78 protein-coding genes and 1 pseudogene are annotated in these 99,128 nt (G+C 63.4%); 45 read left to right on the top strand and 34 right to left on the bottom strand.

The features are described 5' to 3' along the window. The 3 genes and pseudogenes from J2Z17_RS03300 to J2Z17_RS03290 form a co-directional block, all read left to right on the top strand. Positions 1-1,880: pseudogene (locus tag J2Z17_RS03300) on the top strand (DUF11 domain-containing protein); the annotation flags it as partial. Then, the gene (locus J2Z17_RS03295; RefSeq protein ID WP_245223817.1) at positions 1,877-5,620 is read left to right on the top strand and encodes a TonB-dependent receptor; all 3,744 of its coding nucleotides are present in this window, start codon (positions 1,877-1,879) and stop codon (positions 5,618-5,620) included. The pseudogene J2Z17_RS03300 and the gene J2Z17_RS03295, both read left to right, overlap by 4 nt. 27 nt (positions 5,621-5,647) lie before the next feature. Then, positions 5,648-6,310 (top strand): L,D-transpeptidase, encoded by a 663-nt coding sequence (locus J2Z17_RS03290; protein WP_209942140.1) that lies wholly within the window; start codon positions 5,648-5,650, stop codon positions 6,308-6,310. 44 nt (positions 6,311-6,354) lie between these two features. Here the strand turns inward: J2Z17_RS03290 and J2Z17_RS03285 are convergent, their stop codons facing one another. From J2Z17_RS03285 to J2Z17_RS03260, 6 genes are all read right to left on the bottom strand, one after another. Next, positions 6,355-7,782: a gamma-aminobutyraldehyde dehydrogenase gene (locus tag J2Z17_RS03285; protein ID WP_209942139.1), complete on the bottom strand. Its 1,428-nt coding sequence runs from the start codon at positions 7,780-7,782 to the stop codon at positions 6,355-6,357. Positions 7,783-7,805: 23 nt separating this feature from the next. Beyond that, positions 7,806-8,618, bottom strand: a complete 813-nt coding sequence (locus J2Z17_RS03280) for an ABC transporter permease (RefSeq protein ID WP_209942137.1) — start codon at positions 8,616-8,618, stop codon at positions 7,806-7,808. Then, complete coding sequence (locus J2Z17_RS03275; RefSeq protein ID WP_209942135.1) at positions 8,608-9,540, bottom strand: ABC transporter permease; 933 nt, start codon at positions 9,538-9,540, stop codon at positions 8,608-8,610. The genes J2Z17_RS03280 and J2Z17_RS03275 overlap by 11 nt, the downstream gene beginning before the upstream one ends. Continuing rightward, a complete protein-coding gene (locus J2Z17_RS03270) occupies positions 9,537-10,535 on the bottom strand; it encodes an ABC transporter ATP-binding protein (RefSeq protein WP_209942133.1) in 999 nt (332 codons plus the stop codon). Before J2Z17_RS03270 ends, J2Z17_RS03275 begins: the two co-directional genes overlap by 4 nt. Before the next feature lie 133 nt (positions 10,536-10,668). Beyond that, a complete protein-coding gene (locus J2Z17_RS03265) occupies positions 10,669-11,787 on the bottom strand; it encodes an ABC transporter substrate-binding protein (RefSeq protein WP_245223845.1) in 1,119 nt (372 codons plus the stop codon). A 167-nt stretch (positions 11,788-11,954) separates the two neighbouring features. Then, the gene (locus tag J2Z17_RS03260) at positions 11,955-12,863 is read right to left on the bottom strand and encodes a LysR substrate-binding domain-containing protein (RefSeq protein WP_209942130.1); all 909 of its coding nucleotides are present in this window, start codon (positions 12,861-12,863) and stop codon (positions 11,955-11,957) included. Positions 12,864-13,053: 190 nt separating this feature from the next. Between J2Z17_RS03260 and J2Z17_RS03255 the strand changes: the two genes are divergently transcribed. Then, positions 13,054-13,386, top strand: a complete 333-nt coding sequence (locus J2Z17_RS03255; protein ID WP_209942129.1) for a DHCW motif cupin fold protein — start codon at positions 13,054-13,056, stop codon at positions 13,384-13,386. A 51-nt stretch (positions 13,387-13,437) separates the two neighbouring features. Here the strand turns inward: J2Z17_RS03255 and J2Z17_RS03250 are convergent, their stop codons facing one another. The 7 genes from J2Z17_RS03250 to hutI form a co-directional block, all read right to left on the bottom strand. Continuing rightward, positions 13,438-22,461 (bottom strand): beta strand repeat-containing protein, encoded by a 9,024-nt coding sequence (locus J2Z17_RS03250; protein ID WP_245223816.1) that lies wholly within the window; start codon positions 22,459-22,461, stop codon positions 13,438-13,440. Between the two features lie 334 nt (positions 22,462-22,795). Then, positions 22,796-24,850 carry an O-linked N-acetylglucosamine transferase, SPINDLY family protein gene (locus J2Z17_RS03245; RefSeq protein ID WP_209942128.1) on the bottom strand — a complete coding sequence of 685 codons (2,055 nt, stop codon included), beginning with the start codon at positions 24,848-24,850 and terminating at the stop codon, positions 22,796-22,798. A gap of 193 nt (positions 24,851-25,043) precedes the next feature. Continuing rightward, positions 25,044-25,619, bottom strand: a complete 576-nt coding sequence (locus J2Z17_RS03240) for a HutD/Ves family protein (protein ID WP_209942127.1) — start codon at positions 25,617-25,619, stop codon at positions 25,044-25,046. Between the two features lie 61 nt (positions 25,620-25,680). Then, entirely contained in the window at positions 25,681-27,366 is a 1,686-nt protein-coding gene (hutU, locus tag J2Z17_RS03235; protein WP_209942126.1) for a urocanate hydratase, read from the bottom strand. Beyond that, positions 27,363-28,181, bottom strand: coding sequence for an N-formylglutamate deformylase (gene hutG / locus J2Z17_RS03230; RefSeq protein ID WP_209942125.1), 819 nt, complete (start codon positions 28,179-28,181; stop codon positions 27,363-27,365). The genes hutU and hutG overlap by 4 nt, the downstream gene beginning before the upstream one ends. A 296-nt stretch (positions 28,182-28,477) precedes the next feature. After that, positions 28,478-30,013 carry a histidine ammonia-lyase gene (hutH, locus tag J2Z17_RS03225; RefSeq protein WP_209942124.1) on the bottom strand — a complete coding sequence of 512 codons (1,536 nt, stop codon included), beginning with the start codon at positions 30,011-30,013 and terminating at the stop codon, positions 28,478-28,480. After that, positions 30,010-31,263 (bottom strand): imidazolonepropionase, encoded by a 1,254-nt coding sequence (gene hutI / locus J2Z17_RS03220; RefSeq protein WP_209942123.1) that lies wholly within the window; start codon positions 31,261-31,263, stop codon positions 30,010-30,012. Before hutI ends, hutH begins: the two co-directional genes overlap by 4 nt. A 92-nt stretch (positions 31,264-31,355) precedes the next feature. Between hutI and J2Z17_RS03215 the strand changes: the two genes are divergently transcribed. Continuing rightward, positions 31,356-32,702, top strand: coding sequence for a formimidoylglutamate deiminase (locus J2Z17_RS03215; protein ID WP_209942122.1), 1,347 nt, complete (start codon positions 31,356-31,358; stop codon positions 32,700-32,702). Next, on the top strand, positions 32,699-33,436 hold the full coding sequence (gene hutC, locus J2Z17_RS03210; protein ID WP_209942121.1) for a histidine utilization transcriptional repressor HutC: 738 nt from the start codon (positions 32,699-32,701) through the stop codon (positions 33,434-33,436). Before J2Z17_RS03215 ends, hutC begins: the two co-directional genes overlap by 4 nt. A gap of 102 nt (positions 33,437-33,538) precedes the next feature. Here the strand turns inward: hutC and J2Z17_RS03205 are convergent, their stop codons facing one another. From J2Z17_RS03205 to J2Z17_RS03190, 4 genes are read right to left on the bottom strand one after another with little or no spacing between them, the layout of a single operon-like run. Then, positions 33,539-34,219: an SDR family NAD(P)-dependent oxidoreductase gene (locus tag J2Z17_RS03205; RefSeq protein WP_209942120.1), complete on the bottom strand. Its 681-nt coding sequence runs from the start codon at positions 34,217-34,219 to the stop codon at positions 33,539-33,541. 24 nt (positions 34,220-34,243) lie between these two features. Beyond that, positions 34,244-34,924 carry an SDR family oxidoreductase gene (locus J2Z17_RS03200; RefSeq protein ID WP_209942119.1) on the bottom strand — a complete coding sequence of 227 codons (681 nt, stop codon included), beginning with the start codon at positions 34,922-34,924 and terminating at the stop codon, positions 34,244-34,246. Positions 34,925-34,952: 28 nt separating this feature from the next. After that, positions 34,953-35,756, bottom strand: coding sequence for an ABC transporter permease (locus J2Z17_RS03195; RefSeq protein ID WP_209942118.1), 804 nt, complete (start codon positions 35,754-35,756; stop codon positions 34,953-34,955). Further along, positions 35,753-36,556, bottom strand: a complete 804-nt coding sequence (locus tag J2Z17_RS03190; protein WP_209942117.1) for an ABC transporter ATP-binding protein — start codon at positions 36,554-36,556, stop codon at positions 35,753-35,755. The genes J2Z17_RS03195 and J2Z17_RS03190 overlap by 4 nt, the downstream gene beginning before the upstream one ends. A gap of 449 nt (positions 36,557-37,005) precedes the next feature. Here J2Z17_RS03190 and J2Z17_RS03185 point away from each other — a divergent pair, with 449 nt between their 5' ends. Next, complete coding sequence (locus J2Z17_RS03185; protein WP_209942116.1) at positions 37,006-37,929, top strand: dihydrodipicolinate synthase family protein; 924 nt, start codon at positions 37,006-37,008, stop codon at positions 37,927-37,929. A gap of 213 nt (positions 37,930-38,142) precedes the next feature. Here the strand turns inward: J2Z17_RS03185 and J2Z17_RS03180 are convergent, their stop codons facing one another. Then, positions 38,143-38,757, bottom strand: a complete 615-nt coding sequence (locus J2Z17_RS03180) for an NIPSNAP family protein (protein WP_209942115.1) — start codon at positions 38,755-38,757, stop codon at positions 38,143-38,145. A gap of 151 nt (positions 38,758-38,908) precedes the next feature. Between J2Z17_RS03180 and J2Z17_RS03175 the strand changes: the two genes are divergently transcribed. Continuing rightward, on the top strand, positions 38,909-40,261 hold the full coding sequence (locus J2Z17_RS03175) for a dihydroorotase (protein WP_209942114.1): 1,353 nt from the start codon (positions 38,909-38,911) through the stop codon (positions 40,259-40,261). An 87-nt stretch (positions 40,262-40,348) separates the two neighbouring features. Here the strand turns inward: J2Z17_RS03175 and J2Z17_RS03170 are convergent, their stop codons facing one another. Further along, complete coding sequence (locus J2Z17_RS03170; protein ID WP_209942113.1) at positions 40,349-41,032, bottom strand: GntR family transcriptional regulator; 684 nt, start codon at positions 41,030-41,032, stop codon at positions 40,349-40,351. Between the two features lie 283 nt (positions 41,033-41,315). On the opposite strand from J2Z17_RS03170, the gene J2Z17_RS03165 reads away from it, so the two are divergent. From J2Z17_RS03165 to minE, 6 genes are all read left to right on the top strand, one after another. Further along, positions 41,316-42,356, top strand: coding sequence for a nitrilase-related carbon-nitrogen hydrolase (locus J2Z17_RS03165; protein WP_209942112.1), 1,041 nt, complete (start codon positions 41,316-41,318; stop codon positions 42,354-42,356). A 19-nt stretch (positions 42,357-42,375) separates the two neighbouring features. Beyond that, on the top strand, positions 42,376-43,707 hold the full coding sequence (locus J2Z17_RS03160) for a Rieske 2Fe-2S domain-containing protein (protein WP_209942109.1): 1,332 nt from the start codon (positions 42,376-42,378) through the stop codon (positions 43,705-43,707). Between the two features lie 66 nt (positions 43,708-43,773). After that, complete coding sequence (locus J2Z17_RS03155) at positions 43,774-44,739, top strand: PDR/VanB family oxidoreductase (RefSeq protein WP_209942107.1); 966 nt, start codon at positions 43,774-43,776, stop codon at positions 44,737-44,739. 250 nt (positions 44,740-44,989) lie between these two features. Continuing rightward, on the top strand, positions 44,990-45,751 hold the full coding sequence (gene minC / locus J2Z17_RS03150; protein WP_209942105.1) for a septum site-determining protein MinC: 762 nt from the start codon (positions 44,990-44,992) through the stop codon (positions 45,749-45,751). A gap of 36 nt (positions 45,752-45,787) precedes the next feature. After that, a complete protein-coding gene (minD, locus tag J2Z17_RS03145; protein WP_209942103.1) occupies positions 45,788-46,603 on the top strand; it encodes a septum site-determining protein MinD in 816 nt (271 codons plus the stop codon). Next, positions 46,600-46,860, top strand: a complete 261-nt coding sequence (minE, locus tag J2Z17_RS03140) for a cell division topological specificity factor MinE (protein WP_209942100.1) — start codon at positions 46,600-46,602, stop codon at positions 46,858-46,860. The genes minD and minE overlap by 4 nt, the downstream gene beginning before the upstream one ends. 74 nt (positions 46,861-46,934) lie before the next feature. Here the strand turns inward: minE and J2Z17_RS03135 are convergent, their stop codons facing one another. The 3 genes from J2Z17_RS03135 to J2Z17_RS03125 form a co-directional block, all read right to left on the bottom strand. Next, a complete protein-coding gene (locus J2Z17_RS03135) occupies positions 46,935-48,977 on the bottom strand; it encodes an oxidoreductase (protein WP_342454358.1) in 2,043 nt (680 codons plus the stop codon). Positions 48,978-49,229: 252 nt separating this feature from the next. After that, entirely contained in the window at positions 49,230-50,261 is a 1,032-nt protein-coding gene (locus J2Z17_RS03130) for a nitrilase-related carbon-nitrogen hydrolase (RefSeq protein WP_209942096.1), read from the bottom strand. Positions 50,262-50,342: 81 nt separating this feature from the next. Continuing rightward, positions 50,343-51,347 (bottom strand): ABC transporter substrate-binding protein, encoded by a 1,005-nt coding sequence (locus J2Z17_RS03125; RefSeq protein ID WP_209942094.1) that lies wholly within the window; start codon positions 51,345-51,347, stop codon positions 50,343-50,345. Between the two features lie 308 nt (positions 51,348-51,655). Between J2Z17_RS03125 and J2Z17_RS03120 the strand changes: the two genes are divergently transcribed. The 3 genes from J2Z17_RS03120 to J2Z17_RS03110 all read left to right on the top strand — a co-directional run bounded on the left by J2Z17_RS03120 (position 51,656) and on the right by J2Z17_RS03110 (position 53,556). Continuing rightward, the gene (locus tag J2Z17_RS03120; RefSeq protein WP_209942092.1) at positions 51,656-52,480 is read left to right on the top strand and encodes an ABC transporter ATP-binding protein; all 825 of its coding nucleotides are present in this window, start codon (positions 51,656-51,658) and stop codon (positions 52,478-52,480) included. A gap of 2 nt (positions 52,481-52,482) precedes the next feature. Next, positions 52,483-53,247 (top strand): ABC transporter permease, encoded by a 765-nt coding sequence (locus tag J2Z17_RS03115; RefSeq protein ID WP_209942090.1) that lies wholly within the window; start codon positions 52,483-52,485, stop codon positions 53,245-53,247. A gap of 159 nt (positions 53,248-53,406) precedes the next feature. Next, complete coding sequence (locus J2Z17_RS03110) at positions 53,407-53,556, top strand: hypothetical protein (protein ID WP_209942088.1); 150 nt, start codon at positions 53,407-53,409, stop codon at positions 53,554-53,556. A 74-nt stretch (positions 53,557-53,630) separates the two neighbouring features. Here the strand turns inward: J2Z17_RS03110 and J2Z17_RS03105 are convergent, their stop codons facing one another. Further along, positions 53,631-54,815, bottom strand: a complete 1,185-nt coding sequence (locus J2Z17_RS03105; RefSeq protein WP_209942086.1) for a M20 aminoacylase family protein — start codon at positions 54,813-54,815, stop codon at positions 53,631-53,633. Positions 54,816-54,973: 158 nt separating this feature from the next. On the opposite strand from J2Z17_RS03105, the gene J2Z17_RS03100 reads away from it, so the two are divergent. After that, the gene (locus J2Z17_RS03100) at positions 54,974-55,957 is read left to right on the top strand and encodes an ABC transporter substrate-binding protein (RefSeq protein ID WP_209942084.1); all 984 of its coding nucleotides are present in this window, start codon (positions 54,974-54,976) and stop codon (positions 55,955-55,957) included. Between the two features lie 52 nt (positions 55,958-56,009). Here the strand turns inward: J2Z17_RS03100 and J2Z17_RS03095 are convergent, their stop codons facing one another. Genes J2Z17_RS03095 through J2Z17_RS03070 form a run of 6 tightly spaced genes read right to left on the bottom strand, consistent with a single transcriptional unit; the run spans position 56,010 to position 63,503 of the window. Then, entirely contained in the window at positions 56,010-57,773 is a 1,764-nt protein-coding gene (locus J2Z17_RS03095; RefSeq protein ID WP_209942082.1) for a hydantoinase B/oxoprolinase family protein, read from the bottom strand. Next, a complete protein-coding gene (locus J2Z17_RS03090; protein ID WP_209942080.1) occupies positions 57,770-59,863 on the bottom strand; it encodes a hydantoinase/oxoprolinase family protein in 2,094 nt (697 codons plus the stop codon). The genes J2Z17_RS03095 and J2Z17_RS03090 overlap by 4 nt, the downstream gene beginning before the upstream one ends. Before the next feature lie 48 nt (positions 59,864-59,911). Continuing rightward, positions 59,912-60,496, bottom strand: a complete 585-nt coding sequence (locus J2Z17_RS03085; protein ID WP_209942079.1) for an amino acid synthesis family protein — start codon at positions 60,494-60,496, stop codon at positions 59,912-59,914. Beyond that, positions 60,493-61,077 carry an amino acid synthesis family protein gene (locus tag J2Z17_RS03080; RefSeq protein ID WP_209942077.1) on the bottom strand — a complete coding sequence of 195 codons (585 nt, stop codon included), beginning with the start codon at positions 61,075-61,077 and terminating at the stop codon, positions 60,493-60,495. The genes J2Z17_RS03085 and J2Z17_RS03080 overlap by 4 nt, the downstream gene beginning before the upstream one ends. Further along, positions 61,070-62,008, bottom strand: coding sequence for a UPF0280 family protein (locus J2Z17_RS03075; protein ID WP_209942075.1), 939 nt, complete (start codon positions 62,006-62,008; stop codon positions 61,070-61,072). Before J2Z17_RS03075 ends, J2Z17_RS03080 begins: the two co-directional genes overlap by 8 nt. A gap of 4 nt (positions 62,009-62,012) precedes the next feature. After that, on the bottom strand, positions 62,013-63,503 hold the full coding sequence (locus J2Z17_RS03070; protein ID WP_209942073.1) for a 6-hydroxynicotinate reductase: 1,491 nt from the start codon (positions 63,501-63,503) through the stop codon (positions 62,013-62,015). 212 nt (positions 63,504-63,715) lie between these two features. Here J2Z17_RS03070 and J2Z17_RS03065 point away from each other — a divergent pair, with 212 nt between their 5' ends. The 3 genes from J2Z17_RS03065 (at position 63,716) to J2Z17_RS03055 (ending at position 68,429) form a co-directional block, all read left to right on the top strand. Next, entirely contained in the window at positions 63,716-64,177 is a 462-nt protein-coding gene (locus J2Z17_RS03065) for a MarR family winged helix-turn-helix transcriptional regulator (RefSeq protein ID WP_209942221.1), read from the top strand. Between the two features lie 203 nt (positions 64,178-64,380). Further along, entirely contained in the window at positions 64,381-64,890 is a 510-nt protein-coding gene (locus tag J2Z17_RS03060; protein WP_209942070.1) for a (2Fe-2S)-binding protein, read from the top strand. Next, positions 64,887-68,429, top strand: coding sequence for a molybdopterin cofactor-binding domain-containing protein (locus J2Z17_RS03055; protein ID WP_209942067.1), 3,543 nt, complete (start codon positions 64,887-64,889; stop codon positions 68,427-68,429). The genes J2Z17_RS03060 and J2Z17_RS03055 overlap by 4 nt, the downstream gene beginning before the upstream one ends. Before the next feature lie 42 nt (positions 68,430-68,471). Here the strand turns inward: J2Z17_RS03055 and J2Z17_RS03050 are convergent, their stop codons facing one another. Both J2Z17_RS03050 and J2Z17_RS03045 read right to left on the bottom strand, forming a co-directional pair. Further along, on the bottom strand, positions 68,472-69,293 hold the full coding sequence (locus tag J2Z17_RS03050) for a ferredoxin--NADP reductase (RefSeq protein ID WP_209942065.1): 822 nt from the start codon (positions 69,291-69,293) through the stop codon (positions 68,472-68,474). 53 nt (positions 69,294-69,346) lie between these two features. After that, complete coding sequence (locus J2Z17_RS03045; RefSeq protein ID WP_209942064.1) at positions 69,347-69,814, bottom strand: MarR family winged helix-turn-helix transcriptional regulator; 468 nt, start codon at positions 69,812-69,814, stop codon at positions 69,347-69,349. A gap of 242 nt (positions 69,815-70,056) precedes the next feature. On the opposite strand from J2Z17_RS03045, the gene J2Z17_RS03040 reads away from it, so the two are divergent. The 13 genes from J2Z17_RS03040 (at position 70,057) to J2Z17_RS02980 (ending at position 84,331) form a co-directional block, all read left to right on the top strand. After that, positions 70,057-71,247, top strand: coding sequence for an ABC transporter substrate-binding protein (locus tag J2Z17_RS03040; RefSeq protein WP_209942063.1), 1,191 nt, complete (start codon positions 70,057-70,059; stop codon positions 71,245-71,247). A gap of 139 nt (positions 71,248-71,386) precedes the next feature. Continuing rightward, positions 71,387-73,279, top strand: coding sequence for an ABC transporter permease (locus J2Z17_RS03035; protein WP_245223815.1), 1,893 nt, complete (start codon positions 71,387-71,389; stop codon positions 73,277-73,279). Next, positions 73,276-74,064, top strand: a complete 789-nt coding sequence (locus J2Z17_RS03030; protein WP_209942061.1) for an ABC transporter ATP-binding protein — start codon at positions 73,276-73,278, stop codon at positions 74,062-74,064. Before J2Z17_RS03035 ends, J2Z17_RS03030 begins: the two co-directional genes overlap by 4 nt. Further along, positions 74,061-74,765, top strand: a complete 705-nt coding sequence (locus J2Z17_RS03025; RefSeq protein WP_209942219.1) for an ABC transporter ATP-binding protein — start codon at positions 74,061-74,063, stop codon at positions 74,763-74,765. Before J2Z17_RS03030 ends, J2Z17_RS03025 begins: the two co-directional genes overlap by 4 nt. Positions 74,766-74,957: 192 nt before the next feature. After that, positions 74,958-76,145: a transporter substrate-binding protein gene (locus tag J2Z17_RS03020; protein WP_209942060.1), complete on the top strand. Its 1,188-nt coding sequence runs from the start codon at positions 74,958-74,960 to the stop codon at positions 76,143-76,145. Then, a complete protein-coding gene (locus tag J2Z17_RS03015) occupies positions 76,142-76,732 on the top strand; it encodes an ANTAR domain-containing response regulator (protein ID WP_209942059.1) in 591 nt (196 codons plus the stop codon). Before J2Z17_RS03020 ends, J2Z17_RS03015 begins: the two co-directional genes overlap by 4 nt. 21 nt (positions 76,733-76,753) lie before the next feature. After that, the gene (locus J2Z17_RS03010) at positions 76,754-77,647 is read left to right on the top strand and encodes a proline iminopeptidase-family hydrolase (protein ID WP_209942058.1); all 894 of its coding nucleotides are present in this window, start codon (positions 76,754-76,756) and stop codon (positions 77,645-77,647) included. 72 nt (positions 77,648-77,719) lie between these two features. Beyond that, entirely contained in the window at positions 77,720-79,414 is a 1,695-nt protein-coding gene (locus J2Z17_RS03005) for an ABC transporter substrate-binding protein (RefSeq protein ID WP_209942056.1), read from the top strand. 114 nt (positions 79,415-79,528) lie between these two features. After that, positions 79,529-80,572 (top strand): ABC transporter permease, encoded by a 1,044-nt coding sequence (locus J2Z17_RS03000; RefSeq protein WP_245223814.1) that lies wholly within the window; start codon positions 79,529-79,531, stop codon positions 80,570-80,572. A gap of 9 nt (positions 80,573-80,581) precedes the next feature. Next, positions 80,582-81,550, top strand: a complete 969-nt coding sequence (locus J2Z17_RS02995) for an ABC transporter permease (RefSeq protein ID WP_209942053.1) — start codon at positions 80,582-80,584, stop codon at positions 81,548-81,550. A 2-nt stretch (positions 81,551-81,552) separates the two neighbouring features. Continuing rightward, entirely contained in the window at positions 81,553-82,578 is a 1,026-nt protein-coding gene (locus J2Z17_RS02990) for an ABC transporter ATP-binding protein (RefSeq protein WP_209942052.1), read from the top strand. Beyond that, the gene (locus tag J2Z17_RS02985) at positions 82,575-83,558 is read left to right on the top strand and encodes an ABC transporter ATP-binding protein (RefSeq protein WP_209942051.1); all 984 of its coding nucleotides are present in this window, start codon (positions 82,575-82,577) and stop codon (positions 83,556-83,558) included. Before J2Z17_RS02990 ends, J2Z17_RS02985 begins: the two co-directional genes overlap by 4 nt. A 152-nt stretch (positions 83,559-83,710) precedes the next feature. Beyond that, complete coding sequence (locus J2Z17_RS02980) at positions 83,711-84,331, top strand: TerC family protein (RefSeq protein ID WP_209942048.1); 621 nt, start codon at positions 83,711-83,713, stop codon at positions 84,329-84,331. Between the two features lie 61 nt (positions 84,332-84,392). Here J2Z17_RS02980 and J2Z17_RS02975 read toward each other — a convergent pair whose 3' ends face one another. Then, complete coding sequence (locus J2Z17_RS02975; protein WP_209942045.1) at positions 84,393-85,508, bottom strand: Gfo/Idh/MocA family protein; 1,116 nt, start codon at positions 85,506-85,508, stop codon at positions 84,393-84,395. A gap of 10 nt (positions 85,509-85,518) precedes the next feature. Continuing rightward, on the bottom strand, positions 85,519-86,223 hold the full coding sequence (locus tag J2Z17_RS02970; protein ID WP_209942043.1) for a GntR family transcriptional regulator: 705 nt from the start codon (positions 86,221-86,223) through the stop codon (positions 85,519-85,521). Positions 86,224-86,334: 111 nt separating this feature from the next. On the opposite strand from J2Z17_RS02970, the gene J2Z17_RS02965 reads away from it, so the two are divergent. The 11 genes from J2Z17_RS02965 to J2Z17_RS02915 all read left to right on the top strand — a co-directional run bounded on the left by J2Z17_RS02965 (position 86,335) and on the right by J2Z17_RS02915 (position 97,851). Then, positions 86,335-87,492 (top strand): LLM class flavin-dependent oxidoreductase, encoded by a 1,158-nt coding sequence (locus J2Z17_RS02965; protein ID WP_209942041.1) that lies wholly within the window; start codon positions 86,335-86,337, stop codon positions 87,490-87,492. After that, complete coding sequence (locus J2Z17_RS02960; protein ID WP_209942039.1) at positions 87,492-88,385, top strand: aldo/keto reductase; 894 nt, start codon at positions 87,492-87,494, stop codon at positions 88,383-88,385. The genes J2Z17_RS02965 and J2Z17_RS02960 overlap by 1 nt, the downstream gene beginning before the upstream one ends. Next, complete coding sequence (smoA, locus tag J2Z17_RS02955) at positions 88,385-88,915, top strand: NADH-dependent FMN reductase SmoA (protein WP_209942037.1); 531 nt, start codon at positions 88,385-88,387, stop codon at positions 88,913-88,915. Before J2Z17_RS02960 ends, smoA begins: the two co-directional genes overlap by 1 nt. Before the next feature lie 195 nt (positions 88,916-89,110). Then, positions 89,111-89,701, top strand: a complete 591-nt coding sequence (locus J2Z17_RS02950; RefSeq protein WP_209942035.1) for a TRAP transporter small permease — start codon at positions 89,111-89,113, stop codon at positions 89,699-89,701. Continuing rightward, positions 89,702-90,991 (top strand): TRAP transporter large permease, encoded by a 1,290-nt coding sequence (locus tag J2Z17_RS02945; RefSeq protein WP_209942032.1) that lies wholly within the window; start codon positions 89,702-89,704, stop codon positions 90,989-90,991. 26 nt (positions 90,992-91,017) lie between these two features. After that, positions 91,018-92,079: a TRAP transporter substrate-binding protein gene (locus J2Z17_RS02940; RefSeq protein WP_209942029.1), complete on the top strand. Its 1,062-nt coding sequence runs from the start codon at positions 91,018-91,020 to the stop codon at positions 92,077-92,079. 304 nt (positions 92,080-92,383) lie between these two features. After that, on the top strand, positions 92,384-93,646 hold the full coding sequence (locus tag J2Z17_RS02935; RefSeq protein ID WP_209942027.1) for an ABC transporter substrate-binding protein: 1,263 nt from the start codon (positions 92,384-92,386) through the stop codon (positions 93,644-93,646). 69 nt (positions 93,647-93,715) lie between these two features. Next, positions 93,716-94,561, top strand: a complete 846-nt coding sequence (locus J2Z17_RS02930; protein ID WP_209942025.1) for a carbohydrate ABC transporter permease — start codon at positions 93,716-93,718, stop codon at positions 94,559-94,561. Next, complete coding sequence (locus J2Z17_RS02925; protein ID WP_209942023.1) at positions 94,558-95,400, top strand: carbohydrate ABC transporter permease; 843 nt, start codon at positions 94,558-94,560, stop codon at positions 95,398-95,400. The genes J2Z17_RS02930 and J2Z17_RS02925 overlap by 4 nt, the downstream gene beginning before the upstream one ends. 85 nt (positions 95,401-95,485) lie before the next feature. Further along, complete coding sequence (locus J2Z17_RS02920; RefSeq protein WP_209942021.1) at positions 95,486-96,547, top strand: ABC transporter ATP-binding protein; 1,062 nt, start codon at positions 95,486-95,488, stop codon at positions 96,545-96,547. A gap of 5 nt (positions 96,548-96,552) precedes the next feature. Further along, positions 96,553-97,851, top strand: coding sequence for an MGH1-like glycoside hydrolase domain-containing protein (locus tag J2Z17_RS02915; RefSeq protein ID WP_209942019.1), 1,299 nt, complete (start codon positions 96,553-96,555; stop codon positions 97,849-97,851). A 15-nt stretch (positions 97,852-97,866) separates the two neighbouring features. Here the strand turns inward: J2Z17_RS02915 and J2Z17_RS02910 are convergent, their stop codons facing one another. Continuing rightward, positions 97,867-98,769 (bottom strand): SMP-30/gluconolactonase/LRE family protein, encoded by a 903-nt coding sequence (locus J2Z17_RS02910; RefSeq protein WP_209942017.1) that lies wholly within the window; start codon positions 98,767-98,769, stop codon positions 97,867-97,869. Positions 98,770-99,128 lie beyond the last annotated feature (359 nt).

Raw genomic sequence — 99,128 nt, 5'->3', positions numbered from 1 at the left:
CGGTGTCGGACCCGATCCCGCAAGGGGTGACGCAGATCACCAATCTGTGCGTCGTCGACAGCGTCGAGGTGTGCCGGGTGGATACGCCGACGGCCGCGCAGGTGACGCCGGCCAAGAGCCTGACGAAGGAGACGGGCGGCACGCTTGCCGATATTGCCGAGCCCGGCGAGACGCTGGACTACCAGGTGACGCTGACCAATGACGGCGGTGCGACGGCGCAGAACTACGTGTTCGTCGACCAATACGACGCCAACACGACGCTGGTGGCGGGCAGCCCGAAGGCCGTGCTGCGGTCGGATCCGACCACGTCGGTCGGCACGATCGTTGCGGATGCGGCAGCCCATACGGCGACCTGGACGGGGGATATCCCGGCGGGCGACCAGCTGATCCTGACGCTGTCGCTGACGGTGTCGGACCCGATCCCGCAAGGGGTGACGCAGATCACCAATCTGTGCGTCGTCGACAGCGTCGAGGTGTGCCGGGTGGATACGCCGACGGGGGCCGATATCACCCAGACGAAGGCGCTGACCGGCGAAAGCGGCGTGGTTGCCGGCGTGGCGGAGCCCGGGGAGGCGCTGACCTACACGATCACCGTGGTCAACCACGGCGGTGCGGAGGCGGTCGACTACATCCTGAACGACAGGTTCCAGCCGATCTCGGCGGCGGCATCGATCACGTCGACAGATGCCGATTTCCAGGGTCAGGACGTCAACGATCCGGCGCTCTCCACCTGGAAAATCGCCAGCATTCCAGCCGGGGCCACGATCACGCGCACCGTCACGGTGACGCTGACCAATCCTCTGCCGGAGGGGCTGACCGAGGTGCGCAACACCTTGCCGGATCATTGCGTCATCACGGACAGCAATACCGGTGTGCCGTGCGAGATCCGGACGCCGACGGCATCGCCGACAACCGACATCTCGGTGACCAAGCGTGCGGAACTGCACGAGGTGCGCCGCGGCGATCAGGTGCCTTATGTGATCACCGTCACCAACAACTCGACGGACACGGCGCAGGTGGTGACGGTCATCGATCGCACGCCGCCCGGTTTCCGCTATGTCGAGGGATCGGCCAGTATCGACGGCGTCAAGACGGAACCGACGGTCGAAGGGCGACGCCTGTCCTTTGCCAATGTTTCGCTGGCTCCGCTGCAGAGCCGGGAAGTGAAGCTGAAGCTCCTGGTCCTGAGTTCGGTGACACCGGGCACCTATGTCAACTTCGCCAATGCGCTGGATCCCGAGGGCGAGCCGGTCGGACCGGATGCCCGCGCCGAGGTGGTGGTACTGGCGGAAGCGATCTTCGATTGCTCCGACGTGATCGGCAAGGTGTTCGATGACACGAACCGAAACGGTTATCAGGATGACGACGAGCCGGGACTGCCCGGTGTGCGCCTGGCCACCGTCAAGGGACAGCTGATCACCACCGACAAGCACGGTCGCTACCACGTCGCCTGCGCCATGCTGCCGGACCAGCGGATCGGCTCGAACTTCATCCTGAAGCTGGACACCCGCACCCTGCCGACCGGTTACCGGTTGACCACGGAGAACCCGAGGGTCGTGCGGCTGACTGCCGGAAACATGACCAAGCTGAACTTCGGTGCCTCGATCGGGCGGGTGGTGCGTCTGGACCTGAACGACCAGGCCTTCATCGGCAAAAGTGTGCTGCTGACGACGCGCTGGAAGAACCAGTTGCCCAGGCTGATCAGCATTCTCGACCAGGACTATTCGGTTCTTCGCCTGAGCTACATCGACGCCAACGCCGACTATGACCTGGCGGTCAGCAGGCTGGACGCGCTGGAGAAGGAAATCACGCAGCTGTGGGCGGCCAAGAAGGGGCGCTACGAGCTCGAAATTGAAAAGCGTGTGGAGGCAAAACAATGAGTGCGACGATGAATTACCGCATCCATCCCATGCCGGTCGTCCTGGCAGTCGCCTTCAGGCGCATGCTCAAGACGGGTACGGTTCTCGGGGCAACCCTGGCCGTGGCCGGCCTGGCCCATGCGGCACCGGCCGTCGGCACTTGCGCCGGCCAGCAATGCCCGTCCCAACTGCGCGGCAAGGTCCTGGACAACAGCACAACCGGGCATGCGACGATCGGTGAGAACACCGAAAAGGAGAGCCTTGCCGATCAGGGCGAGATCCCGTTTTCGATCAGCGTCGATGGCGAGGTTGTCGACGAGAGCGGGCGTCCAAGACCCGCAGTGCTCGGGTCCGACCCTTCTGCCAAGCCTGTCGACAAGCAGCGCAAGGCCGATGTGGACCTGAGTGCCGTCGATATCCAGCTGAAGTTCGACGGGCTGGGCGTCAGAACCCAGCTGAATATCTCGACCATGCCGATCCGGCGAGCCTACAAGCCCGGGGAGGTCGTCCATTTCCGGACGAGCTCCAACTATCCGGCCTTTGTCGATCACGCCGAAATCCGCATTCGCGGGGCGTTCGAGACGGATGCCGCCGAGCCGATCGCCGTCATTCCGGTTGCTCTCAACAGCGAGGGCAGCTGGACGATGCCGGCCGGGGAGGTGCACGATTTCTCCTATGTCCTGCGTGTCTATGACAGCAAGGGCCGCTTCGACCAGACCGAGCCCTTGTCCCTGCTGCGCAGCGACAGCGCCTTCATTCCGGCCGCCAGGACGCCGGCGGCAGCGCCGGGGGTTGCGGAAGACCGGACGGCTTTCCGAAACATTCCCGTCTATGGCGGGGCGGTGACGGCCTTTGGTCGCAACGTGCCGGCCGGCTATCAGGTCGAGGCCTTCAATGAAGTGGTGCCGCTCGATCCGCATCAGTCCTTCGTCGTCCAGCGCATCCTGCCGCCGGGCGACCGGAAGGTCGACGTGTCGGTCAAGGGCGCGTCGAAGAGCGGCGGCCTGCGCTTCTCGCGCGACATCAATATCCCGCAGAACGATTGGTTTTACGTGGCGCTGGCCGACCTGACGGTCGGCAAGAAATTCGCCGACAACAATATCGAGATGGTGCGCGACGGCGATTATGATCGCATCTACACCAAAGGCCGGCTTGCCTTTTATCTGAAGGGCAAGATCAAGGGGAAATACATCCTGACGGCGGCGGCCGATACCGGCGAAGACGATGTCAGGAACCTGTTCCGCGGTATGGATTCGAAGGATCCGGACCAGGTGCTGAAGCGCATCGATCCGGAAGAATATTATCCCGTCTATGGTGACGACTCGACGATGATCGAGGATGCGCCGACAAGTGGCAAATTCTATGTTCGGCTTGAGCGCGGCGACAGCCATGTGATGTGGGGCAACTACAAGACCGAGGTTACCGGTTCGACCTTCATCAACTCCGCACGCAGTCTCTACGGCGCCAACGCCGCCTATCGCTCGGAGGATGTCACGTCCTTCGGTGCGCGCAAGACGGAGGTGAGCGGCTATCTGGCGCAGCCGGAGACGATACCGCAGCGCGACCAGTTCCTGGCGACCGGCGGTTCGGCCTATTTCCTGAAGCGGCAGGACATCACGATCGGTTCGGAAACGGTGACCGTCGAGGTGCGCAACAGCGTGACCGGCACCGTTATTCAGACCAACCGATTGACATCCGGCGACGACTATTCGATCGACTATACCCAGGGTCTTATCCTGCTCAAGCATGCCCTGTCCTCGGCAACGGCCACGACGGACGCGGTGCGCAGCAGCGCCCTTGGCGGGGTCGATGTCTACCTGATCGCGCAATATGAATACACGCCGCTGGCCTCGGAGATCGACGGTTATGCCCATGGCGCCCGGGCGCAACAATGGCTTGGCGACAAGGTGCGCGTCGGTGTCAGCGAGATGACCGACAACACTGGCGAGAACAACTACCAGGCGGTCGGCACGGACATACAGCTGCGGCATTCCGCGACCACTTTTGCCGAGGCGGAAGTCGCGCGTTCGCGTGGCTCCGGCTTCTCCACCTCGACCTCCACCGATGGCGGTCTCTCGATCTCGGACGGGGCATCGGGCGGTTCGCTGACGGACCATGCCGATGCATGGCGTCTGCGCGGGCAGCTCGATCTTGCGGATATTCCCGGCAGCAAATTCAAGGGGACCGTCGGCGGACACTATGAGCGAAGAGGCAAGGGTTTCTCGACGGAAAGCGAGCAACTGACCGCGGAAAAAGAGACCTGGGGTCTGCAGGGCCAGGTGGCGTTGACGGACAAGACCGATGTCAAGCTCGCGCATGACCAGTTGCAGGACGGTGATGGTCGCTCGCAGCTCGAGACCAGCGTCAATCTCGGCACCCAAGTCACCGACAAGGTGAAGGTGACCACCGGGCTCAGCCACAGCGAACTGGCCTCCCGAACGGCACTGGAGGCCGGCAAGTCCGGGCAGAACGGCGAGCGCGTGGACGGTGGTGTCCGGGTCGATTACCAGGTCGACGACGGGCATATGGTCTATGCCTTCGGTCAGGGGACGCTGAAGACCTCGGGGGACATTCACCGCAATGACCGGGGTGGTGTCGGCACCAAGGTTCAGTTGACGGAAAAGGTTTCGGCAAACGGCGAGCTGTCCGAAGGCACCAGCGGTATCGGTGTCCAGGCCGGTCTCGACTACCAGCCGACGGCCGACGACACCTATTCGGTCGGATATCGGCTGGATCCCGACCGGGCGGACAGCCTGACGACCGAAAACGAACTCTCCGGTAGCGACAAGGGCACCATCGTCTTCGGCGCCCGCAAGAAGATGACGGAGACCGCCTCGACCTATAGCGAAAGCAATCTCGATCTCTACGGTTTGCGCCAGTCACTCGCCCAGACCTACGGTGTCGTCTATACGCCGGACGCAAACTGGACGGTCGACAGTTCGATCCAGACCGGCTCGATCCGCGATACCACGATCGACCCCGACACCGGCAAGGAGCGTTCGGATTTCGAGCGCCAGGCCGCAGCGGTGTCGCTCGGCTACAGCGACGACGATCTGGGGCTGAAGGGACATCTGCGGGGTGAATTCCGGCACGAGAATTCGCAGGACGATACCCGCGACCTGAACAGCTACCTTCTCGCCTATGCCGCCTCGATCAAGCTCAACGACAACTGGCGCGCCCTGTCGGATCTCGACGTGGTGCTGTCCCAGTCGGCTTCAAGTGTCTACAACGAGGGCGACTACATCAAGACGAACTTCGCCTATGCCTACAGGCCGTTCGACAATGACCGCTTCAATGCCCTTTTCCGATATACCTATCTTTACGACGTTCCAGGTGGCGATCAGGTCACGTCTTCGACCGAAAGCGGCGAGCCCCTGCAGCAGCGCAGTCACATCCTGTCGGCCGATCTGTCCTACGATCTCTATCCGTGGCTGACGGTCGGTACCAAGCAGGGGCTGCGGATCGGCGAGGTTCGGGGCGGTGATTTCTCCTCGGACTGGCAGAGATCGACGGCCTATCTGGGCACCTTGCGGACCGATTTCCATGTGGTGAAGAACTGGGATGCGCTGCTGGAAACGCGCGTTCTCTATATGCCGCAGGCCGAAACGGCCGACTTCGGCGCGCTTGCGGCGGTCTACCGCCATGTCGGCGAGCATATGAAGATCGGGGCCGGCTATAATTTCGGTCGTTTCAGCGACGATCTGACGGATCTCACGCTCGATGATCAGGGCCTGTTCCTGAACGTCGTCGGTAAATATTGAGCGATGATCCGGGAAGGTCGTGGAACCATGAAACTGTCGAGACGATCGCTGCTGGTTGGAACGGGTGCCGCTCTGGTCGGCGCAAACCGGCCGGGTTCGCTCCGGGCGGCGGGACTGCCTGGAGCGTCACCGGCGAACAATGAGCGCGTCTTCGACCCGAAGGTGATATACGCCCTGGCCGAGGACAATGGCATAACACTTCCGGCGATCAGTTACCGGAAACTGAAGCCGCGCTTCTACCGCCAGCTGGTCAAGGACCCGACAGGCATGGCGCCGGGGACGATCGTGGTCAGCGTCGCGGACTATCATCTCCATCTCGTCCTCGGCGACGGCATGGCGATGCGCTACGGAATCGGTGTCGGCAAGGCGGGTTTCGCCTGGACCGGAACAGGTGTCATCGACCACAAGCGCGTCTGGCCGAGCTGGACACCGACGGCCGACATGCGTCGACGTCTTCCAGAGCTCAACACCTATGCAGGCGGCATGTCCGGCGGCCTGGAAAATCCGCTCGGAGCGAGGGCGCTCTATATCTACCAGGGCAGCCGCGACACGCTCTACCGCATTCACGGCACGCCGGAATGGTGGAGCATCGGCCGTTCCGTCTCGTCGGGCTGCATCAGGCTGATCAATCAGGACGCTATCGATCTCAGCCGGAGGGTCGATCCCGGCGCCCGGGTCGTGGTGACCTGAAGGCGAGCCGGCGCCATTTCCTGACCCGGCTCCCGTCCCAGTCCCTAGCCGTGGCTGATCATCACGTGCCGGGCCACGGTATAGTCCTCCAGCGCATACTGGGACATGTCCTTGCCGTAGCCTGACTGCTTCAGGCCGCCATGGGGCATCTCGTTGCAAAGCATGAAATGCGTGTTGACCCAGGTGCAGCCGTAGCGAAGGCCGGCCGTCGCCTTCATCGCGCGGGAGATATCCTTGGTCCAGACCGAGGATGCCAGGCCATAGTCGCTGTCATTGGCCCAGGAGACGACATCGTCGTCATCGCCGAATGGCGTGACAGAGACGACCGGACCGAAGACCTCGCGCCGGACGATCTCGTCATCCTGCAGGGCGCCTGCGACCACCGTCGGCTGGTAGTAGAAGCCCGGGCCATCGGGCAGAGAGCCACCCGTTGCCAGCTCCATGTGGCCGGTTTCGACGGCGCGCTGGACGAAACTTGCCACACGGTCCCGCTGGCGGGTCGAGATCAGCGGACCGATCTCGTTGCTGGTATCGTCGTCATTGGCATAGGCAATGCTGGACACCGCCGAAGAGAGATCGGCGACGAAGCGGTCATAGACGGATTTGTGGGCATAGATCCTTGATGCGGCGGTGCAGTCCTGGCCGGCATTGTAGAAGCCGAAGGCGCGGATGCCGCTGACCGCTGCCTCGATGTCCGCATCCCCATAGATGATCACGGGCGCCTTGCCGCCAAGTTCCAGATGGGTGCGCTTGACCGATTTCGCCGCCGCCTGGAGCACCTTCTTGCCGGTCGCGATGTCGCCGGTGATCGAGATCATGTTGATGCCGGGATGGTTGATCAGCGCGTTGCCGACCGTCTCGCCGCGGCCGAGAACGATGTTGACCACGCCCTCCGGCAGGATGTCGGCCAGCAGTCTGGCCATTTTCAGGGCGGTCAGCGGCGTCTGCTCCGATGGCTTGAAGACCACGGTATTGCCGCCGGCGATCGCAGGCGCCAGCTTCCAGGCCATCATCATCAGCGGATAGTTCCACGGTGCGATGGAGCCGATGACGCCGACCGGATCGCGGCGGATCATCGAGGTGAAGCCCGGCAGATATTCGCCGGCGATCGTGCCCTGCAGGGTGCGGATCGCACCGGCAAAATAGCGGTAGCAATCGACGATGGCCGGGATCTCGTCCTGGGTGACGGCGTTGATCGGCTTGCCGCAGTTGAGCGCTTCGAGTGCCGCGAAGGCTGCCGTGTCGGCTTCGATGGCGTCGGCGATCTTCAACAGGTAGCCGGCACGCTCGCCGGGTGTGGTGGCCGACCAGCCGGCGAAGGCCCTGGTGGCGGCGGCGACGGCGGCGTCGATCTGGCCTTGCGAGGCCTCCGGCAGGTCTAGAATCAATTCGCCGGTTCTCGGGTTGAGGATCTTTTCCTCCTGTTCCTCTCCCCTGGCGAAAGAGGCGCCGATGAGCATCGATGTTTCCATGGGTCAGGTCCCTTTCCGTTTCTTTATTTCCCCACGCCGGCGGTCTCGTCGCCATTGCGGGTCATGTAGTAGGCCGCAAGGATCGGCAGGAAGGTCACCAGCACGACGGCCATGGCGACCACATTGGTCACAGGCCGCTCATGCGGGCGGATCAGTTCCTCCAGCATCCAGATCGGCAGCGTCTGTTGCTGGCCGGCGGTGAAGGTGGTGACGATCACCTCGTCAAAGGAAAGCGCGAAGGCGAGCATGCCGCCGGCCAAAAGCGCGGTTGCGATATTCGGCAGGATCACGTGCCGGAAGGTGGTGAAGCCGTCGGCGCCAAGATCATAGGATGCCTCCACCAGCGAGGATGACAGCCGGCGAAAACGGGCGACGGCATTGTTGTAGACGACGACGATGCAAAAGGTCGCGTGACCTAGAACGATCGTCCAGAAGGAGAAGGGTATCTCGAACAGACCGAAGGCCGAGCGCAGGGCTATGCCGGTGACGATGCCCGGCAGCGCGATCGGCAGGATGACAAGAAGCGTGATCGCCTCCTTGCCGAAGAACTTCGCCTGCGACAAGGCTGCCGCACACAGCGTTCCCAGCAGGAGCGCCAGCACGGTCGCGATGCAGGCCACCTGCAGCGACAGGCCCAGGGCCTGCCACACATCGCGTCTCTCCCAGGTGACGGCCAGCCACTTGGTCGTCAGGCCCGGCGGTGGCCACTGGAAGCTCTTGTCCTCCGTGGTGAAGGCATAAACGAAGATCAGCAGGATCGGCAGCTGCAGGAACAGCAGGCCGGCACCGGCGGCGATCTTCAGGGCAGTGGAGGCCTTTGTCCGGTCAGAGCGCATCGAAGGCTCCCTGTTTCTTGGCGAACCAGAGATAGAAGGCCATGATGATGACCGGCACGACCGAGAAGGCGGCGGCCAGCGGGATATTGCCGGCGGTGCCCTGCTGGGTATAGACGGCCTGGCCGATGAACAGCCTGGATGTGCCGATGATGCCTGGAACGATGTAGTCGCCAAGCGTCAGCGAGAAGGTGAAGATCGAGCCGGCGGCAATGCCCGGCATGGTAAAGGGCAGGATGACATGGCGAAAGGTCGATGCCGGCGTCGCCCCGAGATCATGGGAGGCTTCGATCAGGCTTTGCGGTACGCGCTCGAGGGCAGCCTGCACCGGCAGGATCATGTAAGGCAGCCAGATATAGACGAAGACGAGAAAGGTGCCGGTCGGACTGACCGACAGGGAATTGCCGCCGACGACGGGAAGCGACAGCCAGCCGTCGAGCACGGGCGTCAGATGCAGCTTGTCGGCAAACCAGCTGATGATCCCCTCGCGCGACAGGATCATCTTCCAGGCATAGATCTTCACCAGATAGCTCGACCACAATGGCAACATCACCCCGAGATAGAACAACGCCTTCCAACGGCCCCTTGCATAGCGCGCCGCATAATAGGCAATCGGGAAGGCGAGGATCGCCGAGGCGATCGTGACCAGCGCCGCCATGGTGACGGTGCGCTTGATGATGTCGAAATTCGACGGCCGAAAGAGTTCGGCATAGGTGGAAAGCGTCAGTTCCTGTTTCACCTGCGCGGTGAAATCATCGAAGGAGAAGAAGCTCTGCAGCAGCAGGGACAGCAGCGATCCGACATAGACGACACCGAGCCAGGCGAGCGGCAGGACCAGAAGTGCTGCGACCAGCAGGCCCGGTCGCCGCCAGAGTGCAGCCGATAGCCGCGACGTTGTCGTGCCCGTTGCCTCGATCGCGGTCACGGCGCGTCCTCCAGAAGGTTGAGCGCGGCGCGGTCGAAGGCAAGCGTCACAGTCGAGCCTTCGTCCGGCAGTGTCTGGCTGGCGGGCAGATGGGCGTGAACGGTCTCTCCGCCAAGATCGACGGAGATCCGCCTGACAGCGCCGAGAAAGCTCGAGGTCGACAGCCTGCCGCTCAGAGACAGACGGCCGGGTGCGGCGGAGAGCTCGACCATTTCCGGGCGCAGGCTCGACCAGACCCTTTTTCCCGTCAGCGTCTCGGTGATGCCGGGAGGCAGAAGGTTCGACGATCCGACGAAATCGGCAACGAAGCGGGTCCTCGGATTACGGTAGATTTCCTCCGGCGTGCCGGCCTGGACGATCCGGCCCTCGTTGAACACCGCCACCCGGTCAGCCATCGACAGGGCCTCGCTCTGGTCATGGGTGACGAAGACAAAGGTGATGCCCAGCCGTTTCTGCAGGGCTTTCAGTTCCTCCTGCATGGCCTCGCGCAACTTCAGGTCGAGCGCGCCGAGCGGCTCATCGAGCAGCAGCACGCTCGGCTTGTTGACCAAGGCCCGGGCCAGCGCCACCCGCTGCCGCTGGCCACCGGAGAGCTGGCCGGTCTTGCGGGGGCCATAGCCGCCGAGCTTGACCTGATCGAGCACCTCTTCGGAGAGCCCGTAGCGGGTCTGCTTGTCGATCCCCTTGACCATCAGGCCATAGGCGACATTGTCGAGAATGGTCATGTGCGGAAACAGGGCATAATCCTGAAACACCGTATTCACCTGGCGTTTCCACGGCGGGACGGCGTTGGCATTGACGCCGAAGATCTCGATGGCGCCGCGGCTGGGCTGTTCGAAGCCGGCGATCAGGCGCAGGCATGTCGTCTTGCCCGAGCCGGACGGACCCAGCATGGCGAAAAACTCCCCCTCGGCGATTTCCAGGTCGACATTGTCGACGGCCCTGACCGCGCCGAAAAGGCGCGAGACGGCGCGGAAGGTGACGGCTGGGGCCATGAAAGGTCTCCGGGTGGCAAAGGCTGGATGACGCGGTCGCGCTCGCGCGCCTCGCTGCCTCGTAACGTGGCATTCGATGATGTGAAGATAAATCGGGACCGGGATCCGAAGACCCCAGTCCCGCCCCCCCGGGCTACTCGCTGCCCATGACAGCGATATAGTCGCTAACCCACCGGCCATAGGGGATGCAGGTCGCATCTCCGCACTTGGCGATCGGTGTCTTCCAGAAGGAGATCTTGTCGAAATTGTCGTAGCCGTTGGTGGCGCAGCCCTCGTCGCCGAGAAGCGCGTTGCCCTTGCAGGCGGCAGGCACGGAAGGTACCGAACCGAACCACGCCGCGACATCGCCCTGGACCTTCGGCTGAAGCGAATGCTCCATCCACATATAGGCGCAGTTCGGATGAGGCGCATCGACATGCATCATCGTCGTGTCGGCCCAGCCGGTGGCACCTTCCTTCGGGACGGTCGAGGAAATCGGCAGCTTTTCGGCTTCCAGCAGGTTCACCTGATAGGGCCAGGAGCCGGAGGCCACGACACCTTCGTTCTTGAAGTCATCGGTCTGCACCGTCGCGTCATGCCAGTAGCGCCCGATCAGTGACCGCTGCCCCTTCAACAGATCGATGGCTGCAGCATATTGATCCTCGGTCAGTTCGTAGGGATCGGTGATGCCGAGATCGGGATTGGCGGTCTTCAGATAGAGTGCCGCGTCGGCAATGTAGATCGGGCCGTCATAGGCCTGGACGCGGCCCTTGTTGGACTTGCCGTCGGGCAACGTCATTTCCTTGAACACGACGTGCCAGCTGTCCGGCGCCGTCCCGCCAAATGCCTCGGTATTGTACATCAACACGTTCGGCCCCCATTGATAGGGCGTGCCGTAGTGCTTGCCGTCGACCGTGTTCCAGGCGGCGTCCTGCAGCCTTTCGTCGACGGTGCTCCAGCTCTTGATCAGATCGGTATTGATCGGCTGCACCTTGCCGCCGGCGATTAGCCTAAGCGAGGCATCGCCCGAGGCGGTAACAAGGTCGAAGCCGCCCTGGTTCATCAAGGTGACCATTTCGTCGGATGTGGCGGCAGTCTTGACGTTGACCTTGCAGCCTGATTCCGTCTCGAAATCGGTGACCCAGTCATAGGCCTTGTCGCTGTCGCCGCGCTCGATATAGCCGGCCCAGGCGACGATATCGACTTCACCTTCGCCCGCCCCGATTTCGGTCTTCATGTCGGCCGAAAAGGCATTCGTGACATTGGCCAGCATGAGTGCCAGCGCTGTCGAGACACTGAGAAATGACTTCATGATGTTCCCCTCTTTTTGGATTTTCGAACGCGCGTCAGATCCTCGGGCGAAATGATATCGAGCGCGTCCGGTTTCACAAATTCTTTTCCCAGATGGCGGGTATCGGAAAATCCGAAACCGGCTGGAAATTAACGCAGGCGAGGGGTTCGCTGGGCCTGGGCCAACGCGACAAAGTTGCGAAGCGGTTGTGAAGGACTTAATCCGCGCCGCCAGACAAGGCCGACATGGACGGCGGGCAGGGAGGCCGACACGTCGCGGACCTCGATGCGATCGCCTTCCAGCGACCACGGGCGGTAGATCATGTCCGGCAGGATCGCGACACCGGCTCCGGTCGCCACCAGACTGCGCACGGCCTCGACCGATCGGGTGCGGAAGGCGACCTTCGGGCGGGCGCCGAAGACGGCCAGCAGCTTTCGCGTGGCTTCCTCGATCTCGTCGGTGGTCAGCATGATCAGCGGCTGCTCGACGATGTCCTCGATGGCGATGGTTTCCTTTGCCGCCAGTTCGTGGCCGGCGGGGAGCCACAGGCTGAACGGCGACATTTCCAGCGTCTCGAATTGCAGCGCCTGCCGGTCGCGCAGGTTGTTCAGCAGCATGACGGCGACGTCGAGTTCGCCACCGACCAGCAGATGTTCGAGATAATTGCCGTCGTCCTCGATCGTGCGCACGTCGACGCTCGGGAAGGCGCGGCGGTAGCGCGCCAGCAGATCGGAGAGCACGTAACCGGCGACCAGTGAGGTGACACCCAGTTGCAAGGTGCCGGAGGTCGTGTCCGGCTCCGCGTCGAACACGTGCCGTGCCTCCGACACGTCCGACAGGATCTTCGAAGCATGACGCAGAAACTGGTGACCCTGCTGGGTGATGGCAAGGCCGCGCGGATGGCGGTCGAAAAGGGTGACGCCGAGGTCGCGCTCCAGGTCCTTGACCGCCTCGGTGACGGACGACTGGGAGATCGACAGGACATGGGCGGCACCCGACACCGTGCCCTGTTCGGCGACCGCGACAAAATATTGCAATTGTCTGAGAGTGAAGGCCAATGGGTGGGTTCCCGCGCGACGCGCCTGCTCGGCATTGGAGAGATATCGTAGTAGTCGATTGTTCCAGCGTTCGATCATCCGGGTCAAGCCGGCCGGACGGCGGCGGAACTGCGTTTGAACTTATGGATTATGTCAAACCTCTGCCCGCATCCTGCCTTAGGAGCTGGGTTTTGACTGCAAGGATAAAGCGATGGAATTGCCCGAAGCCATATTCACCACGACCGACTGGAGCAGTCTGCCGTCGACCGAGCATCCCGGCGAGAGCGGCATGGCGCTGTGGCGCACGATCAATCTCGGCGATGTCCGGATCCGGGTGGTCGAATATTCGCCGGGCTATATCGCCGATCACTGGTGCAATCGCGGACACATTCTCTACGTCCTCGACGGGGAGCTGATCTGCGAACTGCAGGACGGGAGGACCTTTGTCCTGACGGCCGGCATGAGCTACCATGTCTCGGACTATGGCGATGCTGCCCACCGATCCTCGACCCGAACCGGCGCCAAGCTGTTCATCGTCGATTAGAACATCGGTTTGGCCCTAAAAAGCCGCGGCACCTACGCCGGCACGACGGACCTACATCGCCAAGTAGGCGGCAATCACCGCGGCGATCTGGTCGGAATTCAGGTTGCCCATCTGGCTGTCCATCAGGGTACCGAGCTGCGCGCTGGATAGATGCCCGATATCGTCGGTCGACAGCCCCTGCAGACCATTGGCGCTGAAGGCTGCGATATCCGCCGTCGAGAAGGTCGCCAGTTCGGCCAGCGAGAGTGCCCCGACCTGTGCCGAGGTCAGCGCACTGACCTGGCCGGAGGTGAGCGCCTCGGCCTGATCCGTCGTCATGGAAGCGATGGCGCTTGTCGTCAGGCCCGAGATCGCGCTGTTGTTCAGGGCCATGATCTCGTCGGTCGACAGGGTGGCAATATCGTCGGTGCCGAGTGCTGCCACCTGTACCGGGTTCAGGGCGGCGAGCTGGGCCGTCGACAGCGTTGCGAATTGTGCGGTCGAGAGGACGGCAATCTGGTTGTAGCTGAGCGCCGCCACCTGGCCGGTCGAAAGAGCGCCGATCTCGGTCGTCGAAAGTCCTGCGATGATGGCGGTCGACAATCCGCGGATCGCACTCGGATTGATCAGTTTCAGTTCCTCGACCGAGAAGGTCGCCATGTCCGCCGTCGTCAATCCGGCCAGGCCGTTGGCGCTGAGGGCGGCGATCTGGCTGGTGGTGAAGGCATCGACCTGATCGGGGCGCAGGGCCGCGATCTGGGCGCTGCTGAGGCCTGATACGCTGGCGGTGCTCAGGGCCGCCAGATCATTGGTTGTCATGGCCGCGATGAAGTCGGTCGAAAGACCGGCCATGGCATCGGAATTGATCGCCGCGATATCCGCTGTCGAGAAGGCGTCGAGGTCCGCCATGCTGAGGCCGGCGATCGCACCGGAGGTCAGCGCCGCGATCTGACCCGTCGAGAAGGCATCGATCTGGTCGATGCTCATCGCCGCGACCTGCGTGCTGGTAAGGCCGGCCATGGCGGCGGTGCTGAATGCGGCGATCTGCTGCGTCGAGAGCGCCACGATGTCGTCGGTGCCGAGCACGGCGATCTGCTTCGATGTCAAGGCCGCGACCTGCGCCGTGGTAAGCGCCTCCAGCTGGCTGCTGCTCAGTGCGCTGATCTGCGCCGACGAGAGGCCGGAAATGCCGCCCGTGCCGAGAACGGAGATCTGGTCGGTCGACAGGGCCGCGATCGTGTCCGTCGACAGGCCGAGAATGCCATCCGCGCTGATCGCCGCCATGTCTGCGGTCGAGAAGGCTTCGAGGTCGTCTGCACCGAGGGCCGCGATCTGCTTTGAGCTCAGGGCTGCAACCTGCGCCGTCGTCAAAGCTTCGACCTGATCGGTGCTGAGAGCGCCGATCTGGGCCGTGGACAGGCCGGCAATGCCGGACGCGCTCAAGGCTGCGATCTGGGCGGTCGACAGCGCCGCGATGACGCTGGTCGAGAGGCCCTGCATCGCCGTCGAGCTGATCGCGGCGATATCCTCGCTGGAGAACAGCTCCAGATCATTGGTTCCGAAGGCGGCGATCTGCGTCGAATTCAGCACGGCGACCTGCGCGGATGTCAGCGCCTCCGCCTGCTCCTCGCTCAACGCCTCGATCTGGCTGGCAGCAAGACCGCGAATGCCCGCCGAACTCAGCGCCGCGATCTGCTTGGTCGAAAGGGCCGCGATATCGTCGGTGCCGAGCGCCGCCACCTGCTTGGAGGTCAGTGCGCCGACCTGCGAGGTCGAAAGCGCTTCCATCTGGCCGATGGTCAGGGCGCCGATCTGTCCGGTGGAGAGGCCGGAGATCCCGGCCGTGCTCAGCGAGGCGATCTGCTCGGTGGAAAGGGCGGCGATCGTGTCGGTCGACAGGCCGGCAATCGCATCGGAGCTGATCGCCGCAATGTCGGCCGTCGAAAAGACCTCGAGATCGCCGAGATCGAATGCCGCCATCTGCGTCGAGTTCAGTGCCGCGACCTGTGTCACCGTCAGCGCTTCGACCTGATCGGGGCTGAGGGCGGCAATATCGATCGTGCTGAGCCCCTTGATGCCGAGGGTGCTGATGGCCGCAATCTGGGCCGTCGACAGGATGGCGATATCGTCGGTGCCGAGTGCCGCGACCTGCTTCGAACCGAGCGCGCCGATCTGTGCCGTCGACAGTGCCTCGATCTGCGCCGTATTGAGCGCGGTGATCTGATCGGTGGAAAGGCCGGAGATGCCGCCGGTGCTGAGCGCGGCGATCTGGTCGGTCGACAGCGAGGCAAGCACGCCGGTTGAAATCCCGGCCATGGCGCCTGAACTGAGTGCCGCGATGTCCTTCGTCGAGAAGACCTTCAGGTCGTCGCTGTCGAGCGCTGCCACCTGCTTGGACGACAGCACCGCAACCTGGCTGGAGGACAGTGCTTCCAGCTGCACGGTGCTCATCACGTTGATCTGCGTGGTCGTGAGCCCCGGGATGCCGGCGGTGCTCATGGCCAGGATCTGGCCCGTCGAGAAGGCCGCAATGTCGGCGGTACTCAGCGCGGCGATCTGCCTCGAACTCAAGGCGGCGATATGATTGGTCGACAGCCCGCCGACCTGGCCGGCGGAAAGAGCCGCAACCTGTCCGGTTGTCAGGGCGGCGAGCGTCGTGGTGGTCAGCGCGCTGACCTGGTCGTTGGAAAGGCCGGCAACGATGGCCGTCGACAGACCGGTCACTGCATCGGAGCTGATCGATGCGATATCTGCGGTCGAAAAGGCCGCCAGATCGTCGGCACCGAGGATCGACAATTGCTTGGAGCTGAGGACGGCGACCTGTTTTGTCGACAGCGCCTCGATCTGCGAGGTGCTCATGGCATCGAGCTGCGCGGTCGATAGGCCGGCGATGCCCGCGGTGCCGAGCGCCACGATCTGGTCGGTCGTCAGCGCCGCAACGATCGCCGTCGACAGGCCCGACATGCCCGAGGAACTGATAGCGGCGATGTCCGCCGTCGAGAACATGGCGAGATCGTCGCTGCCGAGTGCGGCGAGCTGGGTCGAGCTCAGGGCGGCGACCTGCGTGGTGGTGAAGGCTTCCACCTGTGTCGGGCTCAGTACCGAAATGTCGAGGGTGTTGAGCCCCTTGATCCCGGCAGCACTGATCGCCGCGATCTGGCTGGTCGAAAGCGCCGCAATGTCATCCGTGCCGAGGGCCGCGATCTGCCGCGAACTCAGCGTCGCGATCTGCTCGTCGGTCAGTGCCTCGACCTGGCTCGTGCTCAGGGCATTGATCTGCTCTGTCGACAGGCCCGATATGCCGGCGGTCGAGAGAGCGGCAACCTGGTCGGTCGTCAGTGCGGCAATGGCACCTGTCGTGAGGCCCAGCACCGCCTCGGAGCCGATCGCCGCGATGTCGCCGGTCGAAAAGGACGGCACGTCGTCGGCCTTGATCACCGTCAGCTGCCGCGAATCCAGCTGTCCCACCTGATCACTGGAAAGCGCTTCCAGCTGGGCGGAGCTGAGGGCGTCCATCTGGGCGGTGGTGAGGCCGGATATGCCCAGCGCACTGAGTGCGGCGATCTGGGCCGTCGAGAGGCCCGCGATATCGTCGGTGCCGAGGGCCGAGACCTGATCTGCCGTCAGGGCCGCGATCTGCTTGGTCGAGAAGACCTCGATCTGGCCGGCACTGAGCGCGCCGATCTGCTTGGTCGACAGATTGGCGACGCTGCCCGTGCTGAGGGCCGCGATCTGGCCGCTCGACAGGGCCGCCATCACCTCGGTCGAGAAACCTGCCATGGCGCCGGCGCTGATGGCGGCGATATCGCGGGTGGAGAAGGCGGCGATGTCGCCCGCGTCGATGACGGTGAACTGTTCCGAGGTGAGAGCCGCAATCTGCCGGGTCGACAGCGCGGCGATCTGCGCGGTGGAGAGCGCATTGATCTGTTTGGTGCTCAGGCTCGCCACATCGGCGGTGCTGAGCGCCGTGATCTGGTCGTTCGACAGACCGGTGATCAGGTCCGTCGAAAGCCCGGCGATGGCACCGGTGCTGATGGCCGCGATATCGGCGGTCGAGAAGGTGGCGATATCGTCGGTGCCGAGCGCTGCGATCTGGGCGGAGCTGAGGACGTGAACCTGGGCGCTGGTAAGCGCCTCGGCCTGCGCCGTGCTCAGAGCGCCCATCTGCTTGGTCGTCAGGCTGGAGACGCTGCTGGTGTTGAAGGCAGCGACCTGGGCGGTCGACAAAGCCGCAATGTCGTCGGTGCCGAGCACGACGATCTGGTCCGGTTTCAGGGCCGAAATCTGCTTGGTCGACAGGCTCGCCAGCTGAGTCGTGCTCAGCGAATCGATCTGCTTGGTCGACAGGCCGGAAATGCCGGCGGTGCTCAGCGCCGCGATCTGCGCGGTGGAGAGCGCTGCGAGCACGGCCGTCGAAAGGCCGGCAATGGCGCCGGAATTGATGGCCGCGATATCCTTTGTCGAAAAGACGGCGATATCGTCCGTTTCCAGCACCGCGACCTGCGAAGAGTTGAGAGCGCCGACCTGCGCCGAACTCAGCGCCTCGATCTGGGCGGTGGAGAGGGCATCCACCTGATCGGGGGTAAGGCCGTTGGCTGCCTTGGTATTCAGGGCCGCAATCTGGGCCGTCGAGAATGAGGCGATGTCCTCTTCGCTGAGGCCGGACACCTGCGCCGAGCTGAGGACGGCCACCTGCTTGGTCGACAGGCTTGCAAGCTGTGCCGTGGTGAGCGCGTCGAGCTGATCGGTGTTGAGGCCGGCGACGCCTGCGGTGCTGAGCGCTGCGATCTGTGCGGTCGAGAAGGCGGCGATGTTTTCGGCGTTCAGAGCCTGAATCTGGATCGAACTCAGCAAGGCGATCTGCTTGGTCGAAAACGCCTGGGTCTGGGCGGTCTCCAGCGCCGCCATCTGCGCCGTGCTGAGACCCCGGATGCCGCTGGTGCTGATCGCGGCGATCTGGTCGGTGCTCAGCGATGCGGCGGTCTCCGCCATGAGGCCGGAAAGCGCTGCGGAGGTGAGCGCTGCCATGTCTGCAGTGGAGAAGGTGGCCAGATCGTATTTGTCGAGCACGGACATCTGCTGGGCGGTCAGGGCTGCCACCTGGGTAGAGGTGAAGGCTTCGACCTGCGCGGTGCTCAGGGCATTGATCTGCTCGGTGTTGAGGTTCCGCGTCGCCGTCACGTTGATGGCGGAGACCTGCGTCGTGGTCAGCGCCGCTATGAGGTCCGTCGACAGACCGGGTATCGACGTCTTGCTGATGGCCGCGATGTCGTCGGTCGACAGCGTGACGATATCATCCGTGCCGAGGGCCGAGAGCTGAAGCGACGTCATCGCTGCGACCTGCCGCGATGACAGAGCTTCGACCTGGGCAGTGCTCATCGCGTCGATCTGGACGGTGCCCAGCCGGTTGACGGCACGCGTGCTCAAGGCGGCGATCTGATCGGTCGACAGTGCCGCGATCTGGTCCTCGGTCAATCCGGTCACGGCACTGGAGCCGATGACGGAGACGTCCGCGGTCGAGAAGGTCGCGATATCCTCGGGCGTGAAATAGGAGATCTGTGCAGCCGACAGCACGGCCACCTGAGCCGAGGTCAGGGCGGCTGCCTGATCCGTGCTGAGGGCCTGGATCTGGTCCGAACTCAGCCCCTTGATGGCTGTCGTGCTGAGCGCCGCGATCTGCGTGGTGGAGAGCGATGCGATATCGTCGGTGCCCAGATAGTTCATCTGCGTGGCCGTGAGTGCGGCCAGCTGGCTGCTGGACAGGATCTGGAACTGCGCCGTGCTCAGCGCATCGATCTGGCTGGTGGTCAGCCGCTTGGCGGCCTGCGTGCTGAGCGCCGCGATCTGGCTGGTCGTCAGCGAAGCCACGACTTCGGTCGTCAGGCCGGCGATCGCGCTGGACGCTATCGCTGCGATGTCGCCGGTACTGAAGACCGCGAGATCATCGGTTTCCAGCACCGACAGCTGAAGCGAGGTAAGGGCTGCAACCTGCTGCGTAGACATCGCCTGGAGCTGCGCCGTGCTGAGGGCGTTGACCTGATCGGTACTCAGGGCATGAACGGTGCGGGTGGCCATGGCGGCCAGCTGCGCCGTCGTCAGCGATGCCACCACATCCGGCGACATGCCGGCGATCCCATGGGTGGAAATTGCCGCGATGTCGTCGGTCGAGAACGTCGCGATGTCGTCCGCGCCCAGGGCGGCAATCTGCAGAGAGCTCATCGCAGCGATCTGGGCTGCGGTGAGGGCTGCCACTTGCGCCGTGCTCATCGCACTGATCTGCGTCGTGCTGAGGGTCTTCGTCGTGCGCGTGCTGAGGGCCGCGATCTGATCGGTCGACAGCGCCGTGACGTCATCTATTCCAAGGTTTTCGGCCTGCGCGGGATTCAGGGCTGTGATCTGGTCGGTCCGCATCGCGGCAATCTGTGTGGTGCTCAGCGCCGCCATCTGGTCGCTGCTGAGCCCTGCAATGCCGTTGGTGCTCAAGGCCGCCAGCTGCGTGGTCGTCAACGATGCGACAACGCTCGTGCTCATGCCGACGGTCTGGCGCGCGTTCAGCATGACCAGCTGGCCCGCTGACAGTGCGGCGGCCTGAGTGGAACTCAAAACGCCGATCTGCGCCGCAGACAGGCCCCTGACGGTATTCGTGTCCAAGGCGGCGATCTGGCCGGTGCTCAGCGCTGCGATCACGTCGGTGGAGAGGCCCGATACGGCATTCGAGGCGATGGCGGCGATATCCTCCGTCGAGAAAGTGGCGATATCGTCGGCGCCGAGTGCCGACAGCTGCGACGCGGTCATGCTTGCGACCTGTGCCGAGGTCAGCGCCTGCATCTGGCCGGTGCTGAAGGCATCGAGCTGGGTGGTGCTCAAACGCCGGGCGGCGGTGGTGCTGAGCGATGCGATCTGGCTGGTGGTCAGCGCGGAAACGAGATCGGTGGAAAGCCCGCCGATCGCGGTCTGGCCAAGTGCTGCGATATCGCCGGTCGAGAACGTTACGATGTCGTCGGCGCCGAAGGCTGACAGCTGCGCCGAGCTGAGGACCGCCACCTGTGTGCTGGTCAGGGCCTCGGCCTGCGCCGTGCTGAAGGCTGCGATCTGGCTGGCGTCGAGGCGGCGCACCGTCTGCGAGCTGAGCGCCGCGACCTGGGCGGTTGAAAGACCGGCGATGAGCTGGCTGGAAAGTCCGGATATGGCCGCCGAGCTGATTGCAGCCGCATCGGCTGTCGAGAACGTCGCGATGTCGTCGACCCCTAGGGCCGACAACTGTTGCGAGGAGAAGACGGCGATCTGCGCCGAGGTCAGCGCGGCGACCTGCGCCGTGCTCATGGCCGCGATCTGGTCGGTGCCGAGACCTTTGATTGCTCGCGTGCTCAGTGCGGCGATCTGCCCGGTGGAAAGCGAGGCAATGTCGTCGGTGCCGAGCGCCGGTACCTGCGTCGAGCTGAGCGCCGCCATCTGCACCGACGACAGAACCTGCATCTGGGCGGTCGAAAGGGCGCTGAGCTGGTCTGCAGTCAATCTCTGCGTGGCGGCCGTGCTGAGTGCGGCGATCTGGGCGGTGCCGAGCGCCGCCACGACCGCGGTGGAAAGGCCGGTGATCGCGCTCGAACTGATCGCCGCGATCTCGACAGTCGAGAACGTCGCGATGTCGTCTGCGCCGAGCGCCGCCAGCTGGGTCGAATTGAGCGCCGCTATCTGGGCCGAGCCCAGCGCCTCAACCTGCGTTGCGCTGAGCGCCTCGAGCTGGGTGGCGCTAAGCCCCCTGGTCGCCGCGGTGCTGAGTGCTGCGATCTGGCTGGTCGAAAGGGCGGCTATGTCGTTCGTATTGAGCGCGGTCGCCTGCGCGGAATTCAGCGTGGTGATCTGTTCGGCGGTCAGGGCCCGCACCTGCGCTGTGCTGAGGGTGGCGATCTGATCGCTGTTCAGTCCGGAGATCCCGGTGGTGCTGAAGGCGGTGATCTGGGCGGTGGAAAGGGCAGTGATATTGATCGTCGACATGGCCGCGATCTGGTTCCGGCCGAGCGCGGCGAGCTGACCGGAGGTCAGCGATGCCACCTGGGCCGTGCCGAGCACCGCGATCTGCGTCGTGGAGAGACGGGCAACCGAGCCGGTGGAGAGCGCAGCGATCTGTCCGGTCGACAGAGCGGCAACGACGCCGGTGCTCAGGCCCGTGATCGCGGTCGAATCGAGCGCTGCCATCTCGCCGGTCGTAAACGTGGCGAGGTCGTCGACATCCAGCGCCTTCAGCTGCGCCGAGGTCAGTACCGCGATCTGCGTCGAGGTGAGGGCCGATACCTGCACCGTGCTCAGCGCGCCGATCTGGTCGGCGCTCAGGCGCCGGATCGCGGCCGTGCCGAGGGCTGCCACCTGGCCGGTCGACAGCGACGCCATCATCTGGGTCGAGAAGCCGGAGACGGAGCCCTGGCTGATCGCCGCCATATCCGTGGTGGAGAAGGTGGCCAGATCGTCGATGCCGAGCGCTGCGATCTGGGTCGCATTCAGGGCGCCGACCTGTGCGGAGGTGAGGGCTGCTACCTGCGCCGTGCTCATCGCGGCGATCTGGTCGGTGCCGAGACGGCTGATCGCCGCCGTGTTCAGGGCGGCAATCTGTGCGGTGGAGAGCGATGCGAGCGCTGCCGTAGACATGCCGCTGATCGAGGTCGACTTGATCGCGGCCATGTCGGCGGTGGAAAAGGTTGCGAGTTCCTGCGTGCTGAGTGCTGCGATCTGGGCCGAGGACAGGGCACCCACCTGGGCCGGCGTCAGCGCTTCCGCCTGGCCCGTCGACAGGCTGCCGAGCTGTGTGCCGGTCAGATGTGCTATCTGGCCGGAGGTCATGCTGGAAATGTCGCTTTGACTGAGCACGGCCAGTTGCGACAGGGTCAGTCCGACGACCGCGTTCTGCGAAATCGCGCTTACCTGCTTGGTGGTCAGGATTTCGACGTCTTCGTCATCGAGGGCGGCTACCTGCTCGGAGGACAGGGCATTGATCTGCTGCGTCGACAGGGATGCCACGTCTTCCGTCGACCAGGCCGCGACTTGTGCCGTCGACTGCGTCCTGATCTGGCTGACGCTCATGGAAGATATTGTCGAGGTCATGGCTTAAAAGGCCCCTGGTGATAAAACGATCGTCAATACCGAACCGGCCAAGCGCCGTGCCTGCACAAGATGCCTCCGTCCATGAAGCCCCCTTGCGCATGCACGACAAGCAGTCCGCATCGCCTGTCACATCAGACGACGGGATTGCCGATCTGCATCCCTTGCGCGGGACCTTATGGACGGTGGCTTGTCTGAACCTGAATTTCTTGCCGGTTTGCGTGCTTGGCGACGCGCGACAAGCAAGGGTTGCGAACAGGCCGAAAAATGGCTCGCTTCGGCGGGGAACCGGGCGGCTTGCGCCCGATGTCGGTCAGGTCATGAAGGACCGGTGGGCTCAGCCTTCGGCTTGCGAAGCCTCGACTGTCCACAAGCGCTCGTCATGCGGGATCGGCGCGTAGGCATTCCAGGTCTTCAGCTTTGCCATGTATTGCCGACGATAGGTCTCCTCGTCCTGGTAGACGATGTTGTTGTCGACCAGTTCCGTGCCGATCTCGTAGTAGAGATCGAGGTTGCGCAGATCCGGAACCGGCGTCTCGCTGCGCTCGCCTTCGGCCTGCATCTGCCAGTAAAGCTGCTCCAGCTGGCCTGCGGTGCCCGGAATGTCGCGCAACACGCTGGTTTCGCGCCCGGCCCAGAGTGCATCGCGGATCGCCTTCAGGCTCTTCGGATCGCTGGCGTAGCCGATCGCCTTTTCGACATAGTCCTGCGGGTTGCGGCAGATCAGTTCCGGCACGTCTGCGGCATGAACGATACTGTGGCAAAAGCGTGCCGCAAAGCTCTTGCCGGCGAAGGTCAGCACCGGCAGCCCGACCGTCAGCGCATCGCCGGCCGTCGAATGGGCGCCATAGGGGAAGGTGTCGAGAAAGAGGTCGGCGACCGCGATGCGGGCCAGATGCTTGGCGTTCGGGGCCTTCGGGGCAAAAACGATCCGCTCGGGGGAGACGCCTGCCTTTTCCGCCAGCTGCTTGAGACGCGCATCCACCGCGTCGTTGCCGGTCAGCAGCCAGAGCACGCTTTTCGGCACCGCGGTCAGGATCTTCATCCAGTCGGCAAAGGTACTTTCGGTGATCTTCTGCATGCCGTTGAAGCAGGCAAAGACGAAACCGTCCTCCGGCAGGCCGGCCTCCTTGCGCGACGGCTTGTCATCGATCACGCGCTTGCGGTCGATCGGCTGGCAACAGGCGATGCGCAGCACCTTTTCCGAGTAGTAGATCTCGTTTTCCGGCGGCACGATGTGCCCGTCGGTGATCATGTACTGGTGGAACGGGCTGCCCATCGATCCCGGATAGCCGCAGAAGTTGACGATCACCGGCGCCGGCCGATAGGCGAAGATCTTCGTCCGCGCCTGCTTGGTATAGCCGTTGACGTCCACTAGGATGTCGATGTCGTCGGCCGCGATCAGCCGGGCCGCGTCGGCGTCGCTGAGATTGGCCAGATCGCGCCAGCCGTCGATCACGGCCTTCATTCGAGCCTGGGTCGCATCGTTTGCTGCGGGCTCGCCGAGATAATAGGCGTAGATCTCGACGCTGTCCTTGTCGTGCAGTTCCAGCACTTCCCGAAGCGCAAAGCCGACGGCGTGGTCGCGCAGGTCCGAAGAGACATAGCCGATGCGCAGACGCTGGCCCGTGCCGGTCTTCTTCTTCACGGTCTTGACCGGAAAGCCGCTGGTGTCGGGCCGTCCGACGAAGGACAGGCAGTAGCGGTGGGCATTGGCGAGCTGGAAGATCGGGTCGTCGGAATAGGATCCGAGCGACAATGGCGACATCGCGTCGATCAGCTGGCGCCTGGAAACGTGGTCGGAGGGGGTGAGGATCGGCCATTTGCACTGGCGCTGGCGAATGGCGCTCCAGTGCTGGCCGGCTTCCGTCTTGTCCGGCCGAAGCTCGATTGCCTGCCACAGCGTGGTTTCCGCATCTTCCAGCAGGCCGGCATTTTCCATCACGCGGCCGATATGTTGCAGCGTCATCAGACGGTGCATGACGCGGTCTGCGGTGCTCTCCGCAGTCATCTCGGCAAAACTGCGCCACTGCTGCACGGCCTGCATCGCAAGACCGCTGTCCTCGTAGGCGCGACCGAGATTGATGTGGGCCTGACCAAATTGCGGCTCGATCTTCAGGCAGGCGCGCAGGGCGTGGATCGAGCCCGTGACGTCGCCCGTCTGGCGCAGCATGACCGCATAGTTGAAGTAGACCAGATGCAGCAGCGGATGGGCGTCGTTGTAGGCGATCCAGGCCTTGTAGAGATCGGCTGCCTCGCTCCTGTTCGTAGCGGCATGCCGCTCGGCGAACTGGAAGAGATCCATAAGGTTCAGACGCTGCGTGCGGGCAAGCTCCAGCATGCCAGCCAGAGAAGGGGCGGCGGGTGCACTCGAAGTCTCAGTTCTAGCCATGACAATCCCACGAATCAGCGGCCCCGCGGGCCGGGTTCGGCAATAAACTACTCATTCCGATCTGCTGTTAAACGGCCTAGCTTGCTCTGAGCATGCCGCGGCACGAGAAGCCCACAGGGATTGTGGTCATGGGGTGAGCGGGCAAAGAATCGCGGCACAAGAATGGGCGCGCGCCTGGGCCGGGTCTTTTCGCTCAGCCGATGGCTGCCGGCGCGAACGTCACGAGAGTAAATTCGCCCGCGCCCTCGACGGCAAGTGTCCGGTCGTCGTCAGCCTCCAGCAAGATGCAGTCGAGCGGGCCGAGATCGTGCCGCTGATCGGCAATCGCGATGGTCAGCTCACCGAGGGCAAGCAGCAGGCGGACGGTTCCGCGGGGTGGCAGCACCGCCGGGGCCTTCTGTCGCTCGACGGCATGCGCAACCCGGCCGCGACGCGACATGACGTTGAGGTCGCGGATCGGCCCGTCGACAAGCCAGGCGGTGGTCGGCGCATCGGCGGCAAAGGTAAGCGGAGGCGAGGTGGTCTCGAGTGTGACCGGAGCGCCGTCGCCGATAGAAAGCGTCATGCCGGCGCCGTCGAGAATCGAGAGGGTCCTGTCGATTCCGGGAAAGGAGGAAAAGGGGCCGTCCGCGGCCACGGTTGCCATGCTGACGCGCCAGTCGAAATCGTTCAGCGATGCACCGGGTGGAGAGGCAAGCACTTCGGTGGTTTCACCGCCGCCGTTCTTCCAGGGCATCGTCTTGTAATCGCCGGCGCGCAGGATCCGCATGGTATGGCTTTCGTGTCAGGAGATCGGGGCGGCCACCTTTCCGGTCGGCGCCCCGCATGCTTCAGTTTCCGAGAATGCCGGGCAGGCGCAGGCCTTGCTCCCGGGCGCAGTCGACGGCGATGTCATAGCCGGCATCCGCATGGCGCATGACGCCCGTTGCCGGATCGTTCCACAGAACCCGCTCCAGCCGCCGGTCGGCATCTTCCGAACCGTCGCAGCAGATGACCATGCCGGAATGCTGGGAAAAGCCCATGCCGACGCCGCCGCCATGGTGCAGCGACACCCAGGTCGCGCCCGATGCCGTGTTCAGCAGCGCGTTCAGCAGCGGCCAGTCGGACACGGCGTCCGAGCCGTCCTTCATCGCTTCCGTCTCGCGGTTGGGGGAGGCGACGGAGCCGGAATCGAGGTGGTCGCGGCCGATCACGATCGGTGCCGAAAGTTCGCCATTGCGGACCATCTCGTTGAAGGCAAGGCCGAGCTTGTGGCGATCGCCAAGACCGACCCAGCAGATGCGTGCCGGCAGGCCCTGGAAGGCGATGCGTTCCCTGGCCATGTCGAGCCAGTTGTGCAGGTGCTTGTTGTCGGGCAGCAGCTCCTTCACCTTGGCGTCGGTCTTGTAGATATCTTCCGGATCACCGGAAAGGGCCGCCCAGCGGAACGGGCCGATGCCGCGGCAGAACAGCGGGCGGATATAGGCCGGCACGAAGCCCGGAAAGGCGAAGGCGTTCTCCAGGCCCTCGTCCTTGGCGACCTGGCGGATATTGTTGCCATAGTCGAGCGTCGGCACGCCGGCATCCCAGAAGGCCACCATGGCCTCCACATGCTGCTTCATCGAGGCGCGTGCGGCGGTCTCGACCGATTTCGGGTCGCTTTCGCGCTTGGCTCTGGCTTCCGCAACCGTCCAGCCGATCGGCAGGTAGCCGTTCAGCGGATCGTGGGCGGAGGTCTGGTCGGTGACGATGTCGGGACGCGGGCCACCGGCCTGCATGCGTTTGACGAGCTCTGGGAAGACCTCGGCGGCATTGCCGACGAGACCGACGGACTTGGCTTCGCCGGCCTTGGTCCACGTGTCGATCAGCGCCAGGGCCTCGTCGAGCGTCTGGGCCTTTTCATCGACATAGCGCGTGCGCAGCCGGAAATCGATGCGGGTCTCGTCGCATTCCACCGCCAGGCAGCAGGCGCCGGCCATGACGGCTGCCAGCGGCTGGGCGCCGCCCATGCCGCCAAGGCCGCCGGTCAGGATCCACTTGCCCTTGAGGCTACCGTCATAATGCTGGCGGCCGGCTTCGACGAAGGTCTCGTAGGTGCCCTGCACGATGCCTTGCGTGCCGATATAGATCCACGAGCCCGCCGTCATCTGGCCGTACATGGCCAGCCCCTTCTTGTCGAGTTCGTTGAAATGGTCCCAGTTGGCCCAGTGCGGCACGAGATTGGAATTGGCGATCAGGACGCGGGGTGCATCCTTGTGGGTGCGGAACACGCCGACGGGCTTGCCGGACTGGACAAGCAGGGTCTCTTCCTCGGTCAGATCCTTCAGGGTCGCGACGATGCGGTCGAAGTCTTCCCAGGTGCGGGCCGCGCGGCCGATGCCGCCATAGACCACGAGCTCGTGCGGATTCTCCGCGACCTCGGCGTCCAGATTGTTCATCAGCATCCGCAGCGGCGCTTCGGTCATCCAGCTCTTCGCATTGAGCGCGTTGCCGCGCGGGGCGCGGACGTCGCGGATATTGTGACGCGGGTTGGTCATGCTCGGTTCCCTTCGTTCTTTATCTCGTATGCGACCGCCTCGATGCGGGTGAGGATGGCTTTCAGGTGGACGCGTAATGTCTCGGCCTTCTCGTCATCATAGGCAAAGGGCAGGGTCTCGGTCGCAAGATGGCTCGACTGGGTGAGCTCCATCTGAATCGCATGCACGCCCGTCTGCGGCTTGCCGTAGTGCCGCGTCGTCCAGCCGCCCTTGAAGCGGCCGTTGACGATACTGGTCAGGCCGTTCGCGTATCCCGCGACCTCGGCGGTCACGCGCTCGATCTCCAGCGCGCAGGAGGCACCGGAATTGGTGCCGATGTTGAAGTCCGGCAGCTTGCCTTCGAAGAGGAAGGGGATATGCGAGCGGATCGAGTGGCAATCGTAGAGAACGGCAATGCCGTGGATTGCCTTGACCCGCTCGATTTCGGCTGCCAGCGCCTGATGATAGGGCCGGTGGTAGGTGGTGAGCCGCTCGGCGATATCGGCTTCGGTGGGTTCCTCGCCGTCCGCCCAGATCGCCCGCCCGTCAAAATCCGTTGTCGGGACCAGGCCGGTGGTGTTCTGGCCCGGATAGAGGCTCGCGCCTTCCGGATCGCGGTTGGCATCGATCACATAGCGATGGAAGGTGGCCCGGACACTGGTGACGTCCGGCAGCAGGCCGTCATAGAGCGTGTGGATGTGCCAGTCGGTATCGGCGAGAGCCTTGCCGTTGTCGTTCAGCCGCGCGAAGATCTCGGGCGGCACATCGGTGCCGGTATGGGGCAGGCCGAGGATGATCGGGGAGGTGCCGCGGCGGATTTCGAATACGTCAGTCATTTTGGAACCTCCGGAGAATGGATGGGTCAATGTCACGCCGCCGCCTGTCCCGCTCTGGTCTGCCGGCCATCTCCCCGTCAAGGAGAGAGATCGACCGGTGGCCGACCGCGTGGGCTCTTCCAGCCGCCTGAGAGTACGATTCTCGTCGCGACGAGATGCCTTGAAAGGTCTTGATCGGCCACATCGGAGGGCCGAAGCTCAGCGGGCTTGCAACAAACGTGCGACCCGTGGTCTCCCCCTTTGAGGGGGAGGTGCCCGGCTGGGCAGAAGGGCGTGATTCAGCGATAACCGGCATCCTAGCCTTCCAGTTCCGGCAAGATCCCGGCCGAAATGCTGGCGTTCAGCGCGCCCGACGCTATCAACTCGCTTGCCGCTGAAAGATCGGTCGCCATGTAGCGATCCTCCTCGAGCGTCGGCACGACACGGCGGACGGCTGCCAGAGCCGTCATCAGTTCGGGGCTGGAGACCAGCGGGGCACGGAACTCGATGCCTTGGGCGGCGGTCAGCGCCTCGATGCCGATGATTCCGAACAGGTTGTCGGTCATCTGCAGCAGCCGCCGCGCACCGTGGCAGGCCATCGACACATGATCTTCCTGGTTGGCCGAGGTCGGCGTCGAATCGACCGAGGCCGGGTGCGACATCTGCTTGTTCTCGCTCATCAGCGCCGCCGAGGTGACTTCGGCGATCATCAGGCCCGAATTGAGCCCCGGCTTTTTCGCCAGGAAGGCCGGCAGGCCGTAGGAGAGGGCCGGGTCGACCAGAAGCGCGATACGCCGCTGGGCGATGGCGCCGATTTCGCAGACGGCGATGGCGATCTGGTCGGCGGCAAAGGCGACGGGCTCGGCGTGGAAATTGCCGCCGGACACGACGCTGTCGTCCGAGAGCACCAGCGGATTGTCGGTGACCGCATTGGCTTCGATCTGCAGCGTGCGGGCGGCCATCCGCAACTGGTCGAGGCAGGCGCCGTCCACCTGCGGCTGGCAGCGGATGCAATAGGGGTCCTGCACGCGCTCGTCGCCCTGGATATGGCTTTCGCGGATAACCGAGCCTTCGAGCAGCGCGCGCAGGGCAGCCCCGGCGTCGATCTGCCCCTGATGGCCGCGAAGGGCGTGAATGTCGGGATGGAACGGCGCCGATGACCCCATGGCAGCATCAGTGCTGAGCGCGCCGGTGACAAGGGCCGACCGTGCTGCGCGATGCGCCCGGAACAGGCCTGCCAGCGCCAGAGCCGTCGACGTCTGCGTACCGTTGATCAGTGCCAGGCCTTCCTTGGCGGCAAGCTCCACCGGTTCGAGCTCGGCGGCTGCGAGTGCCTCGGCACCGCACATGCGCTCGCCATTGTAGAAGGCTTCGCCATGGCCCATCATCACAGCTGCCAGATGCGCGAGCGGGGCGAGGTCGCCGGAGGCACCGACCGATCCTTTCTCGGGGATTACCGGTGTGACGCCCTTCTCCAGCATGTTCTCGATCAATGTGATGAGCACGAGACGAACGCCCGAGGCGCCGCGGCCGAGCGAGATCAGCTTCAGTGCCATGATCAGGCGCACCACATTGTCCGCCAGCGGCGCGCCGATGCCGCAGCAATGCGACAGGATCAGGTTGCGCTGCAGGGTGGCCGTGTCGGCGGCATCGATCTTGATCGAGGCAAGTTTGCCGAAGCCGGTATTGATGCCGTAGACCGGTTCGTTGCCGGCCGCGATCTCGGCAATTCGTCCGGCGGCCCGCTCGACACCTGCATGGAAGGACGGGTCGATGCGCGCCGCTTCCCCGTCCCAGTAGATGCGGGCGAGCTGATCGAGAGAGACGTCGCCGGGATGAAGGACAATCGTCATTGCGCGATCCTTTCGCCCTTGAACACGCGGGCATGGAGCGGGTTGAAGCCGATACGGTAGACGAGTTCGGCCGGCCGATCGATGTCCCAGATGGCAAAATCGGCCGACTTGCCGACTTCCAGCGTTCCGGTTTCCTGAAGCAGGCCGAGGGCCCGGGCGGCTTCGCGCGTGACGCCGGCAAGACACTCGGCAACGGTCATGCCGAACAGCGTGGCGCCCATGTTCATGGTGAGCAGCAGGGAGGTCAGCGGCGAGGTTCCGGGATTGCAATCGGTTGCAAGCGCGATCGCGGTTCCGGCGGCGCGCAGGGCGGCCATCGGCGGCAGCTGCTTTTCGCGCAGGGTATAGAAGGCACCGGGCAGCAGAACGGCGACAGTGCCGGCCTTGGCCATGACGGCAGCGTCTTCGTCGCGTAGATATTCGAGGTGGTCGGCAGACAGCGCACCATAGGAGGCCGCAAGCCTCGCGCCGCCGAGATCGGAGAGTTGCTCGGCGTGCAGCTTGACTGGAAGGTTCAGGCCTCGGGCATGGTCGAAAACGCGGCCGATGTCCGCCGGCGAAAAGGCAATTCCCTCGCAAAAGCCGTCGACGGCATCTATCAGGCCTTCCGCGTGGCCGCGGTCCATCCCGGGCAGGACGACGTCGGTGATATAGTCGCCATTGCGCCCCTTGTAGTCTGCCGGTGTCGCATGGGCGGCGAGATAGCTGGTCCTGATGCGGACGGGGCGCAGCGTCTCCAGCTTGCGGGCGGCGCGGAGCATGTCGAGTTCCGACTCGACCGAAAGGCCGTAGCCCGACTTGATTTCCACGGTATCGGCACCCTCCGACAGCAGCGTGTCGAGACGGGGCAGGGCGGCCTTCGCCAGACCGTCGACGTCGAGGGCGCGGGTGGCGTTCACGGATGAGACGATGCCGCCGCCGGCACGGGCGATGTCCTCGTAGCTGGCGCCGGCAAGCCGCATTTCGAATTCCCGGGCCCGATCGCCGCCAAAGACGAGATGGGTGTGGCAGTCGATCAGCGCCGGCGTGATCCAGCGTCCCTCGCAGTCCGTCTGCCGGTCAGCGTTGCGCAGGTCAGCGGGCAGGTCCGCCTCCGGTCCGACATAGGCGATGCGACCGCCGGTCACCGCGATGGCCGCCTTTTCGACCTGGCCGAGATCCTCGGATCGGAAGCCAAGGGTGGCAATCCTGGCATTGCGCCAGACAGTTGTTTCGCTGGTCCCGGCGTGCGAGAAAATCTGATCGCTCATCCGCTTTGGCCTTTCCTGATTGCAAAACATGTATATACATAACGATCGATGTGACAAGAGGGTTTTGTCGCTGAAAATGCAGAGAGGGCACCATGAGCACGCTTCACGCTGAAAGCGCATTCCTGGCGGATGGCTGGCAGAGCAATGTCCGGCTGACGATCAGCGCGGGCCGACTTTCCAAGGTGGAGACGCATGTGGAGCCGGCGGCGGGCGACGAGCGGCATGCGGTGCTTGTGCCGGCGATGCCGAACCTGCATAGCCATGCCTTTCAGCGCGCGATGGCCGGGCTGACGGAGGTCCGCGGACCGGGGAGCGACAGTTTCTGGAGCTGGCGGACGCTGATGTACAAGTTCGCGCTGACGATCACGCCCGAACAGGTCGAGGCCGTTGCCGCCCAGCTCTATATGGAAATGCTGGAAGCGGGCTTTGGCCGCGTCGGCGAGTTCCACTATCTGCACCACGACAAGGATGGCGGTCACTATACCAATATCGCCGAGATGGCCGAGCGGATCGGCGCTGCGAGTGCGCAGACGGGGATCGGCCTGACGTTGCTGCCGGTCTTCTACGCTCATTCCGGCTTCGGCGGCGCTCGGCCGATCGAGGGGCAGCGCCGTTTCATTCACGGGATCGACGATTTCGAGAGAACGCTTGCCGGTTGCCGCAAGGTCGCCGCCGGCCTGCCGGGCGGCAATGTCGGTGTCGCACCCCATAGTCTGCGGGCTGTGACGCCGGAAGAGCTGCAGCATCTGGCTGCGCTCGCCGGCGATGGCCCGGTTCATCTCCACATCGCCGAGCAGGTGAAGGAAGTCGAGGACTGCGTCGCCTGGTCGGGGGCACGTCCCGTGGAATGGCTGCTTGCCAACGCACCGGTCGACGCGCGCTGGTGCCTGATCCATGCGACGCACATGACGGCGCAGGAGACGGAGGGCATGGCCGCCAGCGGCGCGGTTGCGGGCCTGTGCCCAGTGACCGAGGCCAATCTCGGTGACGGGATTTTTCCAGGAGACACCTTTCTTGCAGGTGACGGGCGTTTTGGCGTCGGCTCGGATTCGAACGTGCTGATCTCGGTGGCGCAGGAGCTTCGCCAGTTCGAATATTCGCAGCGCCTCGGCCTGCGGGCACGCAATGTGGTGGCGCGGACCGAGGGGTCGACCGGGCGCAGGCTATTCGAGGGCGCACTTGCCGGCGGGGCAGCCGCCTTGCAGTCCCAGGTCGGGCTTGCCGAGGGACATGCCGCCGATTTCGTATCGCTCGATATCGGCGAAGCGCCGTATGTCCGGGGAGACCAGGTCTTCGATCAATGGATCTTCGCCAGCGGTGTTGCGCTCGATTGCGTCTGGGTCCAGGGCAAAAAACAGGTTTCGGGTGGGCGGCATCACGGGCGCGAGGCGATTGCCAGCCGGTTCCGTTCCGTCATGCAGGAATTGCTGGCCCAATGACCAACGGCAAGGATGCCACCCTGCATCAGCGGATCCTCAGCGATATCGAGCGCCAGATCGTCTCCGGTACCTGGCCGCCCGGCCATCGCCTGCCGTTCGAGGTGGATCTTGCCGCCCAATACGGCTGCTCGCGGATGACGGCGAACAAGGTCCTGACCCATCTTGCGCGGACGGGTCTGATCGAACGGCGCAAGAAGCTCGGCAGCTTCGTCTCCCAGCCGGTGGCGCAGGCGGCAGTGCTCGAGATACACGATATCGAAGCGGAGGTCCGTTCGCTGAAGCTGCCCTACTCCTACCGGCTGGACAAGCGGGTGGTGCGCAGTGCCGAGGCCGGGGATGCGCAGCAGCTGGATCTGCCTGAGGGCAGCGGCATCCTTGATGTGACGGCGCTGCATCTGGCGGGAGAACGGCCCTTCTGCATCGAGGAGCGGCTGATCAGCCTGGCGACGGTTGCAGAAGCCGTCGACGAGAGCTTCGAGCAGATCGCCCCCGGTCCATGGCTTTTGAGCCGCGTGCCGTGGAGTACGGCAGAGCATCGCATCTACGCGCAGTCGGCGACTGCGGCGGTCGCCAAGGCTTTGGCTATTCCGCGCGGCACGGCGGTCCTGATCGTCGAGCGGCGCACCTGGGATGGCGGAGGTCCGGTGACCTTCGTCCGGTTCGTCTATCCGGGCGACCGCCACACCGTGGTCGCCCGCTTTACGCCCGGCTCGGAGAACGTCTCACGCGGCTAGAACGCGTCCGGTAAACATGCATTCACCGCACGTGTTCTTGCGCATTTCCGGACGGAAAACCGCGACTACACTTTTCCTGGACATGCTCTGCCATAGGACCTGTTACCAGGGCACCACGATCCCGTCATAGCCGATAAGGCTGCCACTCTGCTCCGGAACCAGCCCGTCGATGACCTTGCGCATGCCGGCGACCGACTGTTCTGGCGTCAGATCGCCATCGAAACCGGTCATCCGCGTCTGCACGCGGCCCGGACGCAGGGTCACGCATTTGCAGCCCCAAGGGCGCCAGTCGACGGCAAGATTGCGCCACATCTGGTTGAGGGCCGCCTTGGAGGCGGAATAGGCGAATTCCCGCGGCTGTGCATAGGTGGAGGAGGCCGCCAGGCTGGAGATTGCCGCCAGCGTCTTACGCTCGCCGGCTTCCAGGTTCGGGCGCAGGCGGGCCGCGAGATAGAGCGGCGCGAAGGTGTTGGTCAGAAGCGTTTCGTTCCAATCCTCGATCGTCAGGTCTTCCGGCGCCTTGTCCTTGTTGGCATTGGTCCCGGCATTCATGACGATGACGTCGATCGGCTGTTCTTTCAGCGTCGCCGCCAAGGCATCGGCACTGTCGTCGTCGAGCGCGTCATAGGGCAGAACCCGGATCGCGCCGTCGATTTTCGCGATATCATGGGCCTCGGCCGGCTGTCTTGCCGTGGCGATGACCTGCCAGCCGGCGCTTGCATATTGGCGGGCGAATTCGAGGCCGATGCCGCGATTGGCACCGGTGATGAGAATGGTCGGCATGTCGCTAGATTTCCTGTCTGTCGTTCACCACGGCACGTCGAGGCCGTCGAAGCCGATAATGCGGCCGCTGTCCTTCGAGCCGAGGCCTTCGACGACCGTCTTCAGGCCGGCGACGCTGTCCTCGACGCGGATGCCCTTGAACTCGGTCATGCGGGTGGCGACCATGCCCGGGCGCAGCAGCACGCAGGTGAGGCCGAGCGGCGCCCATTCGCGCGACAGCGCCCGCCACGAGGCGTTCAGCGCGGTCTTGGAGGCGCGGTAGGTGAACTGGGTCCCCCAGTCATTGGCACCGACCGAACTCATCAGGCTCGACATCGCCGTCACCAGCCGGCGCTCGCCGGCGAGCAGGTTGTCCTTGAGCGTGGTGGCGAGCGCCAGCGGGGCAAAGCCGTTGACCGCCTGGACCTTGAGGAAATCGGCGCGGGTGACCTCCTCGGCGCTGGCCTTCAACGCACCGGTGATCCCGGCATTGGCAAGCAGCACGTCGATCGGCCGGCCGGAGAGCCGGGTCTTGAGCGCTGCCAGCGACGTGGCGCTGTCGACCTCGAGCGGCATGACCTCGACGTTGCCGCCAAGGCTTGCCAGCTCTTCCGCGTCATCCGGGTTGCGGGCGGTGCCGATCACCGACCAGCCGCCGGCTGCAAACTGGCGCGCGAGTTCGAGCCCGATGCCGCGATTGGCACCGGATATCAGGATATTGGGCATGAGACTGTCTTTTCTGTGAGAAATGCGGTCAGGCGGCGTCCTGGGTCGGCTTGTGCCAGGGCAGGACACTGCGCTCGATCTGGCCGAGGATCCAGAAGATCACCGTGCCGAGCACCGAGAGCACGACGATGGCGGCGAATTGCTGGTCCATGCGAAAGTTCGAACCGGCGACCGTGATGACGTAGCCGAGGCCGGAATTGGAGCCGACGAATTCGGCCACGACCGCGCCGATGACGGCGAGTACGGAAGCCATCTTCATGCCGGCAAACATCGAGGGCAGGGCGCCCGGCATGCGGAAGCGGAAGAACTGCTGCAGCGGCGAGGCGCCCATCGACTGGGCGAGATAGATCATCTCCTGCGAGACGCTGCGCAGGCCGACAACCGTGTTGATGACGATCGGGAAGAAGGCCATCAGCGCGACGATGGTGATCTTCGGGATCAGGCCATAGCCGAAGGCGGCAAGCAGCAGCGGCGCGATCGCGACCTTGGGAATGGTCTGCGATCCGACGATCAGCGGGTAAATCGAGCGCTCGAACAGCGGCGAATAACAGATCAGCGTCGCCAGCGGCACGGCGACGGCCAGCGCGATCAGAAAGCCGAGCACGACCTCGATCAGCGTGACGAAGGTGTGATGCACCAGGAGACCCGACAGATTGTAGAGCGAGGTGATGATGGTGAGTGGCGAAGGCAGCAGATATTCCGGAAGATGCGAGATCATTACTGCCGCCTGCCAGATGACCAGCAGACAGATCAGCGTCATCGCCGCATAGGGCATACGGAAGCGGATGGTCGGCAGGAGGGGCTTGGTGGGGCTCATATCTGCGGCACTCATTCGTCGTCTCCTTCGCGCAGGACGCCGAGGGTCTTGAAGATCCCGGTGACCTCGTGGGTGTAGCTGGCAAATTGCGGGGTCTCGCGCACCGAAAGGCGGCGCGGGCGCGGCAGGTCGATCTCGATCACCTCTTCGATCCGGCCCGGACGCGGCGACATCACCACCACGCGATCCGACAGGAACACGGCTTCGCTGATCGAATGGGTGATGAACACCACGGTCATGCCGGACTTCTGCCAGATCTTCAGAAGGTCGAGTTGCAGCTGGTCGCGGGTCAGCGCGTCGAGCGCGCCGAAGGGCTCGTCCATCACCACCAGGGGCGGTTCGTGCAGCAGGGCGCGACAGATCGAGACACGCTGACGCATGCCGCCGGACAGTTCGTGCGGGTAGGCGTTCTCGAAACCCGTCAGGCCGACCATGTCGAGCAGCGCATGGGCGCGCCTGGTGGCGGCTGCCTTGTCCATCTTGCGGATCTCGGCCTGCAGCACGATGTTTTCGAGCGCCGTGCGCCATTCGAGAAGCACGTCGCGCTGGAAGACGATGCCGAGATCGGAACTCGGTCCGGTGACGTCATGGCCGTTTACATGGACGACGCCATTGCTCGAGGGGATGAGCCCTGCAAGGATCATCAGCAGCGTGCTCTTGCCGCAGCCGGACGGACCGACGATCGAGACGAACTCGCCCGGCTTGATGCCGAGGTCGATCTTGCTGAGCGCCAGCACGTCGCCCTTGCGTGTTGAAAAGGACTTGGAGACCCCCTCGATGGAGATGAAGTTTCCGGTGCGGTTCGTGTTCAGCATGGGCCACCTGATCCCCGCCGATCGCTGTTGCGCGGGCGGACTTCCTTCGTCTTGGTACATCGACGGTATTCCAAACTTCGGAAGGCGACAAGCGGCGCTGGCGTCGTAATGGGCAAAAATAAAATATGCATATATTTTGGGCGATCGAGCGGCGCCTCTAGGCCCGGCTTTGGCTGCGGTGGAAGCGCGACAAAGCTGTCATTTATCAAGCATAAAGCTGGATGAAGCCACATCTGCGGCCGCTATCGAGAGGGGTGCCAACGCTTCCAAGATGGGCGGAAAAAAATGGCTCTGCCTCGTTTGCAGGCAGAGCGAACGGCGCAGGCTACTGGACAATCGGTAAATGGTATCCTAGAGGTATACCATTTTTCTTCAATATCTTCGCTCGGCAATCGACTGTCTCTTGCGTCGGTTCCGGGTCTGCGTCGGCCGAGGCAAAAGGAACCGGAATGCCCCTTATCAGCACTCAGAGCAAAGGCGTCTACGTTATCGCCGTCACCCCGTTCACCGACAACGGCGATGTCGACTATGACAGCCTCGACCGCCTGGTCGATTTCTATTTCGAACACGGTGCTGACGGGCTGACGATTCTCGGCATGATGGGCGAGGCACCGAAGCTGACCCAGAAGGAAACGCTGGAGGTGTCGCGCCGGGTAATGGCAAGGGCCGGCGACAAGCCGGTGGTCGTCGGCGTCTCGGCGCCCGGGCTTGCAGCAATCGGCGAGGTCAGCGCGGCCGTCATGGACATGGGGGCTGCCGGCGTCATGGTCGCGCCGCCGTCCTCGCTGACCACCAATGAGAGCATTTTCGGCTATTATGCCAATGTCGTGGCCGCCACCGGCGAAGCGCCGATCGTGCTGCAGGACTTTCCGCTGTCGACCAAGGTCAATATCAGCACGGACACGCTCGGCCGGATCCTCGAGGCACATCCTTCCATCGTCATGCTCAAGCACGAGGACTGGCCTGGGCTTGCCAAGGTGTCGGCCCTGCGGGCGGCCGAAGAGAAGGGGCGTCGGCGCACCGCCATTCTTTGCGGCAATGGCGGGCTTTTCCTGCTCGACGAAATGCTGCGCGGCGCCGACGGCGCCATGACCGGCTATGCCTATCCCGAAATGATGCGTGACGTCGTGGCGCTTGTCCCCAAGGGCGATGTCGAGCGTGCCAGTGACATCTTCGATGCCCATATGCCGCTGGTGCGCTATGAGCAGCAGCCGGGTCTCGGGCTCGGGGTGCGCAAATACCTGCTGCACAAGCGTGGCGCCATTGCGAGTTCCGCCCAGCGCAAGCCCGGTGCCGGTCTCGACGCAGCCGCGATCGCCGATGTCGAGCGCATGCTTGCGCGGCTGACACGTCGTCTCGCCGAACTCGGCTGAGGCGAAACCGTTTTCGACAAACTGGGTGGGGATAACGTCCTGCACGCCATCCCTCCCGCTTGCCTTGCGCGGCAGGAACGCGATGCGTCCGCCGGTGTCGGGCGCGGCCGACGGCGGTCCGAAGGATCTGCGCCTGCCTTGCCAGAAATGGCAAGCGAGAGTGAGGCAGACACCCCGCCGTGTGACCGGGTGTCTGCAGCAGGGGCGCTCGGGCTATTTCAGATCGGAAAAGCCGGTGGCGACGAAGAGTTCCGACTGCAGGTTCGTCAGGTGGGCCGAACCGCCCGGAGGGGGCCAGATGCCTTCCTTGCTGGCCTGTCCACGGGCGGAAACCCGATCCTCGATCGTCTTGTAGGGCCAGATGTGGACCATGGTCTGGGGGCCATTCTCGATCGACCCCATGACCATCAGCAGCTTCGACATCTCGTTGCGACGCGGAACGACCTTGCTCCAGGCTTCGGCCGTTTCATCGAGCCCGTTCGGCGCCAGCGTGTAGGTTCTGATCTCGTAGAACGGTCCGTATGTGCCGGGCTCGATCGGATCCACGAAGAACAGCGGCTTGTAGGCGGTCTGCTCGATCCTGCCGAGGTGTTCGCCGATACCGAAGGCGTCGCCTGCCTCCATCTTGGTCTTGCGGTCGGCCATCAGCGCGTCGAGCCCGTCATAGGCGGACAGAAACGTGAAGCGGTTGAGCGTGCCGAATTCGCAGGCAAAGGCACCCAGCGCCTTGCCGTTCGGCGCCAGGCTTTCATAGGTCGCGGACAGTTTCGGGAGGACCGCGCCGAGCCGGTTGGGCAGCAGCGACAGTACCGTCAGGTCATAGATCATGCGTCATCCTTGGGTTGGCAATTGAAGCATCAGGAACGATTTGCATGTTGGCATACTAAGTGTATACCATCAATATGCATTGACGAATGTCATCCGCAAAATCGTTTGCCGGGCGGCTTTGCGGAGTTCAAACAAGCCAGCAGGAGCTTTCATGACGCGCTACGATTTGGTCATCAGGGGACGGGTTGCGACTGAGGGCGGGGTGATCCCGGATGGTTGGGTCGGGGTCTCGGGCGAAAAGATCGCAGCCGTCGGGCAGGGAGGCACACCGGATGCTGTCGAGACGGTGGATGCCGGCAAGGGCTATGTGCTGCCGGGCGTCATCGACGGTCAGACCCATGCCGGCAGCCAGTTCGGCTTCAAGGGCGTGGAGAAGACCTCGATGTCGGCGGTGGCCGGTGGGGTCACCACCATGGTCGACATGCCCTATGATCAGCCGACGCCGGTGCATGACCTTGCGACTTTGACCGACAAGGCCAAGACCATCGACGCCCTGTCCTATTGCGATGTCGCGCTTTATGGCACCGTGCTTGCCGATCCGGATCCGGTCGACATCCGGGCCCTGGTGAAGGGCGGTGTCTGCGCCTTCAAGATCTCGTCCTTCGAAAACCATCCGACCCGCTTTCCGCGGATCGACAACGGTGCGGCGATGACATTGCTGAAAACGGTTGCCCCGACCGGCCTGCCGGTCGGCCTCCACAACGAGGATCAGGACCTGATCAAGCGGCTGACGGCCGAATTCGTGGCGGCCGGCAAGACCAGCGGCGAATTTCACAATCTCAGCCGCCCGGAGGAAGCGGAACTTCTGGCGACCGCCAACTTCCTGGAACTTGGGCGGCTGTCCGGCGCCCGTGTCCACATCGTCCACATCTCCACGCCGGACGGCTTTGCCATGGTCGAACGCTTCCGCCGCGAAGGGGTGAAGGCGACCGCGGAGATGTGCGTTCACTATCTCCATTTCGACGAGGCGGTCGACATGCCGCGGCTCGGATCGCTGATCAAGGTCAATCCGCCGATCCGCCCGCACCGCAAGGAGGCCCTATGGACGGTGCTGGAGGAGGGCGGCTGCACCTTCGTCTCGTCCGACCACTCGGCCTGGGCGCTGGAGCGCAAGGTCAAGGATTCGATCTTCGAGGCGGCAGCGGGCGTGCCTGGCCTGGAGGCGCTGCTGCCGGTGTTCTTCTCCGACGTTGCGGCACGCAAGGGCGAGGATGCCGCCGCGGTCGCCTGCGCCAGGGCGCTTTCGGCGGGGCCGGCGGATTTCTTCGGCCTGTCATCCAAGGGGCGGCTGGCGCCGGGCCTCGACGCCGACATCGTCGTGCTCGACCTCGACGGCTATATTTATGATGCGGAAGAAGCCCGCGATGGCCTCGGCTGGAGCCCCTATCACGGCGAGCGCTTTGCAGCCCGTCCGGCGGCCACCTTCCTGCGCGGCAAGAAGGTATTTGATGGCGCCACGGTTACCGGCACGCCCGGCGATGGCCGGTTCGTCGCCAGGGGCTGAAAACTCCGCCTGACACTAAAGGCAAATCGAAAGGCACCTTCCGGTCACGGAAGGCGCCTTTGCTTTCAGTTGGAGGCCGCTATCGGCCTATCGACCGGCGAGTTTGTCGAGGATCTCTGTCTTGACCACGGCGATATGCTCGACCATGGCCGCCTGGGCGGCTGCGGCATCGCCGCCTTCCAGTGCGTTCAGCAGGGCAGCACTGTCGGGCGCGGTAAAGCCCTTGCGACCGGCGGTACGGTAGGCATTAAACACATGCGTGAGGCGGCGAAGGTCGCGGATCATGTTGGCGAGAAGCTCGTTGCCAGAGGCCTTGGCGATCGCGCCGTGCAAGACGTCGTCCGCCTGCCAGATATCGGCAAGGCTGGGGTCCTTCATGGTTGCCAGTTCGCTCTGATGGCGGCGGATCTCGGCGAACTCGGCTGTTTCGATATTGCCGGCCGCCAGGCGTGCTGCCTCTCCCTCGAGCAATTGGCGGATGTTGAGAATCTCAATGAATTTCTCCGCCGAGAACGGGCTGACAGTGACGCCGCGGCTCGCCTGCTTGTAGACGAGCCCTTCGGCCTCGAGCCTGCCGAGCGCTTCGCGAACCGGGGTGCGCGACGCGTTCAGCCGCTCGGCCATCTTGCGTTCGGTGATCACGTCTCCCGGGCGCAATTCTCCGAGAATCAGAATCTCGATCAGCCGCTCATAGACGTGCTGCGTCAGGTTGCGCGGCTCTTCGGCGGAGCCATCCGGGGACACGGGTTGTGGGTCGACTGCTGCCAACATATTGTATTCAATCCTTCTGGCGATGCTCTTTCAGCATCCTTTCTTGTCCTGCATACAGAAGTAGCGCTCAAAAAACCATAGCGGTCTATCTTCGGCCCACAGCGGGAATATTATTGGTATTCCAACTAAATCCCAGAGCGCGTCTGCAATCCTGGATTTCACCTCGCCACCTGTTGAAAAACCGTGGCGCCGACAAAACTGGGCTCTTGCAAAGCGGAAGGTTTTGTCTAATATCAAGTGGTATACCAGTGGCGTGCAATAAATATACAAGGGGAATGCGCCGATGACGATCAAGCCGTGGCGAGCCACATGCATCCAGATGAAAAGCAGGCGCGCCGTCGACGCGCCGGACAATGCTGCCGCGCGGTTGGTCATCGAGGCCAATCTCGCGCATTTCCGCCATATGGTGGAGAGCGCCTGTCTTTCCGGCCAGAAGCCCGACCTCGTGGTGTTTCCGGAATTCGGCATGCAGGGGCCTCCGCTCGACATGCCGGTGGCCGACTGGATCGAGCGCGCCTGCGACGAGATTCCCGGCTGGCAGACCGCCGCCCTGCAACAGATCGCACGCGAACGCGGCATCTTCATTGCCGGCAACATGTTCGAGAAGGATCCGGCCTGGCCGGGGCGCTACTTCAACTCCTCCTTCCTGATCGACCGCACGGGCGAGGTGGTCTGCGTCTACAAGCGCATCAACACGGCGGCCTTCCCGTCGCCGCACGACTTCCTGGACGACTATTTCGCCCACACGCCGTTCGACGAGATCTTTCCGGTTGTCGAAACCGAGCTCGGTCGCCTCTGTCTGATCCCCTGCGGCGAGATCAACGTGCCGGAAGTGGCCCGGATCATGATGATGCAGGGCGCCGAGGTGATCCTGCATCCGACCAATTCGAAGAAGACCGCCATGCAGGAAGCGACCAAGCGGGCGCGCGCCGCCGAGAACATGACCTATCTCGTCTCGGCCAATGTTGCCGGCAATATCGGCTTTTCGCGCGATCCCTCGGTCGTCGGCGGACGCTCCGAGATCATCGACTATCGCGGCAACACGATGGCGATCCTCGAGGGACCGGAAGAAAGCGTAACGGTGACCGCGATGATCGACATCGAGGCGCTGCGCGCCGAGCGCCGGGCCGACACGACCACGCACAATCCGATCATTCGCAATCGCTTCGAGGCCTATGCGCCGTTCTACGCTTCAGCGCGCGGCTATCCGGCCAACGGCTTCCTAGAGACCCCGATGGGGGCCGTCTCCGAAACGGCCTCGCTGCTCGAAAAGACCATTTTGCATCTGGAAGAGACCCGCGTCCTCCAGCGGCAGGAACTTTGATATAAAAGGGAATATTACCATGATCACTGCAGAGGAAAACGAACAGCTCACCCGCATTGGACCCGGGACGCTGATGGGCGAATTCATCCGCCAGTTCTGGATGCCTGCCTGCCTCTCCTCCGAGCTCAAGGCAGACGGCGACCCGATGCGGCTGATGTTGATGGGCGAGAAGCTGATCGCGTTCCGCGATTCCGACGGCAATGCCGGCATTCTCGACCACCGTTGTCCGCACCGCTGCGCCTCGTTCTTCTTCGGCCGCAACGAGGAAGGCGGCATTCGCTGCGCTTATCACGGCTGGAAGTTCGACGTCGAGGGCAATTGCCTCGACCAGCCGAACCTGCCCGACAAGACCCGCTTTCCGGCCGGCATCAAGGCCAAGGCCTACAGGGTTCAGGAGCGTGCCGGCATCGTCTTCATCTACATGGGCAAGGAGCAGGAGAATCCGCCGCAACTGCCCGATATCGAAGCGATCATGGGCCAGGGCGACGACCGCAACATTGCGCTTACCCAGCGCGAGTGCAACTGGCTGCAGGCGCTGGAAGGCGATATCGACACCTCGCATCTGGGCTTCCTACATGTCGGCGGCGTCGATGGCGACCGGCTCGACTTGAACGATCCGGAACGCTTCACCGTCACCGAGAAGGCGCCGAAGATCAATGTCTCGGTCATGCCCTTCGGAACCATGTACTCGGCGCAGCGTGATGCCTTCGAGGGCGAGGAACATCATCGCTTCGCCTGCTTCATCTTCCCGTTCTGGGTCACCTATCCGTCGAACAGGCTGGAGAGCAATGTCTCGGTCAATGCCTGGGTCCCGATCGACGACGAGAACTGCATGATCTTCAACATCGACCTGACCCGCGCCGAAGGCCGGCAGAAGGCGATGCGCTATGCCGACGGCGAGATCATCCCGGGTCTTGCCCGTCCGCTCGACTACCTGCCGCGCACCACCGACTGGCAGGGCCGATTTCGCTCGGCGAAGAACTGGGGTAACGACTACGACATCGACCGGGAATGGCAGCGCTCCGGCGGCAGCTATACCGGCATTGTCGGCGTGCCGCTGCAGGACCAGGCCATTCAGGAGAGCATGGACAAGATCGTCGACCGGACCATGGAGCACCTGGCATCGTCCGACCGCATGGTGATCGTCACCCGCAAGGAATTGCTGGATGCGGCCAAGGCCTTTGCCGCCGAGGGCACCCTGCCGCGTGTCGTCGCCGAGCCGGAACTCTGCCGTGATGCACGCGGCGGCGACATGATCGTGCCCTATGGCACCGACTGGCTGGAAGGCTACGAGGAGCGCATGGCGATCGCCAAGGGCTACAAGCCGAAAATCCGCGACGCTGCGGAGTAATCCGAAAACGCACTGCCGCACCCATGACCGGGTGCGGCATCCAATCTCCAATCTTTGCGTGCTGCCATGATGACCGAACCAGAGACGATCGACGTCGTCGTCCATTCCGTCCGGAATGCCGCCGACACCATCCGTGCCTTCGAGTTCCGGGCGCTCCATGGCGGTGAACTGCCGCCGACCTCCGCCGGCGCTCACATCGCCGTCAATGTTCCAGGCGTTGACTGGCGTTCGTATTCCCTCGTCAACGGCAATGACGAGCGCGATCGCTATGTGATCGCCGTCAACCGGGACCCGAAGAGCCGCGGCGGATCCGCCTTCATGTGCGAAAACCTGGCAGAAGGTGACCGGCTGCAGATCCGCCCGCCGGCCAACCATTTCAAGCTGGTGGAGCAGGCCGCCCTGAGCGTGCTGGTTGCCGGTGGCATCGGCATTACCCCGATCTACTCGATGATCCAGCGGCTGGAGGCCCGGCGAAAGAAATGGCAGCTGCATTTTGCCGCGCGCAGCAGGGCGCGCGCCGCATTCGTCACCGAGCTCAAAGCGCTCGAAGCGGCCAAACCCGGGCGGGTGTTCTTCCATTTCGACGACGAACACGGTGGTGCGCCGCTCGACCTCCCCACGGTTCTGGCCGGTGCGCCGGCTTATGCACAGCTTTATGCCTGCGGCCCCGAGATCATGCTCGATGCCTTCCGGTCGGCGACGAACCGCTGGCCCGACGAGCAGATCCATCTTGAACATTTCTCCGGCGTCGCGCCGGCGCTTGCCGGGGGCTTCACCGTGCAGTTGCAACGCAGCGGCCGCGAATTCGAGATACCGCCCGGCCTGTCGATCATGCAGGTGCTGCTTGCCAACGACGTGTTCGTTCCGCGCTCCTGCATGGAAGGCGTTTGCGGAACCTGCGAGACCCGCGTGCTGGAGGGCGTCCCCGATCATCGCGACAAGATCCTGTCGGATCGTGAAAAGGCGACGAACCGGACCATGCTGATCTGCTGCTCCGGTGCGAAATCCGATCGGCTGGTCCTCGACCTTTGATCTCCCCATCATACCGGCCCGACTGGGCTGCTCCTGCCCTGGAGCAGCCCCTTTTTTGTGTGCTGTGACGGCGTAACCGACGCGTCCTGCAGCGTGCGGTTGCGGCCCCGATCACAGCGAAAGTTTTGGAGAGAAATTTCGGGCCACTTAATGGTCCCATTTTCTGAATAACAAGCCTCGAACAAGCTTGATGTTAACTAATCGTTAACCATGGCCGACGTACCCCTTGGGCAACGATTTGTTAACGTAGATGACCAAAGTGCTAACCGACAACCGCTCCATCCGAATCAAGGGACGATCCTTCCTCGCCGTCGTGCTGGCGCCGGATCTGCCGTTTGACGACTGGCTCGTCCGCCTGGATGATCTGGCGGCGCGTTCGGCCGGGTTCTTCCTCGGTCGCCCGGTGGTGCTGGACGTTTCCGACCTGAAGGTCGATCGTCCGCAGTTGAAGGAATTGCTGGCCGAACTGGCCAAGCGCAATGTCTCGATCATGGGCATCGAAGGCGGGCGTCCGTCGCTGGTCGAGCCCGGCATGCCGCCTGCCCTGAAGGGCGGAAGACCGGCTGCCGACTACGAGGTCCCGCAGGCCGACGAAGCGTCGGCAGGCGAGGCGACTGAAGCCGCGCCGGCGAAGGTCGAACCGGCCGCCCCGGCGGCGGTCGCCACCGAAACGCGCCAGGGTGCCGCATCGCTCGTCATTCGCGAGCCGGTGCGCTCGGGCCAATCGGTGATCTTTGCCGAAGGCGATATCACGGTGATCGGATCCGTCGCATCCGGTGCCGAAGTGATTGCCGGCGGTTCCGTCCATATCTACGGCGCGCTTCGTGGCCGGGCGATGGCGGGTGCCGTGGGCAACAGCGACGCGCGGATATTCTGCCGCAAATTCGAATCCGAACTGATCGCGATCGACGGCATCTACAAGATGGCCGACGACATGGATCCGGACCTGAGGGGGAAACCCGTTCAGCTCTGGCTCGAGAACGACGCGATCATGGTCGAGAAAATGATGTGAACCCAATGAGCGATAGGACCTAGACAGGAGATGAATATGGGGAAGGTAATCGTCGTGACGTCGGGCAAAGGTGGGGTTGGCAAAACGACCTCCACTGCCGCTCTTGGCGCCGCTCTCGCACAACGAGGCGAACGTGTCGCCGTCGTCGATTTCGACGTCGGCCTTCGCAATCTCGATCTGGTGATGGGCGCCGAGCGCCGCGTCGTCTACGATCTGGTCAACGTCATCCAGGGTGACGCCAAGCTGCAGCAGGCGCTGATCCGCGACAAGCGGCTCGAGACGCTGTTCCTGCTGCCGGCCTCCCAGACGCGCGACAAGGACAATCTGACGGCCGAAGGCGTGGATGCGGTTATCACCGAACTGAAGCGCTATTTCGACTGGATCATCTGCGACAGCCCGGCCGGTATCGAGCGCGGCGCGACGCTTGCCATGCGTCATGCCGACACCGCCGTCATCGTCACCAATCCGGAAGTCTCTTCGGTGCGTGACTCCGACCGCATCATCGGTCTGCTGGATTCCAAGACGCTGAAGGCCGAGCGCGGCGAGCGGGTCGAAAAGCACCTGCTGCTGACGCGCTACGACATCAACCGCGCCCAGCGCGGCGACATGCTCAAGGTCGAAGACGTTCTGGAAATCCTGTCCATCCCGCTGCTCGGCATCGTGCCGGAAAGCATGGACGTGCTGAAGGCATCCAATGTCGGCGCACCGGTGACGCTTGCCGATCCGCGCAGCGTTCCCGCACAGGCCTATTTCGAAGCAGCCCAGCGCCTCGCCGGCGAGGACATTCCCGTCACGATCCCCGGGGAAAAGCGTGGTCTCTTCGGCAAGATGTTCTCGCGGAGGGCTGCATGAGCATTTTCGACCGGTTCCGCAAGCAGAGTTCCGCGCCGATGGCGCGAGAAAGGCTTCAGGTCCTGCTTGCCCATGAGCGTGCTTCGGTCGAGTCCGACCTCGTGGCGATCCTGCGCGAGGAAATCCTCGCCGTCATCGCCAAGCATGTCGAACTCGACGCCGACAAGGTGAAGGTGACCATGGATCGCGACGAACATGTTTCGGTCCTGGAGATCGACGTGGAGCTTCCGCTCAACGCAGCGAGAATGGCGGCCTGAACCGCCATCCTCTTAAGTATTCGAGGTGAAGGGGAGCGGGCGCGGCGGCCGGCTCCCTTTTTCTTTGTCCACCGTTACAGCAGCGTGCAGTAGCGCAGGGCGTCGTAGATCGCGGCGTGAATGTTGCGGCCGGAGATCGCGTCGCCGATGCGGATAAGGTCGTAACCGCCCGCTTCGTTCTTCAGTGGAAGGGGCATACGACGACCGATCAGGGCCTTGTAGTCGACGGCCCCCAGATTGCGCGATCCGGCCTTCATCTCCAGATAGACATCCGTATTGGCAACCGTGCCGTGCTCCACCACGACCTGTGCGACCCGCCGTTCGGTGAGCGTCGAGGCGGAATAGTCGCTGCCGAGCACGGCAACGAGACCGTTTCCTTCCCGGCGGACAGAGACGAGCCGGGTGTTGATCGTCACCCGGACATTCTTCTCTGCGAAAACCTTGGCGTAGGGCACGTGGTTCATTCCGCCCATTTCGGGCGCGAAGAAACGCTCGGGCGAGACCAGTTCGAGCTCTGCACCGCTCGTCGCGATGACCTCCGCCGCCGACATGCCGGGATGGCCGCCATTGTCGTCGAACAGCAGCACGGGCCCCGACGGTTTCACCGTGCCGGAGAGAATGTCCCAGGAAGAGGTCACCAGTTCTTCGCCAGCCTCCAGGCTCGGGGACTGCGCGAAACCTCCGGTGGCGACGACCACAAGGTCCGGCGCCAGCGCCAGAACGTCCGCAGCCTCGGCATAGGTGTTGTAGCGGATCTCGACCCCGAGACGCTCCAGCTCCGACAGGCGCCAGTCGGTGATGCCGACCATCTCGCGGCGGCGGGGATTGCGGACCAAAAGGTTGATCTGGCCGCCAGCATCGCCGGTTGCTTCAAGAACAATGACCTGATGTCCGCGCTCGGCAAGCACCCGGGCAGCTTCCAGTCCCGCCGGGCCGGCGCCGACGACGACCGCTCTGCGCGACTTTTCCGCCCTTTCGATATCGTGCGGCAGTTCGCCCTCGCGCCCGGTGGCCGCGTTGTGGATGCAGAGCGCTTCGCCGCCTTCGTAGATGCGGTCGAGACAGTAGGTGGCGCCGACGCAGGGCCGGATCGACGCTTCTGCGCCGCGCATCACCTTGTTGGCGATATGCGGGTCTGCGATATGCGGTCGGGTCATGCCGACCATGTCGAGCTTGCCTTCGGCGATCGCATGGCGGGCGGTTGCAACGTCGCCGATCCGGGCTGCGTGGAAGACCGGAATGCCCGCCGCCTGGCGCACGTCGCCGGCAAAGTCGAGATGCGGGGCAGAGCGCATGCCCTGGATCGGAATGACGTCGTTCAGCGCCGCGTCATGGTCGATATGGCCGCGAATGACGTTGAGGAAGTCGACCTTGCCCGAACGCGCATAGCGGCCGGCGATGTCGATGCCCTCCTTTTTGGAAAGCCCCTTGCTCCAGTCTTCATCGGCCACCAGCCGCAGGCCGACGATGAAATCCGGCCCGACCGCCTCTCGCACGGCATCGATGACACGATTGGAAAAGCGCATGCGGTTGTCCAGCGAGCCGCCGTATTCGTCATCGCGATGATTGGTCGCGGGCGACCAGAAGCTGTCGAGCAGGTGACCATAGGCTTCGATCTCGATGCCGTCGAGGCCGGCTGCCTGCATGCGGGCGGCGGCGTCTGCATAATCCTTGACGATACGGTCGAGATCCCAATCCTCGGCCTCCTTCGGGAAGGCGCGGTGGGCCGGCTCGCGGATCGGGGAGGGGGCGAGCACCGGCAGCCAGTCGCCCTTGCTCCATCCGGTGCGGCGCCCCAGATGGGTCAACTGGATCATCACGGCGGCGCCGAACTCGTGACAGTCGTCGGCAAGCGCCTTCAGCCATGGCACGATCTCGTCGCGATAGGCATGCAGGTTGCCGAAGGCCGGTGGCGAATCTGAAGAGACGACCGCCGATCCCGCCGTCATGGTGAGCGCGATGCCGCCCTTGGCCTTTTCGCGGTGATAGAGCCTGTAGCGATCGGTCGGCATGCCGCCTTCGGAATAGGCAGGCTCGTGGGCGGTCGACATCAACCGGTTCTTGAGCGTCAGGTGCTTCAGCTTAAAGGGCTGGAGAAGGGGATCATTGCTGCTGATTGCTGTCATGGGGCGGCTGGCCTCTGCGGGGCTTGATGGGCGGCATTGGAAATGGCGGCATGCTCGGCAAAGCCGATTGGTAGCACGGGCGGGGCGGCCGGACTTTATCGTCCGCGACATGGCCCCACGCCGCCTTCGACGGCGCCGAATTGCCACCGATCGAGCGCCGGCAGGCATCATATCCGGCCTTTTCGACTCATGAAAAAGGCCGGCATCGCTGCCGGCCTGTTCCCTGTCTCCGTCGCGGCTGGATCAGGCGCGGCGCATGATGCCGAGGCCGGCCAGGTTGTCGAGGGCGGTGTCGATCACCGGTGCGGTCTCGGCCATGTCCTTCATCGGGGTGCCGAGAAAGGCATTGGCGGGATAGACGGTGAAGTCATTGTAGAGGTCGCGGTACATCTCCCAGCGGCCGCGCAGCAGCGTGTTCGGCATGCCGCGATCGCGACGGGCCTCGCGCAACGCCTCGACGTCGATCTCGGCCGAGACCGCGATCGATTCGTCCCAGGGCTCGTGGTAGCTGATCGTCTTGCCGCGATAGTCGACGATGCGCGAGCGCCCGCCCTTGACCGAACCGTCGGCGGAAAAGCCGATGGCGTCGGAAACATTGGCACTGATCAGGTAGCACATGTTTTCCGACGCGCGGGCGATCTTGGCCGCCTCCTGCGCCGGGTTGTCGTCCTCATTGGTCGGGTGGACGATGATTTCCGCCCCCTGCATCATCAGCATGCGCGCCACTTCCGGCACGGCGATCTCGCCGCAGGCAATCATGCCGATCTTGCCAAGTTCGGTCTCGACCACCGGGAACACGCCGTCCTTGCCGACGGTCTCCACATAGTCGTCCATGAAGTCGTGCGGTGAGGGCCAGGCGGCGGTGTTGACGCGGCGGAAACGCAGGACCACCTCGCCCTTCGGGTCAATGAGGAAGCAGGAGTTGAAGAAGCGTCCGGGAAATTCCGCCGGGCCCTCGAACTGGTTGCCGGCGATGAAGATCTTGTGCCTGGCGGCAAGCGCCTGCAACGGCTCGGTGATCCAGCCGGGAATGGTGGTGACCGCCTTTTCCATCCAGTCGGCAACGGTGAGCCCGTGCGGCGGCCCCTGCAGGCCGAATTCGGGCAGGACGACAAGCTTCGGGGGCTGCGGCGAGGCGAGTGCTTCCTCGATCATCGCGATCGCCTTGTCGATATTGTCCTGAATGATCCGGCGGGCCTCTTCAGGCGTTGCCGCCTTGGTCGCCTGCTTGCTCGGCATCTGGATACAGGTTGCGCGCCAGGGTGTAACTGTCATCGGGTAAGCTTTCGTCTGGGACTGTTGAAAAAAGAGGGCCCCGGTCTGTCTGACCGGGGCCAAAGGTGCGCAGAGGCGCACTTAATTCATGGCGATGTAGTCGTTGGTGTAGACGGTGGAGACATCGACCTTGCCCTGCATGTCGAAATATTTCTGCAGCAGGTCTTCCGACTGCTCCCAGTCGGCCTGGTCCGTCCAGCCGAAGGGCTTGCCCTCGCTGCGGGCGGAATGCATCAGCGGTTCCAGCAGCTTCAGAGATTCCACACTGATGCCTTTTTCCACCAGGGGGCGGGCCTTCAGCATGGCGTCGACGGCCTCTTCCGGGTTCTTGAAGCCGTCGGCATAGGATTTTGCCGTCGCGGCGACGAACCGCTTGATCAGATCCTGATGCGATTTTTCATAGCTCTTGGTGGTGACGAACCCGGTGCCGAGAATGTTGATACCCTCGTCGGAGATCATCAACGGCTTGGCAATCTCGGCCTTGGACGCAACGGTCGGCACCTGGGTGAAGATCCAGCCGGTCATCGCGTCCGCGTTGCCGCTGAGCAGCGCCTGGATGTCCTGGCCGGCCTTCATGTTGATCTTCGTGACCTTGGATGCATCGACGCCGGCGGCCGCCATGTAGGCGTCGAAAAGCTTGGCCGAGGCACTGTCGGGCGTAATGGCGATGGTCTTGCCCTCAAGGTCTTTGGGCGACTTCAAAGGGTTGTCCTTCAGGGAGATCAGCGAGTCCGGCAGCTTCTGGATCAGGCCGGCGACGCCGACCAGGTCCATGCCGGCGGCAACCGACTGGATCATCGTCGAGTAGTTGGCCATGACAATGTCGGCATTGCCGGCGGCAGCCGCCTGGAGGGCCGGGTTCGTGCCCTGTCCGTCCTCGATCGTCAGATCGATGCCGGCCTCCTTGTAATAGCCTTTTTCAACGCCATAGAAGATCGGCGCATGGTAGCCGCTCGGCAACCAGTCCAGCTTCAGCTTCAGCGCATCGGCCGCAAAGCTGGCCTGTGCGCTCAATCCGGCCAGGGCGCCGGCGGTGAGCAAGAGGCGACAGCTGGCGGCAAAAACTTTGGTGACTTTCCGGATCATTGTTTGGTTCCCACTTTGTATACCACTGGTATATCTTTTCAGTTTTTTGACGTTTTGCAAGCCGCAAGCATGCAGATTCTGCATTCGATTTGACGTTGCTCAATTTTGAGGCAGGTGAGGTGGCGCCTGGCGTTGCGATGGGCAGACGCCGTGGCGAATGGCTGAGAAATGGCCGCGTCGCGCGGAATTCAGCATTCGGCACGCTTTGTGCATGCGATTGGTCGACAGTTGGTATTCCATATTTTAAGGCGGGCCGCGGCGTGGCCGGCGTAGCCATGGATGCCGTCTACAGCCAAGGGAGTACAGGCATGGCCCCGCAGGAAAAACGTTACCCGAGCCTCGTCGAGGCGCCTGGGCCCGCGCCTTTGATCGAGCTTGAAAAGGTTTCCGTGCACTTTGCCAGCCAGGATGGTGCACGGGTGACGGCATTGCAGTCGCTTAATCTGCAGATCCGGTCCGGCGAGATCATGTCGCTTGTCGGGCCATCGGGGTGTGGCAAGTCGACGACCCTGCGGCTGATCGCCGGCCTGCAGCAACCAAGCGAGGGCATGCTGACGATCCATGGTGGTGCCAAGCGCAAGGGTTTTTCGGAGGTCGCGATCGTCTTCCAGCGTCCAACCCTGTTGCCTTGGCTCGATGTACTGTCGAACGTCCTTTATCCGGCGCGGGTGCTGTCCCGTCGTCTGGGTGCCGAGCAGAAGGCGCGGGCCATGGACCTGCTCGACCTGGTCGGGCTTGCCGATGCGGCCTCGAAGAGGCCGCGCGAACTCTCCGGCGGCATGCAGCAGCGGGTTGCCATCTGTCGCAGCCTGATCCTCGATCCGAAGATCCTGCTGATGGACGAGCCCTTCGGTGCGCTCGATGCGCTGACCCGGGAAGACCTGCAACTCGACCTGCTGCGCATTCATGCCGAAACGGGCAAGACCATACTCCTGGTCACGCATTCGATCAGCGAGGCCGTGCTGTTGTCGGACAGGGTGGCGGTAATGTCCGCGCGACCGGGCCGCCTGCAGGAACTGCATGTCATCGACATTGCCAAGCCGCGCAGCCACCACACGCCGTCCGATCCGAAATTCGTCAGCCATGCACAGCAGATACGCGACGAAATCTTCGAGCCCCGCAAGGAGAACTGATCATGGTCACCGCCCGACATCGCCGCTATCTCATGCCGCTCCTGGCCTTTGCCGTGTTCATTGGCTTGTGGCAGGCCGTCAGCAGCCTGTTTGCGGTGCCGACCTATCTGCTTCCGTCGCCGATCGACATCGTCGAGGGCGGGCGGCAGCTCGGATACACGCTGTTCAGCAACGCGGCGGAAACCCTGAAGACAATTCTGCTCGGCTTTCTGCTCTCCTGCCTTGTCGGCATCCCGCTCGGCATCCTGGTGTCGGTCAATCGCACCGTCTCGGAAGCGTTCTATCCGATCATCGTTTTCCTCAATGCGATCCCGATCGTCGCCATCGCACCGGTGATCGTCGTCATTTTCGGCACCGACATGACGGCGCGGCTGATCATCGTCACGCTGATCGCCTTCTTTCCGATCATGGTGGCGACCGCGACCGGCATTCTGGATACACCCGAGGAAATGCGCGATCTGGCCGCGGTCACCGGGGCCGGTACCCTTGTCGAGGTGCTGACGATCCGGCTGCCGCATGCCATGACCTTCGTCTTTGGCGGATTGCGGATCGGCGTGACCGTCGCCGTCGTGGGTGCCGTGGTCGCCGAGTTCGTCAATGCCAACAAGGGGCTCGGTTTTCTCGTGGTCTCCTCGACGTCGCAATTCGAGATCGGGATGGCCATGGCCTGCGTCACCATGCTTGCGCTGATCAGCGTGCTGCTCTACCAGGCGGTCGGCCTGGTGCAGCGCCTTTTCTTCGACTGGACCGTTGCCGAAAGCCGGTAACGACCAGGCGTTACAAACGGTCGGAATGGCCATTCCGCCGGACGGGAAAAAATCCTCCGGCGAGGGCTTGGAATTCAAAACTGATAATCTTATATAACGATTATCGCTGTCACGGTCACCCGATCGCGCCGGCCTTTTTCATTTTTTCGGAGTCGTTAGATGAGCACCAGGCGTTTCGCCGCGGTCGCTTCGATGCTGACGGGCTTCCCGCTCTTCCTCTCGGCGCTGCTGGTTCCCAACAGTCCAATGGTCGAAGGCGTTGTCCGCATTCTGCACCGGGCCGCTGCCCCCATCACCCTTCTCATTTGAGTTGGGCCAAATTCAAATCAAGACGGCGCCGGTGGAATCCACCGGCGCCGTCCGTCTTTCTGGCGGCCCTGCCATCAGGCGGCCGCATTCAGTTCCTGATGCACCAGGCTCACCCAGTAGGCAGCACCCAGCACGATGATCTCGTCGTTGAAGTCGTAATCGGGCATGTGGTTGTTCTTAAACGCGTCGCCCTTGCCATTGCCGATCATCACATTGCAGCCGGGTCGCATCTCCAGCATATAGGCGATGTCGTCGGCGGCATTGATCGGTGGACTGTCGCCGTCGACATTTTCGGCGCCGACCAGGGCCGTGATCGCTGCAATCGCCATCTCGGTTTCGCGCGGGGCGTTGACCACTGGCGGATAGCCCCGCTGATAGTCGATATCGGCATAGCAATTCGACATCGCCGCACTGTGCTCGGCGACATCGCGCAAGCGTCTTTCCAGCAGGTCGCGAATCTCAGGGTTATGACAGCGTGACGTGCCGGTTACCTCGATTTCGGCTGGAATGACATTGTGGCTGGAGCCGGCCTTGATGATGCCGATCGACAGCACTGCGGATTCGAGGCCTGGCACGTTACGGCCGATGATCGCCTGCAGGCCAAGAATGAAATGCGCGAGTGGAATGGTGGTATCGGTCGATTTTTCCGGCGCCCCCCCATGGCCGCCTGTGCCGCGAAAGGTCACCGTCCAACTGTCGGCGCAGGCAAGCTGCGGCCCCTTGCGGGTAATGAACTTGCCGACTTCCAGGCCCGGCTTGTTGTGCAGCGAATAGACCGCGTCGCAAGGGAAGCGCTCGAAGAGACCCTCGTCAATCATCTTCTTGCCGCCGGCGCCGCCTTCCTCGGCCGGCTGGAAGATGCAATGCACGGTGCCTGCGAAATCCGGATTCTCCTTCAGATACCGTGCAGCGCCGAGCAATGTCGTGGTGTGGCCGTCATGGCCGCAGCCATGCATCTTGCCCGGGATCGTCGAGCGGTGGGCAAAGCTGTTGGTCTCCACCATGTTGAGCGCATCCATGTCGGCGCGAAGCCCGATCGACCGGTTGCCTGGCCGGTTGCCGGTGATCGTTGCCACCACGCCGGTCTCGGCAATTCCGGCTTCGAACGGAATGCCCCATTCGGTGAGCTTTTCCTGCACCAGCGCGGATGTGCGTACCTCCTCGTAGGATGTCTCCGGGTGCATGTGGATGTCGTGGCGGATCGCTATGAGTTCCGCCTCCCGGGCTTTCAGGCGGGCCGAGAGCTCTTCCTTTTTCATTATGCGGTCCTTCGCTGGCTGATGGATCTGCCTCTCTTGCAGGCAGGTCGTGAAACTGCACGCCGTCTCGGCACTAGACAGCATTCCGACGGTATTCTACTGGTATGCCATTGAGAAGTCTTTTTTTGACCCAGTTCCATCCAAAGGAGAGCCCATTGATGATCTGTCGCGTCCGATCCGTTGTCCTCGCCGCACTCGTGGCCGGTGCAAGCTTCGCCGGAAATGCCAATGCCGCCGACAAGGTCACCTTCCAGCTCGACTGGACGCCGGGCGGCATTTCGGCTGCGTGGTATCTCGGCGTTGAAAAGGGCTGCTTTACCGATCAGGGGATCGACCTGACGATCACCCGCGGCTACGGCGCAGCCGATGCGGTGACGAAGATCGGCACCGGTGTTGCCGAATTCGGCATCACGGATCTCGGGGTAATCATCGCCTCAATCGCCAACAACCAGGTCCCGGTGAAGGCGATCATGCCGGTGGTGTCGCAGTCGCCGGCGGGTCTCGCCGTCCTCGAGGACAGCCCGATCAAGACGCTGAAGGATCTGGAAGGCCACAGCGTCGCCTCGTCCAACGGCAATGCCGCCATGCAATTGCTGCCGCTCGGCATGAAGCTGGCCGATGCGGACATGTCAAAGGTCAAGGTTCTGACCGCTGAGCCTGCGACGCTGAACGGGCTATTGCTGCAGGGCAGGACGGATTCGCTGGCGAGCTATGTCACCTCGACGGTCGGGCTGCAGTCGGTTGCCAAGAAGGTCGGCAAATCTGTCCGCTCGATCGGCTACGGCGTGGATCTCGACATCTACAACGCGTCTGTCTTTACCTCCACCAAACTGTTGGCAGAAAAGCCGGAACTGGCAGCCCGTTTCGTCAAGGCCGCAGAGTGCACCTATGACCTCGCCCGCAAGGACCCGGAGGCCTCCATCGACGCCATGGTGGCGAGCGTCGAGGGCATGCAGAAGGCAAGCCAGACGGACATTGTTCCCTTCGCCTACGACTTCGCCTTCAACAACAAGGTGTTCGAGGCCAATGGCTACCGTTTCGACATGACGCGTGTGTCGCACAATATCGACGTCGTCGCCGAGGCATTGTCGCTGAAGAGCAAGCCGAAGGCCGCGGATGTCGTGGCCGAGATCGGCAAGTAAGGCTCCAACGGGTTTCGGCCGGGGTCAGTCCCCGGCCGAAACCATGCATTGGTCAGCCGTAAGACCTCTGATTGTCGCCGCCCGAGCTGCGCAGCCCGGCCGTCGCAACGCCATCGACGCTGCCATCGTCCGACAGCACGACACCGAACAGCCGTGCAGCGTCCTCTGCCGTATAGCGTTCCAGCATCACGTCATAGGCGACAGCCTGCGGATCGCGGGTCATCGGATCGCCGTAGCCGCCGCCGCCGGGCGTCATCACCCGCACCCGGTCGCCGGGCTCCAGCGGAATGTCCTGCGCCTTCGACAGGTGCAGGGGGACAATAGTCTTACCGCCCGAAAATACCTTGACCGCATTCGGCGCCCCATCGCCGCCGCCGATCGCGCCCGGTGGTCCGAAGCGGCCGTGGTCCATGACGAAGCTGGCCGTTGCCTGGCCGCGGCGCAGCTCGATCTCGTAGTCGAGGCCGAAGCCGCCACGATGACGACCGGCACCGCCCGATCCCTCGCGCAGGGCATAGCGGTGGTAGAGAACCGGATATTGCTGTTCCATGATTTCCACCGGCGGCGACTTGGAAATGCCGATTGTCGAACAGCCGTTGGCAAGCCCGTCGTGATCGACATTGCCGCCATAGCCGCCGCCCGAGATCTGGTACATGACGAAGCCCTGTCCGCGTTCGGGATCAAAGCCGCCAAGAGCAAAATTGCCGGAACTGCCGGCCGGCGACGCCGTCACCCGGTCCGGAAGCGCCTCGACCAGGGCGGCGAAGACGGCCTCGGCGATGCGCTGGGACACTTCCGCCGCACAGCCGGACACCGGGCGTGGATATTGGGCGTCGAGGAAGGTGCCCTCCGGCCGGATGATGTTGAGCGGCTCGAAGGCGCCGGCCGAGATCGGCACATCCGGGAAGATGTGGCGCATGGCGAGATAGACCGAGGACAGGGTCGTCGCCAGCACCGAGTTCATCGGCCCGCGGCAGGGTTTTGACGAGCCGGTGAAATCGAAGGTCAGTTCGCCATCCTTCGCCGTCACTTTCAGCTTGATTTCGAGCGGCTCGTCGACGACGCCGTCGCTGTCGATATAGGCGGTCGAGGTGTAGATGCTCTCCGGGATGAGGCGGATATAGCTGCGCATCTGATCGGCGGCACGGATGCGCAATTCGCCGATCGCCTCGGTCACGGTGTCGTCGCCATAGCGGTCGAGCAGGCGGGCCAGCCGCTTTTCGCCCACCAGAAGCGCCGCCGCCTGGGCCTTTACGTCGCCGATCCGCTGTTCGGCAACCCGGATATTGGAGCAGATGATCGCGTAGATCTCCGGGTCGAGCTTGCCTTCCTTGAACAGCCTGACCGGCGGCAGGCGCAGGCCCTCCTGTTCGACCGAGGTCGCCGAGGCGGAAAAGCCGCCAGGCACCGCACCGCCGGTATCCGGCCAGTGGCCGGTGTTCGACAGCCAGCAGAAGATCTCGCCATCGCGGTAGACAGGCATGGCAAAGCGCACATCCATCAGATGGGTGCCGCCGAGATAGGGGTCGTTGACGATATAGATGTCGCCCGGCTTGGGGGCTGCCGCCTTGCCCGCGGCGATCATTTCGATCAGCACCCGGGTGGAATACTGCATGGTGCCGACGAAAACCGGCAGGCCGGTCAGGCCCTGCGAGATCAGCGAGCCGTCGACGGCGGAATAGATGCCGTCGGAGCGGTCATTGGCCTCGGCAATCACCGGCGAGAAGGCGGCGCGGGAAAACGACAGGTCCATCTCGTCGCAGACCTGTTGCAGGCCGGACTGGATGACCGAAAGGGTAATCGGATCGATGCTCATGCCGCTGCTCCAAGGGTGATGATGATATTGCCGTCATGATCCTGGCTCGCGACGTCGCCGGGTTCGATGATGATCGTCGTGTCCATCTGCTCGATGATGGCCGGACCGGTGATGGTGGCATCGGCCGGTAAATGGTCGCGCCAATAGATCGGGGTCTCGACGAAGCCGTCGAAATAGACCTGCCGGGTGCCCGTCTTGGCGTCTTCCAGGCTCGACTTGCGGCCGGCGCTGTCGATCAGGGCCGACAGGTCGATTTCAGCGCGGCGGCCGATCACGGAGGTGTTGACGTTGACCAGATTGGCGCGGATTTCCGGCAGTTCGACGTGGAAGCGGGCGAAATAGGCCTCTTCGAAGCGCTGCTGCAGTTCCTGGCGCGTTGGCGCCGGTCCGGGCAGGGGCACGCGCAGCAGGTGCGTCTGGCCGATGAACTGCATGTCAACGGAGGTGATTTCGCGGATCTCGCGGATCGCGACGGCTTCCTTGCCGATCAGCCGGCGACCTTCCTCGCTCTGCCTGGCAAAGAGTTCGTGGACGGCGTCCATGTCGGCGACGGCGAGCGGCCGGTTGACGGTGTTGACGAAATCGTGGCGCAGATCCGCGACGACGCAGCCGAGCGCATTGGTGATGCCGGGGCGCGAGGGTGCGAGGACTTTCGGAATCCCGAGCTCTCGGGCGATGGCCGAGGCGTGCAGCGGCCCGGCGCCGCCGAAGGCAAACAGCGCGAAGTCGCGCGGGTCTTCGCCGAGGCTGACCGAGACCATCCGCACGGCATCGGCCATCCGGGCATTGCCGATCCGGATGACGGCCGCTGCCGCCTCGATGGCGTCGAGGCCGAGCGTGTCGCCGATCTCCGTCTGGAAGATCTGCTTGACGCCGTCAAGCGTGATCCCGCCCTGCACCTTGTTGAGGCGCGCGGGGTCGAGGCGTCCGAGCAGCAGATTGGCATCGGAGATGGTGGGGCGGGTGCCGCCGCGGCCATAGCAGATCGGTCCCGGGGTAGAGCCCGCACTTTCCGGACCGACCTGCAGCAGCCCTGCCGGCGTGATTCGGGCGATCGAGCCGCCGCCGGCGCCGACGGTGCGCACGTCTACCATCGGCACGTGGATCGGCATGGCATATTCGACCTCGATCTCGTTGGAGACCGTCGGCTCGGCATTGCGGATCAGCGCCACGTCGGTGGAGGTGCCGCCCATGTCATAGGTGATCAGGTTTGGCATGTTGGCGCGGCGGCCGGTATAGGCGGCGGCCATCACGCCGGAGGCGGGCCCCGACATCACGGTCTTTGCCGCTTCTCTGGCTACGTGCCTTGCCGAGACCATGCCGCCATTGCCGTTCATCACCAAGACATCGTGCCGGTAGCCGCGGCCGGCCAGCGTATCGGCCAGCCGTTCGACGTAGCGGCGCAGCAGCGGCTGGACCGAGGCGTTGACGGCAGCCGTCACGCCGCGCTCGTATTCCCGGCTTTCCGACAGCAGCGAATGGCCGAGCGTGATATTGCCGTTCGGCCAGAGCTCAGCGGCAATCTCGCCGGCGCGCAGTTCATGGACGGGATTGGCATAGGCATGCAGGAAGTGGATGACCAGCGCCTCGCAATCCTTGTCGATCAGCGCCTGTATCGCGCTCTTCAACGCGTCTTCATCGAGCGGGGTCACGATCTCGCCGCGGGCATCGAGCCGCTCGGGGATCTCCAGCCTGAGATCGCGCGGGATGATTGGCCTGAAGTCGCCCTTCATTCCATAGGCCTGTGGACGGGTGCGTCGGCCAAGCTCCAGCACGTCGCGAAAGCCCATGGTGGTAATGAAGCCAGTCTTGCAGAGCTGGCGTTCCAGCACCGCGTTGGTGGTCGTCGTGGTGCCGTGGACGATCAAGTCGAGGGCGGCAATATCGGCCTCCGCCGCGTCAAGGGCGGCGACCACGCCGAAGGCCTGGTTGTCCAGCGTCGTCGGCACCTTGGCGAGGCGGACCGTGCCATGGGCGGCGTCGAACAGCACGAGGTCGGTAAAGGTGCCGCCGACATCGATGCCGGCCACCACCGATTGGCGCCCAACGCTTGCGGCGATCGCCTCATCCGGTTTGACTTGTTGATCCACGCAGGTTCCCTTCTCGTTATCTGTTCTCTGAAGGTCGGGGAGGGGCTGTCAGCGCAGCCCGTCCTTTCCCTCGACCTCGGATGTCTTCAATCCGCCGACACGGGGCAACGGCCGGCCGCTATCGGTGACCGCGACCGCCACCAGGATCTCGTTTGCCCGCGGCGCGTCGTTGAGGCTGACGCGCATGGCGTCGAAATGCGAGCGGACATAGGCCGCGTCCTTGTGGCCGAGGGGCACGTCGAGGACCTGGCCCGGACCGCCGATGGCCTTGGAAGAGGGGACAAGGGCCGCACCCTTTTCAACGGCGTCACGCAGCGGCTTGCCCATCGCGGGATGCAGCAACGCGGCGGCATGTTCCAGCTCGCCATTCTCGCCGACCATCGCTGCCTTGCCGTAGCTCTCGGCCTCGCCAGGCGCGATCCCAAGAGCCTCGACGCATTTGCGACCGAGCAGGCCGCCGAGCTCCGCACCGATATCGATCAGGTCTGCAAGATCGTCTTCATAGCGCCCCGCAAAGGGATTGCGGATCACGGCGACCGCGCAGGCCTTGCGCGTTACCGGCTCCACCGCCTTGCCCATCTCCCGATGCGTCTCGTCGACGAAGACCGCGATCTTGCGGATCTCGGCTTTCATCGAAGCCCGTCCTCGCCCTTGATCTCGTCCGCCTTCAGGCCGCCGACGCGGGCATGGATGCGGCTGCCGGTGGTCATCACAAGCACCAGCGCGATCTCGTTGGCGCGGGGCCCGTCCGGCACGCCGACTTCCATGGCGTCGAAATGGCTGCGGACATAGGAGGCATTGATATGGGTGACCGGCACATCGAGGCGCGTGCCGGGAGCGCCGACCTTCTTGGTCGAGGGCACGATCGCCTTGGCGTCCCCGAGGATCTCGCGCATCGCGTAGCCGCCGGGCACATGCCAGAGGGCACCGTGTTCCAGCTCGCCGGCCTGGCCGACGATCGCGCCCTTGCCATAGCCCTGAATTGTCTTGGCATCGCCGCCGAGTGCCTTGACCAGACGGTTTGCCATTTCAAGGCCGAGCGGTTCCAGATCCTTCATGAAGCCGGAGATCTCTTCGTGATAGCCGCCGGCATAGGGGTTCTCGATCACGGCGATCACCGAACCACGCAGCAGCGGCGCATCGGCGGCCGGGCCGCCTTCGTGATAGATTTCCTCGACAGTGGTCAGGAACTTGCGGATTTTTGGGTCAGGCATGGGGTCTCCTCTCGGGAATGGGCGGTCTGGCGCCGAAGGCCGGCGCCGTGCTGTTGTTCGGGGTCGCCGTCGCCACGCGTCCCTGATCTTGCAGAAACAGGGCGGCGCGCGAAATCAGGCCACGGTCGATAAAATCCTGCGCGCGGGTTTCGCCGGCGCGGAGCGCCCTTGCGACGTCCTGGCCAGCCAATGTGTCGCAGCCGGTGACGACAAGACGGCTGCCGAGGTCGCTGTCATCCTTGATGCTGTCGGCCGGTGCGCGGGCGATCGCCGGATGGCCGGGCAGGTCGACGGCATTGGCAATCAGCGTCGCAGCGGCGTCGGCCGCTGCCGCACTCCTTGCCACGACCGTGACGCTGTCGGCGATGCCGAGGGAGAGGCTGCGCCCGCCGCGGCCGGAGGTGGCAAGGCCACTGTGTCCTTCGCTTGCCTGGACGGTGAACCGGCCGAGCGCGGCGCCGTCCTCGTGGCGGATGCCGATGGCAAATTCTGCGCCGTCATCCAGATGCAACGCGATGTCGCCGCCATTGTTGACATAGATGCGCTGCGGGCGATCGTTTTGCGGGAATGCGCGGATCATCGCGGCAAGCACCTCGTCGGCCACAGCGCCTGCCACGGCGGCCATCGGGGTGATGAAACAGTCTGCCGAAAACAGCGCCACGGCATCGACCATCCGGCCGGCGACCGCGCCTTTCGGCCGCGTACTGTGCGGCGCATGCCGCTGACGCAGGAGGTCCAGTTCGGACACGAGTTCGTCGAGGATTGTCTGGAAGCGCTGATGGGCTGCCCGAAAGGCGAGGGTGCGCTGCCGCGTCAGTCTGGTGTCGTCATCGCCGCCGTCGACACCGATGACGAGATCGATCGGGCCGTGCTGCAGATGCAGCCGGCCGCCGTCATGGCCATCGAGATAGTGTGCGACGGGCCCGCTCATGGCCTCAGCCGCCCCAGCTGAAGTTCTTGCGCGCCGTCGGCCAGGCGCCTTCCGCGACCTTGCCGATCCGGCGTTCGGCCTGCGCGATGGCCTCCTCGATCGGCATGACGGCTTCCATGTGGCCGCCAAGCGCGCGGTAGTCTTCGAGCCGCATGGTGAATTCGATCGGGGCGACGATCGCGGGGGTCGGCACATAACCGAAGCTGTTCGACGGCATCTGCGTCACATCGGCCATCACCGTGATGCCGCCACCCGGCCAGACATAGGCCGGCGCGCCACCGCAGGAGACGTAGGTCAGCGCGTCCTTGACCGACCGCGTCAGCCGGACCGGATTGGTCGTGACACCCGCCCGCAGGCTGCCGCCGGCGCCGCCCATGAACAGCACCGATGTCATCGCCGGCTCGCAGTTTTCCGAGACGACGGCGACCGTCTCCTCGATGGCTGCGGGCAGCACGTCCTGTTTCACCGGACAGAGATTGTCGTCGAGAATATAGTAGCCGTACTGGTCGCCGGTGGTAGAGACCATCAGCAGCCGCATGCCGGCCCAGGCGGTCTTCGGGTCGAAGTCGCCGAGGATCGACAAGGGGTCGGAGATGTTGGTGCCGCCCCAGCCGGTGCCGGGCTCGGCCACCTGAAAATAGCGACCGGGCGTCGAGCGACGCCCCTTGATCTTGATGCCGGTCGGCTTGATATCGAGCAGCTTGCCGGCCTGGTGCTCTGACAGAACGCCGGTGATGTGGTCGTCGACCACCACCACGTCGTCGACCATGTCCTTCCACTGCTTGGCGAAGATGCCGATGGTGGCCGAGCCGCAGCCGACGCGCATGCGCTCTTCCAGCGTGTCGTTGATAACGGGGGGCTGGCCCGCCTTCAGCGTCATGCGAGCACCGCCATCGACCGTCATCTCGACGTCTTCCAGGTTGCAAAGCCGCATCAGCGCGTCGCAGGTGACGCGGCCCTCCTTCTTCGAGCCGCCGGTCAGGTGGTGCACGCCGCCGAGCGACAGCATCTGCGAGCCGTATTCGCCGGTCGTCACATGACCGATCGCCTCGCCGTCGACGCGCACCAGCGCGGTCTCCGGACCGATGAAGCGGTCGGTGTCGATCTTCACCTTGGCCCCGCAATAGGAGAATATGCCCTCGGTGACGACGGTCACCATGTCGACGCCGTCCTGCTTCTGCGAGACGATGAAGGGGGCGGGCTTGTAGTCGGGATAGGTGGTGCCGGCGCCGACCGCGGTCACGAAGGTCTGGCCGGCATGCACGATGTCGCCATCCCAATCGGGCTTGGCGTCGGGCAGGAAGGGCACGACCTTGCCGCCATCGGCGGCGGAATGTTCGATCACGGTGAGCGGATCGACGCGGACCAGATCGCCGCCCTCATTGGCATAACGGTCACAGGCACCCGACTTGCCGTCGGCGATGTAGCACATCACCGGACAGGCATCGCACCGGATCTTGCCATTGAGCGAGCTTTCGACCTGCTGCTTGACCATTGAAGCGCTCCCGGCGCGCAAAGCGGTATGCGGCGCCTGATTGTGGATTGTTCCCGTATGCCGTTTTCGGCACTTTCATTTGTGTACGAATGACTATCTGCGCATTTTCGATCATGTCAAGCTTTCATCCGCGTCGCAAACGGCTTAAATGGGGCAGGGAGAGGCGCTTCGATCTTTGGCGGGGAACCTTGAGAGACGATCTGGGAGTGGTGATGCCGGAAGACGGGGAAGAAGAGGCAGGCGGCGAGGAGCGGGGCTCCGCGGATGCCTATCGCGTCGATCAGCAGATCGGCTATTTCCTGCGCCAGGCGAACCAGCGGCATGTCGCGCTGTTCGGCGAACGCATGGAGGAACGTCTGACCACGACTCAGTGGGCAGCGCTGACGAAGCTGCATGAACTGGGCCCTACCTCGCAGAACCAGCTCGGCCGCGTAACGGCCATGGACGTGGCGACGATCAAAGGGGTCGTTGATCGGCTGATCGCCCGCGGCTATGTCGCTTCCGCACCGGATCCGACCGATGGCCGCAGACTTGTGCTCTCTGTCAGCGAAGTTGGACAAGCCGCCATTCGGCGCAATCTCTCCGCGGCCATGGATGTCAGCGACGCTACGCTCTCGCCGCTCACCTCGGGCGAACGGCAGATGCTGATCGAACTGTTGAAAAAGATCTGCTGAGCAGGGTCTCCCGCGCGGTGTTTCGTATCCGCGGATCTGGTCTCAGAATTCATTTGCGCACCAATGATTTCCCGTTATCATTCCGGTCATGGATGCGCTCAATAAAAACCAAAATGGGAACGCCGCAATCCTGACCTTGCCGCCGCCTGGATGCGGCTTGAGGCAGCTCTGCGCGCGATGTCCCGCCGAAAGGCCGGCTGGCGATGACCCATCGGCGGTATAGGCTCGACATCAATGGCGAAATGGTCGCGTTCGACCTCGCGCCGGACACTCCTCTTCTTTATGTGCTGCGCAATGATTGCGGGCTGAACGGGCCGAAATTCGGCTGCGGTCTTGGCGAATGCGGTGCCTGCGTGGTGCTGGTCGATGGCCGGGCGGTGCGCGCCTGTGCGACGAAGATCGGTACGCTTGAAGGGCGCAGCGTCACGACCCTTGAAGGACTGGCAACAGACGGTCGGCCGCATCCGGTGCAGCAGGCCTTTGTCGAGATGCAGGCCGCCCAATGCGGCTATTGCCTGAACGGCATGATCATGGCGACGGTTGCCCTGCTGACGCGCAATCCGAAGGCGAGCGAGGCCGAGATTCGCCAAGCGCTGTCCCGGCAGCTCTGCCGTTGCGGCACCCATATGGAAATTCTGGCGGCGGTGCGCCGCGCCCGCGACCTGATGGCCTCAGGCGTTGAGCAGGACAGTGTGCAGGAGAAACGGCCATGAGCGGGCTGACCGAACAGGGGCGCGGTGCCTATCTGCAGGAAGACGATATCCTGCTGGTTACCGACGCTGCCGGCGACAATGACCCGGCCATCTATTTGGCCCTGCGCGGCAATGGCGACGTGATCGCCTTTAACGGCCATGTCGATCTCGGCACCGGCATTCGCACGGCCCTGGCGCAGATCGCGGCGGAAGAGCTCGATATCCCCTTCGAGCGAGTGCGCATGGTGCTCGGCTCGACCGGGGCTGCTCCCGACCAGGGACCGACGATCGCGTCCGAAACCATCCAGATTACCGCAAAACCCCTGCGGCTTGCGGCGGCAACGGCCCGGCGGTATTTGCTCGATCTCGCGGCTGCCGAATTTGGTGTCATCGTCGACGACCTCGTCGTTGATGACGGCGTCGTGTCCACGGTCTCGGACAAACGCTCCATCCCCTACGAAATGCTGATCTCCGGACGCCGTATCCGCCTGGAACTCGACGCCGAGGCTGCAGTGAAGCCGGTCGAGGCCCATCGTCTCGTCGGCCGCTCGCAGCCGCGCAACGATATCGCCGCCAAGGCGCGCGGCGACTGGACCTATGTGCATGACGTGCGGGTTGCCGGCATGCTGCATGGCCGCGTCGTACGCCCGCCTTATGTCGGCTACGATCATGGGGCGGAGGTCGGCAACAGCCTGATCTCCGTCGACGAGAGTTCGGTCGCCGACATTCCAGGCCTTGTCCGGGTGGTGGTATCAGGCGACTTTGTCGGCATCGTCGCATCCCGCGAGGAGTTTGCCGCCAAGGCTGCCGAACAGCTGGTCGTCCACTGGAAGGTGGCCGATGCCAGACCGGATCTGAATAATCCGGAAGAGGCCCTGCGCGGCAACCGCTCGACCCGACGCGTGCTGACGGATCGCGGGGATGTCGAGCGCGGACTTGAGGCGGCTGCGACCAAATTCGAGCGGACCTATGTCTGGCCCTATCAGATGCATGGGTCGATCGGCCCGTCCTGCGCCGTCGCAGACTGGCGGCCGGAGGGAATGACCGTCTGGTCCGGCACGCAGAACCCGTTCTGGATCCGTCGCGATCTCGCCCGCCTCCTCGATATGGACGAAGGCGCGATTACGGTCGAGCGCTTCGAGGCGGCGGGTTGCTACGGCCGCAATTGTGCAGACGACGTGACGGCCGATGCGGCCTTGCTGTCGCGTGCCGTCGGGGCGCCGGTGCGGGTGCAATTGACGCGGGCGCAGGAGCATGGCTGGGAGCCGAAGGGGGCCGCCCAGCTGATCGATGTGCGCGGCGGGCTCGATAATGAAGGCGGCCCGGCCGCCTATGATTTCGAAACGAGCTATCCCTCCAATCTGTCGCCGACGCTGGCGCTGATCCTGACCGGCAAGCTGCCGCCGACGCCCGATACCGCGCAGATGGGCGACCGCACGGCGATCCCGCCCTATGCGATTGGCAATATGCGGATCGCCGTCCACGACATGCCGCCGATCGCCCGCGCCTCGTGGTTTCGAGGGGTTTCGGCCATGCCGAACTCCTTTGCCCATGAAAGCTTCATGGACGAACTGGCCTTTGCGGCCGAGGTCGATCCGGTCGAGTACAAGCTGCGTTACCTGACCGATCCGCGCGCGATCGACCTGGTGAAAACGGTGGCCGAGAGGGCCCAATGGACGCCGCGCACGCGCTGGGGCAGCGAGGGCCGGGAAGGCGACGTGCTCTACGGGCGCGGCTTTGCCTATGCGCTCTATGTCCATGGCACTTTTCCCGGAACGCCCGCTGCCTGGTCCGCGTGGGTCGCCGATGTCGCTGTCAACCGCCGCACCGGAGAGATCGCGGTGACGAAGGTCACGGTCGGCCAGGATTCCGGCATGATGATCAACCCGGACGGCGTGCGCCACCAGATCCACGGCAATGTCATCCAGTCGGTCAGCCGCGTGCTGAAGGAAAAGGTAACCTTCTCGTCGACCGCGGTCGAAAGCGTCGAATGGGGCGGCTATCCGATCCTGACCTTCGAGGAAGTGCCCGATATCGACGTCGTGATGATCCCGCGCCAGAACGAGGAGCCGCTCGGTGTCGGCGAAAGTGCCTCGGTGCCGAGTGCCGCGGCCATCGTCAATGCGGTCTATGACGCGACGGGCATCCGCTTTCGCGAATTGCCGCTGACACCGGACAAGGTGTTGGCAGCGCTTGATGGGCGCGAGCAAAATGCGCTGCGGCTTGACGGCAAGAAGACGCGCAAGCGGGCATTTAAATGGGGCTTCGGGCTGGCAGGTCTTGCCGGACTGTCGGCCGTCGGGCTTGCAACGCTGTCGCCGATCCGTCCGGCGATCGCCACCATCGAACGCCCGGATCCCTCGGTCTTCAGTCCGGCCAGCATCGAGCGCGGCCGGCTGGTGGCGGCTGCCGGCGGCTGCGCCGTCTGCCACGTCGGAGCCGATGGTCGAGGCTATGCCGGCGGGCGCGCCTTCGATACGCCCTTCGGCACGGTGAGAGCCGCCAATATCTCGCCCGATGCGGCACATGGCATCGGCGGCTGGTCCTACGCGGCCTTCGTGCGCGCCATGCGCGAGGGGATATCCCGGGATGGCTCACATCTCTATCCGGTCCATCCCTACACGTCGTTCGTCAATGTCGAGGACAAGGACCTGCAGGATCTCTATGCCTATATGATGAGCGGGACGGCGGTGGCGGAAAAGCCCGAGACGTCGAACCTCAAATTTCCCTTCGCCATGCGCGGACTGATGGCCGGGTGGAACGGTCTCTTCCTGCGGCCGGCCGAAATTCCCTATGATCCGGCAAAGGGCGAGACGTGGAACCGCGGTGCCTATCTGGTCGAAGGGCTCGGCCACTGTTCCGCCTGCCACAGCGACCGCAATGTTCTGGGCGCCGAGATCAGGGGACCCGCCCATCTGGCTGGCGGATTTGCCGATCACTGGACGGCGCCGGCGCTGACAGCGGCGTCGAAAAGCCCGGTCGGTTGGACCAAGGCGGCGCTGTTTGCCTATCTGCGCCATGGTCATGCCAGCGACCATGGCAGCGCCGGCGGGCCGATGGCCGATGTGATCCGCTCGCTTTCCGGGCTGCCGGATGCCGATATCGAGGCGATGGCGACCTATTTGGCAGGCATCGGAGGCGACGTGAGCGCGGAGCAGGCGACGTCAGCGCGCGACACCGCGCTGCGAAACGCCGGGCAGGCAAGGCCTGCCGCAGCGCTTGCCTATCCCGAAGGGGCACGGATCTTTTCCGGTGCCTGCAGCGCCTGTCACGAGACCGACGGGATGCTGGCCTCGCTGGCGCTCAACAGCAATCTGCATGATGCCAGTCCGGTCAATGTGCTGCAAAGCATCCTGCACGGCGCCGAGGCTCCGGCGAGCCTGGCTTCGACGGCCGGGGCCGATACCGAGGTGATGACCATGCCGGCCTTTCGCGACAATTTTTCCGATCGGCAGATCGGCGAACTTGTCGGCTACCTGCGGGCACGCTTTGCGCCGGGTGAGAAGCCATGGGAAGGACTGGCAGATAGCATGACAAAGATGCGCGGTGCGGAGCATTAGAGCGCCCGCACCGCAACGTTCTGATGCGATAGAAAGCTGGGCCTACCCGACGAAGGCCCGCTCGACGACGAAGGTCGCCGGTGCGTTATTGGCGCCTTCGACGAGGCCGAAATTCTCCAGGATTGCCTTGGTGTCCTTGAGCATGTCCATCGAGCCGCAGATCATCGCCCGATCGACGGCCGGATCGATCTTCGGCACGCCGAGATCCTCGAACAACTTGCCGCTTTTCATGAGATCGGTCGCCCGGCCCATGCGCTCGGAATGCTCTCGGGTGGTCGTGGCATGAAGCCGGAGGCGCCCGGCGGCCATTTCGCCGATCAGCGGGTCGTCCAGCAGATTGTCGACCAGCTCGGTCGCATAGGTTAGTTCGCCGACGTCTCGGCAGGTCTGGACGAGGATCACCTCCTCGAATTTCTCAAAGGTCTCGGGATCGCGCACGAGGCTGGCGAACGGCGCGACGCCGGTACCGGTCGACAGCATGTAGAGCCGCTTGCCCGGAACCAGCGCGTCGAGCACCAGCGTGCCGGTCGGCTTCTTGCGCATCAGCACGGTGTCACCCGGCTGGATCTTCTGCAGATGTTCGGTGAGCGGTCCGTTCTCGACCTTGATCGAAAAGAATTCGACCTCCTCGTCCCAGGAGGGGCTGGCGATAGAATAGGCGCGGTAAACGGGTTTTTCGGCGTTCGGCAGGCCGATCATGACGAATTCGCCGGAGCGGAAACGGAAGCTCGGGGGACGGGTGATGCGGAAGCGGAACAGTCGGTCGGTATAGTGCTGAACCTCGACGACTGTTTCGGCGAAGACATTTTCCGGGATCGGAAAGCTGCTCTGCACGGTCTCAACGGCGTTCGTCGCACTGGTCATCTGCAAATCCCCGGTTAAACTCATTTGTACACAAACGAGTTTTTATGCGGTTGTCAATTGCCTTCCTGGCCCGCTTCGTCATCTCGCGCGCCCGTGCCGGTCTCCAGTAGCCGGCGCAGGAGATAGAGAAACGCCACCCGTTCGGCAGGGTTCAGGCCCTCCATGGTCAGGTCGGAAATCCGCGCTGCGCTGGGGATCAGGTCGCCTAGAAGCGCGTGCGCTGCCGGGGTCAGCGCCATGATGACCTTTCGGCCGTCCTGATCATCGCGCGAGACTGAAATCAGGTCGCGCGCCGTCAGGCGGTCGATGATGCCGCGGATCGTGCCTTGGTCGATCGCCGTTGCGCGCACCAGTTCGGTCTGCGAACTGGGACCGCGGTCGCGCAGCACGCAAAGGGTGACGAACTGGACCGAGGTGATGCTCGGGTCTTGTACATTTTCCTGAAAGATTGCCAAATGCCGCTGGTAGACGCGCCGAAGAAGGTGCCCGACCTGTTCCGTGACGTCGTAGGGTGTGCCCATCGATGTTCAACCTCGGAAATAGAGTACACACCATAGATACACGCAAACGACCGGATGAGAAGCGCGTGTTGCTCGGAAAAGATCAAAAAACAGGCTGAAAAATCGCTTGCATTTATAGTGAGCACACCAGAGTATCGAGCATGGCATTATTGCTTGGGCGCCCCCGATGAGGGGATCTTCCAAGGGCCGAAGCCGCAAGACAAAGAAGACCGCAAACGGTCGCAGCCAGAGAGAGAACAGTTATGAAACGCATTCTAGCTATCACGATGGGCGCCGTGGTCGGTCTTTCGGCCGGAGCGCAAGCCTTCGCCGCCGATATCAAGATCGGCGAAATCAACAGCTATTCCGGTCTCCCGGCCTTTACCGAGCCCTACAAGAAGGGCTGGCAGATGGCGCTCGACGAGATCAATGCAGCCGGCGGCATCAATGGCGACAAGCTGGTCGTCATCTCCAAGGACGACGGCGGCAAGCCGGGTGATGCGATCACCGCTGCCAACGAGCTCGTCTCCAAGGATGGCGTGGCGCTGATTGCCGGCTCGTTCTTCTCCAATATCGGCCTGGCCGTCTCCTCCTTTGCCAAGCAGAAAAAGGTCTTCTATCTGGCCGGCGAGCCGCTGACCGATGCGATCACCTGGGAGAAGGGCAATGACTATACCTTCCGCCTGCGGCCCTCGAACTATGTCCAGGCGGCCATGCTCGCCAAGGAGGCCGCCAAGCTGCCCGCCAAGAAGTGGGCGACGATCGCGCCGAATTACGAATACGGCCAGAGCGCCGTCGCGGTCTTCAAGGAACTGCTGAAGAAGGAGCGTCCCGACGTCGACTTCGTCGCCGAGCAGTGGCCGCCGCAGGGCAAGATCGATGCCGGCTCGGTGTCGCAGGCGATCGAGGCCGCCAAGCCCGACGCCATCCTCAACGTCACCTTCGGTGCCGACCTTGTCAAGCTCGTACGCGAAGGCACGACCCGCGGCCTGTTCAAGGATCGCTCGGTCGTTTCCTTCCTGACGGGCGAACCGGAATATCTCGACCCGCTGAAGGGTGACGCGCCGGAAGGCTGGATCGTCACCGGTTATCCCTGGGACAAGGTCGATATCGCCGAACACAAGACCTTCCTCGCCGACTATCAGAAGAAATACGACGACTATCCGCGCCTTGGCTCGGTCGTCGGCTATACGCTGATGAAGTCGATCGCCGCGATCCTGACCAAGGCCGGCTCGACCGATACCGACGCGCTGATCAAGGCGGCCGAAGGTGTCAAGGTCGATACGCCGTTTGGCGAGATCACCTATCGCGCGGCTGATCACCAGTCGACGCTCGGCGCCTTTGTCGGCAAGACGGCACTGGTCGATGGCAAGGGCACGATGGTCGACTTCAAATACGAGAGCGGGGCCGACTTCCTGCCGAGCGAAGAAGACGCTGCCAAACTGCGCCCTTGAGGCATTTCGGGGGCAGGATGATCGCATCTGATCCACCCTGCCATCTGATCCGGCTTGCCGGGGCGCAGGCCAAATGCGCCTCGGTCTTCAGACTCCGACAGCAGACCCCGCGCCCGGCCGGCCGGGAAGGAGCTTTTTCTTGGATCTCTATTTCGCGCAATTCCTGACCGGGCTGGCGAATGCGGCGTCGCTTTTTCTCGTCGCCAGCGGCCTGTCGCTGATCTTCGGCGTCACCCGCATCGTCAATTTCGCCCATGCCGCCTTCTACATGCTGGGCGCCTATCTGGCCTATAGCCTGACCACCCGCTGGGAGAGCGCGCTCGGCTTCTGGGCAGCGCTCATCGTTGCCGGGATTGTGGTTGCAGTCATCGGCGCGCTGGTCGAGATCGTGCTGCTGCGCCGCATCTATCATGCGCCCGAATTGCTTCAGCTTCTGGCGACCTTCGGCGTCACGCTGATCATCGAGGATGCCGTGCGTCTGCTCTGGGGACCGGAAGATCTGGTCGGCCCGCGCGCCCCCGGCCTCGATGGCGCGGTCACCGTGTTCAACCATGCCATGCCGGTCTATGACTTCGTCCTGATCGCTCTCGGGCCGGCCGTGCTCGGTCTGCTGTGGCTGCTGCTGAACCGCACCCGCTGGGGCATGCTGGTACGCGCGGCGACCGAGGATCGCGACATCGTCAACGCACTCGGGGTCAATCAGAAATGGCTGTTTACCGGGGTCTTCGCGCTCGGCATCTTTCTGGCAGCCTTCGGCGGCGGCCTGCAGATTCCGCGCGATGCGGTCAGCCATTTCATGGATCTCTCGGTGATCACCGAGGTCTTCGTCGTCGTCGTCATCGGCGGGCTCGGCAGCATTCCCGGCGCCTTCGTGGCTGCCGTGCTCGTCTCGGAACTCAATGCCTTCGGCATTCTCGTGCTGCCCGGCATTTCGCTGGTGCTGATCTTCGTGGTCATGGCCGTCGTGCTGATCATCCGCCCCTTCGGCCTGTTCGGCCAGCCGATCGCCACGTCGCGCACGGCACTGATCAAGAACGTGGCCGCCTGGCGGCCATTGGCCGGTCGGGAACGGCTTCTGGCTGCTGCCGCCCTGCTGTTCCTCGTGGTGTTTCCCTATCTGCTCGGCGATTACGGCACAGGGGTCGCCGCCGAAGTGCTGATTGCGGTCGTCTTTGCCGTCAGCCTGCAATTCCTGATGTCGGTCGGCGGACTGGACAGCTTCGGCCATGCGGCCGGTCTCGGCCTCGGCGCCTATGGCGCGGCCCTGTCTGTCCAGTATTTCGAAGTGCCGATGGAGGCAGCGCTTGTCATCGGGCCGCTGGTGGCGGCGGTTGTCTCTGCCTTTGCCGGCTGGTTCTGCGTGCGGCTGTCCAACATCTATTTCGCCATGCTGACGCTTGCCTTTGCCCAGATTGTCTGGTCGGTCGCCTATCAGTGGGTCGACGTGACCGGCGGTGACAATGGCATCATCGGGGTCTGGCCGGCAGACTGGGCGAGCAGCACCAATGCCTTCTACTGGCTCTGTCTGGCCGCTGCGGCGCTTACCATACTGGTGTTTCGCCATCTGACCTTCTCGCCCTTCGGCTACGCCCTGCGGGCGCTCAGGGACTCGCCGATGCGCTCGGCCTCCGTCGGCATTTCCAAGCAGTCGATCCAGCACATTGCCTTCACCATCAGCGCCCTGTTTGCGGGCCTTGCCGGCGTGCTGCTTACCTATCTCAAGGGCAGCGTCTTTCCCGACAGTCTCGGCATCCCGACCTCGATCGATGCGCTGGTCATGGTGTTGCTCGGCGGTTTCGGCACGGTGTCGGGCAGCGTCGTCGGCGCGGCCGTCTACAAGACGGCGTCGATCTGGCTGATGAGCAATACCGACTATCCGCGCTTCATTCTCGGCGCCCTGATCATCGTGCTCGTCGTGGTCTTCCCGGAAGGCATTGTCGGCACGTTGAAGCGGCTGGTTTACCGGTTCGACCGCACGCGACGGAGTTCAGCCGAACCGGCGAACCTTGGCAAGGCGGGAGAGACGGCATGAGCAATTCCTACTCCCTGCTGTCGGTCAAAGGGCTTTCCAAGAGCTACCAGGGCGTCCAGGCGGTGCGTGGCGTGAGCTTCGATGTCGAGCGCGGCGAACTGCTGGCCATGATCGGCCCGAACGGCGCCGGCAAGAGCACCTGCTTCAACATGTTGAACGGCCAGATCCGGCCGAATGCGGGGCAGGTCAGGATCGACGGTATCGATACCACCGGCGTCTCGCCGCAGAAGATCTTCCGCCTTGGCGTCGGCCGCACCTTCCAGATCGCCCAGACCTATCTGTCGATGACCGTGATCGAGAATGTCCAGCTGGCGCTGCAGTCGGACCGGGCCGGCACCTACGGTCTCTCGGCCTTTTTCGGAACCCTCTCGAGGCCCTGGCGCGACGAGGCGATGGCGCTGCTCGAGCTGATCGGGCTCGGCAACCAGGCCGATCGTCTCTGCAGCGAGCTGCCCTATGGCGACGTCAAGCGGCTGGAGCTGGCGATCGCGCTTGCCGGCAATCCGAAGCTGCTGCTGATGGACGAACCTGCGGCCGGCATGTCGGGGCGCGAGCGGGTTGCGCTGATGGAGCTGACGGCGCGGATCGTGCGCGAGCGGCATATCGGCGTGCTGTTTACCGAGCACGACATGGATATCGTTTTCGAACATGCCTCGCGGCTGATCGTGCTCAATCGCGGCGAGATCATTGCTGCGGGCAAGCCTGCCGAGGTGCGTGAAGACCCGCAGGTGCAGGCCGTCTATCTGGGCTCCGGCTCCCTTTATGCGCAAGCCGAGGAACACTGATGCTCGAAGTCTCCAATCTGAACAGCTGGTACGGTCCGGCCCATATCCTCTTCGGCGTCGGGCTGGAGGCAAAGGCCGGTGAGGTCGTGGCCCTGCTTGGTCGCAACGGTGCCGGCAAGTCGACAACCTTCAAGTCGATCATCGGCCTGATCGAGGAGAAGACCGGCTCCATCCGTTTTCGCGGCGAGGAAATTTCGGGCCTGGCGCCCTACCAGATCGCCCGCAAGGGGCTGGGCTATGTACCGGAGGACCGGCGCATCTTCACCCAGCTGACGATTACCGAGAACCTCGAAGTCGGTCGCCAGCCGCCGCGGGAAGGCCTGCCGGAATGGACGCCGGAGCGGATCTACGACCTCTTCCCGAACCTGGCGGAAATGCGCAACCGCGCGGGGTCTGCGATGAGCGGCGGGGAGCAGCAGATGCTGACCATCGGCCGCACGCTGATGGGCAATCCCTATCTCGTGCTGCTTGACGAGCCTTCCGAGGGCATCGCGCCGAAAATCGTCGAACAGATGGCCGAAGCCGTCACCGTGATGAAGCAGGCGGGCGTCTGTGTCCTGCTGTCGGAGCAGAATTTGCCCTTTGCGCGGATGATCTCCGACCGCGCCTATGTCCTGGAAAATGGTGAAGTGCAGTTTGCCGGCACGATTGCGGAGCTTTCCGAGCGCGAGGATATTCGAAAGGCGTATCTGGCCCTTTAAGGCACGGTCGGATTGTTCAAAAAACAGGCAAAGAATCCTGTTGACTAGAAAATGAACCGACCCTAGGTTTGACTGGAACATAGGCCCTCATCGGCCACGGCAATCGAGCCTCGATCACCGTCCTTGCGGACGGATCGGGGTTTTTTCTTTTTTGGGACCGCTTCTCGCTTTTTTCAAACAGAGATGGACAGCTTGGGACAGCGCGACACCATCAGGATCAGCCTGCTTTATTCGTCCACCGGCGCCTATGCCGCGCTGGGGCGAGAGGCGATCGACGGTGCCATGGCGGCAATTGCCGAGGTCAATTCCGATCCGGCGCTGCCCTTCCGTTTCGAGCCGGTGATCGCCGACCCCGGTGGTAGTGCCGAGCGCTATGCCGCGCTGGCCGAAGAGGCGATCATGAGAAACCAGTGCCGCCATGTGGTCGGCACCATCACCTCCTGGAGCCGCAAGGAGGTCCTGCCGATCGTCGAGCGCAGCGGCGCTCTGCTCTGGTATGCCTTTCCGCATGAAGGCTATGAAGCGAGCGACCACGCGCTCTATCTTGGAGCCTGTCCCAACCAGCATCTGATCCCGCTGCTGGATTATGTCTTTCCCCGGTTCGGCGGACGTCCCTTCGTCGTCGGCTCGAACTACATCTGGGGATGGGAAATCGGCCGCATCGCCCGCGAATTGACCGATGCCGCCGGCGGTACTGTTCTGTCCGAACGCTACGTGCCGCTCGGCTCGGTCGAGGTCGAGCACCTGATCGAGGAAATCCGGGCTCGCAAGCCGGATTTCGTCCTCAGCAATCTTGTCGGCTCATCGGCCGCGGCGTTCCTGAAAGCCTACGCGGCGCTCGGCCGCGCCGACAGCGAATTCCTGCCCGCCAGACGCCCCGTCGTGTCCTGCAACGCGACCGAAACAGACCTTCAGGACCTCGGCGATGCCGCCGAGGGGCACATCACCACGTCGATCTATTTCGACCGGCTCGACACCCCCGAGAACCACGCCTTCAAGGCGCGTCTTGCGGATCGTTTCGGCGCGCGAAAACTGTCTTCGCCCTTCGTCTCGGCGCATATGGCGGTCTCCATCCTGGCTAATGCCGTGGCCGAGGCGGGCACCGATGATCCGAAAGCGATCAGGCAACTGGTGACGGCGCGGCGCTACGACACGCCGCTCGGTCCGCTGTCGATCGACCCGAAGACCCATCACGCCGCCTTGCGTTCGCATCTCGGTCGCTCGAACCAGGCTGGCGAATTCGAGGTCATCGACAGTTCGCCGTCGCCGATCATGGCCGATCCCTATCTCGTCCATGCGCAAATGCAGGTCTCGCTGGCGGAGCCCGCATCGTCCGAGAGGCATCTGCCGGCTGCCAAATCTCTCAAGGTGATCCAATGAGCCGCCCGCGGAGACCTTCGCTTGCCGGGTGGCAGGCCATCATCCTGCACCGGCCGCATCCGGCGGTGGAAGCTCTGCGCCGGCAGCTCGAGGCACTGCAGATCACGGTGCGCGATGTCTGGCCGCAAGTGTCGCCGACAGACGCGACTGCCGATGTCGTGTTCTTCGATGCGGATATGGGCCATGACGATCAGTTTCCCTGGCCGGCCGGCCATGCGCCGATGCCGCTGATCGCGATGATCGGCTCGGAAGCGCCCGGCCGGGTCGAATGGGCGCTGGGCCAGGGCTCGAACGCCCATCTGCTGAAGCCGATCGGCTCGACCGGCGCCTACAGCGCATTGCTGATCGCCGCCCATGCCTTCGAAGGCGCGCGCGCCCAGCAGGACGATATCCGCTCGCTCGAAGTGCGGCTTCGCCAGCGTCCCGTCGTGGTGCGCGCGGTGGTGAAGCTGATGCACGAACAGGGCGACGACGAGACTGCGGCGATGCGGCAATTGCGCAGTTTCGCCATGGCCTGGCGCATGACGATCGAGGAAGCCGCGGAAGCGGTGTGCAGCAATGACCAGCGCGCCCGCAAGGGTGCGTGAGAAAGACAGGAGAACAGTTGCGTGACAGTCGTTGAAGGCTTTGCCCCTTATGGGCCCCATCAGACCTGGTACCGGATCACCGGTGATCTGACCTCCGGCAAGGCCCCGCTCATCGTCGTGCATGGCGGGCCGGGCTGCACCCATGACTATGTCGACAGCTTCAAGGATATCGCAGCGACAGGCCGCGCGGTCGTGCATTACGACCAGGTCGGCAATGGTCGCTCGACCCATCTGCCCGACAAGGGTGGCGACTTCTGGACAGTCGATTTCTTCAAGGCCGAACTGCACAACCTCATCGATTTCCTCGGCCTCCGCGACGCCTATTGCGTCCTCGGCCAGTCCTGGGGCGGCATGCTGGGATCGGAGTTCGCGCTGGAAAGGCCGGCCGGCCTGAAAGCGCTGGTGATCGCGAATTCGCCGGCGAAGATGGAGACCTGGATCTCCGAAGCCAATCGCCTTCGGGCCGAACTGCCGACCGAGGTGCAGGCCACGCTGATGAAGCACGAGGTGGCAAAGACCACCGATACCGCGGAATACAAGGCCGCCACCGATGTGTTCAACGAACGCCATGTCTGTCGCATCGTGCCGATGCCGCCGGAGGTCAAGCGCACCTTCGACGCGATCGATGCCGATCCAACCGTCTACTACACGATGAACGGTCCCAATGAATTCCATGTCATCGGCACCATGAAGGACTGGTCCGTGGTCGGCAAACTGTCGACCATCGCGGTTCCGGTACTGCTGATTTCGGGCCGCTTCGACGAGGCGACGGAGGCCTGCGTGCAGCCCTTCGCCGATGAAATTCCGGATGTGCGCTGGACGATTTTCGAGCAGTCCAGCCACATGCCGCATGTGGAGGAGCGCGAGGCCTGCATGGCCGTGGTCGGGGGCTTCCTCGACGACAAGGCACCCTAATCAAAAGCGCCGGCAAGGCGCGACAAAGACCGTCGACATGAACAGTTAAAAACAACAGGGGAACAGATGAAGATGACGAACAGGTTATCCTTTGCAGGCCGGACAGGGGCCCTGCTGATTGCGGGCCTCCTGGCGCATTCCGCGCTCTGCGGATCTGCCTATGCCGAAGACCGGGCCGCCCTGATGGAAGCCCATCGCGGTGGTACGATGACGCTGTCTGCGGTCTCGGCCGCCGGCACGATCGATCCGATGATCAACTATACCGCGCAGTTCTGGCAGGTCTTCCAGCTCACCTATGACGGACTGCTGAAATTCAAGCAGGCCGACCGCAAGGAAGGCTTCGAGATTGTGCCGGACCTCGCCGAGGCGCTTCCCAAGCCTTCGGAGGACGGCAAGACCTATGTCTTCACGCTGCGCAAGGGAATCAAGTTTTCCAACGGTAGGGCGCTGACCGCCGCCGACGTTGTTGCCTCGTTCCAGCGCATCTTCAAGGTCAACAGCCCGACGTCGGGCAGCTTCTACAACAACATCGTCGGCGCCGACGCCTGCATCAAGGATAGCGCCTCCTGTACGCTTGAGGGCGGCATCGAGGGCGACGATGCCGCAGGCACCGTCACTTTCCATCTGGTGGAGCCGGATTCGGAATTCTTCGACAAGCTCGCCGTGCCGCATGCGACGATCCTGCCGGCCGATACGCCCGCCAAGGATGCCGGCACCGAGGCCCTTCCGGGCACCGGCGCCTATGTCATTGCAAGCTATGATCCGAACGACAAGATGGTGATCAAGCGCAATCCGGAATTCAAGGAATGGAGCGTCGACGCTCAGCCCGACGGCTATCCGGACGAGATCGTCTACCGCTTCGGCATGACCGAGGAAGCCTCGATCAACGCCATCCAGAACGGTCAGGTCGACTGGATGTTCGACACGCCGCCGGCGGACCGCCTGCAGGAACTCGGCACCAAATATGCAAACCAGGTGCATGTGAACCCGCTGGCCGCCTTCTGGTACGTGCCGATGAACACCAATCTGGCGCCGTTCGACAACGTCAAGGTGCGCCAGGCGCTCAATTATGCGGTCGACCGCGACGCACTGGTCGGTCTCTTCGGCGGTGATGTGCTGGCGCAGCCTGTCTGCCAGATCCTGCCGCCCGATTTCCCCGGCCATGTCGACAATTGCCTCTATACCGAGGATCCCGGTCCGGAATGGTCGGCACCCGACATGGAGAAGGCGAAGGCGCTGGTCGAGGAGTCCGGAACGGCCGGTCAGAAGGTGACGGTTATTGCCGAGGACAATGCGACCTCGCGGGCGATCGGCACCTATATCCAGAGCGTGCTTGGCGATCTGGGCTATGATGCGTCGGTAAAGGCGATCTCGCCGAACATCCAGTTCACCTATATCCAGAATACCGACAACAAGGTGCAACTGAGCGTCTCGCAGTGGTACATGGACTATCCGGCGGCCTCGAACTTCCTGAACGTGCTGCTTTCCTGCGCTTCGTTCACCCCCGGCAGCGATGCCTCGATCAACATTGCCGGCTACTGCAACAACGATCTGGACGTGAAGATGAAGGCCGCCATGGCCCAGTCGATCACCGATCCTGACGGCGCCAATGCGGAATGGGCAAAGATCGACACGGCGTTCATGGAGCAGGCGCCGCTTGCGCCCTTGTTCACGCCGAAGAATGTCGACTTCACCTCGAGCCGTGTCGGCAATTTCATCTTCTCCAACCAGTTCCGCTGGGTGATCTCCCAGTCCTGGGTGAAGTAACCGGCATAGGTCTTGAAAAGAGGAGACGCCCGGTCTGGGCGTCTCCCGGCCATGCGCTGCCCGCCGGCAGGCGCAGCCTCCGCACAGACTTCCGATCGGCTAAGGACATTGGATTTGTCAGATCTATCGATCACCGCGCCCGTGGACGAGAAAGATGCGCCCGTTGGCGCAAAACCGGCAAGGACCGGTCTCAGCCCGTGGAAACGCGGCTGGCGGATCATACGGTCCGATCTGTCGGCCCTTGTCGCGGCCTCCATCCTGCTGGTTATCGTCGCCGGCAGCCTCGCAGCGCCGCTCTATGCAGACTATGTTTCGGGCACCGATCCGTTTCGCTCCAATCTGAGCGGCAAGATCAAGGTCGACGGCAAGCGGGTGAAGATCATGCAGGCCTCGACCGAAGGACTGGGCCTCGGCGTCACGCCGATCGGCCCGACCTGGCAGGCGCAGTATCTGTTGGGCGCCGATGCGCAAGGGCGCGACGTTGCGGCAAGACTTCTCTATGGCGGGCGAAACTCGCTGCTGATTGCCGGTGCGGCAACCCTTATCTGTCTGGTGCTGGCGGCGCTTGTCGGCATCTGCGCCGGCTTTTTCGGCGGGATCACCGACATGGTGCTGTCGCGCATCCTCGATATTCTCTGGGCTTTTCCGGTCTACCTGCTGGCGATATCGCTCTCGATCGTGCTGATCTCGCAGGGCATCACCATCGGGCCCTTCCACATCACCTCCGGCAGCCTGTTGCTGCCGATCGGCATTATCGGCATCATCTATGTGCCCTATATCGCTCGACCGATCCGGGGTCGCGTGCTGACACTGAAGAACAGCGAATTCGTACTGGCGGCCAAGGGTCTCGGCATTCCGCGCTGGCGCATCCTGTTCCACGATATCCTGCCGAACGTCACCACGACGCTGATCGTCTATATTCCCTTGATGATGGCGCTGAATATCGTGACCGAATCGGCCCTGTCGTTCCTGTCCATCGGTGTACAGGCGCCGGATGCCAGCTGGGGCACGATCATCCAGGACGGCCAGACCCTTCTTTATACCCGCCCCATCGTGGCGCTGGCGCCCGGTCTTTCGATCGTGCTGACAGTGCTTGCCCTCAACGTGCTCGGCGACAGCGTGCGGGACGCGCTCGATCCGCGCACCAAGTTGCGCTGAGGAGGGATCATGGCTTTCGCAATGCTTCAGCGCCTGGTGCAGATGGTGTTCGTGATGTTCGGCATCTCCGCGCTGGTGTTCCTGATCTTCTTTGCCACACCCGGTGCCGATCCGGCGGCCCGCATTGCCGGGCGCAACGCGGCGCAGGAGACCGTCGAGGCGATCCGCAAGGATTTCGGCTTCGACCGGCCGTTGCCGGTGCAATATGGGATCATGATGAAGCGGCTGTTCGTCACGCAGGATCTGACCTCCTTCGTCAATCGCGGCTTGAAAGTTGTACCGCAGGTGCTGTCGGCCGCCCCGATCACGCTGTCGCTGGTCTTCGGTGCCGCCGTGCTCTGGGTGGTCGGCGGCATCACGGTCGGCGTCATCGCAGCGATGATGCGCGGAACGGTGATCGACAAGGGGTTGATGATCCTGGCACTGATTGGGGTGTCGATGCCGGTTTTCTGGTTCGGCGAAATGATGAACCTCGTTTCGCAAAGCCGCTTTCACGACACCTGGCTGTTCTCCTGGGTGCCGGGACTCGGCTACAAACCTCTGCTGAGCGATCCCTGGGGCTGGTTCAAGACGCTTCTGATCCCGTGGTTCACGCTGGCCGCCCTTTATATCGGCATCTACGGCCGGGTGCTGCGCGCCAATCTGGTGGAGGCCTATCAGGAGGACTTCATCCGCACGGCAAGGGCCAAGGGGCTCGGTCCCATGCGCGTCATGCTGCGCCACGCGCTTCGCACCTCGCTGATCCCGTTCGTCACCATGTTCGGTCTCGATTTCGGCGTGCTCGTCGGGGGTGCCGCACTGCTGACCGAAGTCGTTTTCGGCCTCAACGGCATCGGGCGGCTCACCTATCAGGCGCTGCTCAATCTCGATCTGCCGATGATCCTGGCAACGGTCATGTATGCCTCCTTCTTCGTTGTCGTCACCAATGCGGTGGTCGACATGGTCTATGTGCTGATCGATCCGCGGGTGAGGGGATGACGATGAACCAGTCCCCATCGCCGCTGCTGCTCGACGTCCAGGGATTGTCCGTCTCGTTTGCCACCGACCGGGGGCGGGTCAGGGCGATCGACGACGTCTCCTTCCAGCTGCGCGAAGGCGAGATCCTGTCGATCGTCGGCGAGTCCGGATCGGGCAAGTCCGTCACGCTGCTGTCGCTGCTCGGCCTGCACGATCCGCAGACGACCTTCGTTGATGGTGCGGTCGCCTTTCGCGGCAAGCACCTGCTGCAGATGAGCGAGCGCGAGATGCGCCGGCTGCGCGGCAAGGAGATCGGACTGATCTCGCAAGACCCGATGACGGCTTTGACCCCGGTCTACACCATCGGCTGGCAGATCGCCGAGCAGATCCGGGCGCATGAGAGCATATCCGCAAGAGCCGCCCGCAAGCGGTCGATCGAACTTCTGGGCGAAGTCGGGCTTGCCAATCCGGGCGAGGCCGTCGATCGCTATCCGCACCAATTGTCCGGCGGCATGCGCCAGCGGGCGGTGATCGCCATGGCGCTTTCGTGTAACCCGGCTTTGCTGGTTGCCGACGAGCCGACCACGGCGCTCGATGTTACCGTGCAGGCGCAGGTGCTGGATCTGCTGCTCCGGCTGCGCAAGGATTTCGGCTCCGCGATCATCCTGATTACCCATGACATGGGCGTGGTCGCCGAAGTCGCAGACCGGGTCAATGTCATGTATGCCGGCCGCATCGTCGAGAGGGGAACGACGGAAGAGGTCTTTTCCCACCCCATGCACCCCTATAGCTGGGGTCTTTTGGCGTCCATACCGTCGCTGACCGGCAAGCGGGCCGAGCGGCTTCCGGCCATCGGCGGCATGCCGCCGACCCCGGAATCCATCCCGGCCGGCTGCGGTTTCGCGCCGCGCTGCCGGTTCGCCCGCGGCGAATGCCTGAGCCGACCTCCGCTGCGGCGACAGGGGGACCAATCGGCGCTGTGCGTTCTTCAGCCGTCCGAACGCGATGCGCTCAGAGGCTCGATCCTGACGCTGGAGGAGCCCGCATGACGGCGCATTCGCAAAGAGAGCCGATCCTGCAAACTCAGGCCCTGACCAAGCATTTCACCGTCGGCAAGACCATGTGGCCCGGATCGGGCCGCACGCTTTATGCGGTCGAGGATGTCACGCTTGCGGTCTATCCCGGCGAAACGCTCGGCCTTGTCGGGGAATCGGGTAGCGGTAAATCCACCCTCGGGCGTTGCCTGACGCGGCTCTACGACATCACCTCGGGGCAATTGTCCTTCGAGGGCCAGGACATATCGACGGCCGGCGAGGGGGCGTTGAAGCCGACCCGGCGCAGCATGCAGATGATCTTTCAGGATCCCTCGGCCTCGCTCAATCCGCGCCGGCGGGTGCGCGACATCATCGGCGAGGTTCTGCAGGTCCACAGGCTGAGACCCACTGGCGAGATCAATGCTAGGCTTGGCGAGTTGATGGATCTGGTCGGGTTGCGGGCGGAATATCTCGACCGCTATCCGCACGAATTTTCCGGCGGCCAACGGCAGCGGATCGGGATTGCCCGGGCGCTCGCTGTCGAGCCGAAGCTGATCGTTGCCGACGAACCGGTCTCCGCGCTCGACGTGTCCGTGCAGGCGCAGATCGTCAACCTGTTCAGCGATCTGCGCCAGCAGTTGAACCTGACCTATGTCTTCATCGCCCATGATCTGGCCGTCGTGCGCCAGATCTCCACCCGTGTCGCGGTGATGTATCTGGGCTCGATCGTCGAACTGGGCGAGGCGGATGCGCTGTTTTCCAAGCCGCGTCACCCCTATACCCACGCGCTGATCTCGGCCATTCCGCAGCCGAAGAACCGCGGACGACGCGAACGGGTGCTGCTGACTGGCGAGATCCCGAGCCCGCTCGATCCGCCGAAGGGCTGCAAGTTCTCGCCACGCTGTCCCCATGCGACGGACCGATGCCGCGTCGAGCGGCCGGTGCTTCAAGCGCTCGACGACGAGCGCAGCGTCGCCTGCCATTATCCACTTTGAAGCCCGATCCAACTTGCCGTCGGCGGTCGGGTCCTGCTAAGTCCTGCCCCACGGGCCGCCCGGCCCGGTGCTTTCTCGCATGGATCCTGCACGCGCGTTGAACCCGCGATCCCATCCGTGCGTTGATCGACTGGAATTTGGGTTCGTCACAAATGCATGAAATCTTCGATCACCTTCTGATGCCCGCCTCGATCTCGGCCTTCCTGCAGGTCGTGATGATCGATCTGGTACTCGCAGCCGACAACGCGGTCGTCGTCGGCATGGCGGCTGCGGGTCTTGCCAGGCAGGACCGGGCAAAGGCGATCCTGGTGGGTATCGCCTGCGCCACGGTGCTGCGCATCGCCTTTGCGCTCGGCGCCAGCTATCTGCTGTCAATCATCGGTCTTCTGCTCGCCGGCGGCCTGCTGCTGCTCTGGGTGTGCTGGAAGATGTGGCGCGAACTGAAGGAGCAACCGGCGCAGGACGACCACGACGACGCGACCGGACCGCGGCGCAAGAGCTTCGCCCAGGCGATCAAGCATATCATCATCGCCGACGTCTCCATGTCGCTCGACAATGTGCTGGCGGTCGCGGGCGCCGCCCATGAGCATCCGATGGTGCTGGTCTTCGGTCTCTGTCTCTCGGTGGTGCTGATGGGCTTTGCCGCTTCGGCCATTGCCGGCCTGCTGACCCGTTACCGCTGGATTGCCTATGTCGGGCTGGCGGTTATCCTGTTCGTGGCCGGGGAGATGATCTGGCGCGGGGCCATGGAAGTCGCCTACGCGGTGCAGTGACGGCGACATGGTCGTGACGGTCACGGGCCGAATAACCCGCCCGTGACCTCTTGATGCCGTCTCAGCTTGCCATCGCATAGGTCTGTGTCGACAGATCGACTGCCTCGCCGGTCAGTGCGGACTGCTGGGCTGCAAGCCCCATGGCGACGGCCCACCAGCCATCCTCCAGCGACACCTCGATCGGCTGATTGCCGAGTGCTGCCCGCTGGAAGCGCTGGTGCTGGTAGAAGGTCGAGCCGTTGTGGTCGCCGGCCGCCAGCAGCGACGGATCGACCGGGATCTCGATCATGCGCGGACCTTTCGGATCGCGCGGCGAAACGATCACCTGCGCCACCGGCGGTTCGCCGAGATGGTCCGGCCAGAATCGACCGGGGCCCGGCACATGGCACTCGATCTTGCCTCTTGGGCCGACGGCCGAGATCTCCTCCTGATAGCGTGCGCCTTCGGCAAACATGCAAAGTTCCAGCATGGCGCGCGCGCCCGAGGCGAAGTCGACGATCACATAGGCATTGTCCCAGATGTCCGAACGCTCGCCATTGTAGCTTTCGCTCACATGGTTCACCGATTGGCCGCCCGAGGCCATGATCCGCACGGGGTCCGACTTCAGGATGTGACGCATCAGGTCGAAGAAATGGCAGCACTTCTCGACCAGCGTGCCGCCGGTATTGCGGTTGAAGCGGTTCCAGTCGCCGACCTTTTCCAGGAAGGGAAAGCGGTGCTCACGGATGGTCAGCATTCGCACACCACCGGTGGCGGCCTCCGCCTCCTCGATCATCCGGGCGACCGGCGGCATGTAGCGATACTCCATCGCCACCCAGATCGGGGCGGGATAGGCGGCGCGCAGCGCTTCCAGCCGGGGCGCGTCTTCCGGCGCGGTAAACAGCGGCTTTTCGACCAGCACGGGCAGCGGTCGGATCGCGGCGATCTTCTCCAGCTGTTCCAGGTGGAAGTAGTTCGGGCTGGCAATCAGCAGGCAATTGACCGCCTCGACGGCCAGCAGTTCCTCGATCGTATTGACGATCCTGGCGCCGGGCACCATCGCGGCGGCGGCGCTGCGCATGGCCGGGTCCGGCTCGAAGATCGCGGCAACGCCGGCATTGCTCAAAAGCGCGATGTTGCGCAGATGCTCTTGCCCCATCATGCCGCAGCCGATGATCCCGTAATTCAGTCTTTCCAATGTCTCCTCCCTATTTGAGACGCGCTACGTAGCGGGCGATATCTGCGTCGAACCAGGTTTTCGAGACTTCGGCGCGTTCGCCGTCTCTCGCCTGGCTGACGCGGGTGATGAGGGGAATGGCGGTGCCGACCGGTTGCCCGAAGCTCCCAGGGCTCCAATCTGGAACGGTGCCAAGCCCGACCTGGTCTTCGGCCCGGACGATCCAGAGGCCGAGGCGGTCGCGATAATACAGGTAGAGCGATTCCGACAGCTCCTCGATTCCGATCTTTTCGACATAGCTGCCGTCCAGCCAGATTTCCTCGACCGCCGCGATCTTGCCGGACAGGCGTCTGAGACGTCGGATGCGATGCCCCTCGGGCGAGCTGCCGAATTCCGGCAAGTCCGCGGGTTTGGGCATGCGCTCGACACTCAGGACTTCCGCCGTCGGCAGGCCGCCGCCGCCAATCAGCTCCAGCCGGAACATCGCGTAGACGCTTTTCGGATCGCTGATCGCACGGATGTAATTGCCCGAACCCTGCACCCGCTCCAGCAGCCCGCGGCTCTGAAGCTCGGCCAGTGCCTTTCTGAGCGTGCCAACGGCAATGCCGAGTGTGGCCGCCATGTCGCGTTCGGGCGGCAGCCGCTCGCCGTCGATCAACCTGTTGGCGGCGATATCGCGGACCAGCAGTTCGACGATCTGCAGATAGACGGGAAGGCTTCCGGGCGTCTGGTTCATGGAGGGCGGCGGCGTCTTTCGAACGGTCGGATGCAAAAATTGATACACTATTGATTTATATCAAATCGAGTGTTAGGCAAGACAAAACTTCCAGTGAGGAGGGAAGAATTGATGACCATCGTTCCCGTCACGTCCGCCGATCTCGATGCCGCCGAAGTGTCCTGGTTTTCCGCGCTCTGCTCCGATGACTACGCCTATCTGGGCGTGCCGGACGGATCGCTGCGATCCAGCTTCGAGCACTGCTCCGATATCGTGAAGACGGCAGAGGCCAAGGGCTTTCGCAACATTCTCTGCCCGTCCTCCTATCAGGTCGGACAGGACACGCTGTCTTTCGTTGCGGGCTGTGCGCCGATCACCGACAAGATCAATTTCCTCGCGGCCATCCGCTGTGGCGAGATGCAACCGATCATGCTGGCACGCACCGTTGCCACGCTCGACCACATGCTGAAGGGCCGTCTGACGCTCAATGTCATCAGCTCCGATTTTCCGGGCGAAAAGGTCGATAGCGCCTATCGTTACAAGCGCAGCCACGAGGTGGTGGAGATCCTGCGCCAGGCCTGGACGCGCGATACGATCGACTTCGAGGGCGAAATCTATAATTTCAAGGGCGTCACCACCGATCCGGCGCGGCCCTACCAGCAGAACGGCGGGCCGCTGCTCTATTTCGGCGGTTATTCGCCGGATGCGCTCGAGCTCTGCGGTGCGCAGTGCGACGTCTATCTGATGTGGCCGGAAACCAAGGACCAGCTTGCCGAGCGGATGAAGGCTGTCCATGAGCGCGCCGCCGCCCACAATCGGACGCTCGATTACGGCCTGCGGGTTCACGTGGTCGTGCGCGACACCGAACAGGAAGCGCGCGAATATGCCGATCATCTGGTCTCCAAGCTGGACGATGAATACGGCCGCCTGATCCGCGACCGGGCGCATGATTCCATCTCTCTCGGCGTTGCCCATCAGGCGCGTGCCCGCGAGCTTGCCGATCAGTTCGGCTATACCGAGCCCAATCTGTGGACCGGCGTCGGCCGGGCCCGTTCGGGCTGCGGTGCGGCCCTTGTGGGGTCGACGGACCAGGTGCTGAGCAAGCTGGAAGACTACCAGAAAATGGGCATCCGGGCCTTCATCCTCTCGGGTTACCCGCATATCGACGAGGCCGAGCATTTCGGCACCAAGGTGCTTCCGCAGATGAAGACTTGCTCGTTGCCGCATGAATATGGGCGTGTGCCGACGGAGACCCCGGCCACCCCGCTTGGAACTGGAGAACGCCGCTAATGGAACGCATCGACATCGCACCCGGCATCACATTCAGCCGCATCGTCTATGGCATGTGGCGGCTGGGCGACGGCGAGGATACCGCTCCGTCCGATGTTCAGGCCAAGGTCGAATCCTGTCTGGAACAGGGCATCACCACGATGGACCAGGCCGATATCTATGGCGGCTACGCTGCCGAAGCATTGTTCGGCACGGCACTGAAGGCGTCGCCCGCCCTGCGCGACAAACTGGAGATCGTCACCAAGTGCGACATCGTAGCACCCGTCGGCCGGCATTCCGCCGCGCGGGTCAAATACTACGACACCACCGCCGAGCACATCAACGCCTCGGTCGAAGCGTCGCTGAAAGACATGGGCACGGACCGCATCGACCTGCTGTTGATCCATCGTCCCGATCCGCTGATGGATCCGGATGAGACCGGCCCGGCGCTCGATGCGCTGGTCAAGTCCGGCAAGGTGCTGAGTGTTGGCGTCTCGAATTTCCGCCCCTGGGATTTCCAGCTGCTGCAATCCTCGATGGAGGGAAATCTGGTGACGAACCAGATCGAGATGAGCCTTCTGGCGGCCGATGCCTTCACCAATGGCGATCTTGCCTTTCTGCAGGAACGGATGATCGCGCCGATGGCCTGGTCGCCGCTTGGCGGCGGGTCGCTGTTCTCCGAAGGCCATAAGGATCTGATGGCTGCACTGACGCGGATCGGTAAAGAGCAGGACGTCGATGCGACGGCCGTCGCGATTGCCTGGCTGCTGCGCCACCCCGCGAAAATCCTGCCGGTGCTCGGCACCAACAATCTCGCCCGCATCGCCCGGATCGGCGATGCCGCGAAGGTGGTGCTCGACCGTCAGACCTGGTTTGAACTCTACACTCTGGCAATTGGAAAAGAGGTGGCGTGATGATGGCTGCTGGCGACGTACCCGCCCGTGCTGAAAACCTATTCGTTCCCGAACCCGCCAATTCGCGCATTTTTCGCAATGCGCTTGGCAGCTACACGACCGGCGTGGCCGTGGTCACCGTCATGGGTCCTCAGGGGCCGGCAGGAATGACCGTCAACAGCTTCGCCTCGGTGTCGCTCGATCCGCCACTGGTGCTCTGGTCGCCGGCCAAGAGCTCGACCCGTCACGGCCTTTTCACCGAGGCCGAGCACTACGCCATTCACGTGCTGAGCGCAGAGCAGGATGGTCTCAGCCATCGCTTCACCCGCGGTGGCGCCGGGTTCGAAGGGCTTGAATGGGATTTCAACGATGACGGCGTTCCGGTGATACCGGGCACGTTGGCGCGCTTCGAATGCGTCCGTTCCAATCTGCATGATGCCGGTGATCATTCCATCATCATCGGCAGGGTTTTGCGCGCAGCCCACAGGGAAGGGGAGCCCTTGTGTTTTTCGCGCGGCAGTTTCGGGCGGTTCGCTCACAACATTTCATGACATATGTGCCGTCAGCCGACTGACGGCACCGCGGGAGGAGATCGCGGTGAAAGAGCAGTGTTTTTGCGTGGCCGGTGCCATGGGGGGAGGATTTTGCTCCGATTGCCCCGTGGAAGAAACGCTGCGGCTTTGTTTTAGCCCTGAATCTGTTGCAAAAATCAGCCCCATGATGAACGAGCGAGTGGGGTGCGCGCCATGACAGTTTTGCTTGGGGCGGCCGGATTGCTCGGCAGGATCAATGCCGCCGTGCTGGCACTTGGCCGCTATCTCGGCGCCGTGTGCATGGGCATCATGGTCATCGTCATCCTCGTCCAGGTGTGGTTTCGCTACGTGCTCGGCGATGGTCTCAACTGGACCGAGGAACTGGCACGCTTCCTGATGCTGTGGATGACCGGCCTGATGGCGCCGACCGCCTATCGCCGGGGCGGCTTTGTCAGCATCGGCATGATCACGCAGTTCTTGCCACGTCTGATCGCCAGCGTGCTGTCGATCCTGCTCCTCCTGTTATCTGCCGTCGTTCTCTGGTGGGGGCTGCGCATCGGTTGGGCCGAAGTCACCGGTCTCGGTGGCCGCTTTGCCATGCCGGCGATTTCCTATCCGAGTGCCATCGATTTCAGCAGCTGGACCAAGGTGCCGCGTGGCTGGATGATGGCCTCGCTTGCTGTCGGCGTCACCGCCATGTTTGCCGTCAATTTCGAGCTGCTGCTGCGCGCCTTAGCCTCCCTGCTAGGCGCCGAGACGAGACTTGAACCCATTCCGATGGAAGCCTCGCTGGGAGCCGAGTAAATGCTGAGCCTGTTTCTTCCCTTGTTTCTTGTCTTCCTTCTGCTCGGCCTGCCGATCATGTTCGGCCTGATCGCGGCACCCGGAATTCTCCTGTGGTTCAACGGGCAGGAGCGCGACATCGTGCTGCTCTACCGCAATGTGTATAACGGCATGGACAGTTTTCCGCTGATGGCCATCCCGTTCTTCATGCTGGCCGGCGAGTTGATGAACCGGTCCGGCATCACGCTCAGGCTGGTCGAATTCTCGCAGGCGATGATCGGCCATCTGCGCGGCGGTCTGGCGCATGTGAACATCCTCTCCTCGATGCTGTTTGCCGGCCTGTCCGGTTCCGCCGTTGCCGACGTATCGGCGCTCGGCTCGATGCTGATTCCGGCCATGGAGAAGCAGGGCTATTCCCGCCGGTTTGCCGCAGCAGTGACGGCATCGTCTGCCGTCATCGGTCCGATCATCCCGCCCTCCGGCATCATGATCATCTATGCCTATGTGATGGGCGAGAGCGTCGCGGCCCTGTTTCTCGCCGGCATCGTGCCCGGTATCCTGATCGGCGGCGCCCTGATGCTGATCGTGCGGCTGCTGGCCGACCGGGAAAACCTGCCGGCCGCCACCACCCGCGCCACCTGGGGCGAGCGTGGCAAGGCGAGTCTCAAGGCCTTCTGGCCGCTGTTGACGCCGATCATCATTCTCGGCGGTATTTTCGGCGGCATCTTCACCCCCACCGAAGCCTCGGCAGTGGCCGCCGGCTATGCGCTGCTGATCGGCCTTTTCGTCATGCGGACGCTGAAATTCGGCGAGATCGGCGATATCCTGACCCGTGCCGGCATGACCTCTGCCGTCGTGCTGCTGCTGGTCGGGGCGGCCATGGCGTTCAAGACGGTGGCCAGCCTGTCGCACACGCCGGAACTTCTGGCCTCGATCATTCTCGGCCTTTCCGACAATCCGTTGATCCTGCTGTTCCTGATCAACATCCTGCTGTTCATCGTCGGCATGTTTCTCGATGCGGGGCCGGCGATCATCGTGCTCGGCCCGATCCTCGGCCCGATCTTCACCTCGATGGGCGTCAACTCGGTGCATTTCGCCATCATCATGGCGGTGAACCTAACGGTCGGGCTGCTGACGCCGCCGATGGGACTGGTGCTCTTCGTCACCTCCTCGGTATCCGGCCTGAAGGTCGAGACGGTCGCGCGCGCGACGCTGCCCTTCCTGGCGGCGGAGATCGTCGTGATCTTCCTGATTACCTATTTCCCCGCGATATGCCTGACCATTCCGCGTCTCGCGGGCTTCATCAACTGACTTGAGAACCTATAGGGAGGACCAAGATGCTCAAGCCACTCATAAAGACCCTGCTGCTAGCCAGCACGCTTGGCGTTGCCGGGATCGGCATCGCCAAGGCCGCAGATATCACGCTGCGCGCCACGGCCAATTCCAACGAGAACGATGAGGACTATGACGGCCTGACGGTCTTCAAGAACTATGTCGAGAATGCTTCGAACGGCAAGATCGCGGTTGAGCTGTTCATGGGCACGCAGCTTTGCGCCACCGGCGAGGAATGCCTGCAGGGCGTGGCCGACGCCTCGATCGACATCTACATCTCGACTTCGGGCGGGGCTGCCGGCCTGTTCCCCTATATCCAGGTCCTCGACCTGCCTTACCTGATGAGCGACGACCGGATCGCCGAGGCGGTGCTGACCGGAGACTTCACCGGCAAGCTGCGTGAGATGGCGTTGACCGACAGCGACGACATGATCCGCCTGATGACCATCGGCAATACCGGCGGCTGGCGCGACTACGCCAATACGCAGAAGACGGTAAAGACCCCGGATGACCTGAAGGGCATGAAGATGCGCACGGTGCCGGCCGACCTGCCGCAGGAAATCACCAAGGCCGTCGGTGCCGCCCCGACGCCGATCCCGTGGCCGGAATTGTTCACCTCGCTGCAGACCGGCGTGGTCCAGGGCACGGCCAATGGCATCACGGACATCATGAGCATGAAGTTTCCCGATGCAGGCCTGAAATACCTGACGCTCGACAACCACTCCTACATGGGGGCCTTCTGGTGGATGTCGAACGCCCGCTTCAAGGGTCTGCCGGACGACGAAAAGAAGATCGTCGTCGACGGCTTCGCAGCGCTGCAGCAGGCGACCTTCGCCTCGCCCAAACGCAAGCAGATCGCCGCCTATGAGGAATTCGCCAAGGCCGGCGGTGAGATCTACGTGCCGACCGACGATGAGAAGGCCAAGTTCAAGGCTTCTGTCGCACCGGTGTTCGACTGGTTCAAATCCAACGTCAAGGACGGCGAGGAGGTCTTCACCGCCTTCACCACGGCCGTCGATGACGCCCAGAAGAAGGTCGATGCAGAACGGGCAGCCGAACTGAAGTAAATTTGGGACTGCGGCGCCGGAAAGTTTCCGGCGCCGCTTCGCCGTCGAGCCTTGCTCCGGCCCTTTGTCACGCCGCTTCCCGGTTGATGACCATTCGACCTTTCCCGCCCGACCTCCCGGCTTGACACCGCTAACCCGGTGCCGCAGGTTAGCACATCGCAGATGATTACTGCTCCTGTCGGAGCGCTCCATACCGGTCGGCCGTCCTTAAGAAACGGTCGGTCGTCGGCTGGCTTTTGCCCGCCCATAACACGTCAGTTTACACAACGTGGCTATGTCAAAGAGGGAGGACATCATGCCGTCAATGAAGACTTTGCTATGCGCTCTTGCGGGCGTCTCGGCGCTGGCGCTGGCTGGAACCGCGCAGGCCGATGCGCTGTTCTGGTCGACCCAGGCCAAGCCGATCGAGGAAACGCAGGCCATGCGCGAGCAGGTGCTGAAGGGGGCCGGCGAGGCGGTCGATTACCAGACCGCCGATGAAGGGCCCTGGCTCACCCGCATCCAGGCCGAACTGAAGGCCGGTTCCGGTTCGATCGATGTGCTGGGCGGGCTGCATAGCGACTTCTCGACGTTGCCCGACGATCTCGTCGACCTGTCCTCGATCGATCTCGGTGACATCAAGGTCAATGCCACCTTCAAGAAACTGGCGATGATGGAGACCTCCGAGCAGAAATACCTGCCCTGGATGCAGGCGACATACATCATGGCTGCCAACAAGAAGGCACTGGAATTCCTGCCCCAGGGTGCCGATATCAATGCGCTCACCTATGATCAGCTGATTGAATGGACGAAGACGCTGGCCGAAAAGACCGGCGGTCCGAAATTCGGCTTTCCGGCCGGACCGAAGGGCCTGAAGCATCGCTTCTTCCAGGGCTATCTCTATCCTTCCTATACCAATTCCATGGTGACCAAGTTCCGCTCGCCGGAGGCCGTCACCGCCTGGCAGAAGTTCAAGGAGCTCTGGACCTACACCAATCCCGCATCCACCAATTACGCCTTCATGCAGGAGCAACTGCTGAGCGGAGAGGTCTGGGTCGCCTTCGATCATACCGCGCGGCTTGCCGATGCGTTCAACAAGAAGCCGGACGAATTCGTTGCCTTCCCGGCACCGGCCGGTCCGACCGGCCGCGGCTTCATGCCGGTGGTCGCCGGCGTCGGCATTCCGAAGACCGCGCCGGACATGGAGGCGGCCAGGAAACTCGTCGCCTACATGATGAAGCCGGAGACGCAGATCGCGACGCTGAAGGCCACCAATTTCTTCCCCGTCGTCGATGTCGATCTGCCTGACGACATGCCGGCAGCTGTGAAGATGTCCGGGGCCGCGATTTCCAAGATGTCGAACGCGCCGGATGCCAATCCCGGCCTGTTGCCGGTCGGGCTCGGCGATCTCGGCGGCAAGTTCAATCAGGTCTACAACGACACCTTCGAGCGCATCGTGCTGGCGGGCCAGCCTATCGAGCAGGTGTTGGACGACGAGGGCGAACAGTTGAAGGCGCTGATGCAGCAATCCGGTGCACCGTGCTGGGCACCGGACAAGCCGTCGGAGGGAGCCTGCCCGGTCGAGTGACTTTTTTCGAAGCTGGCCGGCAGGTATCCAGACATCTGCCGGTCGGTGCCTCAGACAAGGAACTCGCCCATGCATGCCCGCACACTGCCTTACCTTCTGCTTCTGCCGGCCACGCTCTTCCTGCTTGTCTTCTTCATCTATCCCTTCGTTCTGGTGGCGATAGAGGCCTTCACCACCGATGGTGGCTTCACGCTCGACCACTTCAGGACCATGGCCGGCAACTGGAAGTTCCCGATTGCCTTTTGGAACACCGTCCTGCTGGCGCTGGCCGTCGTGCCGCTGCAATTGATCATGGCGCTCCTGATGGCGACGCTGGTCACCCGCATGTCGAGCGGTCGTGATCTGGTGCTCTACATCTTCACCATCCCGCTCGGCATCTCGGATCTTGCCGCCGGGATCATCTGGCTTGCCGTGTTCGAGCAGAGCGGCTTTCTGAACTCGCTGCTGTCCGGGCTGGGCATCATAAAACAGCCGCTGGTGCTGCTCGGCTACCAGAGCGTCTGGATCATCTTCCTGGCGGTCATGCTGGCCGAACTCTGGCGTGCCACGGCAATCATGCTGGTCATTCTTGTTGCCGGCATGGGCCTGATCCCCAAGGAATATTACGAGGCGGCCGAGGTCTTCGGCGCGACCGCCTGGAAGCGGTTCATCCGTATTACCCTTCCATTGCTGCGTCCAAGTCTGCAGACGGCCTTGATCCTGCGCACGATCCTCGCCTTCGAGGTGTTTGCCGTGGTGGCAGCCCTCGGTGGCACCACGCTGCCGGTACTGATGGGCGAGACCTATCACTGGCAGTTCGGCCTGCAGGACGGCCACGTGGCGGCAGCGCTGGCCATGGTCATCCTGGCCATATCGATCGGCCTGACGCTGGTCTTCCTGCGGGTGTTGCGGGTGCCGAAGGGAGCGCAGACATGAGTGTCACCCCGACGCCGGACAGGCCGGCTGCCGATTTTCGCACATGGAGCCGGGTACTATCGATCGCCGCCATCGTGCTGCTCTGCGCCTGGGTTCTGCTGCCGATCTATCTGCTGGCGATCAACACCTTTTCCGCGCCGGGGGAAGTCACGGCCTTTCCCAAGCCACTGGTGCCGACCTTCGATCTGGAAAGCATCCGCTTCTTCATCGGGTTCGCCGGCGTCGGTGCAGCATTGTGGAACTCGGTGCTCGTTGCCGTGATCACCATGGCGCTTTCGGTGCTGCTCGGGGCGCCGGCCGGTTACGCATTGTCGCGCTTCGAATTTCGCGGAAAGAACGCGTTTCGCATTCTGGTTCTGATGACCCGGGCCTTCCCGCTGCCGCTGCTGGCGCTGCCGCTTGCCGTGATGTTTATCCGCATCGGCCTCGACGACACCGTGCTCGGCCTTGCCCTCGTACACACCACGCTGGCGCTGCCGTTTGCCGTTCTCATTACCTTTTCGCTGTTTTCCGGCATTCCGATCGAGCTGGAAGAGGCCGCTTGGACGCTCGGTTGCAACCGGCTGCAGGCCTTTCGCAAGGTCGTCTTTCCACTGGTGCTGCCCGGGATCACCGCATCGGCGATCTTCGCCTTCGTGATCTCGTGGAACGAGGTGTTTGCCGCTTCCGTGCTGACCATCCAGAACCGCACGCTGCCGGCCTTCCTGCTGCAGAGCCTGGATGTCTCGCCGCTGCATCTGAAATTCGCCGGCGGCTTCGTGCTCGTCGTTCCCGCGCTGATCTTCATCTTTGCGGTGCGCAAATACCTGTTTGCGATGTGGGGTATCGCCAATCGGTAGAGCATGTCCGGTAGCGCGCGCCGCGATTTGACGTCCGGTCACGTGTGACAGAAGAGCAAGCGATAGAGTTCGAAGGAGTGTTCAGATGGCCGAAATCGAGATCAAGGGGGTCGCCAAGCAGTTCGGCGCCTTCAAGGCGCTACATTCGATCGACCTGACGATCGCCGACCAGGAATTTATGGTCCTGCTTGGTGCCTCCGGTTGCGGCAAGACCACCCTGTTGCGGATCATCGCCGGACTGGAAACGCCGAGTGAAGGCGAGATCCGGATTGGCGGAAGGCGGGTCGACCATCTGCCGCCACGTTCGCGCGGGATCGCCATGGTGTTCCAGAATTACGCGATCTTTCCGCACCTGACGGTGTTCGAGAACATCGCCTTTGGTCTCCGGATGCAGAAGCAGCCCGAGGATGAGATCAGGCGACGGGTCACCCGCACCGCGGAAATGATGCATATCGACCCGTTGCTGAAGCGCTATTCCGGGCAGCTGTCCGGCGGTCAGCGCCAGCGGGTGGCCGTGGCCCGGGCACTTGCCATGGAACCGGATGTGATTCTGATGGACGAGCCGCTTTCCAATCTGGATGCGCTGCTGCGGCTGGAAATGCGCACGGAACTGAAGGGCATTCTGGCGCAGAGCAAGACGACGACGATCTATGTCACGCATGATCAGGTGGAGGCGATGAGCCTGGCGGACCGCATCTCGGTCATGCACAAGGGCCGGATCATCCAGGCCGCACCACCGACCGAGGTCTATGCCCATCCGGCGGCGCGCTTCGTCGGTTCCTTCATCGGCAATCCGCCGATGAATTTCCTGCAGGCAACATGGGTGTCGCCCGGAAAATGGATGGTCGCCGGAATGGTCTTCGACGGTCCCGGAGGCGAGGCGGTGAAGTCCGTTGAATTTGCCATCCGTCCGGAAGACGTGCGGCCGGTAGCGGAAGGCGGTATCGCCTGCGACGTGCGGGTCGTTGAACCCCTTGGTCCGCATTTGCTGGTTACCTGCGACGTTCAGGGCCAGCTGTTCCGCGCTGTCATCGACAACGATGTCAGCGTCCAGGCGGGTGAAACGATCCTGCTGACACCTTTGGTCGACCGGATCCGCTGGTTCGATCCGGAAACCCAGGCCGCCATCACCATCCGAGGTTCCTGATGTCCATGAAACCCATAAGCCGGCTGGACATGTTCGACCATGCGGAACGAGTGCTCAAGATCAATGATATGGGCACCTATACCGTGCCGACGCACGGGCTCTATCCCTTCCAGTGGAATTGGGACAGCTGCCTGACCGCGCTGGGGCAGGCGCATTTCGACGAGCATCGTGCCTGGACCGAGATAGATACCCTCTTCCAGCATCAGTGGGAGGACGGCATGGTGCCGCATATCGTCTTTCACAAGCAGGACAAAGGCTATTTCCCCGGGCCCGACGTCTGGCAGACCGGCCGCACGGTGCCGACATCGGGCATCACCCAGCCGCCCGTCGCCGGCTATGTGGTCAAGCGGCTGGTGGATCACGCCCGCGACCCGGACCTGGCCGAGGCGCGGGCGCGGGACCTGGTGCCGAAAATCGCCCGCTGGCATGAATGGTTTCATGCCTGTCGCGATCCGAAAAAGACCGGGCTCGTTGCAATCCTCCACCCCTGGGAGTCCGGTCGCGACAATTCGATCGACTGGGATGACGCCTTCAGCCGCGTGCCGACCGATGGCGTGGGTGAGTTCAAGCGGCGCGATACCAGCCATGCCGATGCGGCGCACCGCCCGACCGACGAGCAGTACAAGCGCTATATCTGGCTTGTTCAGCGCTTTCGCAGTCTCAACTGGGACAATACGAGGCTGCACGACGCGTCCCCGTTCCAGGTGGTGGATCCGGGCTTCAATGCGATCCTCATACGGTCGGTGGCCGACATCGCAGAGCTTGCCGAACGCTATGGCATGACCGGCATCGCCCAGATGAGCCGCCGGCACGTGGCGGAAGGGCTGGCGGCACTGGAAAGCCTCTGGGACGACAGGCTCGGGCAATATGTCTGCTTCGATCGCCCGGCCGGTCGCAAGGTCGACAGCGCCTCGATCGGCGGCATCCTGCCGGTATTTGCGGCCATCCCGCTCGAGCGCGTGCAACAACTGGCTACACGGATCGAGGCGTTGAAGGCGCGCGTCGAATACCTGATCCCGAGCCATGATCCCGCCGATCCGCGCTTTGAAAGCCTGCGTTACTGGCGTGGCCCGGTCTGGCTGATCATCAACCACATGATCATCGATGGCCTGGTACGGGGCGACGTCCCGGACCTGATCGCCCGTATCACCTCCGACAGCATCCGGCTGATCGAGGAGGGCGGGTTTGCCGAATATCACGATCCGCTGACGGCCGAGCCCTGCGGCGGCGGCACGTTCAGCTGGACCGCCGCGATGATCATGGAGTTCCTGCAGATCGTCGAGCCGGTGCGCGCCGGAAGCTGATGCCCCGTCGGCGGCTCACAGTCCCCTGGCATTGACATAGACGGCATAGAGCGAGCTCGTCGCGCAGATCGCCAGCCGGTTTCGCTTCGGTCCGAAGAAGCAGAGATTGGAGACCACTTCGGGCACGCGGATCTTGCCGAGCAGTTCGCCAGCGGGTGTGAAACAATGCACGCCGTCGCCGGCCGAGCACCAGAGATTGCCGTTGGTGTCGACACGGAAACCATCGAAGGCGCCGTTGTCGCAGACGATGAAGTCGGCGCCTGGCCCAAGGCTCATCCCGTCCTCGCGGACCGGATAGGCGCGGATCTTCGGCAGGCAGTCCGGCTTGTGACTGCGTCCGGTGTCGGCCACATAGAGCAGCCGTTCATCCGGCGAAAAGGCAAGCCCGTTGGGTTGAACCATGTCGGTCACGGCGGCGGTGATCGTGCCGTCGCCTTCGACGCGATAGACCTGGCTCTTCCCGATTTCCGACGATGCGGCGTCGCCTTCGTAGTCGCTGTCGATCCCGTAGGTCGGATCGGAAAACCATACCGTGCCGTCCGACTTGACGACGACGTCATTCGGCGAATTGAGGCGCTTGCCCATGAAATGGTCGGCGATCACGCTGCGCATGCCGTCATGCTCGATACGGCTGACGCAGCGTCCCTGATGCTCGCAGGCGACGAGCCGCCCCGAGCGATCAAGGATATGGCCGTTCTGGTTGCCGCAAGGCGACTGGAAGGTCGAGACGGAGCCGTCGGTCTCGTCGAACCGCAACACCCTGTCGTTCGGAATATCCGACCAGATCAGATATTTGCCGGCCGGGACATAGGCAGGTCCCTCGCACCAGCGGCCGCCGGTCCACAGTTGTTCCAGTCTTGCATTCTTGTGCACCAGTCTGCCGAACTGCGGATTGCGGATATCGTAAAGTCCCGTCATGCGATGCTGCCCTCCCTCGTCTCCTCAGCTGCTGCGATCATAGTGGAGAAATGCACTGACGCCACCGATTGCCGTGACCTCCCTGGCGCAAGTCGTGTCGATGCCGTGTCGTTCGTGGCAGCAGAGGCGGGACGAAGCGCACAATGAGGGACAAGAGCGACCAGGTAGCCGTCTCGGAGGAGAAGAGGTTCGGAGCGAAAAGGAAAAGGGTTGAAGGCTTGGGTGTCGCCCGCCGTCCCAACAGGGCAAGCCGCCAGATCTGACGGTTCCACAAGATCCATGCTCCCCCAAGCACGGGCCGCGGGCCACTGGAGACGGCGGGCGCAAGGACGGCCGATCGGGTGTCCGGCCGTCCATCC

It is taken from the genome of Heterorhizobium halophytocola, assembly GCF_017873095.1.
GTDB lineage: Bacteria > Pseudomonadota > Alphaproteobacteria > Rhizobiales > Rhizobiaceae > Allorhizobium > Allorhizobium halophytocola.
This window is presented reverse-complemented; position numbering and strand designations above follow the sequence as displayed.

Coding starts and splice junctions, on each gene's coding strand:
- J2Z17_RS03070 (WP_209942073.1), bottom strand. CDS start 63,503: ATGGTCAAGCAGCAGGTCGAAAGCTCGCTCAATGGCAAGATCCGGTGC.
- J2Z17_RS03270 (WP_209942133.1), bottom strand. CDS start 10,535: ATGGCCCCAGCCGTCACCTTCCGCGCCGTCTCGCGCCTTTTCGGCGCG.
- J2Z17_RS02960 (WP_209942039.1), top strand. CDS start 87,492: ATGGAACGCATCGACATCGCACCCGGCATCACATTCAGCCGCATCGTC.
- J2Z17_RS02965 (WP_209942041.1), top strand. CDS start 86,335: ATGACCATCGTTCCCGTCACGTCCGCCGATCTCGATGCCGCCGAAGTG.
- J2Z17_RS03155 (WP_209942107.1), top strand. CDS start 43,774: ATGATGACCGAACCAGAGACGATCGACGTCGTCGTCCATTCCGTCCGG.
- J2Z17_RS02935 (WP_209942027.1), top strand. CDS start 92,384: ATGAAGACTTTGCTATGCGCTCTTGCGGGCGTCTCGGCGCTGGCGCTG.
- J2Z17_RS02915 (WP_209942019.1), top strand. CDS start 96,553: ATGAAACCCATAAGCCGGCTGGACATGTTCGACCATGCGGAACGAGTG.
- hutU (WP_209942126.1), bottom strand. CDS start 27,366: ATGACCAACCCGCGTCACAATATCCGCGACGTCCGCGCCCCGCGCGGC.
- minE (WP_209942100.1), top strand. CDS start 46,600: ATGAGCATTTTCGACCGGTTCCGCAAGCAGAGTTCCGCGCCGATGGCG.
- J2Z17_RS03295 (WP_245223817.1), top strand. CDS start 1,877: ATGAGTGCGACGATGAATTACCGCATCCATCCCATGCCGGTCGTCCTG.
- J2Z17_RS03060 (WP_209942070.1), top strand. CDS start 64,381: ATGACCCATCGGCGGTATAGGCTCGACATCAATGGCGAAATGGTCGCG.
- J2Z17_RS03265 (WP_245223845.1), bottom strand. CDS start 11,787: ATGCTGGCCAATGTCACGAATGCCTTTTCGGCCGACATGAAGACCGAA.
- J2Z17_RS03040 (WP_209942063.1), top strand. CDS start 70,057: ATGAAACGCATTCTAGCTATCACGATGGGCGCCGTGGTCGGTCTTTCG.
- J2Z17_RS03250 (WP_245223816.1), bottom strand. CDS start 22,461: ATGACCTCGACAATATCTTCCATGAGCGTCAGCCAGATCAGGACGCAG.
- J2Z17_RS03085 (WP_209942079.1), bottom strand. CDS start 60,496: ATGAAAGCCGAGATCCGCAAGATCGCGGTCTTCGTCGACGAGACGCAT.
- J2Z17_RS02925 (WP_209942023.1), top strand. CDS start 94,558: ATGAGTGTCACCCCGACGCCGGACAGGCCGGCTGCCGATTTTCGCACA.
- J2Z17_RS03005 (WP_209942056.1), top strand. CDS start 77,720: ATGACGAACAGGTTATCCTTTGCAGGCCGGACAGGGGCCCTGCTGATT.
- hutG (WP_209942125.1), bottom strand. CDS start 28,181: ATGACTGACGTATTCGAAATCCGCCGCGGCACCTCCCCGATCATCCTC.
- J2Z17_RS02950 (WP_209942035.1), top strand. CDS start 89,111: ATGACAGTTTTGCTTGGGGCGGCCGGATTGCTCGGCAGGATCAATGCC.
- J2Z17_RS03200 (WP_209942119.1), bottom strand. CDS start 34,924: ATGCCCAATATCCTGATATCCGGTGCCAATCGCGGCATCGGGCTCGAA.
- J2Z17_RS02985 (WP_209942051.1), top strand. CDS start 82,575: ATGACGGCGCATTCGCAAAGAGAGCCGATCCTGCAAACTCAGGCCCTG.
- J2Z17_RS03205 (WP_209942120.1), bottom strand. CDS start 34,219: ATGCCGACCATTCTCATCACCGGTGCCAATCGCGGCATCGGCCTCGAA.
- J2Z17_RS03015 (WP_209942059.1), top strand. CDS start 76,142: ATGAGCCGCCCGCGGAGACCTTCGCTTGCCGGGTGGCAGGCCATCATC.
- J2Z17_RS03185 (WP_209942116.1), top strand. CDS start 37,006: ATGCCCCTTATCAGCACTCAGAGCAAAGGCGTCTACGTTATCGCCGTC.
- minD (WP_209942103.1), top strand. CDS start 45,788: ATGGGGAAGGTAATCGTCGTGACGTCGGGCAAAGGTGGGGTTGGCAAA.
- J2Z17_RS03245 (WP_209942128.1), bottom strand. CDS start 24,850: ATGGCTAGAACTGAGACTTCGAGTGCACCCGCCGCCCCTTCTCTGGCT.
- J2Z17_RS03080 (WP_209942077.1), bottom strand. CDS start 61,077: ATGCCTGACCCAAAAATCCGCAAGTTCCTGACCACTGTCGAGGAAATC.
- J2Z17_RS03175 (WP_209942114.1), top strand. CDS start 38,909: ATGACGCGCTACGATTTGGTCATCAGGGGACGGGTTGCGACTGAGGGC.
- smoA (WP_209942037.1), top strand. CDS start 88,385: ATGATGGCTGCTGGCGACGTACCCGCCCGTGCTGAAAACCTATTCGTT.
- J2Z17_RS03280 (WP_209942137.1), bottom strand. CDS start 8,618: ATGCGCTCTGACCGGACAAAGGCCTCCACTGCCCTGAAGATCGCCGCC.
- J2Z17_RS03075 (WP_209942075.1), bottom strand. CDS start 62,008: ATGAGCGGGCCCGTCGCACACTATCTCGATGGCCATGACGGCGGCCGG.
- J2Z17_RS03290 (WP_209942140.1), top strand. CDS start 5,648: ATGAAACTGTCGAGACGATCGCTGCTGGTTGGAACGGGTGCCGCTCTG.
- J2Z17_RS03030 (WP_209942061.1), top strand. CDS start 73,276: ATGAGCAATTCCTACTCCCTGCTGTCGGTCAAAGGGCTTTCCAAGAGC.
- J2Z17_RS03195 (WP_209942118.1), bottom strand. CDS start 35,756: ATGAGTGCCGCAGATATGAGCCCCACCAAGCCCCTCCTGCCGACCATC.
- hutC (WP_209942121.1), top strand. CDS start 32,699: ATGACCAACGGCAAGGATGCCACCCTGCATCAGCGGATCCTCAGCGAT.
- J2Z17_RS02980 (WP_209942048.1), top strand. CDS start 83,711: ATGCATGAAATCTTCGATCACCTTCTGATGCCCGCCTCGATCTCGGCC.
- J2Z17_RS03130 (WP_209942096.1), bottom strand. CDS start 50,261: ATGACAGTTACACCCTGGCGCGCAACCTGTATCCAGATGCCGAGCAAG.
- J2Z17_RS03215 (WP_209942122.1), top strand. CDS start 31,356: ATGAGCACGCTTCACGCTGAAAGCGCATTCCTGGCGGATGGCTGGCAG.
- J2Z17_RS03160 (WP_209942109.1), top strand. CDS start 42,376: ATGATCACTGCAGAGGAAAACGAACAGCTCACCCGCATTGGACCCGGG.
- J2Z17_RS03180 (WP_209942115.1), bottom strand. CDS start 38,757: ATGATCTATGACCTGACGGTACTGTCGCTGCTGCCCAACCGGCTCGGC.
- J2Z17_RS03170 (WP_209942113.1), bottom strand. CDS start 41,032: ATGTTGGCAGCAGTCGACCCACAACCCGTGTCCCCGGATGGCTCCGCC.
- J2Z17_RS03055 (WP_209942067.1), top strand. CDS start 64,887: ATGAGCGGGCTGACCGAACAGGGGCGCGGTGCCTATCTGCAGGAAGAC.
- J2Z17_RS03045 (WP_209942064.1), bottom strand. CDS start 69,814: ATGGGCACACCCTACGACGTCACGGAACAGGTCGGGCACCTTCTTCGG.
- J2Z17_RS02910 (WP_209942017.1), bottom strand. CDS start 98,769: ATGACGGGACTTTACGATATCCGCAATCCGCAGTTCGGCAGACTGGTG.
- J2Z17_RS02945 (WP_209942032.1), top strand. CDS start 89,702: ATGCTGAGCCTGTTTCTTCCCTTGTTTCTTGTCTTCCTTCTGCTCGGC.
- J2Z17_RS03065 (WP_209942221.1), top strand. CDS start 63,716: ATGCCGGAAGACGGGGAAGAAGAGGCAGGCGGCGAGGAGCGGGGCTCC.
- J2Z17_RS03100 (WP_209942084.1), top strand. CDS start 54,974: ATGATCTGTCGCGTCCGATCCGTTGTCCTCGCCGCACTCGTGGCCGGT.
- J2Z17_RS03115 (WP_209942090.1), top strand. CDS start 52,483: ATGGTCACCGCCCGACATCGCCGCTATCTCATGCCGCTCCTGGCCTTT.
- J2Z17_RS02990 (WP_209942052.1), top strand. CDS start 81,553: ATGAACCAGTCCCCATCGCCGCTGCTGCTCGACGTCCAGGGATTGTCC.
- hutI (WP_209942123.1), bottom strand. CDS start 31,263: ATGAGCGATCAGATTTTCTCGCACGCCGGGACCAGCGAAACAACTGTC.
- J2Z17_RS03050 (WP_209942065.1), bottom strand. CDS start 69,293: ATGACCAGTGCGACGAACGCCGTTGAGACCGTGCAGAGCAGCTTTCCG.
- J2Z17_RS03165 (WP_209942112.1), top strand. CDS start 41,316: ATGACGATCAAGCCGTGGCGAGCCACATGCATCCAGATGAAAAGCAGG.
- J2Z17_RS03190 (WP_209942117.1), bottom strand. CDS start 36,556: ATGCTGAACACGAACCGCACCGGAAACTTCATCTCCATCGAGGGGGTC.
- J2Z17_RS03120 (WP_209942092.1), top strand. CDS start 51,656: ATGGCCCCGCAGGAAAAACGTTACCCGAGCCTCGTCGAGGCGCCTGGG.
- J2Z17_RS02970 (WP_209942043.1), bottom strand. CDS start 86,223: ATGAACCAGACGCCCGGAAGCCTTCCCGTCTATCTGCAGATCGTCGAA.
- hutH (WP_209942124.1), bottom strand. CDS start 30,013: ATGACGATTGTCCTTCATCCCGGCGACGTCTCTCTCGATCAGCTCGCC.
- minC (WP_209942105.1), top strand. CDS start 44,990: ATGACCAAAGTGCTAACCGACAACCGCTCCATCCGAATCAAGGGACGA.
- J2Z17_RS03110 (WP_209942088.1), top strand. CDS start 53,407: ATGAGCACCAGGCGTTTCGCCGCGGTCGCTTCGATGCTGACGGGCTTC.
- J2Z17_RS03255 (WP_209942129.1), top strand. CDS start 13,054: ATGGAATTGCCCGAAGCCATATTCACCACGACCGACTGGAGCAGTCTG.
- J2Z17_RS02920 (WP_209942021.1), top strand. CDS start 95,486: ATGGCCGAAATCGAGATCAAGGGGGTCGCCAAGCAGTTCGGCGCCTTC.
- J2Z17_RS02930 (WP_209942025.1), top strand. CDS start 93,716: ATGCATGCCCGCACACTGCCTTACCTTCTGCTTCTGCCGGCCACGCTC.
- J2Z17_RS03125 (WP_209942094.1), bottom strand. CDS start 51,347: ATGATCCGGAAAGTCACCAAAGTTTTTGCCGCCAGCTGTCGCCTCTTG.
- J2Z17_RS03105 (WP_209942086.1), bottom strand. CDS start 54,815: ATGAAAAAGGAAGAGCTCTCGGCCCGCCTGAAAGCCCGGGAGGCGGAA.
- J2Z17_RS03240 (WP_209942127.1), bottom strand. CDS start 25,619: ATGCGGATCCTGCGCGCCGGCGATTACAAGACGATGCCCTGGAAGAAC.
- J2Z17_RS02940 (WP_209942029.1), top strand. CDS start 91,018: ATGCTCAAGCCACTCATAAAGACCCTGCTGCTAGCCAGCACGCTTGGC.
- J2Z17_RS02995 (WP_209942053.1), top strand. CDS start 80,582: ATGGCTTTCGCAATGCTTCAGCGCCTGGTGCAGATGGTGTTCGTGATG.
- J2Z17_RS03285 (WP_209942139.1), bottom strand. CDS start 7,782: ATGGAAACATCGATGCTCATCGGCGCCTCTTTCGCCAGGGGAGAGGAA.
- J2Z17_RS03095 (WP_209942082.1), bottom strand. CDS start 57,773: ATGAGCATCGATCCGATTACCCTTTCGGTCATCCAGTCCGGCCTGCAA.